Here is a 115028-nt window from a genome sequence, read left to right on the forward strand (position 1 = left end):
GCTGAAATCGCGGAGGAAGATGTCGACCTGAACCGCAGCATCGGCATGAACGGCCTTGCCGTCATCCGTGAGATCGCTGCGCGCAAGAAGCCCGGCGAGCCCGTCAATATTCTCACGCACTGCAACGCCGGCTGGCTTGCCACCGTCGATTACGGCACCGCCACGGCCCCGATTTATCTGGCGGCCGAAGAAGGCATTCCGGTGCATGTCTATGTCGATGAAACCCGGCCACGCAACCAAGGCGCCCAGCTGACGGCATGGGAACTGAACGGCCATGGCGTGCCGCATACGCTGATCGTCGACAATGCCGGCGGCCATTTGATGCAGCATGGTGACATCGACATGGTGATTGTCGGCACCGACAGGACCACGGCAAACGGCGACGTCTGCAACAAGATCGGGACCTACCTGAAGGCTCTTGCCGCCAAGGACAACAACGTTCCTTTCTATGTGGCACTTCCCTCGCCCACCATCGACTGGACGGTGCATGACGGTGTGCGCGAAATCCCGATCGAGGAGCGCAGCGCCGACGAGGTAACCTTCGTGCAGGGTCGCAGCCCTGACGGTTCGATCGCCACCGTTCGCGTTTCACCGGATGGAAGTCCCGCGGCCAACCCCGCCTTCGATGTGACGCCGGCCCGCCTGATTACCGGCCTCATCACGGAACGCGGCATCGCCGAAGCCTCGCCATCAGGGCTGAAGGCGCTTTTTCCCGAGCGGAGATAATCATGAGCATCCCCAACAAGCAGCGCACGGAGGATGTCGCAGCCGGCATCCGAAAGCGTGTCTTCCTCCATACGATGCGGAACAATGGCGGCTATCTGAGCCAGGCCTGCTCCGCAGCGGAAAGCCTGGCATTCCTCTACAACGAGGCACTCCATCTCGGAGAACCGACACTTCCTAAAGTGCCCCTGCCCTTCGCCGGCGTTCCGTCGTCTACGAACCCACAGGCATTCACCGGGGCGGGTTATCACGGTCCGTTCACGCCGGAATACGATCGCTTTATCGTCTCGCCCGCGCATTATGCGCTCGTCATCTACTCGGCGCTCATCCAGGTGGGTCGCATGGACGAAGATGCGCTTGACCATTTCAACCGCGACGGCGGTTCCGTCGAGATGATCGGCGCGGAACATAGCCCGGGCATGGAGGTAACGACCGGATCGTTGGCGCAGGGTCTCTCCATGGCATCGGGCCTCGCCTGGGCGCGCAAACGCCGCGGCGAACCCGGCAAGGTCTGGGTTTACATGTCCGATGGCGAATTCCAGGAGGGACAGACCTGGGAGTGCCTGGCCGCCATGAGCTACCATGGCATAGACAACATTCGCGTTGTCGTAGACGTCAATCGTCAGCAATGCGACGGCGCCATGTCGTCCGTGCTTGATCTCGGCGATCTGCCCGCGCGTGTTGCTGCCTTCGGCGCCACCTGCCGCTCCATCGACGGCCATGACCTGCAGGCCTTCCGGACGGCAGCCGACAGCGCCGAGACGGGAAAACCGCTCCTCATCCTCGCGAACACCTCGCCATTCGAAGGCATGCCGTTCCTGAAGAGACGGTTCCCCCGCCTCCATTATGTCCGTTTCAAATCCGCCGACGAGCGCCAGGAAATGCAGGCGGCGATCGCCGCCGAACTCGGTGTCGACATTGCAGAAATAGCGAGGGCCTGATCATGGTCGAAATCGTCAATCGCCCCTACGCCAAGGCTTTTGAAGCCTTCGCTTCGGCCCGACCCGAAGTGCTTTGCCTGTCGGCCGACCTGACATCGTCGTGCGAAGTCGATGGATTCCGCGATCGTTATCCGGATCAGTTTCTGTCGCTTGGGATGGCCGAGCAGAATATGCTGTCCTTTGCCGGCGGGCTGGCGATGCAGGGCTTTCGCCCGTTCATCCATACCTTCTCCGTGTTTCTCTATCGCCGTCCCTACGATCAGTTGATCAACTCGATCGCCTATTCCAACCGCAAGGTCCGGATGATGGGTTTCCTGCCCGGCATCACGACGCCGGGCGGCATCACCCATCAGGCGATCGAAGACATATCGGTCATGCGGGCGATCCCGAACATGACGGTGCTCGAGACCGGCGACGCGACCGAAGTGGAAACGGTGCTCGATGTTGCCGACGCCATCGACGGGCCCGTCTATGTTCGCGTCTTGCGCGGCGAGGTGCCGCGGCTGTTTTCGACGCCGTTCGAATTCAGCCGGCTGCGTACGCTTAGTGAAGGCGACGATATTCTTGTCGTCACCTCGGGTGTCTGCACGGAAGAGGCGTTGCGTGCGGCCGGGCCGCTGAAGGAACGCGGGATCGGCGTTCACCATCTCCACGCGTCGACGCTGAAGCCGTTCGACCGTGATGGTCTCATCAGGGCTGCGCGCGGCAAGAAGGGTGTTGTCACGCTTGAAAACCACACGATCAACGGCGGGCTTGGTTCGCTGGTCGCGGAAATTCTGGCTGAAGAGGGTCTCGGCATCCGCCTTCGCCGGCTGGGACTGGAAGACACGTTCGCCCATGGCGCCTCCAAGCCCTATCTGATGAAGAAATACGGCCTCGACGCCAGCGCGCTGACGCACGCGATCAGCAAACTTCTCGGCCGCGACCTCGATATTGCCGATGCCGAACTTGACGCCGTCCGCCTTGATACGGTGCATTCGGCGCAAAAAGCGGAAGCACTGTGATGGCTGAGCGGTTCTCCGTTACCTACTGGCTCGGCGCCACCGACGAGAAGGAAGCTCGAGCGCGGGCTCTGGATATCAGCGTCGAACAGACGGTCGAAATCCCGCGCGATACCGTGCCCCACGGTTACGTCGAAGACGAAATCCTCGGGCGGCTCGAAACTCTGACCCACGACGGCAGCCAACGCGGGGGCTTTATCGCCGAGATCTCTTACAGCGAGGACGATGTCGGCGGCGACTTCCTGCAATTGCTGAACATCGTTTTCGGCAACTCGTCCATCAAGATCAACACCCGTGTCGAAGGGATCAGACTTTCGCCCGGCCTGCGCACGCTATGCCCCGGACCCCGGTTTGGTGCAGCGGGATTGCGCACGCGCACCGGCGTCACCTCCGGACCGCTGATCATGTCGGCGATCAAGCCGGTCGGTCTCTCGACGGCCGAACTTGCCAAGCTTGCCTATAACTTTGCACTTGGGGGCATGCACCTCATCAAGGATGACCACGGGTTGGTCGATCAGCCGACGTCTCCTTACGCGGATCGGCTTGCGGCCTGCGTGACAGCCGTCGCGGAGGCGAATGCCAAGACCGGTTTTCAATGCGCTTACGTGCCGAACATCACAGGCCCTGCCTCGCAGATCGTCGATAGAGCATTCATGGCAAAGGAAGCGGGCGCCGGCGCCGTCATGCTCGCTCCCTCTCTTGTCGGCTTCGACGTTTCGCGCGGCCTTGCCGCCGATCCGGATTTTGGCCTGCCTATCGTCTCCCATCCGACCTTCTCCGGGGCGAACGTCATCACGCCCACGACCGGCTTCTCGCATCGCTTCTTCTTCGGGACCCTGCAGCGGCTGATGGGGGTGGATGCGGTGGTGTTCCCGAATTTCGGCGGCAGGTTTGGTTTCTCGCGCGACGAATGTCTGTCGATCCTCGAAGGCTGCACAGAAGATCTTGGCGGGTTGAAGCCGATCTTCCCCGCCCCTGGAGGCGGCATGACCTTTGAACGGATCCCTGACATGCAACGCGCCTACCGCGAGCACGTGATCTACCTGATCGGCGGTGCGCTTCTACGCGAAAACGACCTTGTCGCCGCCTGCCAGACCCTGCGTAACGCGATAGCGGAAGCGGCGGCGCATATTCGTTAGCCGCCGTCCGCGGTCATCCGGCGGCACAGCACGAACATCGCACAAAGGACAATCTTCGATCCGGCAATATCGAAGATTGTCTATTGCTGCACTGCAACAGAAAGCATATGCTCCTCTCGTATCGCTGAATTCGAAGGGTCGCCATGCCACCGAAATCGAGTAGCAGCATTCAGACCCCACGGTCCGATGAGGCACCTTTGCCCATCGATTTGGCCTTGCAAGGCGGCGGCGCGCACGGCGCCTTTACCTGGGGCGTGATAGAGCGAATTCTTGACGATCCATCGCTGACGATCTCGAGCATAACCGGAACATCCGCCGGTGCCATGAACGCGGTCGTCCTTGGCCATGGCTATACATCAGGTGGTCGGGACGGGGCGAAGGCGGCGCTTGAGGCATTCTGGCGCCGGGTCAGCGATGCAGCCCGGATGAGCCCGATCCAGCGGACGCCGTTTGACGTCGTGACAGGCAACTGGTCGCTTGACAATTCGCCGGCCTATGTCCTGTTCGACCTCGTGAGCCGGCTTTTTTCTCCCTACGAGATCAATCCCGCCAACATCAATCCACTACGCGATATCCTTGAGGAGAGCGTCGATTTCGACGCCTTGAAGCGCGCCCCGATCAAGCTCTTCATCAACGCGACGAATGTGCGAACGGGCCTTCCACGCGTTTTTCGCAATGAGGATTTGAGTGCCGACGTCGTTCTCGCCTCCGCCTGCCTGCCTCTGATGCACCAGGCGATCGAAATCGATGGCGATCCTTATTGGGACGGCGGCTTCTCGGGCAATCCCCTGCTGACACCGGTCGTGCGAGAGAGTTCGGCGCGCGATATTCTACTCGTTCAGGTCAATCCGATAGAACGCGCGGGCGTGCCGAAGACGGCACGCGAAATCCTCAATCGCATGAACGAGATTTCTTTCAACTCGAGCCTGAAGAAGGAGCTGCGGGCAATCGCCGTCTTTCAGCGTATGCTTTCTGAAAGCGGTCGTGCGCCGGAAGAGTTGGCCTGGGCCAAGGACTGGGCGGGAATGCGCCTCCATCGGATCACCACGCCGAGAATGGTCGAACTCGGCGCATCGTCCAAGCTCAATGCGGAATGGCAGTTCCTCTGCATGCTGCGCGAGGAAGGCCACGCCAGCATGGAGCAATTCATGAGCGAACACGGCGACGATCTAGGCACGCGAGCAAGTTTCATCATCGAAGATCTTCTTGATACCATTCTGGCATAAGGCGGCATCGCAAGTTGACCATGGATATTGTCGGCGTTCTTCTTGCTCTCGGCATTCTCGTGTGGCTCGCCTATCGCGGCTGGAGCATCCTGCTCCTCGCGCCCTTCTGCGCGATACTCGCGGCACTCCTGGCCGGTCAGCCGCTGCTGGCCAACTGGACGCAGACCTTCATGCGCAACGCGGCGGATTTCGTCGCCCAGTTCTTCCCGATCTTCCTGCTTGGTGCGCTGTTTGGAAAACTCATGGAGGCGACTGGCTCGGTGAGCGCGATTGCCTCGGCAATGACGGAGCGACTTGGGACCAAGCGGGCGATCCTCGCCGTTGTATTGGCCGGCGCCCTCGTCACCTATGGTGGCGTCAGCCTGTTTGTCGCCTTCTTCGTGCTTGCGCCCATGGGCCACGCGCTCTTCAAGGCCGCCGATATTCCCCAACGGCTGATGCCGGCGGCTATCGCACTCGGAACCTCGACATTCACCATGTCGGCGATGCCGGGTACGCCGGCGATCCAGAACGCGATCCCGATGCCGTTTTTCGGGACGGGGCCCTTTGCCGCTCCGGGGCTCGGTATCATTGCCTCGGTGATCATGCTGGGCTTCGGCATGTGGTGGCTGACTAGGGCACAAGGCGGAGCGGTGCGTGCGGGTGAAGGCTACAATTACAGCGGAGCGAGCGCTACGGAGGCCATTTCCCGCGACGAGACAATACGCGAACGGGGCGCTGCGGCTCACGAGTTTGATCCAAGCGAGATGGAGCGCGGCGGCCACGCCACCACTTCCCCCTCCGCCGGGATCGCAGCGCTTCCCCTGGTGGCGGTCGTGATCGTCAATCTGCTAATGTCATTTGTCGTCTTGCCTCGCATGAATGCCAGCTTCCTGGCGGAGGCAACCTGGGGAGCAACCTCGCTTTCCGCCGTTGCGGGCGTCTGGTCGGTCATCGTGGCGCTGGCGGCAGGAATTGTCACCCTGCTGGTGACGAACGTTCGCAACCTTCCCGGCCTCAGAGGGATCATGGACGCCGGCGCCAATGCGGCAGTCCTGCCGATCCTCAGCGTCGCGAGCCTGGTCGGTTTCGGCGCAGTCGTCGCCGGCCTGCCGGCATTCGAGCAGGTGAAAAGCTGGGTACTCAATATTGAAGGCGGACCGCTCGTTTCGCTCGCGATCGCAACCAACATCCTCGCTGCACTGACAGGATCTGCCTCCGGCGGCCTGACGATCGCCCTGGACGCACTCGGACCGACCTACATGCAGATTGCATCACAAATCGGCCTCAACCCGGAACTGATGCACCGGGTCGCGGTGATCGGGGCAGGCACGCTCGACAGCCTGCCGCACAACGGCGCAGTCGTTACGCTTCTGGCCGTCTGCGGTGTCTCGCACAGGGATGGTTATCCCGATCTCGCCGTGGTGGCGATCGCCGGAGCGCTCGTTGCGCTCACAGCGGTCATCATCCTCGGAAGCATGTTCGGATCATTCTGATCTAGAAATCCCGGATCCGGCGGCAAGCGGCCTGCAGATCATTGAAAGCCTCGTAGCGCTTGTTGTGGATTTCAGCCAAGGCGCCGCCAACGGGCGTGTGAGTGCCGGCAGCGCCGGAGAGGCTGCTCATTGCAGAGCCGACATCGGAAAAGGCGCCGGCTGCGACCGCGCCAAGGATCGCCGAGCCGAGCAGGACAGGTTCGTCCGACGTCGGTGCCACGACGGGCTTGCCGCAGGCATCAGTGAGGATTTGCCGAACAAAATCGTGTTGCCCCGCCCCGCCGCTGATCACGACCTGCTCGATATGGGCGCCGGCCGTTGCCTGAGTTTCGATAATCTGCTTGAGGCCGTAGCCGATCCCGCAGACGCCGGCCACATAGAGCGCGACTAGGTTGTCGAAGTCGCGCTCCATGCCGAGGCCGGCAATGACCGCACGCGCATGCGGGTCCGCGAACGGAGCGCGGTTGCCGAGAAACTCCGGAACGACGTGGAGACCTGCCGCGAGCCGCACGGCGTCCGACAGGTCGTTGACCTTTTCGGCGGCCGCGTCCGCAAGCAGGACCGGCAGCGGGACACGTCGCTCCGCGGCGCGTGCCGCCGCCTCCGCCGCCGCCGGATGGAACGACAGAAGCTGGTCGATGGCGGCGCCGGCCGCGCTTTGCCCGCCTTCGTTCAACCACATGCCGGGAACCATCGCCGAGTAGTAAGGGCCCCATACGCCCGGCACAAAGACAGGCTCCGGCGTCGAGGTCATGGTGCAGGACGATGTACCGAAGACATAGGCGAGGTTGCGCTGAGGTTGGCCACCAATGCCCACCGTTCCGATGCCGCCTGCATGCGCATCGATCATGCCAGCCGCAACCGCCGTCCCTGCTTTCAGGCCCATGGCTGCGGCAGCAGCCTCTGTCAGTCCGTTCCCCAAGGTCGTGCCTGGCTCGACGATCTCCGTTCCGATCCGCGCGAAGCCCTCATCAGCAAGCGCCCCAAGGCCGATCTTGCGGAAATAGGACGGATCCCAGCGCTCTTCATGCGCCAGATAGGTCCACTTGCAGGTCACTGTGCAGGTGGAGCGAGCGAGCGCCCCGGTCGAGCGCCAGGTGAGATAATCGGCAAGGTCGAAGAACTGCCAGGCAGCATCGAAGATCTGCGGCCGGTTCTCTTTCAGCCACAGCAGCTTCGGCGTTTCCATCTCAGGGGAGATGCGCCCGCCGACGTACTGCAGGACATCATGGCCAAGCTCATTGATACGTTCGGCCTGAGCAACGGCACGGTGATCCATCCAGACGATAATATCGCGGTTCGGGTCTTCCGACGGCCCGACGGGCAGCGGCTTGCCAACCTCGCCGAGAACGACGAGCGAGCAGGTCGCATCAAATCCCAGACCGATGACGGACGCCGGATCGACACCGGCAACCGACACGGCTTCGCGAACAATCGAGCACACCGCATCCCAGATTTCGGTGCTCGATTGCTCGACCATGGCCCCGGCTTCGCGAAACAGCGAGATATCCCGCTTTGCGACGGCAAGCATGCGACCATCAAGGTCGAACAGGCCCGCGCGGGCGCTTCCGGTGCCGACATCGACGCCGATGACGTGGCGCGCGCCCTTCGGCGCTGCCGTGTTCGGTGTGGTGCTCATGGTCTTTGGCTCTTCTTATGTCTTTGAATCAGGAATCGGCTTGCAGCCGATTGGCCGGTCTTACAGATCGACGCTGTTCGGTAGTATGACGAGATCGCGGATGGTGACATTGCGCGGCCGCGACAGCATGAACAGGACGGCTTCAGCCACTTCCTTCGGCTGCATCAGGCTGCCGTTGGCCAGGGCCTCTTCCATCTTCGCCTTCGGCCAGTCGTCGAGCAGTGCCGTGACCACGGGCCCCGGCAGAACTGCGCCCACGCGCACGCCATGCTGCGCGACCTGGCGGCGGGTTGAATGAACGAACGCCTGTACCGCAAACTTCGATGCCGTGTAGATCGGCTCCCAGACGACGGGCACGACGCCGGCGATCGAGCTGGTGAACAGGATATCGCCCGACTTCTGCGCGATCATGTGCGGCAGGACGGCGTGGACCGACCGGAACGCCGCATTGATGTTGAGGTTGAGCATCCGATCCCAGGCATTCGGATCGCCTTCAGCCACGGCACCGCCGATATAGGCGCCGGCATTGGCATGGAAGATATCCAGCCGGCCTGCCAGTTCGAGAATGCGCGGCAGGATGCCGGAGACTTCCTCTGGAGCGAGCAGATCAACGACGAGCGGCTTGGCACGGTCACCGAGTTCGCGGCAAAGCGCATCAAGCTTGTCCTTCGCCCGATCGATGAGGACGACGGTTGCACCTTCGGCAAGCAGCGTGCGGGCGCATTCAAGCCCGATACCGGAAGCGGCACCGGTGATGGCGGCAACCTTGCCCTTCATGAGTTCAGCCATAGCGTAATTCTCCTGGAATATGATGTTAGGCGCGACCGTGGCTGACACGGGACCGGCGAGCAAGCGAGTCGACGATAACGGCGATCGCGAGAACCGCACCGGTGATCATGTAGCGCAGCGACGAGCTGAGATTGAGAAGCGTCAGGCCGTTCGAAATCGCCTGGATGACGATGATGCCCAGCAGCGCGGAGTAAGCGCTGCCGCGACCGCCAAACAGGCTGGTTCCGCCGATAACCGCCGCCGCGATGGCGTTGAGGTTGACGTCGCCGGTGCCTGCCTGCTGGCTGGAAGACGCCAGGCGGGCTGCCGACAGGATGCCGCCGAGGGTTGCCAGCGTCGAGCAGAGCATGAAGGCGCTGAGATAAATGCGGCGGACATTGATACCGGAGCGGCGGGCAGCCTCACGATTACCGCCGACGGCAAACAGCGACCGGCCCCACTTCGTCTTGGTCAGCGCGTAGTTCAGAATGACGACCAACGCGACGAGCAGGCCGAACATCCACGGAACGCCGCGACCGAGGTTGAGATAGTAGGCCGCGAACTCCAGGGCGACGGTCAACACCAGCGCCTTGACCACGAGGGCACCAAGCGGCTGAGACGACAGATTGACAGCCTGACGGCGGCGGCGCGTGATGACGCCGACCACGACCATCACAAGACCCGGCAACAGCGCCAGCAGATGCGAAGCCCAGTGCGGCATGACCATGATCTGGCCGAAACGAACGAGCGGCGAGGCATAAGGCAGGTTGATGCTGCCGGTCGGGCCGAGAATGTAGAGCTGCAAACCGAGAAGGGCGAGCAGACCGGCAAGCGTCGCAACGAAGCTCGGCATGCCAAGGCGATTATACATGACCGCGTAGAGCGCGCCGACGGCGGCGCCGCTTGCCAGCGCAGCAAAGATCGCGGCTGCGATCGGCCAGCCGGTATTGACCCAGAGAACGCCGATGATGGCCGATGCCAGACCACTCATCGAGCCAACGGAAAGATCGATCTCGCCGAGCAGCAGCACACAGACAATACCGAGCGAAATGATGCCGACGGTGGCGCAATCGAACAGGAGGTTCACCAGGTTGTTCGGCGCCAGGAAGATCGGGTTCAGGATGCTGAAGACGGTCGAGATGACGATCAGGCCGACGGCGACAGGCAGCATTCCCAGATCGCCGGAACGGACACGATCGATGAACGCATGCAGCATGTCGGCGATGCCGTCATTGTGCTTTACACGCACGTCGCTGCGATCCAGGGCCTGGCCCTGGGGTGTTTCGGAGATTTTCTGGGTCATGCGGCACCCCCGCTCAAATCGTTGTGCTGGCCAGCCTTGCGATCAAGGCGGCGGGATACGGAATTCTCGGTCGCACCGGTAATCGACGCAACGAGTTCCTGGTTGGAGGCGTCAGGGCTGAAGATCCCATTGTTGCGGCCAAGGCGCAGAACCACGATCCGGTCGGCGACAGCGCGTACGTCTTCCATGTTGTGACTGATGATGATGACCCCGAGCCCGCGTTCGCGGACACGTTCGATCAGGTTGAGGACTTCGGCGGTCTGGGCGACACCAAGGGCGGCCGTCGGCTCATCCAGCATGATAATCTTCGGGTTGAGCAACAGGGAGCGCGCGATGGCGACCGTCTGGCGCTGACCGCCGGAGAGCGATGCGATGGGCTGACGAACGGAGGGAATACGTGCGGCAAGCTCCTTGAGGAGGGTCCACGCACGCACTTCCATGGCCACTTCGTCGAGGCTCCATGGAGACAGCTCGTGACCCAGGAAAAGATTGGCAACGACATCGAGGTTTTCGCAAAGCGCCAGATCCTGGAAGACCGTCGCGATGCCAAGCTCGAGCGCCCGGCTCGGACTGTCGAGAGAGACCTGTTGGCCACAGAACTCGATCGTGCCCGACGAGGGCTGATACACGCCCGCAAGGACCTTGACGAGGGTGGACTTGCCCGCGCCGTTGTCGCCAACCAGGGCGACAACCTCGCCGGCATGCACCTCGAGGTCGATGTCGGTCAGCGCCGACACGGCCCCGAAATTTTTGGAAATGCGGCTGAGCCGCAGAATGGCACTGCCCTTTTCCGGCATAGCACTGATTTCTCGCACCATGGCTGAACGCCCTTTGCAAATAGAGATGTGCCCGGCCGGAAACGACCGACCGGACACCTTGGGAGGTATTACTGGGTGATGCCGAGCTTCTTGCAACCGTCGGCGTATTCGCCGGTGCAAACTTCCTCAGGCGTCTGGATCTTCTTGTCGAAGATTTCAGCCTTGATGTTCTCGGCTGTTACGACGGCCGGGATGAAGAGCTCGGATGGGGTGTTGTAGAGCGTCGTCTTCGGCGCCGGGGTCGCCCCCTTGGCCAGCTGGACGGCGACGTTGGCAGCTGCTGCCGCCACGATCTCGGAAGGCTTGGAGATCGTGTTGTACTGGTCACCGGAGATGATCAGCTGCAGGGCCGCGATCGTCGCGTCGTTGCCCGTTACCGGCGGAACCGGCTTGACGCCGGCAGCCTTCAAGGCCGCGATGGCGCCGCCACCAGTGCCGTCATTGGCTGCAACGATACCCTTGATCTGATCGCCGAAGCGCGTGATCTGGCCGGCTGCCCATTCCTGAGCCTTCGGCGGCGCCCATTCCGGCGTGTCGAATTCCGCCAGCGTCTTGTAGCCGGAATCCTTCAGGCCGCGATGGATACCGTCGCGGATCAGGCCAGCGGCTGCGTCTGTCGGAGAACCATTGATCTGCAGCACGCCCGAACCCTCGGCAACGCCGCCTGCCTTCAGGTGGTCGACCAGCGACTTCGCGATCGCGTAGCCGATACCTTCGTTATCGAAGGATACGTAGTAGTCGGCTGCCTTGTCCGGGATCGGACGGTCATAGGCGATAACCTTGACGTCCTGCGAATGTGCGATTTCAACGAGGCCGGCTGCGGCCGCGGAATCGACCGGATCAAGCACGATGACCTTCGCACCCTGGGCAATCACCGAGTTGAACTGCTGCTGCTGTAGGGCAGCATCGGCATTGGCGTTCTGGTAGATAACGGTGCAGCTGGCGCAGAGCTTTTCCATCTCGGCCTTGAAGCCAGGAAAGTCGTGCTTTTCATAGCGCGTCGATGCTTGGTCGGGCATCAGGAATGCAACGGTCGCCGCTTCCTGAGCGTAGGCCGCGCCGGCAAACATGGCAACGGCTGCAGACGTTGCCAGCAACATAGTACGATACTTCATTCTCTCCTCCTTATTGAGCACATGCTCTATCGAGAGACGCCCTCCGGTTCGTTCCAAGCTACCTGCCCCGTTCTTCTCGAACCAGACACGCATTCATCGCCCGATATCGATTCGCATCGTACGGCCAATGACATTGGATCCACCCGGACACCGCCCGGTTGACTCTCCCAAGTCAACCAACTTCATCGATTGCGCAACCCTGCTCAATCGATGAAGCAACAATTGCCACCTTAGCCCAATGATGTCAAGCTACGTTCGACATGGAGGCACGCATTCGTGAATCAACCCAAGCAGACAAAAAAGACGACGATCTATGATCTGGCTGAACTTGCCGGCACATCGGCAAGCGCGGTCAGCGCGGTTTTGAATGGCAATTGGAAGAAGCGCCGGATCAGCAGCCAGCTGGCGGAGAGGATCACCCGGCTGGCGGAAGAACAGGGCTACGCGCTCAATATGCAGGCGAGCCTCCTGCGGCGCGAGAAGTCCAAGATCATCGGCATGATCGTGCCCAAGTACGACAACCGCTACTTCGGTTCGATCGTGGAGGCCTTCGAAAACATGGCGCGAGAGCGCGGATTGTTCCCGATCATCACCTGTACGCGCCGTGATCCAGAGCTCGAGATAGAGGCCGCACGGACCATGCTCTCGTACCAGGTCGAATGGCTGGTTTCGACCGGCGCCACCGACCCCGACCGTATCACCGACCTCTGCGCGGCATCAGGCGTCCGCAGCCTCAATCTCGACCTTCCCGGATCGCGCGCTCCATCTGTCATCTCGGATAATTTTGCCGGCGCCCGGGAACTGACCCGGCGCGTACTTGCCAATTGCGAGCGCAAGCTCGGCCGCGTCGAGCCACTGCTCTTCGTCGGCGGACGCGGCAGCGACCACAACACCTCAGAGCGCGTCCGCGGTTTCCGCGCCGCGCACGCCGATATGGGGCTGGCCGTTGATGACAACCATATCCTCACATGCGGCTACGCGCCTGAGAAAGCCGAGATCGCGCTACAGGCGCTTGCGCAACAGGAAGGAAACCTGACCCGGGGCATGTTCGTCAACTCGACCATTTCCTTCGAAGGGGTCATGCGCTGGATCAAGCGATCCCACCACTACGATGGGCGCCCGCCGGTCATGGGTTGCTTCGACTGGGACCCGTTCGCGGCCATGCTCGGCGATGACATCGAAATGGTACGCCAGGACGTGCCAGGAATGCTCAACGCTGTTTTCGGCATCATCGACCACGGGTCGAGCAAAGTCGAACGCATCGAAATCCCGCCTCTGTTCCTCAGCCAGAACTGATGGGAGACAGGTACGCCCGGCGCAATGCTGGGCGCGCCGTCAGGCGTTTTGCGCTCTTCTGCGCCAAACGTTTGCCAGCGCGGCGATAATGACCGTCCCCAGAATGAAGACGAAGGCGGCCGCCGCGATGGCTGGACTGATGTTCTCGCGGATCGTCGAAAACATCTGCCGTGCAAGCGTGCGCTGGTTGGGCCCTGCCACAAAGAGCGTCAGGACGACCTCGTCGAGCGAGGTTGCGAACGCAAAGACAGCGCCCGAGATGATCCCGGGGAGCGCCAGCGGCAACGTGACCGTTCTGAGCACGACATGCGGCGCAGCCCCCATGCTTGCCGCAGCATGTTCAAGGCGCCGGTCGATGCCCTGCAAGGAAGCCGTTACGTTCACGACGACAAACGGAACAGCCAAGACAGTGTGCGCGATGATGACGCCAATATAGGTGTTCGCAAGCCCATAGCGCGCAAACATCAGCTGCATGCCGACCCCGAGCACCACCGCCGGCACGACCATGGGAAGAAGAAACACGGTGCGGATGAAACCGAAGACGAGTGAAATACGCTTCCCGCGAAGGCCCAGCGAGCCGATCGTGCCGAGGACGGTCGCCAGGGCGGTTGTTCCTGCCCCGATCACCAGACTGTTGAAAATCGACCGGCGCCAGGCGTCCGCAGTGAACAGCTCCTCGAACCACCGCGTCGAGTAGCTTGGAATCGGGTAATTCAGGAAGACGCTGTTCGTAAACGCCAGCGGCAGAATGGCGATCAGCGGTGCCAGCAGAAAGAAGACGACGAAGATTGCAAAAGCGGCTTTCGAGATTGCCAACGGCTTCATGCCCGCGCCTCCTCTGAAGACAGTCGGAGATAGACGACGTAGAGGATGATCGTTGCGAGCAGCAGCACCAATCCGAGCGCACCCGCCATACCCCAGTTAGCTGCGCCAGTGGCGTAGTAGGCGATGACCGAGCTGATCATCTGGTCCTTCGCGCCGCCAATGAGCGCCGGGGTGATGTAGTAGCCAAGAGCACTCATGAAGACCAGCAGTGAGCCGGAGACCACGCCTCGCATCGACAGCGGCAGCAGAACCCGCAGGAATGCGCGTATCGGGTTCGCCCCCAGGGATGCAGCGGCGGGCATCAAATTCTTCGGGATGCCGATCAGCACGCTGAAAATCGGAAGAACCATGAACGGCAACAGCACGTGGGTCATGGCAATCACAACGCCGACACGATTGAAAATGAGCGGGATCGGGCCACTGGTGAGGCCGATCGCCTGCAGCGACGCGTTGATCAATCCGTTATCCTGCAGGAGGATGAACCAAGCCGCCGTGCGGACAAGCAACGACGTCCACAGCGGCAAAAGAACGGCACCAAGCAAAAGCTGACGCTGCCATCCGCTGACCGACGCGGCGACCATGGCGAAAGGCAGCCCGAGTAGAATGCAGGCAACGGTGACCATTGCCGATGTAATCAGTGTTCGAATGAGCGTTTCCCGGTTGGCCGATGCGCCCTCGGGCATGCTGGCGATAGCGCCGCTTGCATCGCGGGTCAGATCGACAGCCGCGAGCAGGTTCCTGTCGGTGATCGGCGAGCCGGCCGCATCCTGAACCGCGATCCAGAACGCAGGATCATTCCACCGGGAATCGATGGACACGAGGTCTGCGAGGGTCTCGTCGGATTTTACCGCAGTGCGTGTCTTGCTCATCAGCGTTCGAAAGCCGGACTTCGCGCTGTTCAGGCGGCGTACCAGGTCCCCGAAAAGCTCGTCATCCGTGATGCCGCGAATATCAGCGGCAAAGGCTCGTTGAGCATCGGCGGACGGAACACTCGCGCGGTCCCAGTCCTTGAGCGCGGACGTCACGGTTGGCAATGCGCGCGATGCAACCGGGTCGGAAACCGCCGACTTCATCATGGTGAAGAGCGGCGCGATGAAAAAGAACACCAGGAAGAGTGCCAATGGCGCGACCAGCAGCAATGATGTCGCGTGTTTTGCTAACTGGCCCTCTCTCATGCAACGATCCAGCATTGCTCTGGCGAGAAGGACGCAACGACCTGGTCGCCCAGCTCCGGCGGGGCTGCCTTTCGGTCGGCTTTCACGATGAAATCCTTGCCCTCGGACCGTACGCGAAGCTGCAGGTGATCGCCGTGATAAACAATGTCGGAAACCGAAGCCTTGAGGCGATTGGCGGCTGGCGTCGCGGAGTTGACCTCGATGCGTTCGGGCCTGATCGACAGCTTGACCTGCTTGCCTGGTTCAACCGGTGCGGACGCCCGAACATCGATCGTCGCTCCCCCATCGAGGCGCACGCTCAGCAAACCATCGGTCGCCTTGTGCACCACGCCGGCAACCAGGTTTGTCTCGCCGATAAATTCCGCAACGAACTGCGTCCGGGGACTGTCGTAGATCTGCGCCGGTGTGCCGATCTGCTCGATTTTTCCGTGATTGAAGATGGCGATGCGGTCGGACATCGTCAGCGCTTCCGTCTGATCATGGGTCACGAAGACGATGGTAAGCCCCAGGCGACGGTGAAGATCGCGAATATCGAGCTGCATCTGCTCGCGAAGTTTCTTGTCGAGCGCCCCAAGCGGTTCGTCCATCAGAACGACTTCGGGCTCGAAGACCAGCGCACGCGCGAGTGCGACGCGCTGCTGCTGCCCGCCGGACAGCTGGATCGGGCGCCGATCCTGGAAGACGCCGAGCTGCACCATGTCGAGAGCCTTGCCGACACGTTCGGCGATCTCAGCGCGGGAAACGCCTCTCATCTTCAAAGGAAAGGCCACGTTCTCAGCGACCGTCATGTGCGGGAAGAGAGCATAGTTCTGAAAGACGACGCCCATGTTCCGCTTATATGGCGGCAAACCGTCAACGCGCTTGCCGGCGACAGAAATTGCGCCGCTTGAAGGCTTCTCAAAGCCCGCCAACATCATAAGCAACGTCGTCTTGCCGGAACCCGACGGGCCGAGCATGCTGACGAACTCACCCTTTGCGATGGAAAGATCCAGATCGTCGACAACCGTCACGATGCCGAAAGACTTGCTTACTTTGTCGAAATTAATAAAGGCGTTGCTCATCAAGGCCCACTCTCATTCCTGTTCGCGCTGCGCTTTGCGTTGCAGCTCGATGTAATGGGGCCTCACAAGGAGGCCCCAATTCGAAAGTTACTGACCGAGCCAGGCATTGAAGCGCTGGGTCAGTTCCTCGGAGTTGTCGGTCCAGAAGTCAACGTCCAGAGCAATTGCACCCTTCAGGTTTTCTTCGCTGGTCGGCAGTTCCTTGCGGTACTGCTCAGGAACAAGCTTGGATGCGCCGAGGTTGGGCAGACCGTAGGCAATGAACTCAGGAAGCTTCGCCTGGTTTTCAGCCTTGCTGGCGAATGCGATGAAATCCATCGCTGCATCCTTGTTCGGCGCATCCTTCAGGACCACCCAGGAGTCGATTGCATAGACGCTGCCCGGGAAAACGAAGCCGAAATGCTTGCCCTCGGAACGGTTGATGCCGCTGATACGGCCGTTATAGGCAGCCGTCATGACAACCTGGCCGGAGGACAGCAGCTGGAGGGGCTGCGCGCCGGCATCCCACCAGACGATATTGCTCTTCAGTTCATCGAGCTTCTTGAACGCGCGATCAACGCCGCCTTCCGCACTCAGAACCTTGTAGACTTCGTCAGCCGGAACACCATCGGCCATCAGGGCGAATTCGAGGGCGTATTTGGGGCCCTTGCGGAGGCCGCGCTTGCCCGGAAACTTCTTCGTGTCCCAGAAGTCGGCCCAGGTCTGCGGCGCTTCCTTCAGCTTGTCGGCATCATAGGAAAGGCCGGTCGACCAGACGATGTTACCCACGCCGCAATCGCTCACGGCTGCAGGAAGAAAGGTTTCCTTGCCGCCCATCTTCTGCCAGTCAATCTTCTCGTAGATGCCGTCGGCGCATCCGAGAGCCAGTTCCTCGGATTCGACTTCAACCGCATCCCAGTTCGGCGTTCCGGCCTTCACCTTTGCCTGGAGAACGCCGTAGCCGCCCTCCCAGCTTTCATCAAGAACGGGCTTGCCGGATTCCTTCGAGAAGGTTTCAAAGAAGATCTTTCGCTGCGCGTCCTGGAAATTTCCGCCCCACGATACCACTGTAAGGTCACGCGCCTGAGCGCCGAGCATGCCGCTCATCAAGACGGAAGATGCAATAAGAGATACTTTCAAGAGTTTCATCGACGTTCCCCATTTTGGAATTGGATATCGAGTAGGAAACCACGTTTTGACTGTTTTGGAAGGCAGGCGGCGGACAGTGGTGACTATTCTCACCGTCGGTTAACTGCTCCAGTCGCGTCTCAATACGTCGGCGGCGTGATGGCGCTGAGGATCTCGCTTTTGCCGTCATGCACGTTACGGAAGCGATGCGGCAAGCGGCTGTCGAAATAGTATCCGTCGCCTGGTCGAAGCACTTTTTGCTGCCCCCCCACCGTGACCTCAACCGCACCTGAAAGTACCATCCCCGCCTCTTGCGCCGCATGCGCGAACGCTTCCCCCGAATCCGCTCCCACCGCATAAGTCTCATGCAGCATCAGGAGTTGCCGGTTCGGATGATCGAGTCCGATGACCCGATATGAAATCGTGTCCACTTTCCCTATCTCAACGAGATCTTGCGACGTGTAGAACGGGGTATAAGGCAGGCTCGACTGAAGGTCGGAGAAGAAGCCGGGCAAAGTGGTTCCGAGCGCCTCGAGCACAGCGCTCAGTGTGTCGACCGAGGGACTCATCCGATCGCGCTCGATCAACGAGATCGTTGAATGGGAGATCCCGGAGCGGGCCGCCAGCTCCCTTACGCCCAAGTCGCGTCGGCGACGCAGCTCACGCAGTTTGGCACCAATCTTCGGCATGCACGTCCCTCTCTGTCTCGATCAGGCGCGCAGCATGACACTCCAGATCCCGGCCGCCTATCGCTGATTGCGGCAACGGACTCGCGTTGGTGATAATACTAGACAGGTGTCCAGTGAGCAATTGTCGGACCGCCGAGAGTGGATGATGCTCCTTGCCAGCACGCACATAGGAGACCCTTCATGACATCGCGGCTCGACGCCCTCAAAGGCAAGTTCATTCAGATCAAGGAACCGAAGCGTGATGCCGTTTCGGACACCGCTTCCATCGAGAAGACGGTCAAGGACATCATCGCCAACGTTCGCGAACGTGGCGACGCAGCCGTTCGCGAATACTCCGTTGCATTCGACAAGGCCGACGTCTCCGCGTTCGAAGTCACGGAAGAAGAGAAGCTGAAGGCCGTTGCGGACCTCGCGCCGCAAACCCGCGCAGACACCGAGTTCGCGATCGCCAACGTGCGGACGTTTGCTGAAGCTCAGCTCAAGACCATCCTTCCGCTTGAGGTCGAGACGCTCCCTGGTCTTCACCTCGGCCATCGTGTCATCCCGATCGAGATCGTGGGCTGCTACGTTCCGGGCGGCCGCTATCCGTTGCTATCGGCTCCTGTCATGACGATCGTTCCGGCAAAGGTCGCTGGCTGTGACCAGGTAATCGCCTGCCTTCCGCCGAACGCTCATCCGGCGATGATCGCGGGCTGCCACCTCGCGGGGGCAGACCGTATCTTCCGCGTCGGTGGCGCACAGGCCATCGCCGCCATGGCTTATGGCACAGAGACGATTCCAGCCGTCGACAAGATCGTCGGACCCGGCAACGCCTTCGTCAACGAAGCCAAGCGACAGGTCTTCGGCCAAGTTGGCATCGACCAGCTCGCCGGCCCGAGTGAAATCTTCATCGTCGCCGATGAAACCGGAAAGGCTGCAACGATCGCCACCGACCTTCTGGCACAGGCAGAACATGACGTGCGCACGCGCGTTGGTCTGGTGACCACCGATCGCAAGCTCGCCGAGGCCGTACTGGTCGAAGTCGAAAAGCAACTCGAGGATCTCCCGACGGCGCCGGTCGCAGGGGTCGCCTGGAAGGACTACGGTGAAATCACCGTCGTCGAAGACGAAGCCTCGATGATTGCCTATTCCGACTATATCGCCACCGAGCACCTGCAAGTCCACACACGCGATCCCCAGGCAACGGCCAAGAAACTTCGCAACTATGGTTCGCTCTTCATCGGCGAACTGGCCAGCGTGGTTTACTCCGACAAGTGCTGCGGTACCAACCACACCCTGCCGACGATGGCGGCTGGCCGCTATACCGGTGGCCTCTGGGTCGGCTCCTACGTGAAGATCGCGACACACCAGTGGCTCGACGAACGTGGCGTCGCAGCAGTGGCACCAGCCGCGGTTCGCCAGAGCGCGACCGAGAAGCTCGAAGGCCATCGCCGCGCTGCGGCACTTCGCCTGACCGCCGAGCAACTCGCCGCGGCCACACGCTGACCTAAAACTGCCTCTCCTTTCTGGAGCGGCGCGGCCATCCGGTCCTAAGACCGGATGGCCTTTTACGTTTCTGGTCTGCCTCACCGAACAGGCAGGCGCAACCCAGCTGTGCCGGGTCAGAACGCCTGATAGGCCTGCACGATCGCGGCAATTTGTGTGGCATCCATCGAGTCCACCTGCGCGGACGTAATCACCTCGAGCTGGGCGGTCGACAGGCTGGCAATGTCTTTGGTCGTCAGCCCCGAAATTGCCGTCGTCGCGATCGAGGCGATGTCCTCGAGGGAAAATGTGGCGACGGCATCAGCGCTCAACGCGGCGATCTGCGACGAACTCATGCTGGCAACTTGAGAAGGGGTCAGGGCTTCGACCTGCGCCGTGCTCATGGCCGCAAATTGTGTGGTCGTCAGGCCGGCGATCTGTGACGAGGTCATCGCCTTGATCTGGTCCGTCGTGAGGCTGGCAATCTGAGAGTTTGTCAGTCCCGCAATCGTTTTCGCCTTGAGTGCCGCCACCTGACCCGTGGTAAGCGCTGCTATGTCGCTTGTGGCCAACGCCGCGACCTGCAGGGCGTTCAAAGAACCGATCTGGCCGGTGGTCAGCGACGCGATCTGATCTCCGGACAACGCCTTGACCTGCAGATAGCTCAGCGCGGAGACCTGGCTGCTCGTCAATGCCGCAACCTGACCAGTGCTCAACGAATGGATTGCACTCGTGGAAAGCCCGGAAATACTTGAGGAACTGATGGCTGCGATGTCGCCGGTCGAGAAGGTTGCGAGATCGGCGGTCGTGAAGGCGGCAATTTGCGTCGAACTCAACGCACCGACCTGGGATGCGTTCAAAGCTTCGGCCTGAGCCGTGGACAACACCGCAACCTGCGAGGTCGACAGACCGGCGATCGACTTTGTGCTGATCGCCGCAATCTGGCTTTCGGAGAGGGCCGCGATCTGAGTGCTCGACAGCACCGACACCGCCGTCGAACTCAGAGCTGCAATCTGCGACGTCGTCGCAGCCGCCATCTGTTCCGTCGTAAAGGCGCCCAGCTGGGCCGCAGTCAGGCTTGCGACCTGAGCGGTCGTCAACGCGCCGATCTGAGCCGTGCTCAGAGCGCTGACGGTGGTTACCGCCAACCCGGAGACGGCGGCCGAGGCAATGGCGCTAAGCTTCTCCGGCGACATTTGCCCGACAATCGATGTCGACAACGCGCTGACCTGGCTCGCGTTCAAGGCCCCCAGCTGCGCCGTGGTGAACGCATTGATCTGCGACGTGGACAACGCAGAGACCTGCAGCGAGCCAAGACCAGAGATGGCCTTCGAGCTCAGTGCGCCGATCTGGGCGTCGGTGAGAGAAAGAAGGGCGGGTATTTGCATCCCCGACAGTGCCGTCGCGCTCAGCGCCGCGACCTGGTCTGTCGTCAAGGCCGCGACCTGCTGCGGCGTCAGTGTTCCAGCCTGGGCCAAACCGAGAGCGGCGATCTGGGAGGTGCTGAAAGCACCGATCTGATCGACGCTGAGGACCGCGATGTCATCCGTCGTAAGTCCCGCGATGGCGGCGGCAGTGATCGCCGCGATCTTGTCCTGGGAGAAATTCGCGAGCTCGCCGGTGGTCAGCGCCGAGATCTGCGTCGCGCTGAAGCTCGCGATCTGGGTGGCGCTCAGGGCCGCGACCTGATCCGTGGACAGGCTGGCGATCTGGCCGGTGGTAAGGCCTGAAATGCCCTTTGAGCTCAGCGCGGCGATCTGGAGCGTAGAAAGCGAACCGATCGTTTCGCTAGCCAAAGACTGGATCTGGCTGGCATTCAATGCCGCAACCTGTTCCAGGCTCAAGCTCTGCAGTTGGCTTGAAACAAGCGCCGCAATCTGGCTCGAGGTCAGCGCCGCGATCTGATTGGTCTTGAGTGCCGCCAGCTGGTCGCCGCCAAAGGAGGCCACGACATCTGGTGCCAGTCCCGCCAGCGCGGTCGTGCTGATGGAGGCAAGCTCGCTGGGCAGAAATGTTGCCAGATCCTCGAGACTGAACGCTGCGATCTGGGTGCTGCTGAAAGCGGCAATCTGGGAGGCCGTAAGCGCTTCGGCCTGATCGACGGACAAGGCGGCAATCTGCGATGTCGCGAGCCCGGCGATTGCCTTCGTCGTCAGGGCAGCAACCTGATCGGGCGTCAAACCCGAGATGGTTTCAGCACTGACTGCATTGAGCTGGGTGGCGCTCAAGGCGGCGATCTGCGATGTCGTCAGCGTGGCAATCTGGCCGGACGCGAGCGCAGCGATCTGGCTGGTTTTCAGGGCCGCGATCTGAGCGGTCTTGAGGGCTGCCACCTGCTCCGCACTGAGCGCCGCCAGACCGCTTGAGGTAAGACCGGAGATCGCCGCCGTGCTGATCGCGGCAATCTCTTCCGGCAGAAACGTTGCGAGGTCGTCCGGCGTCAGCGCCGTAATCTGGCTGACGGTCAGGGCTGCGACGAGCTGCGTCGTCAAGGCCTCCGCCTGGGCAACAGACAGGCCGGCAATCTGTGACGCGGTCAGCCCCGTGACGGCTTTTGTGCTCAGCGCCGAAATCTGCGAAGCAGAGAGGCCAGCAAGACTATCCGAGGTCAGCGCGTTTACCTGGGTCGCCGTCAGCGCGGCGACCTGCGAGGTCGTCAGTGCACCGATCTGATCGGAGGAAAGTGCCGCGATCTGGCTGGTCTTCAACGCTGCGATCTGGTTGGTCTTCAACGCCGCAAGCTGATCGGCATCAAGAGCAGCCAGAACAGTCGGAGCAAGTCCGCTGAGCGCGGTCGTGCTGATGGCGGCAACTTCGCTCGGAAGGAATGTCGACAGGCCTTGAGTACCGAAGGCAGCGATCTGCGTGGCACCGAGAACCGCGACCTGCGCCGTCGTAAAGGCTTCGGCCTGTTCGGCGGAGAGCGCTCCAATCTGCGAGACAGTCAGCCCCGAGATGGCCTTTGTGCTCAACGCCGCGATCTGCTCCGAGGCAAAGCCCGACAGGGTATCGCTGGACAGCGCCTTGACCTGAGTGGAGCTGAGCGCGGCAATCTGTGACGTCGTCAGCCCGGTAACCTGTTCAGAAGACAGGGCGGCGATCTGGCTGGTCTTCAGGGCAGCAATCTGATTGGTCTTCAGCGCTGCAAGCTGATCGGCATCGAGTGCTGCAACGACACTTGGCGCAAGCCCACTGAGCGCAGTCGTGCTGATCGCAGCGATTTCGCTCGGAAGGAATGTGGCCAGGTTGGCCGACCCGAACGCGGAAACCTGCGCAGCGCTAAGCACCGCGATCTGAGTGACCGTGAAGGCTTCCGCCTGGTCGAGAGACAGGGCTCCGATCTGCGACGTCGTCAAGCCGAACATCGACTTGCTGCTGAGCGCCGCGATCTGCGTGGAGGTAAGACCCGAGACGCTGTCGGTTGTGAGCGCCTTGACCTGTATGGCGCTGAGTGTCGCTACCTGCGAGGTCGTCAGCGCGCCCACCTGGGCGGACGACAGCGCCGCAATCTGGCTCGTCTTCAACGCAGCGACCTGATTGGTCTTCAGCGCCGCCACCTGCTCGGCGCTCAACGCGGCCAGAGCGCTCGTGGACAGACCGGAAATCGCGGCTGTGCTGATCGCAGCGATCTCTTCCGGCAGGAATGTCGCGAGGTCCGCGCCTGTCAGCGACGCAATCTGACCGGAACTCAGTCCCGCGATCTGGCTTGCCGTCAAAGCCTCTACCTGGGTGGCCGTCAGGGAGCCGAGCTGGCTTGCGCTGAACGCCTTGACCTGGCTTGCGGAGAGGCTCTCAATGCTTGCGGCCGACAGAATGGCGAGTTGGCTTGCCGTGAGGCCGACAATCGATGTCGCCGATATCGCACCGAGCTGCACGCTGGAAAAGGCGCCGAGATCTTCCGTTTCGAGGGCCGAAATCTGCGTTGACGAGAGCGCTTTGATCTGCGCTGTCGAAAGTGCTGCGACGTCTTCGGTCGTCCATGCGGCGATCTGCGCGCTCGAAAGCGATCGGATAGCCGTGACAGTCAGGGAAGATACGATCGAAGTCATGAAGGCGCCTATGTCAAAGAGTAAAGATTGGTCATTCGGAAATGCGATTGGATCGCGTTGCGCCGGGTAAGCAGCTCACCCCACGGTCGCAGCGCCTGCCGTGCAGGCGCGCGTGCCCCGTTCACAGTCGATTAGACAGCGACAGCAAAAGCTTCGCGACCATCGCTCATGGTTTGGGATAACGTTGCGGATCATCCGCACAGTGGAAATGACTGATACCGCGCTCGGAGCGCTACGCTGGACAATTGATTTATGGGGACGGAACTCAAACCTGCCGTCGACCCGATGCAACGTCATGTTGCATGCGTCCGATGATTCGATCGACCTTTACCGGACAGTCGAACTATGGAATGTGGCATCCCCAGCGCAAGCCTCCACGCGCGCCTGTTACAAAGCAGAAACACAATCACCGGATGTTGAAATCTTAACGAAACATTAAGATTAGGGGCGAGATTTCAGACATGCGCAGACCGATGGAACTCGGATTGAGGAAACCCGCCTGTCTTCAGGCGTCCGCTGCCTCACGCCTCCTGCAATTTAAAGGCGGCGGTCGGCCGCCGCTGACGTAGAAGAGCCAATTTACGCGAAGGCGCTTGGACGCGCCCTCGCAGTTATACGGTTGACTATTGCGCCACTTGCGCAAGCTCTGCGTCCAGACGCTTGCGAGCGAGATTCGGTATCTTTGCAGCCTTGACCGCGTCGAGGTTGGCGGACGCGTCGCCCACCTGGATCAGCGCGACCATGCCCATTGCCGCATGCGGCGTGCATTTGACGACGTAGGCGCCGGGCAGGTCGAACTTGGCCTGATACTGTTCGCTCGGCTTGGATTTGAATTCGGGTGCGCCGTCGGGAATCAGACCCTTGAAGGTTTCGACATTGTGGCTCTTGTCGGTCGGGACGAAGGTGATCGTGTCGCCGGGGGCGATCTTGACGAAGCCCGGCTCGAATACCATCGCGCCATCGGCGCCCTTGTTGAGCATCTGAATCTGGTGGTCTGCAGCCATCGATGGTGCTGCCGAAGCAACCAGCGCTGCCGTGACAGCGAGCAGACCGAATTTCAAACGCATGTGTATATCTCCTGTTTCCTGAGGTCGAACTGACCCCGGCGCTCCTTCTAGGACGTGACGAATCGGCGTTCTTTGATGTCTGTCAAACTTACGAGAAATGCCCCCGCCCCGTGTACTGCGACACGATCGACATGTTGACTGGCTCAATCCGATCGGTCGCGTACACGCGACTCGGGCGCGCGGTCGAGCCATTCCTGTCAAAGCAGCTAGGTCCTTGATGTAGATCAAGGAGCAGGATCGCTGTCCGTGACAGTCCTCATCCCAAGTACGACAGAACCGGCCGCGCCGCGGTGGTCTACGCACTGGGGACGACAATATGAATTATTCAACCGAAACAATCGTGGTCGCTGCGGCCGCGTTCCTGGCTTTGCTGGGGGCGGGCTACGCGCATGACCATCTTTTCGCGGTCCATATGGCCATACTGTGCTTCTGCCTCGTGGCCGGCACGGTGCTGCTGCTCAGGAGAGTGGATTTCTCGCCGGCGGCGCGTCACGCCAAGGTCGATACATCAGGGTATTTCGACGAGGTGATCCGGTATGGCCTCATCGCCACGGTCTTCTGGGGTGTCGTCGGCTTCCTTGTCGGAGTGGTCGTCGCCGCCCAGCTGGCATGTCCCGACCTGAACATCGCGCCCTGGTTCAATTTCGGCCGCTTGCGCCCGGTCCACACCTCGGCCGTCATCTTCGCATTCGGCGGCAACGCGCTGATCATGACGTCCTTCTACGTGGTCCAGCGCACATGCCGTGCCCGCCTCTTCGGCGGCAGTCTGGCCTGGTTCGTGTTCTGGGGCTACCAGCTGTTCATCGTCATGGCGGCCACCGGCTATCTCCTCGGCATCTCGCAGGGCCGTGAATATGCGGAACCGGAATGGTACGTGGATCTCTGGCTCACGGTCGTCTGGGTCGCCTATCTCGCGGTGTATCTGGGCACGATCCTGAAGCGCAAGGAACCGCACATCTACGTCGCGAACTGGTTCTATCTCGCCTTCATCGTGACGATCGCCATGCTGCATGTGGTGAACAACCTGGCAGTCCCGGTCTCCTTCCTGGGTTCGAAGAGCTATTCGGTGTTCTCAGGCGTCCAGGATGCGCTGACGCAGTGGTGGTACGGCCATAACGCCGTCGGCTTCTTCCTGACCGCCGGGTTCCTCGGCATGATGTACTACTTCGTGCCGAAGCAGGCGAACCGCCCTGTCTATTCGTACCGTCTGTCGATCATCCACTTCTGGGCCCTGATCTTCATGTACATATGGGCAGGCCCGCATCACCTGCACTACACCGCGCTGCCGGACTGGGCCCAGACGCTCGGCATGGTCTTCTCGGTCATGCTGTGGATGCCGTCGTGGGGCGGGATGATCAACGGCCTGATGACGCTGTCGGGGGCGTGGGACAAGATCCGCACCGATCCGATCATCCGCATGATGGTCATCGCCATCGCATTCTACGGCATGTCGACCTTCGAAGGCCCGATGATGTCGGTGAAGACGGTGAATTCGCTCAGCCACTACACGGAATGGACCATCGGCCACGTTCACTCGGGTGCGCTCGGATGGGTAGGCATGATCACCTTCGGTGCAATCTACTACCTGACGCCGAAGCTCTGGGGACGCGAACGCCTCTACAGCCTGCGCATGGTCAACTGGCATTTCTGGCTCGCGACGCTCGGCATCGTGATCTATGCGGCCGTTCTCTGGGTCGCCGGCATCCAGCAGGGCCTGATGTGGCGCGAATACAATTCGCAGGGCTTCCTGGTCTATTCCTTCGCCGAGACTGTCGCCGCCATGTTCCCCTACTACGTGCTGCGCACGGTGGGCGGGGCGCTCTACCTGGCGGGCGGGCTCGTCATGGCCTGGAACGTGTTCATGACGATCAAGGGTCACCAGCGCGCGGAAGCCGCTATTCCGACCGCATATGTGCCCCAGGCACAAGCTGCCGAGTGAGGTGAGACATGGCATCGATACTAGACAAACATCATATCCTCGAGAAGAACGCCACGCTGCTTCTGGTCGGCTCGCTGCTCGTGGTCAGCATCGGCGGCATCGTCGAGATTGCTCCGCTGTTCTATCTCCAGAACACCATCGAGAAGGTCGAAGGCATGCGTCCCTACACGCCTCTCGAACTGGCGGGACGCAACATCTACATCCGCGAAGGATGCTATGTCTGCCACAGCCAGATGATCCGCCCGTTCCGCGACGAAGTGGAACGCTACGGTCACTATTCGCTTGCCGCGGAATCCATGTACGACCATCCGTTTCAGTGGGGCTCCAAGCGAACCGGTCCCGACCTTGCTCGCGTTGGCGGCCGTTATTCGAACGAGTGGCATGTCCAGCATCTCTCGGATCCGAGAGCCGTCGTGCCGGAATCGATCATGCCCAAATACGCCTTCCTGAAGGAACAGGACGTCACCGTCAAAGACGTCGGCATGGACCTCAAGGCAAACGAGGATGTCGGTGTGCCTTATAACGACGACATGCTCGCCAATGCCGAAGCCGACATGAAGGCGCAGGCCGATCCGAACGCCGATACCACTGCTCTTCTCCAGCGATACCCGAAGGCGAAAGTGGGCGATTTCGACGGTGACCCGCAGAAGCTGACCGAGATGGATGCGCTTGTCGCCTACCTCCAGATGCTGGGCACGCTGGTCGATTTCTCGACCTACGACGACGCAACCGGCTATCGATGAGGTGATCTGATGGAAACCTATACCGCAATGCGGCACTTCGCCGACAGCTGGGGCCTTCTGGCAATGGCCGCGTTTTTCGTTGGCGCGATCGTCTTTACGCTCCGTCCCGGCAGCAAGCAGACGGCCAAGGACGCCGCCGATATTCCCCTGAAGGATGATTGAGATGTCGGAAAAGCATGTTGATGAAATCAGCGGCGTCGAGACCACCGGACACGAATGGGACGGCATCAGGGAGTTGAACAACCCGATGCCCCGGTGGTGGGTCTGGACGTTCTACGCGACGATCCTCTGGGCTATCGCCTATGCAATCGCCTATCCGTCCATCCCGATGATAAGGGATACGACCAAGGGGCTTCTTGGCTTTTCGAGCCGTGCCGAACTGCAACAGGACCTCGACCAGGCGAAGGTCGCGCAGATCAAGTTCCACGATCAGATCGCGGCAAGGACCGTGCAGGAGATCGACGCCGATCCTGCATTGCGTGAATTTGCGATCGCCGGCGGGGCGTCGGCCTTCAAGGTCAACTGTGCGCCATGCCACGGCTCTGGCGCGACGGGCGGTGCTGGCTTCCCCAACCTCAACGATGACGATTGGCTCTGGGGCGGCGATCTGGACTCGATCCAGAAGACCATTGCCCATGGCATCCGCTATGACGCTGACGCGGACACTCACGTATCCGAAATGCCGGCGTTCGGGGAGATTCTGGACTCCACCCAGACGGCACAGGTCGCCGCCTATGTCTGGAGCCTGACGAACACGCCCTCGGATGCCGCGCGTGCGGTAGCAGGCAAGCAGATCTTCCTCGACAACTGCGCCGCGTGTCACGGCGAGGATGCGAAGGGCAAGGCCGATATGGGCGCGCCAAACCTGGCTGACGCGATATGGCTGAAGGGGAGCGGCGAAGATGCCATCATTCGCCAGGTTTCGGCACCCAAGCACGGCGTCATGCCCGCATGGGCCGGGCGCCTGGGTGAGCCTGTCGTGAAGGAACTCACGGTCTTCGTTCATTCGCTCGGCGGCGGCCAGTAAGGATGATCCGATGAGCACCCATGATCACAACCCTCTCCTCGGGCTCTATGGCACGCCTCGCTCCGTCATTCACTCGCGCGTGTCATCGCGCTCCAGCAAGACCGTGACACCGGTGAGCGAGCAGGAAGATCCCGGCAAGATGGGCAGCTCGATCGTCAGCTTGAATTGCCTCAAGGATCAGAAGCCGACCAGCCGTTAGAAACGGATAGTGCCAATGAATGTTTCGGGGCCGTGCCTTCGCAGGCACGGCCCCCTTTCATTCCGGAGGCTTGTGCCCTGTTGCCTGTCCGGGCCTTGCAGCGAACTGAACAGAAGTTTGACCTATCTCAAAGGGAGACCGGCCGATCAGTGCTATACAGCTTTCCGTCTAGTGGAGGTTACGTCACGCAGTCTCTCCTGCGTGATCCCTTCGGGCCACGTCTCCTCTCCGGGACGTGGCCTTCCTTTTCGACACCGCTCCGGCTCTTGATCTACGTCAAGGCGTGACCACCGGGGAGATGGAAAAACGGTGTCAAAGGCGGACACCAAAATGAACCTCTATACTGCAAACGATCCAGGCAACGTCGAACGTATCAGCGCCGAGGCCGTCAACGCCCGGCACAATCGTCCGCCACTTTATGCGGCACGCAAGAAGATCTTCCCGAAGCGGGCCGAGGGGCGCTTCCGTACTTTCAAATGGATCGCGATGCTGATCACACTCGGCATCTACTATCTCGCCCCTTGGATTCGCTGGGATCGCGGTCCCTACGCCCCCGATCAGGCTATTCTCGTCGACCTTAGTTCACGACGCTTCTTCTTCTTTTTCATCGAGATCTGGCCGCAGGAATTCTATTATGTCGCCGGGCTCCTTGTCATGGCGGGCTTTGGCCTTTTCCTTGTCACCTCTGCCGTCGGCCGCGCCTGGTGCGGTTATGCCTGTCCCCAGACGGTCTGGGTCGATCTGTTTCTCGTCGTCGAACGTGGTATCGAGGGCGACCGGAACGCGAGAATGAAGCTAGACGCCGGCCCCTGGACCTTCGACAAGGTCAGAAAGCGGGCCGCGAAGCACGCGATCTGGATCGTCATCGGCGTGGCGACCGGCGGCGCGTGGATATTCTACTTCGCGGACGCGCCCAAGCTCATGGTCGCACTGTTCACCGCGCAGGCACCCCCCGTCGCCTATGCGACGGTCGCAACCCTGACCGCCACCACATATGTTCTCGGTGGTCTCATGCGCGAACAGGTCTGCACCTACATGTGCCCATGGCCGCGCATTCAGGGCGCCATGCTCGACGAAAACTCGCTGGTGGTGACCTACAATGACTGGCGTGGCGAGCCGCGCACCCGCCACGCCAAGAAGGCTCAAGCCAAGGGCGAGCCGATCGGTGATTGCGTCGATTGCAACGCCTGTGTCGCCGTCTGTCCGATGGGCATCGACATCCGCGACGGGCAGCAGATGGAATGCATCACCTGCGCGCTGTGCATCGATGCCTGCGACGGTGTCATGGACAAGATCGGCAAGGAACGCGGTCTGATCGCCTATGCGACCCTCAGCGAATATGCGGGCAACATGGCGCTAGCCACCAACGACGGACGAACGCCAGTCCAACCAGCCCGCGTGCGCAACGAAGACGGTTCGTTCACCGCCGGCGTCCGCCACTTCAACTGGCGCATCATCTTTCGCCCGCGTGTCGTCTTCTACGCCACCGTCTGGGCTTTCATCGGCCTGGCGATGCTGGTGCATCTGTCGCTGCGCGAGCGGCTGGAGCTCAACGTCATCCACGACCGCAACCCGCAATACGTGCTGGAGAGCGATGGCTCGATCCGCAACGGCTATACGCTGCGCGTCCTCAACATGGAGCCTCGCCCGCGCAAGGTGACACTGAGCCTTGCCGGGCTCGAGGGCGCGACCATGCGCATCCCCGAACTCGGCAAGGACGAAGGACGCTCCTTCACCATCGACACAGCGCCTGACGCCGCCACCACGCTCAAGGTCTTCGTGACGGACAGGCCGGGTGGCGGGACCAACGAGCTTCTGTTCGTGGTCGAGGATGCCGATCATTCCGATCGGGCGACCTATCGGGCCGCATTCAACACTCCAGGAGACGCGAAATGACCGCACAATCTTCATCGCAGGGCTTCACAGGCCGGCACATGCTGCTGGTCATCTGCACCTTTTTCGGCGTCGTGATCTCCGTCAACGTCACCATGGCCTGGCTCGCCTCGTCGAGCTGGAGTGGCCTTGTCGTTCAGAACACCTACGTCGCCAGCCAGGAGTTCAATCAGAGGGCCGAGGCGATGAAGGCCATGACCGCTTCGGGCATCAGCGGGGTGCTGTCGATCAATGGGGGCATGGTTCACTACGACCTTCGCTACAGGGACGGTTCGCCGACCGCGATCGACGACGTCGTGCTGAACTTCAAGCGGCCCGTAGGTGACCATGAGGATTTCAGCATCACGCTCCGCAAGACTGCGGAGGGCAGATTTGAGGGCGAGCACAACGTCGCGACAGGCGACTGGATCGTCGAAGCCGTCTCAAAGCGAGGCGGAGCGTTGATCATGCACGAAGCCAAGCGGATCGACACCGCGGAGTTCGGCCAATGACCTGCTGCACGATGGACAGCGAGGGCGTCCTTGCTTTGAGCTCGACCGCCTTCAGCGCCGAGGAAGTCGCGCTCGCCAGCCATCCGGTCGGCGACGGCCTGCGCCAGCTCGACCTGAGTGTTCCCAATGTACACTGCGGTGCATGCATCTCCACGATCGAAGGCGCTCTGGCCAAGATCCCGTTTGTCCAGAAAGCGCGCGTCAACCTGACGGCGCGCCGGGTCACCTGCCTCTATCGCCAGGAAATGGACAATCGACAGACCGATCCTTCGCAGATCGTCACTGCGGTCAATGCTGTCGGATACCGCGCGCATCTCTTCACGCCAGCGACACCCGAGAATGACAAGACCCGAAACCAGTTGCTGCTTGCCGTTGGCGTTTCCGGATTCGCGGCGGCTAACATCATGCTGTTGTCGGTTTCCGTTTGGTCGGGCGCCGATGCCGCCACACGCGACCTGTTCCACTGGATCTCGGCAATGATTGCCGCGCCGGCACTCGTCTATGCGGGCCGTTTCTTCTTCCAGTCGGCTTGGAATGCGCTGAAGCATGGCCGCACCAACATGGACGTCCCGATTTCGCTTGCGGTGACGCTGTCCTACGCGGTTTCGCTCTGGGAAACCATGCACCACGGCGAGCACGCCTGGTTCGACGCATCGGTGTCGCTGCTGTTCTTCCTGCTGATCGGCCGAACCCTTGACCACATCATGCGAGAGAAGGCCCGCGCGGCAATCAACGGGCTGGCGCAACTGGCTCCCCGGGGGGCGATGCAGATCATGCCGGACGGATCGCGTCGCTACGTCCCCGTGGAAGAGATTTCCGTCGGGGATCAGATAGCGATCGCGGTCGGCGAGCGCGTTCCCGTCGACGCTGAGGTGATTGGCGGCAGCAGCGATCTCGACATGTCGATCGTCACGGGTGAAAGCAGCCCTGTCGCCGTTTCAAAAGGAAGCGATGTCATGTCCGGCGCCATGAACCTCACGGGCGCCCTCGTTCTGCGTACCACAAAGATTGCGAAGAACTCCCTGCTTGCCGAAATCATCGGTTTGATGGAAGCCGCTGAAGGCGGCCGCGCCAGATATCGTCGCATCGCGGATCGGGCGGCGTCGCTCTATTCTCCGGTGGTCCACTGCCTGGCGCTCGTTTCATTTCTCGCCTGGGGCTTTGTCGGCGGGGACTGGAAGCACGCCATGCTGGTCGCCGTTGCCGTCCTGATCATCACCTGCCCGTGCGCATTGGGCCTTGCTGTTCCGGTCGTGCAGGTGGTCGCCGCCGGAGAGCTTTTCCGCAGGGGGATCATGGTCAAGGACGGTTCGGCTCTCGAAAGGCTCGCCGAAGCCGACATCGTGGCATTCGACAAGACAGGGACTTTGACGATCGGCCAGCCGCGCCTCGACGCGTCGCTGGCGGCGGAGCCGGAGATCTCCACTGCCCTCGGTCTTGCCACTCATTCGAGGCATCCGTTGTCACAGGCGCTGGTGCGGGGTAGCGACCTTACGCCCACCAGCTTCGACATCGTCAGGGAGGTTCCCGGTGGCGGCCTCGAAGCGACGGGCGGAGATGCTGTGTATCGCCTCGGCAATGCGGCCTTTGCCTGTGGGGAGAAAGCCGAACCACGGACGGCTGGTGACAATCCCTATTCGGAAGTCGTTCTGTCGAAGGATCGCGTCGAGCTCGCTCGATTCCTATTCGACGACACACTGCGTCCGGGCGCGGCCGATGCCATTGCACAGTTGCAGAAGGAGGGTCTGGGATCGATCGTACTATCCGGCGACAGGCAGGCCGTGGTGGACAACTCCGCCAAAGCGCTCGGAATCGACAAGGCATTCGGGGCGCTGACGCCAAAACAGAAGGTGGAAGAATGCGCGCGCATGAGCGCAAGCGGTCACCGCGTGCTGATGGTGGGCGACGGCATCAACGACGCGCCAGCGCTGGCCGCCGCGCACGTGTCGATGGCACCGGCAACAGCATCCGACATCGGACGACAGGCCGCCGATCTCGTGTTTTTCAATGAACGGCTGGACGCGGTTCCTGACGCCATCACGATCTCAAGACGGTCGGCGAGCCTTATCCGGCAGAACTTCGCGCTGGCAATCGGCTACAACGTTCTGGCTGTTCCGATCGCGATTGCCGGTTTCGCCACTCCCCTCATTGCGGCTGTTGCGATGTCCACCTCGTCGATCATCGTGGTCATGAACGCCCTGCGTCTCAACTCGTTCGATCGAGCCTTGAGCAGACAGTCGGCAATCGTTGTCCCGGCCAGCGAGGTGAAAATCGTATGAACATGCTGATCTATCTTATCCCGATCGCGCTCTTCATGGGCGGCATGGGCCTGGCGGCCTTCCTGTGGTCCTTGCGAAGCGGCCAATATGACGACCTGCAAGGGGCGGCGTGGCGCGTGCTCAGCGATGAGGATCCAGACCAGAAACAGCCTTGAATACCAACACCCGGCAATCGCGTCGAATCGCAAACCTTTTCGTTGCGCGGGAATTGCCTGTTTGTAGTAGATTTCATAACAGCGGGCTAAGCCTCCCACCGCGAAGGCTGGCTCGACCAAAGGGACAACTTTCATGCATTTTACGGCGTTGGCCTTCAGTGTCTTTGCCCTCCTCATTCTGCCGGGGCCGACCAACGCCGTTCTCGCCATGGCTTCACAGCGGTTGACTTTCGGCCGCGCGGTCACCTTGCTCGCAGCCGTCCTCTGCTCCTACTTGGCGGTCATAATTCCTATAACTGCGGTGGCTGCTCCATTCCTTCACGAGCACCGTATTGTCGCCCAGGCGATCAAGCTGATCTCCGCGACCTGGGTCTTCTATCTGGCGATAAAGCTATGGACCGACACACCCCGCGACGGCGGTAGAACCGTTCGGCTACGGCACCTTGTCGTGACTACATTGCTCAACCCGAAAGCGGTCATCATTGGCCTCACGATGATCGTTTCGGACGATGGCACCTTGCCCATTGCCGCGCTTGCCACCTTTTCGATCGTCGTCATCACAACGTCCACCATCTGGCTACTTGCCGGCAGGCTCATTCTTGGCGGCAAAGGCCAGACGCCCGCCTTTGTACAAAGGTGCGGATCGGTCGTGCTGCTGGGATTTTCCGCACTGCTGACAATCAGCGCGTTCCAATAGCGAACTGAGCAGATCCGCGGTGGAAAAGCGATTACCAGCGCCCGAGCCAAACTGCGACAGCCGTCAGTGACAAAGGCGGAACTTAAGATCGCACAAACAGTTTTCTCCTCGGAAGGAGAAGTGCCATGTCGCCGCAGGTTCCGCCATCAGCCACCGAGCATTTACCGCCGTTGACGAATAGCCAGAGGAGTATCCTCGACGCGTACAGATTTGGGCAGTTGGATGAGGACGCTTTTCAAGAAGCCATAGCCGGAGATCCCGTGTTGTCCGACTACGTTCGAAGGATATGCCGTCCAACAGATCCGCATTCCAAGGTCCACTAGGTCCGATACAAGAAATGGCCCCGTCAGCGGGGCCATTTCTCTGCAATACCCAAAAACGCAACATATCAGATGAACGCTACATCGAGGGCTAGCTCCGCGATCGCGAACGGTCACAAAGCGTTCAGTGCATTGCCTCGATATGGGCGCGCTCGAAGACCTGCTCCAGCCGTATGCGTTCTTCGGCCGAGGCCACCAGCGTCTTTTCCAAACGTCGGCGGGCGCCCGAACCATGCAGGCGCGAGAACGAAGGTCGACCCTGCGGTGTGAGCGCACGCATGCGAATGCGCGAACCCAGACCACGATGATATTGCGCCAGCGTCATTCCAGCCCTGATCAGCAAAGACCGCACATCCGCCCGGAGTTCGGCCGCAATCAACAGCCGAAAGGCTTCCACAAAAGTCGCCTTTTCCAGCGGAAGCTCGATTTCATCGACCAGGTCACCGCCGACATCGCTGTCCTTTACAAAGCACAGATAGAGGTCCACGAGTTGATGGGCTGTGTTCAGCACCTCCGCATCGGCACGATAATCGAAGTCTGGCTGATAGTAGACTGACGTTGAACTGGGCATCTTACTTCTCCTTAAAAAGGAAAACGTTCCGCGTCATGTTTTGTTCATGCTTCCGGTCATGCCGTTGCTCGGTATTTCTCCGAGGCGATGGAAACCATTCTCGCGAGAGAGCTGCCGATCAGCCGAGGCGGAGATCAGCCCAAGGCCGAGAAGTGTGAGCAGTGCTGGGGCAAACCGGGCAAGAATGCCTTGTCCATGAAGGTGAGCGGCTGAACGCAACCCCGAACCGCGACAACCTGACACTGCAGCACAGAGTCTACGTGATACTACGTGCGCGTGAACGCCGCGCAGGAGTATGATTGGGTATCTGCATGATCCTGCTTCACACCGACGACTTACGCAGGTGGTTGTTCTGTCGGTCCCTATACAGTCGTCGGTCCGTTACAGGCGTATTTGAGGGCAGCCTTCTTGCGGATACTCAGCAAAGCGCAACCACCTAGCTCCGCTTCAGGGAGCGATTACCAGGGAGAACACCATCATGAAATCCCATATTACAATCGCACTCGCAGTCGCAGGTATTGTTCTGGCCGGCCAGGCGTTGGCTGCAAACGTCGACATGTCAAAGGTCGCTTGCAAAGATGTGGGAGCAATGCCTCCTGCAAAGATCATCGGCGTCGCCATGTGGGTGAACGGCTATGTTCATGGCAAGGCGGGCGACCCGATGATCGACGGGGACAAGGCGCATGCCAACGCAGCAAAGGTCGCCGCATACTGCAAGAAGAATCCAAGCTCTACACTTATGGACGCACTGGAAGCGATCGCAAAATCCTAGCACATCCGTCGGAGACAGGTTTGCAGCAGGCAATCGCTGCACCGATGCTGCTGGCCATGTCGGCTCGGCGTTCACAGCGGTACTGGAGCGATATCGGGGCGCCTGGACTTGGGCGCCTCGCCATCGCTTTGGAGCGAGCCTTTGCGACGGACTAATGGAAGCCGCAGAGTTAGGACACTTCCCTCTTCGCCTTCTCTTTAAGTGAAGCGTACCGATCACGCAGATCCATTTTTCCGTGATCCTTGCTTTCCATCCCCCGCGCAACACTGAGGCTGCGCTGTACAGGATCTGCCAGTGTTTTTGCTTCACGCTTGATTGCCTGGGCCACCTGCCAAAATGCAAGCCATTCATCTTCAAATGAATCGGACACATAGGTGAGGTGCCGGCTTGTCTCGACCATCAGGGTTTCCGCACGCTCAAGTTCAGCTTCGTCGAACCCACCAATCGCGGCCGATCTCAACGCGTAAAAATACATCGCTGCCGATCCGCCCAACTCACGATGAGCTGTCGTGTGAAAATCGAGCGACTTTTTCAGCCGCTCCAGGTCTGCAGCAGAGTCTGCTTTGAACTTGTCGAGACGCGCAGTGATCACTTCCTGCAATGCTGCCAAATCAGCTGCCGCAATCGCCCGCGCCTTCTCAACGGAGGTCGTAACCTCGGCTTGTCGATTGGCCGTATAGAGCGACGCCAGCGCCGTCAGGCAGGTTCCCACAACGGCGATCAGCGCACCGATCGCAAGACCGCTGAACTGGTCCAGCTTTTGGGCCCGGATGGCTTCGCCCAACACCAGGATGGCGAAATATGCGGTAACGCCGATACAGGCCAGAAGCCCTACTGCCAGCAAGATATTCACGACCGTAAGAACGCGCGGCATGATTATCGCTTCCTTTGACAGCGACCGCTGTAACACCTGCACGCTGGGTTGACGCAATCAATGTTGGCGTTGCAGCGTCCACCGCATTTGCTTTGGATCAGATTGGCGGCATCCCGGATGCTCTCCGGTACCCAACGGTAAGCGTCAACGTTGCCTAAAGAACCCGATTGCCGGGCGATATCATTTGCCTTGCCACGGGTGATATCAGGAATGAATATCTGCTCCTCGTCGCCCGAGGGCACAATGAACCAATAGATGCCGGTGCCGCGATCATCTTCGTGCGCGTTCTCTACGGTGTCAGGTCTGGTGATATCGTCTGCGGGCATGTGCTACCTCACGGCAGTTCACGTTCAACCCAATACCAGAAGTGTAGCCCGACCGGAGCAGCCATGCAACATAGAGTCGAGGCTCTCATCAACACAAGTCGACCTCGTGATACATGAGAAGGCCGGCGCAGGGGTGTTTGCGCCGGCCCCTCCAGTCTGCCAGTTAAGCGGCCGAGAACGGCACCGCTACGAAGGTCTTGTTATCGCCGCGCTGTATGAGCAGCAGCACTGACTTCTTTTCGGCCTTCGCCGCGGCAGCAACCGCAGTCTTGGCTTCACTGGCATCGTGGATCGTCTTGCCGTTGACCGACAAGATGATGTCACCAGCCTCGAGCCCTGCTTCGGCTGCCGGCTTGTCTGGTGAGACGTCCGCAACAACGGCGCCTTCAACACCCTTGGCAACACCGATGCGCTCACGCACCTGCGGGGTCAGGTCTGCAAGGGAAACGCCTATCCGCGGACCAGCCGGAGTTGCCTTCTCCGCGCCATTGAATGCGGCCTGTTGGGGCTTTCCGTCGTCGTTCCCGCCGATCGCTACCTTGAGATCGACGCTCTTGCCGTCACGCCAGACCGTAATGGTCTGCTTGTCGCCAGGCGAGAGGTCGGCTACGAGCCGTGAAAGGTCCTTAGGCGTGGAAACGGCCTTTTCTCCGACCGCGGTAATCGTGTCTCCCTGCTTGATGCCGGCATCGGCTGCTGGGGAACCCTTCGTCACGTCGGCGACAAGCGCACCGGCGGGCTTCGCCAGACCGAGCGCATCGGCAACATCCTGCGACACCGCCTGGATCTGGACGCCCAGATAACCGTGGTCGATGGAGCCGTCCTTCTGCAACTTGGCGACAATCATCTTTGCTTCGTCTGCGGGGATAGCGAAACCGACGCCGACACTGCCGCCGTTCGGCGAATAGATCGCGGTATTGATCCCGACGACCTTGCCGTCGCTACCCACGAGCGGGCCGCCAGAGTTACCGTGATTGATGGGAGCATCGATCTGGATGAAGTCGTCATACGGACCGCTATGCAGATCCCTGCCGCGGGCTGACACGATGCCGGCGGTTACCGTTGTGCCGATGCCAAAGGGGTTTCCGATGGCAAGAACCTGATCGCCCAGCCTGAGCTTGTCGGAGTCACCCCAGGCAACGGTCGGCAACGGATTCTTCGCATCGACCTTGACCACGGCAAGGTCGGCTTTCGGATCGGCACCGACGAGCTTGGCAGCCAGTTCGGTTCCATCATCCAGCGTCACCTTGATATCGATGGCATTCTCGATCACGTGGTTGTTGGTGACGATGTAGCCATCCGGGCTAACGATGAAGCCTGAGCCCAAGGCCTGTGCACGCTCGCCAGATTGCGGTTCGGGAGCCTGATGCGGCATGGGAATGCCCTGCTCACCGAAGAACTGCTTGAACTGCTCCTGCATCTGCGAGTTGTCGTCTCCCTCGTCCTGTGCCGGTGCCTTCATCTTCGTGACGATGGTCACGACGGCGGGCTTGTCGGCATCGACGATGGACGAGAAGGAGTTGTTTGCGGCAACACCAGTCACCGATGCGCTCGCAGGTGCTGCGAAGGCCGATGAGGTCTGGTAGGCGAGCGGGACAGAGGCCGCGACGGCTATGATTGCTGCGCCAAGGAGTGCCGCCCTGCGGCGGCTTTTGATAATATTTGTCACGGTGTCCGTCCTGATGAGAGTTATTCGAACCGCGTAAAGCCGAAACTCATCGCGTGGACTAAATATGAAACCGTGAATCTATATTTACAAATTAAAGGTTCATTACATTTTCATTGCTGAAACGTAATGTATTTCTCCCATTTGTTACTTATTTTTCATCTGGAAGATCCGCGGATTTGCGCGGCATGGCGGGTTACTGTTCTGCTTGTGCTTGGCGGCTACCCGGCCAGAAAATGGGGCTGGCCACCAACGCCAATCCTCATGCTGAAATTTTCACATACGCCAGAAGATGAGAAAGGAGCAGCGCTGCGTATCGCGGCAACTGGGCTTCCTTTCGAACACAGACATAGAGATCTCGCTCCGTCCAGCTTTCGGCGATCGGCAAGACGCGGTATTGCATGTGTTGGGCGTATCGGCGCGCCGCGCTCTCCGGCACGATGCCAATTCCCGCGCCGCATTCGACCATTTTGCAGAGCGCTTCGAAACTGTCGGTGCGTATCCGGATATGGGGCTTGCGGCCAAGCTCGTTCGCCAACCGCCGCAGAAATTGCGACAGCGCCACCTTCTCGCGCAGCGCAATCATGGGAAAATCCAGGATTTCCGAGAACGCGGCAGGGGCGGATAGGACCGAGTCCAGCGGAACGATGAGCATCAGTCGGTCCGGCATGAAGCGCCAGCGTTCAAGCCCCGTCATGTCGGCGGACGAGGCGACAATGCCGATATCGGCATCGCCGTTCTTGAGCATGTTGACGACTTCGAAGCTCGGCTTGTCCTGGACCGTGACATTGATCTGCGGATTAGCGCTCAGAAACGTGCCAAGGGCGAGCGGCATGTGTTCGGAAAGCATGTTCGTGTTGGACAGCAGCCGGACGCGTCCCCTGCTTCCTGCGGCAAACTCCTGCAGCTCCAGTTCCGCATTGCGCGCATCGTCAACCAGCTGTCGCGCCCGCCGGGCCAGCATTTCCCCGGCCAAGGTCGGGCGAATGCCGCGACCAGTCCTCTCGAAAAGCTCGAGGCCAACCGATGTTTCAAGCCGGCGAAGCCGAGTGCTGACGGCGGCGACGACAACATTGTTGGCTGCGGCCGCGGCTGTAAGGCTTCCTCCGTCGATAGCGGAGAGGAGCATCCTGAGATCCGTGAGGTCAAACTTCGGCATAAGCTTTCACTTTCTGTGAAATCTGCTTCTATGACAAACTGATGTTCATTGCCAGCGCGGCAGCGTTATGAGCGTGACAAGCCGCACACGCGACACATCGACACGCCGCTGGATCGCTCCATGCGACCAGTTAGCAGGCATTTCCATGCCTGAATTGCTCCCCGCGAGCGGCATTCATGCCGATGTTGGCGTCTGGAGTGCGGCGACGCGGATCAGCCTTGCTCGTGGGAGGCGAAGCTGGGTCTGGTAGTTGTTGTTCATGCTTGATGAAAGCACGCCGACCATGCTCAATTTTCCTCCCACGCCGCAGCCACCGCTGTTTCGCTCGCTACGCTCGATCGGCCTCTGTCTTTCCGCGCTGGGCGCAATGGCAGGTAGCACTTTCGCGCAAGACGCATCGAGTGCACCGCCCGACGTCGTTTCCCGCGGTCGCTATCTGGCGACGGCCGCCGACTGTGCGGCCTGTCACACGGCGCCCCACGGCGGCCAGCCTTTCGCAGGTGGCTATGGCATAGCCTCGCCACTCGGCACGATCTTTTCCACCAACATCACTCCTTCGCAGGAGAACGGGATCGGGAGCTATAGCGAAGAGGATTTCGCCCGCGCAGTTCGCGACGGTGTTGCCAAGGATGGCAGCCACCTCTATCCGGCCATGCCCTACACGGCCTATTCCAAGCTCACCGATGACGACATGAAGGCGCTCTACGCCTACTTCATGACCGAGGTGAAACCGGTCGAAAGTGCGCCGCAAAAGACCGAGCTGCCCTTCCCCTTCAGCATCCGCGCATCCATGGCCGCCTGGAACCTTCTGTTCCTCGGCAAGGACCGCTTCAAGCCCGATCCGGAGAGATCCGAACAGTGGAATCGCGGCGCCTATCTCGCCGAAGCGCTGGAACACTGCAGCACCTGCCACAGCCCGCGCAACCTGCTGATGGCCGAATCCTCCAGCAAGCCTTTGGCCGGCGGCTCGCTTGGTTCCTGGTATGCGCCGAACATTACCTCCGATCCGACAAGCGGCATCGGCGGCTGGTCCGAAGATGAGCTTGTCCAGTACATGCGCACCGGCCACGTCGCGGGCAAGGCCCAGGCAGCCGGCCCGATGGCCGAAGCTGTCGAGAACAGCCTGCAGCATCTTACCGACGACGACCTGAAGGCGATTGCCGTCTATGTGAAGTCGACCGAGCCCGTTGCTACCGGTGCCGCCAAGCCACGATACGACTATGGCAAACCTTCCGAGACCGAAGCAACGCTGCGCGGACTGCCGGGCCAGGCAGCGAATGAAAACGGCTTCCATATTTTCAGCGGCAGCTGTGCTGCCTGCCATCAGGTCAGTGGCCAGGGCAACACATTCTACCCCTCGCTGTTCCACAACACCGCGACCGGCGCAGCCGAGCCGGACAACCTGATCGCCACAATCCTCTTCGGTCTCAGCCGAACGGTGGGTGACGCGCATGTCTTCATGCCCGCCTTCGGCCAGACAGCCTCCTATACCGACCGCCTGTCGGACAAGGATGTCGCCGATGTCAGCAACTACGTGCTGACGCAGTTCGGCAATCCTGATGTAGCGGTGACTGCGGCGGATGTCGCGCGTATCCGCGACGGTGGCGACAAGCCGCTGATTGCCAAGCTTGCGCCCTATGCTGTCCCCGTTGCCATCGCCGCGGCGCTGATCGTACTCGCCGCACTCGCTTTCGCGCTGCGCAGACAGACGCGCCGGGCCGTCGCCTGACGCTTGCCCCTTATTCAAACGCATCGAACCCTTCGCGGGAGGTCATTTATGCCATCAGAGATTTCTCAACCCGCCGCACGTCTGGCGCAAGGAGTGAGCCGCCGTACGCTGCTGCGCGGCTCCGCGGCCATCGGCGGCCTGGCCATCATCGCCGCCATCGGCGCGCCGCTGCCGGCTGCTGCCGCAGATTCAGATATGCAGACCTTCACGCGGCTCTCCGAATTCCTCACCGGCTACCAGCTGGATCCCGTGCTCGGTGCCCGCTATCTCGCGGCACTCGTCAAACGCAGCCAGACGTTTCCAGCCGACGTAACCGCGTTGCAGCGGGCCGTTACGCAGTCCGGCGCGACCGACATGGATGCCTTCCTGGCGCTGCCGGCACTCGACCCCGCCGCCAAGGCAACGGCCACCACGATCGTCTCCGCCTGGTATCTGGGCGTTGTCGGCGAGCCGGCGGACGCAGAACTCATCACCTATGCCGAGGCGCTGATGTACCGCCCGACGCGGGGCATTCTTCCCATACCGACCTACGGACCCGGCCCCAACAATTGGGGCCCCAAGCCCGACAGCAAGATCTGACAGGAGCAAGACAATGGCAAACGACTCTTATGATGCCGATTTGATCGTCATTGGCTCCGGCGTCATGGGCGGCATCGTCGCCGCAAACCTCGCCAAGGCAGGCAAGAAGGTCATCGTGCTAGAGGCAGGCCCGCGCGTGAACCGCCGCGAGATCGTCGAGACCTTTCGCAACGCGCCCGTGAAGCTTTCGCTGGCCAACGCCAAGCTGCAGGGCGCGGGGTCACCGTTTCCGAGCCTTCCGCACGCACCATCCACCTATGGCGACTACCTGCAGTATGAAGGCCCGGTAAAGTACAACACCTCCTACCTGCGCGTGGTCGGCGGCACGACCTGGCACTTCGGTTCGGCGCTCTGGCGCATGATTCCGAACGACTTCAAGATCCAGTCGCTCTACGGCCGCGGCCGCGACTGGCCGATCGGCTACGACGATCTCGAACAGTATTACAACAAGGCCGAGCTGGAACTCGGCGTCACCGGCCTCGACGGCCAGGACGAGAGCGGCCAAGGCGGCGGTCCAATGCCGCCGCGCACCATGCCCTTCCCGATGAAGCAGCTTAATTCGAGCTACATGTTCAAGACGCTGGCGGAAAAGCTCTCCGTCGGCGGCTTCAACCCGGTTCTCGAGCCGCATGGCCGCGCCTCGCGCCCCTACGGCAACCGCCCGGTCTGCGCCGGCAACAACAACTGCAACCCGGTATGTCCGATCGGCGCCAAATATGACGGCTCGATGCATATCGACGAAGCTGAACGTCACGGCGCCCAGCTTCTCGACAATTCGGTGGTCTACAAGATCGAAGCCGGCGAAGATGGCAAGATCACCGCCATCTGGTACAAGAAGCCCGACAATTCCGAGCACAAGCTAACGGCCCGCTATTTCGTGCTCGCCGCCTATGGCATCGAATCGGCCAAGCTGCTGTTGCTCTCAACGTCCGACAAATACCCGAACGGTATTGCCAACTCGTCTGACCAGGTCGGCCGCAACCTCATGGACCATACCGGCATCAGCATGAACATGCTGACCAAGGACGACATGTGGCCCGGCGAAGGGCCGACGGAACTACTGGTCTACCTGAACCAGCGCGACGGCGCGTTCCGCAAGGATTATCCGAGCTACAAGATCAAGGTTCGCAATACCGTACCGACCGCCCAGATGACGCAAGGCTTCATCAAGAAGGGCATCCTCGGCTCGAAGCTCGACGAGCAGATCCGCAAGTATTCGGCCCGATCGCTGAACTGGGCAATCGACTTCGAGCCCTTGCCTTTGGCCGAGAACCGCGTCACCCCGAGCAAGACCAAGTTCGACGCGCTGGGTATTCCGGTACCAGTCCTCTACTACAGTGTCACGGACTACTGGAACGCCGGTCGCGACCGTGGCCTGCAGGATCTCAACAAGATCGCCGAACTGCTTGATGCCGAGGTGCTGTCGACCGACGTGAAATGGCAGAACCGCCAGCACGTCATGGGCACGACACGCATGGGTGACGATCCGAAGGACTCCGTCGTCGATCGCGACTGCCGCACGCATGACCACCAGAACATGTTCATCGCAGGCACCAGCGTGATGCCGTCAGCCTCGTGCATGAACCCGACGCTGACAGGTGCTGCGCTGAGCGTTCGCATCGCTGAGCAGTTGCTGAAGGAAATATAGGCCTCGTCGCTGGACGTCTCGTCGAAGACGCGACGCGGGACGGGCAACACCGCCCGTCCCGCGTCAGGTTGCCGTCAATTGCCGCCGTGTGCGGCAATCGCCTCCTGGAGATCTTTGAGCTCCTCGCAGCCGGTCGGGCAAAGTTGCTTCAGCGAAGCAAGCTGCAGCTTCGCCTTTTCCGTATCGCCAGTCTGCAGATAGAGCTCGCCGAGATACTCGTGTGCAGCCTTGTGATCCGGTTGCAACTCGAGAGCCTTGTTGTAGTAAGCGAGCGACGTCTCGTATTGGCCGGTCATGCGCAGCGTGTAGCCGAGCAGATTATAGACGTCTGCCTGCTGGTTATCCTCGGCAAGACCGCGCAGCTCTTCCAGTGCACCGGCATAGTCCTTGGCCGCGATCTTGGCGCGTACCGAAGTTAGGTCCGGGCCGTTGCCTGTTTGCATGTCGTCGATTGCGAAGGCAGGCATGGCCGTCAGCGTCGAGATCGCGGAACCTGCTGCCGATACCGCGCAGAAGCCGATGACGGCAGCGACGACGTAACTTGTAGACAGTCCTTTCATGACTGTGTCTCCTCAGGCTTGGATGGTTGGCGTGAAGGCATAGGCATTTCCGTCCTTGACGAAGCTGCCCGAGCCCGGGAACGGGAAGTGCGAACCGCAGATGGCGATCTTGTCGGCGATGACGCGATCAATCAGCTTGCGGCGGCTGTCGATAGCCATCGGTCCGTCCTGGTCGTAGCTGCCCTGCCATTCCGGATGGGGAGCAAGCAGCGCCGGGACGTACATGATGTCGGCCGAAACCAGCAGCTGGCTGTTTGCGGAGCTGACGAGATAGCCTGCGTGCCCCGGGGTGTGCCCGGGCGCCGATACGAGCTGGATCCCGGGTGCCACCTCCGCGCCGTCCTCGGCAAGCTTCCAGTTCTTCCAGGTTGGGAAGACCGCAGCTATTCGTTTTCCGGCCGCCCTGCGCCCCTCGGGAAGCGAGTCGACACGGGCGGGATCCGTCCACCAGTTGTATTCGGTGGAGTGGACGACAAGCTCGGCGTTCGCGAAGACAGGGGCGTTCGAACCCTTCTCCATAAGCCCCCAGACGTGATCGGGGTGGAAATGGGAGATCATCACCGTATCGATCTTCTTATAGTCGATGCCGGCGGCGGCCATATTGGCCGGAAGGTGGGTCGCGTTGGCCTGCCATTGGCCAACGCCCGAGCCGGCATCCATCATGATCAGCCGGCCGCCTAGATTGAGCACAACGACGGTCAGCGGGATCGGCATGAAGTCGGTCGGGAGATTGGCCTTCGCCAACGCCGCCTTCGTCTCATCGACCGAAGCGTTCTTGATGAAGGCCGGATCATGCGGCTTTCGCCAGATGCCGTCGTAGATCGCGGTTACCTCGATGTCGCCAACCTTGTAGCGGTAAAAGCCGGTTGCCGGTTCGTCGGGTGATGCGGCAAGGGCTGGCGCCACTATTTCCAGTTTGGATGCCAGGCCGAATGCGGCTGCGGCAGCAGCCGATCCGAGCACGGCGCGGCGTGACATTTCGAACATGGTAATGCCTCCTTGAGCTTTGAGGGGTCGCTCTGAGCGAGGCGCAACAATCTGCGATATCCTCGCTGGGAAAATAGATCGCACCGCCCCAGGCCTTATTCCGACCAGGCATGCGATTTCGCGCAACCGACTGAAATAAAACGCGTAATTTTCGTACCGTCATTCGAGGTCGAAAAAAGTGCGGTCGCTTGGAATAAAACCAGGCCAGGGATGATCTTGATCATGAGCGGCCGTTGCGCGTGCACCGACCGGAGGATTAGAATCGGCTGGGTCTGCAGCCCCTGAGGATGTGATGACTGATATCGGTATCGCCTGCCCTGCACTGCTCGACGACCGGCTGCTATCGGCCGCGTGGCGCTGGCGCTCTTGGTCGCTTGCGAAACTCGTTGCACGAGCCGCGACAGTCATCGTCGGCCTCATGGAAGAGACCAGGGGCGAAGCCCGAGCAGGCAAGGCCGACGTCTCGGCACAGCGGCATCAGGCGGACCTTGCACTGCGTTTTCAGCAGACGATCCTGCCGCATATGGATGCCTGTTATAATTTTGCGCGGTTCCTCAGCCGCGATGCCGATGCGGCGCAGGACATTCTGCAGGACGCGTTTCTGCGAGCCTATCGTAGCTTCGAAACCTATCGCGGTGGGGATCCGCGCGCCTGGATATTCACCATCGTCCGCAATTGCTATCTCGCCTGGCAACAGAAGGGACGCCGCCGCGCCCGTTTCGAGACACCGCTGGACGAGAGTGGCACCGGTTCCGACGAGAGCATGCCACACCAGGTCGCCTCGCAGGACGATACCGCGGAGACCACCATGATCCGCGAAAACGAGTCGGACCTGGTTCGCCACGTGATCAATACTTTGCCCGATCCCATGCGGGAAATTCTCGTGCTGCGCGAACTGGAGGAGCTGTCTTACCGGCAGATCGCCGAGATCATCGATGTCCCGATCGGTACGGTGATGTCTCGCATAGCCCGCGCGCGCCACGAATTCGCCGAGGCGTGGGCCGCCCTAGGAGACATCGAGGTGCCCGCATGACGAAGGACCAGCAACTGGGTTGCGGGCAATGGGGCCCTGTGCTGCACGCCTTCATCGATGGCGAGCTCGACCTCGTGCAGGCCGCCCAGCTCGACGCACATCTGGCAGGCTGTGCGGACTGCAAGGCGGAGATCGAAAGGGTGCGCGACGTGCGGCAACTGATCGGACGAGATGGTGTACGCTACACGGTTCCAGAGGATGTGCGCGCGCAAGTTCTGGCTTCCCTGCCGCTGGACGGGACCGCACCTTCCCCCTCGTTACGTGCCGACATGCAGCCGCGACGGACATGGGACCGCGTCTTCCGCTTCGTCCGTGATTGGAGCCTCGTTCCATCTCTGGCCGCGCTCGCGGCAAGTGCGATCCTCTTTTTCAACACGCCGGGGCCGGATCTTGGCATTGAAAATCAACTGCTAGCTAGCCACGTGCATTCGATGCTGGCCGACCATCTGACTGATGTGCAGACCTCCAACCAGCACACGGTGAAGCCCTGGTTCAACGGCCGCATCGACTTCTCTCCGCCTGTGAACGACCTGTCGAAGGACGGCTTCCCACTCGTCGGCGGCCGGGTGGACTATATCGGCGGCCGCGTCGTCGCCACGCTCGTCTATCGGCACAACGGGCACGTCATCAACCTGTTCATCTGGCCGCAGGCGGCCGGAAGCCAGACAGACAGCGAGCATGACGGCTACAACATGACAACATGGTCGGCCGACGGCCTCGTATTCTGGGCCGTATCGGACGTCAGCGCGCCCGACCTCGCCACATTCCGAACGAGCTTCATGCGACCGCCGGCTTGAGACTTAGCACCTTTGGGCTTGGCGCATTGGATTACGGGGAAAACCGCGGCCGTCCATTGCAGATTACTGTTTTGTCGAAGATGCTGCCTCAAAACCTGAGGAGTGCTCGCAAATGCAGTCAGGCTTGGCAACGATCACCATCGATGATGACGGCTACAGCGAGCATGTTGCTTACGAGCTTTCAAGCCAGACCGGCCTTCTGTTTGGCGCACGCGAGCTTCTTGTCAGAGCCAAACAAGCGAAAGCGGTGCGCCTCGCGATTTTGACCACCCGCCTAGAGCATCCCATCCGCATCGGCAACATCGACGAGAGTTGCGCCAACTTCTCCATCCTTAAGAACACCAATCGGCGTTGATGAAGCCCAAGATCGCCATAATGATCAGGCGGTCGACGCGTCGGTCCGGGCGGTTGCGAGCCACTACAGCGCGCGCGGCAGACTAATGCGCACGTCCAGCCCCCCATCCGAGTGATTGGATAGTGTCACGTCGCCGTCCATTTTCCGCAGCAAGGTCCGCGCGATCGTCAACCCGAGGCCGGATCCGCCCGTTCTTCTGTTGCGGGAATGCTCGAGCCGAACGAAGGGCTTGAAGACGTCCGTCATGCGGGAGGGGTCTATTCCAGGGCCGTCATCGCGCACTTTCAAAAGCACGCGGCGCGGCTCTAGAACAAGCGTCATGTGTGCCCTCGTGCCGTAGCTGATGGCGTTCTCGACGACATTTCGGATAGCGCGTCTGAGCGCGATCGGGGACGCGAGGCAAACGGGGCGTCCCGCCAGCCCCTCCTGCGCTTCGATTTCAATGTCCTCGTACTCATCGGCAACGGTTTCAACGATCGACGTCATGTCGATGCGCTCAAGGGTCTCGCCCGCGGAGTCCAGCTTGGCCAAACTGATCACTGATTCAACGGTCTCCTCGATATCGGCAATGTCAGTGGTCAATGCGGATTTCTCCTTGGAGTTTTTGAGGAGGGCGAGCCGCAATCGCATCTTCGTCACCGGCGTTCTCAGATCATGCGCAAGTGCCGCGGCAAGCAGCGCTCGTTCTTCAACGTGCTCCTGAAGCAGGGCCTGCGTCTGATTGAGGGCCTTGGCCGCGCTGCGGTAGTCCCGGCTTCCCTTCTCCGCAAGAGGCGGGCTGTTCAGGTTCGATCCCAGGCGGGAAACCGCCGCTTCAAGGAGGTGGTAGGGACCGGTAATTCGCGAGACGGCCCAGAATGCGATCAGCACAACGCACGCACTTACAAACAGATAAGTCGGAAGGCTCTCGGGATTGAGCAGCGGCCCGATCGGCGTTAGCGGGGTCACGAAGTTGACCCATTGGCCGTCCTTCAGCTGCAACGAAACGGTGTATCTCTGACTGTTGAGGAAGTCGCGGGCAACTTCCGACAGATCCTCCTCTACCTCGCCTGTGTCCTGCACGGCCGCATCGGCTGGCGGGGACGTGCCCGCCGTGTTTGGTTCATCAAGCCGCACCCGGGCATCCGTAACGCCAAACTTGGTCAGTCTGGCGACAAGAATATCCTCGACCTCGGCAAGCGTATCGGTTGCCGCGACCTGCGTCCCGACGGCGGGAAGAGATGAGAGACTGACAACGACCGTGGAATCGGCAAGCTCTCCGCTGAGATGCTTGCGTTCTTCGGCCGAGAGCGGGCTCATCAGCTTTGCCAGCCAGACGGCACGTTCGTTCATTCGGTAGAGGTCGACGATCTCGCTCGAGCTAACGCGATTTCGCGCCATGATCATGAAGAGGGTTGTCTGCGAAACGAGAAGCGTGCCGATCAGGACAATCAAAAGCCATGCGGGGAGCGTACGCGGAAGGAATCGCCAGCGCGTCGTGAAAGGAGCAGTTGCAGTATCGGCCATGACGTCCTCGGAAAACCAAGCTTTAGCAGCCATACAAGTCAGGCGGAACGACTGCGTCACCAGATTTTACAAAACGGAAGCGTCTTTTACACGGTCCCGAAAAGTGCCGCGCGCGATCGTGTGCGATACCTGACTGGAAAGAGATTCGCGAGACGTGCAATGCCAGAACCAAAACCAGTGAGGAAACCTGCACCCGTGCCGCAGAAGGCAGGGGTCAACGACAACGAACCTCAGATCGATCGTGAGGCCGAGGAACTTCTGGCGCTGCTGGCAGGAGCCGGAGACTCCGGTCGGTTTCGAAGCCCGCGCGGTTTTGCAACGCCGAAGCCGGCCTCAGCCGCGTTCGGCATGATCGATGTCGCGTTGGTCGCAGGCATCGCGACCACATCCCTGCTGCTGATCGCGCTGGCCTATTTCTATGTCTAGCTGGCTGGGAGCGCTGTTGGCGGCAGCAATTGCCGGTGACATGGTCGCCGTTTGCAGCGCCGCAAACGCGCAAGAACTCCTGTCCGTCCGCGACCAGCGCTGCGCGCGTATGCACCAGCAGCTTCAATCCGCCCTCATCCAGGCCGTCAGCGAGGACGCCAGCGATGAGGCGCGAAAGCTGAACAGCAAGGCGCTTCATCTCTGCGCCAGCGGCCGTCAATCGCAAGGGCTTAGAGCCTTTTCGGCCGCACTCGAGATCCTTCAAAAAGCTGGAGCCGATCGGTGAACAAGATGCGACGTCGTCAGATCTCGGTCCTGTCAATCGCGCTTGGCACCATTCTCCTGCTCGCCGGGACGGGACTGATCCTTGCTTCCGTCTTTTTTGTTGCGGCGATGCTGGCCGGCGCCTCCTACGACCTGAGCACGCCGTCCCTCCTTCTGCTGGGTGGATGCGTGCTCTGCGAACTGGCGTTCACAACCTTGAGAAAGAGGTGATCCCATGCTCGGCCTGGTTCACGCGATCTTGAGCTCCGCTGGCCTTGCAGCAGCTATCGTTTCGTTGCCAGCATATCTTCCATTTGGCGTTCCAGCGCAAATACGGCCGTCGGAGCTCGGCTGCGAGGCGCTGGCGGGCGGCATCACGGATCATTCCGGCCAATATTCCTGCATGCGCCTGCCGCGTTCCGATCCGATGTTCGAGCAGTACATCCTTGCCTACGTCGACGGTGTCGGCCTCTGCAATGTTGTGGCCGTCTCTCCCTACATCAAGGACGACGCGAGGGGATCGACAACACGCCACCTCTTCGACCGGGCAGCCCGCTCGATGCAGAAGGAGCTTGGGCCGCCCAGCGAGAGCATCGATCATTCACATACCCCTCTCGTCGCCGAAGACGGACATTTTCGTGAAGGCGTCATCAGTCAGGACCGGCAGGTCTTCGATCAGTGGACGGGTTTGAGCCAGCGCTTCAGCAATCTCGACTCCGTCAGTTTGACCGTGTCGGGCGACCCGGACTGGGGCCTCGCTGTCTACGGCATTTACCGGTTCAGCAACAACGATGCCTGCATGCGCGAGATGGAAGTGGTGACAGGACCGGATGGTGAGTAAACCGACGGGAAAAAGTGAACGCGTGACAGAATTTCGCCGACGCATGAAAAGGGCCGAGATCGGTTGGAACCTGCTCGGGCTCGGCGCGATTGCTGTCAGTCTCTTCATTCTCGGCCGACAACTGCAAAGCATCTCGTTCTCAGGATTACAAGCAAGTCTGCTTTCGATCGATCGGACGGCGCTCGTGGGATCGGCGCTGGCGGCAATGGCAGCCTATCTGCTGTTGGCCTCCTACGATCTGATGGCACTGAAATATCTGCGCCGCCAGATAAGGCCGGCATACGCGCTGGCCTCCGGGGCTACCGCCTTCGCCGTCTCCCACACGATCGGCGCATCCGTTCTGTCGGGAGCGCTGCTGCGATACAGAGCCTATTCGGCAAAGGGAGTTCCGGCCTCGGAGGTCTTGACGATGGTCGCCTTCTGCCTGGCGACCTTTGTGCTCGGCATGCTGTTCGTCGGCGGCATCGTCTTCGTCATCGACCCCTATATCGCCGACCGGCTGACGGAGAGCCTGCCACTCCCCTCCCTGCGCACCGCAGGCCAGGTCATGGTCGGGCTATGCCTGCTCTATGTCGCTTTCAGCTTCTTGCCGTTGGGAAATGTGCGCGTGGCCGGCATGACCATTTCATATCCGCCCCCGGGAATCGCCCTATGCCAGCTGTCGATCGCAGCTGCCGAGATCCTTTGCGCCTCCCTGGTGATCTATCTGGTCCTTCCGGCCGAGAACAATCCCGGCCTGCTCGTTACAGCAGGCATCTTCACGATTGCGTTCGCCGCCGCGCTGGTATCACACGCGCCCGCCGGTCTGGGCGTCTTCGAGCTGATCTTCATGGCGGGTCTCAGCGAGATGGCCAAGGAGGACGTCCTGGCCGCTCTGCTGGTGTTTCGCCTATTCTATTTCATTGTTCCGTTTTTGCTGTCAGTCGTCGCGATCGCGATCTTCCAGCTTCGGATGCGGCGGGCGATCGGGTAACGCCGCAACACGTGGCGACAGATCGTCGAGGTGCGACGAAACGATCCCGAAACATCATTCCTGTGGATGCGCACCCGACATCCGCCATCACGCGACCAATCAAGTCCGGCTGCACTTAGTCCGCAGTGATCTCAGCCACGAACTGGTAGCCCCCGCCGCGGACGGTTTCGATCATCGATGGCGTGCGGGGATCGTCGTCGAGCTTGCGCCGAAGTCGGCTGACGAGAATGTCGATGCTTCTGTCGAAGCTCTGGCTTGCATCGCCACCGCACGCCTCAATCAGTTGCTCGCGGCTGAGAACCCGCCCCCGCGCTTCGACGAGAGCGGCAAGCAGATTGAACTCCGCTCGCGTCAGCTCGACGCGCACGCCCGAGGGATCCTGCAAGCGCCGGCGCTCGACGTCCATTGTCCAGCCCGCAAAACCGACATGACCGCTCGTGCGCGGTTGCTCCTGAGATACTTCGCCCTTGCGGCGAAGAACGGCGCGGATTCTTGCCAGCAATTCGCGCGGATCGAAGGGCTTCGAAACGTAGTCGTCGGCGCCCATTTCGAGGCCGACGATCCGGTCTGCGGTGTCCGCGACAGCAGTCAGCATGATGATCGGCAATTTCGATCGGGAGCGGATCTCCTGACATAGTTCCAGGCCGCTCTTGCCCGGCAGCATGACGTCGAGCACGACAAGGTCGATGTCGGAAACCTCCAGCGCCGCGAGCAGACCTTGACCGTCTTGCGCAAGCGATACGCGCAGTCCGCGCCGCTGAAAAAAATCCTTCAGCAAGCTGCGAATGTCGGCGTCATCATCAACGATGAGGATATGTGGCAATGAACAGGCCTTCTCGAAGTGCGGACACGCCGCCAGCACTTATGTTGGAGCAAGCGGCGGTCAACTCAATACCATAGGCAAATCCGACATAAACCTTTCAAATTGTTCCAGGACGACGATGATACAATCGAGAAACAATTCACTGAGATGCCAAACCAGAGAAACCGCCGGACAGATGACCCGGCGGCTTTAGTGCACAGCGTGTCGACCCGAAGCGGACCGACCTCGGCATGAGACCGTCTATCGGCTATTCGGCGGCAACCGCCGCGCGGGTGCCGTTCAGCGCGATCAGCCGCTTTGCACGCTCGAGCGACGCGCTCTGCTCGTTGCGATAACGGGCGCCGATTTCCATCATGAGCACGGTTCCCGGCAGGAACTCGAGTTCGCTGAAGATATCCTCCCAGTCGATATCGCCCCAGCCGAGCGGCATGTGCAGGTCGCCGATGCCGAGCGCCGTCGATTCCTGCAAGTGATAAGGTTTGTAGAAGGCCTGCGGGCGGCCGAAGGAGTCATGCACATGCAGGTGGCCGGCGACCGGTGCCATGGCGCGGATCTGCTCCCGGAAGTTGAGGCCGCGATAGGTTGACTCGATGTAGGCGTGGCTGAAGTCGATAAGCGCGACGAGGTTCGGGTGACCGACTGCCTTGACGGTCTCCGCGACCTCAACTGGCGTCTGGCGATATTGTCCGGGTTCCGTCGTGAAGATGTTCTCGAACGCGACGCGCACGTCATAGCGCTTGGCGAACTCGGCCAGTTCGAACAGCGCTTCGCGTTCGCGCTGGTCGGCGCCGGCACGTTCGAAGAGCTGGTCCGCACGCAGGTTTCCGCCATGCTGAACGATCACACGGGCACCGATCTTGTCGCAGACTTCCATCAGCGCCTTTGCGGCGTCGATCTGGTAACGGGCGGTGGCCGGATCCATGAAGTTCGACGAGACAAGGCCGTGGACCGTGTAACGAAACGGGAACGGGGCGGTGATCGCCGCGAGGCGCTCGGCACGCTCCTTGACGACGCGGCCGCCCGCGATTAGGTCGATGCTGGTCAGACCAAGCTCGACGGTTTCTACGCCAAGCCCGGCCAGGCGGCGCAGATCGGCTTCAAGGCTGTCGAGTTCTCCGTCGGTGGAACCGGAATTGAACCCAGTCGAGATGATGTTGCTCATGGAACGTCCTTCTTGAGGTTGGGATTAGATTGCGGTGGAGACTGCCACCGCATGAAAAGTGAGGCAGGGCCTCGCCAGCCCGGACAGCGCGGCTTAGCTAACGGTCGGGTCGAGCTTGTCGCGCAGCCAATCGCCGACGAGCGAGATGGAGAGTGTCGTCAGCATGATGACGCTGGCCGGTGCCAGCATGATCCACGGCGCGCGGGTCAGATATTCGCGCCCGAAGCCGACCATGTTGCCAAGGCTGGATTCCGGCGGCTGGACACCAAGGCCAAGGAACGAGAGCCCGCTTTCCATCAGGATGATCTCCGGGAAGGTCAGCGTCATCGAAACGATCAGCGTCGAAGCAACATTGGGCAGGATGTGACGAAGATAAACCCGCGTCGGCGTGGCACCAAGCTGCACGACCGCCGCGGCAAATCCCTGGGCTCCGGCGGCAATCGCCAGGCCGCGCGCGATCCGTGCATATCGCTCCCATCCGTAAAAGCCCATGAGGCAGACGAGCAGGATCATGGACGAACCGAAAAAGGCAAGCACCGCCAGGGACATGATCAGGAATGGAAGTGCTGCCTGAAAGTCCGCCAGCACCAGCACGAGATGTTCGACAAAGCCGCGAAAGCGCGCCGCGGCAAAGCCGAGCAATGTACCGAAGACCGCCGACAGTAGCGTCGCGCCGAAGGCGATGACGAGCGAGATGCGGATCGACTGGATAAGGCGCGAAAGCACGTCGCGCCCGAGTTCGTCCGTGCCAAGCCAGTGCTTGGCCGAGCCCGGCGGGGAAAGCCTGCTCGTCAGATCCATGGCCGTGATATTGTAGGGCTTGATATAGTCGGCAAGCACCGCGACCGCGACCATGGCGACGAGCCAAAGGATACCGAACCCGACCAGCAGCGGGACCGTTCGCCGCAGGCGCGAGATCCAGGTCATTCCTTTTCGGGCCGGCAGGGTTTCGCTGAAATCGGCAGTAGCCATCGTATTTTTCCTCAATGTCCCGCGTGCGAACGCAGCCGCGGATCAAGCCAGCCGTAGAGCAGATCGACGACGAGGTTGGAGACGACCATCGTGGCGGCGACGATCAGGAGAATGCACTGGACGACCGCCAGATCGCGGTTGCTCACGGAGACGACCAAGAGGCGGCCGATCCCGGGCCACGAGAAGATCGATTCCACGACGACGGCACCGGCAATCAGCGAACCGACCATGAAACCGACGATCGTGACGATGGGTACTGCCGCATTCGGCAGCGCGTGGCTCCAAACGACGTCGCGCCACTTCAAACCCTTCGCGGCCGCCGTGCGGATGTAGGGCTGGCCCATCACCTCGATCATGGCGCTGCGGGAGAAGCGGGCAAGAATGCCGATCCCGCCGATGCTCATCGTGATTGTCGGCAGGAAGCCGTGCATCCAGGTATCCTGCCCACCGGACGGCAAAAGGCCCAGCATCACCGAGAAGATCAGCACGAGAACCAGTCCCATCACGAAGGATGGAATGGTGAAGCCAAAGATCGCGAGGAGGATCACGCCACGATCGGCAAAGCTTTGCCGATGCAGCGCGGCATAGACCCCTGCCGGGATGCCGATGACCAATTTCAGCAGCAATGCCGGCACGGTCAGCTGCAGCGTCGCCGGAACACGCTCCATGACCAGGTGCAGCGCCGAAGCCTTGTCGCGCATCGATACGCCGAAATCGCCGGTGAAGATGGATTTGAGATAGGCGACGTACTGGACCCACAGCGGCTGGTCGAGACCCCATGCCTTTCGGAAAGCGTCGATCGAATCCTGCGGCACATCTGGCCCCAGCATGACCTGCGCCGGGTCGCCCGACATGCGCAGCACGACGAAGGCAAATGTCACGACAGCCAGGATTGTGATCAGTGCGCGAAACAGCCGCACGAGAATGAAGCGGATCATGATGCCTTCCCTACGCTGCGATCTGGGCGTCTTCGCCGGCGGTCACGTGGCAGGCTACTGTTCGCCCATCGTCGATCTGCCTCAACACAGGCGCCGTCACGCGGCAGATGTTCTGCGCCAGTGGACAGCGCGGATGGAACGCGCAACCTGACGGGCGATTGGCGGGATTGGGCGGCTCGCCCTGCAGGATCGTGCGCCTCTGAAGACGTGTACCCGGCCGAGGCACGCTGGAGACCAGCGCCCGGGTGTAGGGGTGAAGCGGCGTACGGAAGATGACATCCGATGACGCCTCCTCGACGATGCGGCCGAGGTACATGACCGCGACCCGGTCGGCGACATTGCGCACCACCTTGAGGTCATGGCTGATGAACACCATGGCGATGCTGTATTGCTGCTGCAGGTCGCGTAGCATGTTGACGATTTGCGCCTGGATCGAGACATCGAGGGCCGATACGGGTTCATCGCAAACCAGAAGCTTTGGTCGGGAGGCCAGTGCGCGCGCAATGACCGCACGTTGACGCTGCCCGCCGGACAGTTCGTGCGGAAAGCGCGTCGCCTGATCCGGCCGCAGACCAACCGCCGCCATCAACTCGGAGACCCGCGCAGCGCGATGCTCCTTCGGAATCAACCGGTGGATTTCCAGCGGTTCCGCAAGCTGCGTGGCAATGTTCAGGCGACGGTCGAGCGCCGCAAGAGGGTCCTGGTAAACCAGCTGCATCTTTGCCCGCAGTCGTCGCCAGTCCGAGGTACCGCGCGCCGGCATCTCCCGGCCTTCAAAGCGAACCTGGCCTTCCTGTGCATCATCGATGCCAAGCAGCATTCGCCCAAGTGTCGACTTTCCCGAACCGGATTCGCCGACGATACCCAATGTCTCGCCCGGCATGACGGCGAACGAGATTCCGTCGACCGCGCGCACCGGCGTCGCATGACCAAACAGACCACGGCGAACATGGTAGATGCGAACGAGGTCGCGCGCTTCAATTAACGGCGTCATTGCATCGCCCCTTCTGCTATCCAACCCTTTGTCTCGACGACGATCGGCGCCTGTGAGACCGGGCGTGTGCACGCGAGCCAGCGACCGTCGCCTATCGAAACCAGCGGTGGTAACTCGTGGCGACAGGCCTCGACGGCGCGGGAACAGCGCGGTGAAAACGAACAGCCTTGCGGCAGGGATCTGGGATCGGGAACAGTCCCGGCAATCGGGATCAGGCGCTGGCGAGGACCGTCGATGCTGGGGATGGCGTCAAAGAGCCCACGCGTATAGGGGTGGCGCGGATTGGCGAATAACTCGCCCACGCTGCCTTCCTCAACGATGCGTCCCGCATACATCACACAGACCCGGTCGCAAACCTGCGATACGGCGCCGAGATCATGACTAATGAAAACGGTGGCCATCCCCGTTTCAGCCCTGAGAGAGATCAGCAGATCAAGGATCTGTGCCTGGATCGTCGCATCGAGCGCCGTCGTCGGCTCGTCGGCAATCAGGAGGTCCGGCTCGCCGGCAAGCGCCATGGCAATCATCAGTCGCTGACACTGGCCGCCTGAAAACTCATGCGGATAAAGATCGAACCGGCGCCGGACATCGGGTATCCCGACCATGTCCATCAGACGCCACGCCTCCTTCTTTGCAGCCTCGCCGCGCAGGCCGCGATGGATGGCAAGCGCCTCGGTAATCTGACCGCCAATCTTCAGAACCGGATTGAGCGAGCTCGACGGATCCTGGAAGATCATCGCGACCCGACCACCACGGATGTGCTCGAGCGCGGATCGCGGAGCTCCGCGCAGTTCCTGACCATCGATTTTCACCGAACCGCCAACGCTGGGCTTGCCGGGCAACAGGCCAAGGGCGGCAAGCCAGGTCACCGACTTTCCGCAGCCGGATTCGCCGACTAGGCCGACAGCTTCGCCTCTCGCGATGTCGAGATCGATGCCGTGCAGAACCTGCACGCCGTCGAACGCGACTTTCAGCCCGCGCATTTCCACGAGCTTGGTGGCAGTGGTGCTCATCTGTTCGCCATTCCTGTCGATCGTTTGCGTCCGTAACGAACGAGATGGGTCCGGCAACTCATGCCGCCGGACCCAGATTTACCGATGAGCTCAGCTCGGCCAGTTGTTGGAACGGAAGTCCATCGCGAAGGCCGGTGCGGCCTTCCACTTCAGCGACGACTTCATGCCGGTGAAGACCGCGTTCTGGTGGAGGACCTGATAGACGGGATCTTCGCGCTCGCAGATCTCCAGCATGCGGGCGAAGGCCTTCTTGCGCTGCGCATGATCGGTGCTGGTTTCCAGAATCTGGGACATCTGGTTGACCTCGGCGTTCGACCAGTCCTTCTTCTGCTGCACTTCGCCGTTCGGACCGAACTGGGCAACGATCGAGGAAACCGGATCGTTGAAGTTGGCGGAGGCCGACCAGTCACGCACGCCCTTGACGCCCGCCGGATCGTGGATCTGGCCCCAGTTTTCCTTCATTTCGATCTCGACGTTGAGACCGACCTGCTTCCACATCTCCACCATGATCTGACCGTTGGCAGTCTGGTTGGTGTAGTAGTTGTTGAGCAGGCGGAACGGGATCGCGTCACCCTTGTAGTTGGCCTGCTTCAGGAGGTCCTGTGCCAGCGTCGGATTGTATTCCGGCACGCTCCAGCCTTCGACGAACATGTCGCCGTAGAATGGGAACTGCAGGCCTGCGGGGATCTTCGTCTGGCCGGCCCATAGAGCATCGACGATCGCCTGGCGATCGATCGAATGCGTCATGGCGCGGCGAACCAGCGGGTTCTGCAGGATGGGGTTCTGTGTGTTGAACACGGAGATGCGATGATTGTTGATCGTCGCGCCCTGTACTTCGAAACCAGCTGCGTTCTGCACGGTGGCGATCTGGTCCGGCGGCAGGTCGCAGGCGAAATCATACTCGCCTGACAGCAGGCCGTTGACGCGCGAAGCGACCTCGGGAACTTCGACAAAGCGGATCTGCTCCAGCGGCGGGCGGCCGCCCCAATACTCGTCGAAGGCAACCAGCGTCAGCGACACGTCAGGCTTGAATTCTGAGACCATGTAAGCACCCGTCGTAACCGGCTTGCGCGCCCAGTCGACATAGGTTGCCGCCTCGTCCCAGGCGCGACGGTTGGCGATCTGGCTGCCGAAGGCGTAAAGGCGACCTTCGAGCGTCACGTCAGGCGTGACGTTGTGGAAGCGCACCGTGTATTTGTCGACAGCTTCGACACCGGCGAGCGCCGGCCAGAGGCGACGACCGACGCCGGGGATGGTTGCCGGCAGTTCCTTGACCGATGTCGGCTTGTTTTCGTCTTCGAAGATGGTCTTGCCGCCGGCCGGCTGCGTGCTGCCGAAGACGCGCTGCGAGGAGAAGCTGAAGACGACGTCTTCGGCGGTCAGTTCGTCACCGTTGTGGAACTTGACGCCTTGGCGCAGCTTGAGTTCCAGCGTCTTGTCGTCGATGCGCTTCCAGTCGGTGGCGAGGCCGGCGACAGGGCCCTGATTGCCCATCCAGTCGCGCAGGATCAGGCCTTCCCAGAGGTTCGGGAAGAACACGCGCTCGCCGACGTTCGACTGCTCGTTCCAGATGTCGAGCGTGTTGTTGTTGGTGATCTTCTGAACCGCGATCGTCACGGACGGGCGCTTGCCTTGGCTGAATGCAAAGCGCGGCAAGATCGCGACGCCTGCCGTTGCACCAAGCAGCCCCAGAGCGCTGCGTCGATTGATTGAAAGCATGAAAGTCTCTCCTTTGACGAGGTTTTCTCGGATACGGCCCGGTACAAATGTCGCGGTGTTTTTAGGGCCGGGTGCGTGTCGTTTTCTTAATGGTGCGATGAAGTTTTCATGACATTTAAGATGCTGTATTTATTCATTAATATTGAGTATTACGGACGCAGGAATTCATCCTGAAACCTTCCGGATTTCAGGTCTTGATGCTCGTTCTCGAGCCAGATCAGCACTGCAAATTACAGATCGCGCCCCGTTTCCCGTGGCTCGGTCATGATGTTCCCAAAAGGCTCTGCGCCGTGATCTCGTCTGTCATCAAACCGTTGATCAGACGTCCTCTCAGCGCTCCTCGAATGGCCGCTTCTTTTCGCTCGCCCTTTGCCACCCCGATCACCAAGGTTCTACTGCAGGACGGAATGGGCGCGCTCGCGACCCGATCGTTGGTGATCCCCTCGACCAATTTGCCGTCCTTGTCGAACGTCCAACCGACGATCTCGCCCACTACTCCGGCCTGTTGAAGGCGCTTCAGCTCGTCTTTCAGAATGAAGCCATCGAGGAAGAGCGGCGCTTCCGGCCCCACATCCCCAATGCCGACAAAGGCAACGTCCGCGCGCGCCGCAAGCGACAGCGTCTGACGGATGACGGGCTGGCTATGAAGGATCGTTCGCTCCTGCTGCGATGAAGCGATGACGGGAACCGGCATCGGATAGCATTTCGCGGTGATCATGTCGGCAAGCTTGAAGACGACATTGTAGAACCAGACCGATCCTTCCCGGGTGATGTTGCCGGTCAGCGAAACGATCTTGTGCTGCCGCGCCTCCATCGGCACCATTTCCTCGACTGCAGCTTTAAGAGTGTGCCCCGTTCCGATGGCGATCACCGCAGGCTTGTCACCGGCCAGCCGGCGTTCGAGTTCGGCAGCGACCGCCTGGGCAAGGCCACCGCTCAAGCCAAGCGCCTGATCGCCCGAAGGAATGACCTCCACGAACTGAAGCGCAAACTTGCTCTTCAGTCGGGCCGCGAGGCTCATGCAATCGCCAACCGGGTGATCCAGCCGGATCTTGATCAGCCCCTGCTGGACGGCACGCGACACGAGCCGTTGCGCGGTCTGCCGGGAAACACCCAGCTTCTGTGCGATTTCATCCTGGCTGTGCCCACCGATGTAGTAGAGCCATCCGGCCTTTGCGGTGAAATCCAGCCGACTGCTGTGATCATCACGCCTTGCGATCATATCGACATCTCCGCCGCTCCATGGTCGGTCGGCACCATTCCTGCTGACGGAGCCTCGGATCGCCTCATGCCTCGATCTCCACAGGCCGTCGGACCTCGTGGTGGCCGGCGATATGGCGGCGCAGGATGCGTCCCAGATCTGCGGTACCGACAGCAACATCTTGTGCGCCAGCCGCGAGCAGAATGTCGCGCCTGCCTGCGCGCGGATCATCGGGCGCGACGAATCCGATTGCCTTGACGCCGGCGGCGCACGCTGCCCGGATGCCAGCCGGGCTGTCATCGATCAGAATGGTACTCGCGGCGCTCGCGCCCATCCTGGCGAGACAAAGCTCGACAAGGTCAGGGGCAGGCTTTGGCGCCGCGACCATCTCGGCGCTGAAGACGTTCGGCGCGAAATGCCCCCAGATGTCGAGAAGGCCCAGGCTCATCTTGAGGCGCTCCACCGAACTGTTCGACGCGACGCACTTTGCAATATCGAGCCCTTGCAGGACGTCGCTTATACCATCCATCGCCCGGAGTTCGCGCTTGAACTCCGCGAAGATCTCGACATGCCATTTGGCAAAGACGGCATCGACCGCGGAGAGGCCGCGCTCAACCAGAATATTCCGCAACTCGGGTTCCGACTTGCCAGTAAACTCGACAAGAACGTCGCGCGGCGTCATCGCGATGCCCGCATGCGTGATGGCATGGGCAAGCGTACGCGCAGCAATCGGTTCGCTGTCGATCAGGACACCATCGCAGTCAAAAATCAGAAGATCTATTTTGCTCATCAAATATACTGTTCAGGTGAAACGTGGTGCGGTGCCCCGCTTGAAACATGTGACTATGCAGCAGCGTCGCGCGATGCGGCGCGAACTGCCAAGGCAAGAGACGGATCGTCGCTCGTGATCCAGCCGACGCCCTGCCCGAGCCAATGCTCGAGTTCCGCGTGTTCATTCAAGACCCAGCAGCACAGGCGTTCGCGCGATATGATTGCTTCGATTTCGGCAGCGGAAGCGGCAAGCAACGTCTTTTCTACGGCCACAAGATCGGCAAGCTCGGCAGCCCGCGCCACCGTCGCAGCCACACCGAGCCGCTCCGCAGACTTCGTATTGATCGAACAAAGGCGCCCGATCTCCGGTGCCACGCTCTTGCACCGCGCGAGGACGTCATGATTGAAGCTCGTCAGCAAGCTGCGACCGGCAAGACCGTGGCGTTCGAGTGCGGCAGCCGCCAAGGCTTCAAGTCCTTCATAGGGCACACCGTCAGCGTCAGCCTTCAGCTCGACATGAAGTTCGACCGGCCGCGAGGCGGCAAACAGTGCGAGCACCTCATCAAGCGTCGGAATAGACTCTTGTGATCCCTTGAGAGCTATCGCGGACCGCTGGTCGGGCGAAAGCGACCTGACCTTACCCGTCCCCTCGGCGGTGCGATCGAGCGTGGCGTCGTGAATGACGACGAGCTCACCGGCATCGGTCAGATGCACGTCGAACTCGATGGCATCGACCGGCAGCTCCAGCGTCTTTCTGAACCCCTCCGTCGAGTTCTCGGGCCACAGATTGCGCGCTCCGCGATGACCAACGATCTTCGTCATGGAATACCTCGTCCTAAAAATTGGCTGAGCGGAAAAATCGCTGCGCATGGCCGCACGAACGGAGGGCGACAGTTGTCGCGTCCCCGTTCACGAGATCTTCGCTAGAAAAATTGCTCAACTGCCGCTCGGTTATTGTTCGCCGGATCGTATAACGGCGGCAAATAACCGTGGCATGACATCTACTTCCAGCCGCGAGCAAATGCTCACAACGCACACCTCAATAGCCGACAACCGGCCGGGCCGGCGTCCTAATCCACCAGCCTAGAGCGCACCGACCTCATCACGGCGCTCGAGGCGAATGGTCTGAACAAGACCCTTGGGATGGCCGTTCGCAATCTCGATCGTCCCGCCGAAACGCTCGATGATCTCCTTGGCGATCGCCAGACCCAAACCCGCTCCCGGAACGGTCTTCCTGCGCGCCATGTCGACCCGGAAGAATGGTTCGAACACCTGGCTAAGCAGTTCCGCAGGAATCCCCGGGCCATTGTCCGAGATCGTGATCACCGCCGCGCCAGCCTGATCCTGCCGAAGCGTAACGGTCGCGCCGCCACCGTGTGTTGCAGCGTTGATGACCAGATTTCGTATCGCCCTTTTCAGGGCCAGCGGCGTGCCGCGTACGGGGATGGGCTCAACAGCCCCTGGGTGAACCTTCAGCCCAAGTTGACGCATCTCGCCGACAATCTCGGAAATCAGATTGTGCAGCTGAACGGAATCAGACGCACTTTCGGCAGCAACCTCCTCACGCACCAGGCGAATAGCGCTGTCGGCGATGGAATCCAGCTCCTCGAGATCGGCAAGCCACTTCTCTCTTTCTTCATCGTCCACGACAAACTCGGCCCTGAGCCGCATTCGCGTCATCGGGGTCCTGAGATCGTGACCCGCAGCCGCGACAAGCCGCATTCGGCTTTCCATTGCGGAGCGCAGCCGTGCAGAAAGTCTGTTGAGCGCCTGCGCGGTCGCGCGCACCTCGCCGGCACCGGTTTCGGGTATGTGCGGCAGCACACCGTCGGATCCGATGCGACCTGCCGCACTCTGCAGCAGCTCCAGCGGGCCGGTGATCTTGGACGCCGCGAAAATGGACACCGCCGTGCTTCCCATGACGATCAGCACCATCCAGCCTGCAAGTACGAACCACCCGTCGGGCGGCGGCCCGTGGTTCGGGACCACGGCATACAGCCACTCCTTGTTGGCCAGCTGCACGCCCGCCGCTGCCTCATTAGACCGCGACTGCTTGGTAACGACAGTCTCACCGAAGATGCCAGTGCTTTCGAGCGTCTGCGCCAAGGCGGACGACAGCAGGTCGTCGCGCTCGCCGGAAGGCGGAGCATCGCGCAGCAGCACGCCCGCCCGCAGGGCACTGTCCCGACTGGACGAGAGCAGCGCCGTCCCCATGCGCATCTGCGCAACGACGGTCGCCAGTCTCACGTCGGTACTCGGTGGCTGCAACACCCTGCTCGCGACGAAGGTGGCGAGCGTCACGACCGTGACGATCGCCAAAATCAGGAGGGCGACAATTCTGTTTCGCAATGACTTCATCGGTTCAGCGTCGATAGTTTGACAGGAACGGTCAGCTGATAGCCGCCATTCCTGACCGTCTTGAACAAGGGGCTCGCACTCCCGTCGCCGAGCTTGCGGCGCAACCGGCTCACGAGCACGTCGATCGAGCGGTCCAGTGGCTCCCGGCTCCGGCCCTGTGTCACATCAAGGAGCTGATCGCGAGACAACAAGCGACCTGGACGCTCGAGGAACACTTTAAGCAGGTCGAATTCGGCGCCGGTGAGCTCGATTTCGCTTCCATCGTCGCAACGGACACGTCGCAACTCCGGATCGACCTCGAATTTCGCGAAGTGATAGATCTTCGCCTGGGAAGCCTCGGGCTCCACGACCGCCATTCGGCGCAGCACGGCCTTGATTCTCGCCAGCAATTCACGCGGGTTGAACGGCTTGCTGAGATAATCGTCTGCCCCGAGCTCCAGCCCGATGATCCGATCGACGTCTTCCTTGAGCGCGGTCAACAAGATCACGGCCACCGGCGGACGCCTATCGCGCAGGTCGCGGCAGATATCCAGGCCCGATCCATCCGGAAGCATCACATCCAGCACGATCAGGTCAGGGTTGCTCGTCGCAAGCAGGGCTTCGCATTCGCGGCGATCTGCGGCGACAGACACGCGCATCCCTTGCCCGGTCAGATACCGTGACAACAAGGTCCGGATTTCCCGGTCGTCGTCGACAATCAAGATGTGATCACTGTTGTTCATCGTTCCAGCCTGTTTGACTTGCGAATAGCGACCCTATCGCGCTCATGCCGAAGAAATTTGTAACTTTGTATTGCTGGCACGGAGTCAGCAACGTTCATTTACAAATCTCGGAGATTCGGACGAACACAGCAACGTTTCGGCGAAGCGCAGACAAACTCCCCTTGTAAATCGGCTTCATCAATCACCGGGAGCCGCATGGGCAACACGTTCTCCCCTTTTCACACTGCCGCACCGGCCCCATGCGCTCCGATCAACCGAAGGTTCGTTGGTGCCGCTCACGCTCCTCCAGCAAACCCGTCCGTAGGGATAATGTTTGTGTCTGTAATGAAGAAAGCAGATTTTCGCCTGGCCGTATTGCCCCTTCTCGCCAGCGTGGCCTTGGCGGGCTGCAACGACAGCAAGACGGCAGCCCAGCCGCCGGTCGTCAAACCGCAGGTCAGCGTAGTATCGATGCACCCCAAATCCGTTACCATCACCGCGCAGTTGCCGGGCCGTACGGCAGCATCACTCGTCGCGGAGGTCCGTCCGCAGGTCGGCGGCATTATCAGGACGCGAAACTTCAAGGAGGGAACGGAGGTAAAGGCCGGCGAGATCCTCTACGAAATCGATCCAGCCCCCTATCAAGCAACCTATGACAGCGCCGCAGCCGCGCTTCAAAAGGCACAAGGTGCCCTGCCGAGCGCGCAGGCAAAGGTCGATCGCTACAAGAATCTGACGGCGCAAAACGCAGTCAGCGTCCAGGATCTGGACGACGCAAAATCGACCCTCGTGCAGGCCGAAGCCGATATCGCATCCGCAAAGGCGGCTCTTGAAACAGCGCGCATCAACCTCGATTACACAAAGATCCGGGCGCCCATCGACGGCCGCATCGACGCCTCGGCCGTGACGGTCGGGGCGCTTGTCACCGCCGAGCAGACCACGGTTCTCACAACGGTTCGCGCTCTCGACCCGATCAACGTCAACGTCACGCAGTCGAGCACCAATCTCCTGAAGTTTCGCAAGACGGTCGAAACAGGAAAGCTCAAGCTGACGGGCGACGATGTCAGCGCTCACCTCACCCTCGAGGACGGCAGCAACTACGGGAGGACCGGCAAGCTGGAATTTGCCGAAGCCTCTGTCGACGAAAGCGTCGGCACCTTCACCGTCCGCGCGGAATTCCCGAACCCCGATCACACCCTTCTTCCCGGCATGTACGTGCGGGCAACTATCGAAGAGGGCGTGGCTGAAAAGAGCTTCCTCATTCCGCAGCGCGCGATCACCCGCGACACGAAGGGCGACCCCACCGCCCTGTTCGTGACGAGCGAAGGCAAGATCGAGCAACGTGTGCTCGGCGTGGATAGGAGCGTTGGAAACAACTGGCTCGTCCTGTCCGGCGTCAACGATGGTGACAAGGTCGTCGTCGAGGGCAGCCAGCGGGTTCAGGTCGGACAGGGCGTTGCGGCCAAAGAGGTGACCATCGACGACTCGACCGGCGACATCATGACCTCACAGGCAGAACCCGAACCAACGAAGCAGGCTTCGGCCGCATCGCACTCGCAGCTCTGAGGTCGCTCGTCATGTCCCGCTTCTTTATCGACAGGCCCATCTTTGCGTGGGTCATCGCCATCTGCATCATGCTTGGCGGACTGTTGTCCGTCACCACGCTGTCGATTTCGCAATATCCGCAGATTGCGCCAACAACTGTCACCATTTCCGCGACCTATTCAGGCGCGGACGCCGAGACCGTGGAAAATTCGGTGACCAAGGTCATCGAACAGGGAATGACCGGGATCGACAATCTCGACTACATGACCTCCACGTCCCAGTCGACGGGATCCGCCTCAATCGCGCTGACCTTTACCAACAAGGCAGACCCCGACGTCGCGCAGATGCAGGTGCAGAACAAGCTGCAGCTGGTCGAGGCTCAGCTCCCGCAGAGCGTCCAAAACTCCGGCCTGACAGTCACGAAATCAACCTCCAACTTCCTGATGGTCATCGGCTTCGTATCGACCGACGGCAAGTTGAACTCGACCGATCTTGCCGACTACGTCAACAGCACGCTGAACGACACCCTGAAGCGCGTTGCAGGCGTGGGCGACACACGGCTTTTCGGCTCCGGCTACGCCATGCGGATCTGGGTCGATCCCGACAAGCTGGCGAAATACTCGTTGATGGTCAGCAACGTCACTTCGGCCATCGAGGCGCAGAACACCCAGGTCGCGGCCGGCCAACTTGGCGCGCTGCCCCAGCGCAAGGGCCAGCAACTCAACGCAACGGTCACCGCCAAGAGCCGGCTGCAGACGCCCGAGCAGTTCGAAAACATCATCCTGAAGAGCAACAGCGATGGGTCGCTGGTCCGCCTCAACGATGTGGCCACTGTTGAACTCGGCGCCGAGAGCTACGCAAGCTCCAGCACCTACAACGGAAAGCCGTCGGCCGGCCTAGCGATCATGCTTGCGTCGGGTGCCAACGCCATCGATACGGCAGAGGCCGTCCAGTCGACCATCAACGACCTGAAGCAGACCCTGCCCGCCAATGTCGAGGTGGTCTATCCCTACGACACCACGCCGTTCGTCAAGCTGTCGATCGAAGACGTGGTCAAGACGCTGCTCGAAGCCGTCGTTCTCGTGTTTGTCGTCATGTTCGTTTTTCTGCAGAGCCTTCGCGCGACGATCATTCCGACGCTCGCGGTTCCCGTGGTTCTTCTCGGAACATTCGGCATCCTTTCCTACCTCGGATACTCTATCAATACGCTGACCATGTTCGGCATGGTGCTGGCGATCGGCCTTCTGGTGGATGACGCCATTGTGGTGGTAGAGAACGTAGAGCGTGTCATGGAGGAGGAAGGCCTCTCTCCCAAGCAGGCGACGATCAAGTCCATGGGCGAAATCACCGGAGCGCTGATCGGCATTGCCACGGTTCTCTCGGCCGTCTTCGTTCCCATGGCTTTCTTCTCCGGCTCGGTCGGGGTCATCTATCGCCAGTTCTCAGTCACGATCGTTTCGGCGATGGTGCTCTCCGTTCTTGTTGCGCTGGTTCTGACGCCTGCGCTCTGTGCAACGATCCTGAAAAAGCCGGCGCATGGCGCGAAGAATAACGGGCCGTTCGGCTGGTTCAACCGTGGATTCGACCGCGGAACGCACGCCTATCAACGCAGCGTCGGCGGCATCATCAAGCGCCGCGGGCGCTTCCTTATGCTATTTTTGCTCGTCACAGTCGCCGCTGGTGTCCTGTTCACGCGTCTGCCCAGCTCCTTCCTGCCGGAAGAAGATCAAGGCATTCTGATCACGGGCGTCCAGCTTCCTGTCGGCGCGACCGCCGATCGCACACAAAAAGTCCTGCAGCAGGTAACGGATCACTATCTCAACGACGAAAAGGAATACGTCACTGGTGTGATGGGCGTTGCCGGCTTCGGCTTCGGCGGACAGGGCCAGAACGTCGGCCTCGCCTTCGTGAAGCTGAAGGATTTTGAGGAACGCACAACCCCACAATCGAAGGCGCAGGCAATCGCCGGCCGTGCCATGAAAGCATTCCAGGGAATTGCGGACGCCAACGTGTTTGCGCTGTCTCCGCCGGCAATTCCGGGGTTCGGCAACAACAGCGGCTTCGATTTCTATCTGAAGGATACGAATGGAGCCGGCCACGAGAAACTGATCGAAGCACGCAATCAGCTGCTCGCTGCGGCTGGAAAGAGCAGCAAGCTTGTCGGCACCCGGCCAAACGGCCAGGAAGACACGCCGCAATACTCGGTCGATATCGACCAGGAGCGGGCGAGCGCACTCAATCTCGACCTGTCGGACATCGATACGACGCTGTCGACGGCTTGGGGCGGTGACTATGTCAACGACTTCGTCGACCGCGGCCGCGTCAAGAAGGTCTATGTTCAGGCGGGCGATAACTTTCGCATGCAGCCGGAGGATTTCGACCGCTGGTACGTGAAGAATTCCGATGGAAACATGGTTCCCTTCTCGGCCTTTGCGAGCGGCCACTGGAAGTTCGGCTCTCCCCGCCTTGAACGCTACAACGGCTCGTCGGCCGTCGAAATCCAGGGTTCCGCGGCAAGTGGTGTCTCGTCAGGCGACGGGATGAACGAGATCGATGCGCTCGTAAGCCAGCTCCCCCAGGGGTTCACGCATGAATGGACAGGACTATCAGCGCAAGAGCGTCTGTCGGGCAGCCAGGCAACGCAGCTCTACGCGATCTCGATCCTAGTGGTATTCCTGGCTCTCGCCGCGCTTTACGAAAGCTGGTCCATTCCGTTCGCCGTCATGCTGTCGGTACCGGTAGGCGTCTTCGGCGCACTTCTGGCGGCAACCCTCTTCGGGCAGACCAACGACGTCTACTTCAAGGTCGGGCTACTGACCACAATCGGCCTTGCCGCGAAGAACGCCATCCTGATCGTCGAATTCGCCATTGAGCAGCAGAAGCACGGAAAGAGCCTCATCGAGGCGACCCTGGAGGCTTCCCGCCAGCGCTTGCGGCCGATCCTGATGACCTCGCTTGCCTTTATCCTCGGCGTCCTGCCGCTTGCGATCGCAAACGGTGCCGGTTCGGGAAGCCAGAACTCGATCGGTATCGGGGTCATGGGCGGGATGATTGCATCGACGGTGCTCGGCATCTTCTTCATCCCACTGCTGTTCGTCACGATCCGTGGCTTCTTCAAAGGCACGGTCGAAACACCCGAGGCGCAGCCTTCCGACGAAGCAGTCGCACACCAATCCTAACCAGGGAATTCCGATATGAAGAACGTCAAGTTGGAGCGCTCGCGCGCTCCCACAACGGGTCAGGTGCTGCGGCTTTCAGTTGCTTTCCTGTCATTGTCCTTGGCCAGCGGCTGCGTCGTTGGTCCCGACTATCAGAAGCCGACGCTGGCAATGCCGATAAGCTGGAGCAAAAAGACCAAGCAGGAGGCTCCGCCAGAGCTTTCGCAGTGGTGGAAGAAGCTCAACGATCCGTTGCTCGACCAGCTTGTCGACGAGGCTGTCGCAGGCAACCTCGATGTGGCCTCGGCAAAGGCCAAAGTTCGCCAAGCCCGGGCAACGACGCGAGAACAGGCAGGAAGCCTCTTGCCGTCCGCAACCGCGTCATCGTCTGCGACACGAAATCGATCCGCGGCGACTGAGGGCAGCGAAGCCTCGGTCTATCCACAGTATCAGGCCGGTTTCGATGCAAGTTGGGAACTGGATCTCTTCGGCGGCAACAAGCGCGGATTGGAAGCCGCGCGCTACAGCGAACAGGCCTCGGAAGAGGAACTGCGCGACACACTCGTCACGTTGATAGGCGACATCACATCCTACTACGTCCAGGCGCGCGAATATCAGGCCCTCATCGCGCTTGCGGAGCGCTCGGCCAAATCCCAGCGTCAGACGGCCGCTCTCACGCGCCGGCAGTTCGAGGCGGGTGAAGCAACCGGTGTCGATGCTGCGAAGGCCGATGCCCAGGCGGCGTCGACCGAAGCCGATGTACCCTCCTATCGCATATCTTACGCGCAGACGATCCACCGCATTGGCATCCTGACAGGAAAATCCCCCGACGCCGTCGAGGCAAGAATGTCGAAAAATGCTCCGATCCCGACCCCTCCAACCAAGGTTTCGCCCGGCATCCCCGCCGACATCCTGCTCAACCGGCCGGACGTGCGACAAGCCGAGCGCCAGCTCGCGCAATACACCGCCAAGATCGGTCAGGCAGAAGCGGATCGGTATCCCTCGATCAGCCTGACAGGCAGTATCTCGAGTTCGGCCACAAGCATCGGCGACCTTGCCAAGAAATCCACGATCGGCTGGTCGATCGGGCCGACCGTCAGCATCCCCCTGTTTCAGGGTGGTCAGTTGAAGGCGGCAGTCGATGTCGCGAAGGCCCAGCGCGATCAGTATTTCGTCGCTTACCAATCCTCGGTTCTATCGGCGATGGAAGACGTCGAGAACGCAATCGTGGGGCTCAACCAATCGCGCCTGAAGAACGCCAAGCTTGCCGTCTCCGTGGCAGGCTACCGGCAGGCGGCCAAGCTCTCGCGGTCGCTCAACGAAACGGGCGCAACCAACTTCCTGAACGTTCTCGATTCGGAGCGATCGCTCTACTCCGCCGAAGAGAGCTTCATTCAGGGCCGCGTCGATATCGCCACCTACTACATTGCGCTCAACAAGGCGCTGGGCGGTGGCTGGGATGCTGCACTCGATATCGACAAGCCAGTCGTCCGGGACAAGGGCGAAGCGCCGCATCTCGTGTCGATGCGCTAGGACAACCTCAAATGAGATCGACAAGATGATCAAGAAGAAGACAGCGGGCGCCATACTGGCTCTTTGCGCCGTCGGCACCCTCGCCGCCACCATCTGGTGGCAGGCCCCGGCAAAGGCGAGCAACGTGCTGACGGCGACAGTCGCCCGCGGTGATATCGAGCGCAGTGTTCTTGCAACGGGCACCTTCAAGCCCGTCAAGCTGGTCGCCGTCGGCGCACAGGTGTCGGGCCGCATCACGCGCCTTGCCGTTCGCCTCGGAGAGGAGATCAAGCAGGGCAGCCTGGTTGCCGAGATCGATTCCACGACCCAGAAAAACAACCTGAAAACCGCGGAGGCAGCCCTGGCCAACGTCAAGGCACAGCTCCAGGAAACGGAAGCCGACCTCGATAACGCCAAGATCACGCTGACGCGACAGCAGAACATCTATGCCAATCGGGCGGGTGCAAAGGCCGATCTCGACAGCGCCGAGGCATCCGTGAAGAAAATCCAGGCGCAGATCGCCGCACTGGAGGCGCAGATCGTCGAAGCGGAGGTTACCGTCGAAACGGCAAAGGCCAACCTCGGCTACACCAGGATCACCGCTCCGATGGACGGCACGGTCCTGGCCGTCGTCAACCAGGAAGGCCAAACGGTCAACGCCGCCCAGACGGCGCCCACCATCGTCGTCCTCGGCGAGCTGTCCACCATGACGGTGCGCGCGGAGATCTCCGAAGCTGATGTGGTGCGCGTGGCACCGGGCCAGCCAGTCTATTTCTCGATCATCGGCGAGCCTGCCCTACGCCATGACGCGGTGCTGAAGTCCATCGAACCCGCACCCGAATCCATCACCAGTGACAGCAGCATCAGTTCGTCGTCCAGCAGCAGCGGAAGCTCGTCGACATCCTCGTCCTCCTCATCCGCCATCTACTATAACGGCATCTTCGATGTGCCGAACGCCGACGGCCATTTCCGGACCTATATGTCAGCCGAGGTGCACATTGTCCTGGCATCCCGGAAAGACGTTCTCGTCGTCCCGGCTGCCGCCGTGACAACCGATCGGAAATCCGGCAAGAGCACGATCAAGTTGGTCGGTGCCGATGGCACGACTTCGCCGCGCACGATCGAAGTCGGCGAGAGCGACGGCGTCAATGTCGAAGTGCTCTCCGGCCTTGCCGAGGGAGAACAGGTCGTCATTGGTGAAGCGGTGACGACCAAGGCGGCCACGAATGCGGGCGGACCGCCGCCACCGATGGGGATGTGAACCATGGCGCAGCCCCTGATCGAACTGAGCGGCGTTACCCGCATCTACCCCTCGGGCGACGAGAGCCTGACCGTCCTGGACGACGTGAACCTGACAATCGAACGTGGCGAGATGGTCGCCATCGTCGGCCCGTCGGGTTCGGGAAAGTCGACGTTGATGAACATACTCGGTCTCCTGGATCGGCCGACAACAGGCACCTATGCGATCGATGGCCAAGTCACCGGTGCACTTCCGAGCGACGCGCTTTCCAAACTGCGGCGCGAGCACCTGGGCTTCATCTTTCAGCGCTACCAGCTGTTGCCCGATCTGACCGCTGTCGCCAATGTCGAGATGCCTGCGATCTACGCCGGTCAACCGGCCGCGGTCCGCCACGGCCACGCGAAGGGCCTTCTGGAGCGCCTCGGAATGGGCGCGCGGCTGCATCACAAGCCGGGCCAGCTTTCCGGCGGGCAGCAGCAGCGGGTATCGATCGCCCGTGCCCTCGTCAATGGCGGGGAGATCATCCTCGCCGACGAGCCCACGGGCGCGCTGGACCGGGAAAGTGGCGAAGAAGTGCTTCGCATCCTCGGCGAACTTCATGCCGACGGACGAACAGTCATCATTGTCACCCACGATCTTTCCGTCGCCTCGCGCGCCCAGCGGATCATCGAGATCGCAGACGGTCGCATCGTGGCCGACCGCCGACAGCGCGAGCAATCACCACCGCCGCCCGCAGCCAATCCTGCGACCAGCAGCAGTGGACGATTTGCGTCGCTTGGCCGCCTTGCGGAAGCCTCCGCGATGGCGTTTCGCGCGCTTGCAGCGCACCGGATGCGCACGTTTCTGACGATGCTGGGGATCATCATTGGGATCGCCTCGGTGATCTGCGTCGTGGCGCTTGGCGAAGGATCGCAGAAGAAGGTACTGGAAAACATCAGCAGCCTGGGAACCAACACGCTTGAGATCTTCCCGGGCAGCGGATTTGGAGATACGCGCTCCGGGCGTGTCAAGACCCTTCGGGTCGCGGATGCTGATGCACTGTCGAAACTGTCCTACGTCGCCGCTGTCACCCCCACCGTCTCGACCTCAGGAACCGTCCGCTTCTCTTCCCTGGAAGCGAACGCGTTGATCAACGGCGTCGGCGAACAATATTTCACTGCGAAAGGCTCCAAGCTTGTCGCCGGCAGGTTCTTCAATGCCGCCAGCGTGCGTGACGTTACCCAGGAAGCCGTCATCGACACCAACACCGCCGACGCACTTTTCGGCAAGGCATCCGATGCCGTCGGCAGCGTCGTGCTGGTCGATTCCGTTCCCGTGCTCATCGTAGGTGTGATCAGCGCCCAACAGGGGGGCTTCGGCTCCAGCGACAACCTCTCGGTCTATCTGCCGTACACGAGCGTGCAGACCCGCTTCCTCGGCGACATGTCGTTGCGGAGCGTGACCGTGCGCGTCGCCGATGATGTCGAAAGCTCGGTTGCCGAGGCATCGGTGTCGCGGTTTCTGGAGCAGCGCCACGGAAAGAACGACTTCTTCATCCTGAACACCGACGACATTCGAAAGACGATCACGAGCACTGCCGGTACGCTGACACTGCTTGTTTCAGCGATCGCCGTGATCTCGCTCGTTGTCGGCGGGATCGGCGTGATGAACATCATGCTGGTATCGGTCTCCGAGCGGGTATCGGAGATCGGCGTTCGCATGGCCGTGGGCGCCAGACGCCAGGATATCCTTCAACAGTTCCTGATCGAGGCCGTCCTGGTCTGCCTGCTCGGGGGAATACTGGGTATCCTCACGGCGCTTGGCTTCGGCATGGTGTTCAACAGCCTCGCGGCAGGTTTCACGCTCGTCTATTCGCCGGTGGCGATCATCCTGGCGGCGGCCTGCTCCTGCCTGATCGGGCTGGTATTCGGATTTCTGCCGGCGCGCAATGCCTCGCGGCTTGATCCGGTCATTGCGCTGGCGCGGGACTGAGAATGCAGTCCAGTGGTCGGGCCTACGATGCGGCCGCGCGTACGGTGAGGTACCGTGCGCAGAGCGAAAACAGGATGAACGAGAAGGCGCAGAAGGTGACGCCGCCGGTTGTCTTATAGCCCAGGAAGCCGGCAACGCCGCCAAGAAGGAACGACAGGAGCGTCGTGATATGCAATACGAGCCGGCGGGCGACCATCGGTCGGTCCGGCGCTCTTGCGTCGCCTGTCATGAGGGCGAGGCCGACTCCGATATCAGTCGCGATACCGGAGACATGCGTCGTGCGAACCCGGCTGCCGGAAATACGCGTCGAGGCGGCGTTCTGCAGACCCATGGTGAAGCTCAGAAGGCCCGCGATGGTGACCCCGTTGACCGAGGACCCAAGCTTTGCCGTATAGATGCCGACGGCCATGAGAAAAACGGCTTCCGACAGCAGCGTAAGCGCGTAGATGTTCGAAAGCCTCCGGCGCTTTCCGAGCTCGATGAAGAGAGAAGCGCTGAACGCGCCGAGAACAAACATCGTGACGATGGTCACGAATGCGATGGCAACCGTAAACTCCTGGATCGAAATGTGATCCGAGATCAGCGAGACGTTGCCCGTCATGTTGGCCGAGAAATAGCCATACGCAAGGTATCCCGCGCTGTTGACGCCGCCAGCCACAAAGGACAGCGCGGCAGCCAAAAGCAGATCTACTCTCGATGTTCGGTTATCGCCTTCGTGAATCAGCATCTTGCAACGGATGAAAAACGGTCTGGAGCAACAAAGACTGATTTATCCTCGGTCGCAACTGCGATGCAAGCCGCTCTGCCCCATGCGCGGTCCGCTAACGCGGAAAAATGCGGCGCTGGGTGATCGCCGCATTCCAGATATAGATCCGCGAGGGGCCAGGGCTGGAGTCTGCCCCAGCCCCCCAGGGGAGGAACTCAGGCCTTGGGTGCCGTCTTTTCGTGCAGCGGCTCCTTGCGGTGCCAGTTCTCGAGGATCCGGCCGCTGGTGTGCTTCTGGTTCGCCCAGTGAATGCCGTTGCTGATAACCTTCAGGACGTGGGGGTTGTGGTAGACAGGATAGGTCTCGTGACCGGGGCTGAAGTAGAAGATGCGACCGCGTCCACGCTGGAAGGTGCAACCGCTGCGGAACACTTCGCCGCCTGAGTACCAGGAAATGAAGATCAACTCGTCCGGCGTCGGGATGTCGAAGGGCTCGCCATACATTTCCGACGCCTCCACTTCGAAATAGGGAGGCAGGCCCTCGGCGATCGGATGCGACGGGTTGATGACCCAGACACGCTCGAGATCGCCCTCCGGCAGCTCGCGCCAGGAGAGGTTGGCATTGGTGCCCATCAGGCGCCGGAAAAGCTTTGAATGATGGCCCGAATGCAGGAAGACGATGCCCATGCCCTTCAGGACACGCTGCTGGATGCGATCAACGAGGCTGTCGCTGATTTCTTCATGGGCGACGTGCCCCCACCAGAGCAGCACGTCCGTATCGTTCAACAGCGAATCCGGCATGCCCTGCTCGGGCTCGTCCATGGTGGTCCGGCGGATCTCGAAATCCGGGCTTTCGATGCCCTTGGCGATAGCGCCGTCCATCCGGTCGGGATAAATCTTCTGGACCGCCTCGTCGTGCTGCTCGTGGCGTCCTTCGTTCCAGATCGTGACCTTGATCGTCATTTCTTTCCTCGTTGTCATGCGCTGGCCGGGCGGATTGCCTGACCGGATTGATCGAACAGATGGCAGGCGGCGGGGTCCGCCGTCAGTGAAACCCGGTCGCCCGGGCGGATAGACAGATCGCCCTCGGTGCGGACGATCAGCGGCTGGTCGGCTGAGCCGACCGTCAGATAGGTTTCGACCCCCAGGCGCTCGACGATGCCGACCTCGAGCGAGAAAGGACCCTGGCCATCGGGTGCGATCTTGAGATGCTCGGGGCGTATCCCGAGCCGCAGATCGCCGCGCGGCCCGTTCGTGCCGGCGTCGGGGATATCGAGCGAAATGCCCAGCGGACTTTCGAGACGCAGTGCGCCATTGTCGCCCGCAGCCGCCTTGACCGGGATCAGGTTCATCTTCGGGGATCCGATGAAGGTCGCCACGAACTCGTTTTGCGGCTGGTGGTACAGGTTCATCGGCGCCCCCTGCTGGGCCACGATGCCCTTGTTGAGGACGACGATCCGGTCCGCCATGGTCATTGCCTCCACCTGATCGTGGGTGACATAGACGGCCGTTGCCTTGAGCTCGCGATGCAGGCGCTGCAGCTCGGCACGCATCTGGACGCGCAGCGCGGAATCCAGATTTGACAGCGGCTCGTCAAACAGGATGAGCGACGGCTTCTTGATGATCGCGCGCCCGATGGCCACGCGCTGACGCTGGCCGCCGCTGAGAGCAGCCGGACGACGATCGAGATATTCCCTGAGCTGGAGAATCTCGGCGACTTCTTCCACCTGCTTGCGGATCTCCGCGGCAGGCACCTTCTTCAGGGAAAGGGAAAAGCCGATGTTCTCGGCCACGGTCATATGCGGATAGAGCGCGTAGCTCTGGAAGACCATGGCGATGCCGCGCTTGTCCGGCGGCACGTCGTTGATGCGCTGGCCATTGAGGATCAGGTCGCCGCCGTCGATCCCTTCAAGTCCGGCGATCATCCGCAGCAGCGTGGACTTGCCACAACCCGAAGGGCCGACGAAGACCGCGAACTCACCGTCCTCGACCGTGATGTCGACGCCTTTGATGACTTCCAGCGCGCCGTAATATTTGCGAACATTTCTGAGCGTGATCATGTGTGCCTCTTTCTCCTTTGCGCCGATCGTCAGCCCTTCACGCCACCGGCGAACGTCTGAACGAGAAAACGTCGCGCGAAGCTGAAGGCGATGACGGCAGGCAGGAGGTAGATGAAGGCCAGGGCAGCGAGGAAACCGTAGTCGACGGTGTTGACGCGCAGGAAGGCGCGAAACAGGCCGAGCGGAAGCGGTTGCAGCTCCGGTGATGAAATGAGGATCAGGGGGAGGAGGAAGTCGCCCCAGGCGAAGATGAAGGAAAACAGGCCAGACGCGGCCAACCCCGGCAAGGCAAGCGGAATGAGGACGCGACGAATGCGCTGGGTCATCGTCGCCCCGTCCATCAGGGCCGCCTCTTCGTAGTCCTTCGGCAGACCATCAAAGAAGGTCTTCATGATCCATAGCGCCAGCGGCAACTGGAGCGTGGCGAGTACGAGGATGATACCGAGATAGCCGTCGATGAAGCCCGTATACTTCATGATCGCCCGCGTGTAGCTGCCGAAGATCGGCCGCAGCACGGCACCCTCTGCATTGTTCATCGTCAGCAGAACTTTGTAGAGCGGCACGATGAGAGCCGTTGGCGGCAGCACGCGGATCAGAAGGATGCCATAGAGAAACGGCAGCTTCCACCAGGCGTTCGTCCGCGACAGCGCGTAGCCGCCCAGCCCCGACAGGATCATGACCAGCACCGTCGCGGTCACGACGATGATCAGCGAGTTCATCAACCACCTGCCGCCGTCTTCCTCCAGGAAGATGCGGGTGTAGTTGTTGAAGGTCAGCTCAGCCGGCCAACGCAGGAAGAGCTGCGCGTTTGCGTCGAAGGACGCAATCAGAACCCAGAAGAATGGGAGCGCGCAGAAGATCGAAATGATCGACAGCGTCGCATAGGCCATGAGATCGCCCTGGCGCTTGTTTGCTTTCTCGGCAGGAGACATGACTGCCATGGTTCAGACCTCCACCTTCATTGCCTTGACGTAGCCGACACCGATCACCACCGAGATGAGGAGGACGATGACAGCCACGGCAGCGCCGTACCCGAGCTGGTAGGCCGTGAAGGACTGGTTGTAGATGTAGATGCTGACGAGCTCCGTCGCGCCGCCGGGTCCTCCGCGCGTCAGCGCGTAGACGAAGCCGAAGACCGCGATCGTCGATACAGCCGAAATAAGCATGTAGAGCATGATGGTCGGCAACATGAGCGGCAACGTGATGCGCCGGAAAATCTGCGCGGGTGTCGCGCCGTCCATGCGGGCCGCTTCATAGACGTCCTTGGGGATCGTGCTGAGCCCCGCCATCAGCAGGATCATGGCGGTCGCAATGCCACGCCAGGTGTTGACGATGATGATCATCGTCAGTGGAAAGGTGTTCAGCCAATCCACCGGCTCGACACCGAAAAACATGACGATCCGGCTAAGAGTGGCGTTTTCGCCGCCTGCCAGCATCGAGATCCACATGAAGCCCGCGACGACCTCAGGGGCCGCGTTCGGCAGCAGGATGATCGAGGCCAGGGTCTTGCGGAACCTGATCGAGCGGCCGAGGGCCATCGCAGAGACGAGCCCGAGAACGAACTGCCCGATGACCGCCGAGCCGACCACGAAGATGAAGGTGACGACGAGCGAGTTCCAGAACTTTCCGTCGCTGAAAAGACGCGTGTAGTTCCTGAAACCTACGAAGCGAGGCCGGAGCGCGCCGGCACCTGTGAGAGCTTCATTGGTGAAGCTCAGGTAGACCGAATAGAGCGCCGGATAAATGACGAAGGCGAGCAGAAGCAGCATCGACGGCAACAGGATAAGAAAAAGCTGCCGCTGCATGCGGATTTCATGGGGGTTCATTGGGCGCGTCAAAAAAGCCGTCCTTGTTCTGACGGCGGGAGCGGCACGACGCCAGCTCCCGCCGGGAGGTTGTTAGGTCGGGCTTACTTCACCATGTCGTCGCCGAGCGTCTCGGAGACATAATCCACGAGGATCTTCTGGGCACCAGCTGCGTCGGTCTCCTTGCGCAAGAGAGCCTCCGTCGCGCGTGCGATACCTTCCTGCAGGGCCGAGAAGCCGGGTGCTGTCTTCAGGAACGTGCCGTTTTCGACAGCGCCCAGGATTGGAACAAGCGCGGTGAGCTTCTGGAATTCGGGGTTGCTGGTCGCATCCTTGCGGGCAGGAATGTTGCCAATACCCTTGGCATAGGCGACATCTGCGGCAACAGAGCCGATTTCGAGCAATACCTTCTTGGCCAGCTCCGGATCGCTCGCCTTGGCGTTCACGCCCCAAGGGCTTTCAAGGTCGACAACGACGTGCTCGCCGCCGTCCTTACCCGGCATTGCCCAGGTGCCGACAGCATTCGTAACGTCGGGGATCGGATTCTTGGACTCGACGCCCCAGTCATAGATGTAGCACCATGAGCCACAGGTCGTAGCGACCAGCTTACCGGCGGGGAACATCTGATACTTCGGGATTACCCACGGTTCCGGGCCCAGCAGCGGCTGGACCGGCATCAGGTCGTTGTTGATGAGATCCGCGTAGAAGCCAAACGCATCCCTCACGCCTTCATTTTTCAGATTCAGCGTCTCGTCATCATTTGCGATCTGCGGCGTTGATGTCCCGAGTATCAGGTACTGAAAGCCTTCCTGGAATGAACCGCCACCCCAAGTGACACCAGCCGGGAACATCAGTCCGTAGTTGCCGGTCTTCGCCTTGATCTCCTTGGCACGATCCATGAGCTCAGCCCATGTCTTTGGCTGCGCGGTCGAGATGCCGGCCTTTTCCAGGATATCCTTGCGGTAATAGAGCTGCTGGACCTTCAGCATTGCCGGAAGGACATACATGTCACCATCCGCACGCGCGACCAGCTTCTTCGAGACGTCAAACAGCTGACCGTAACCGTCCCATGCCTTCAGCTCGTCGGTGATCGGAGCAAGGTAGCCGGCGGCGACCATGTCGGCGACATCCTGACTGGCGGGCGCGGTGAAGAGGTCAGGCGCATTGCCGGCGCGCAGCTCCGTCAGAAGCTTGGAGAGGTAGTCTTTTTCCGGCGCGGGATATTCAACGATCTCAATCTCTACGCCGTATTTCTTCTCGATCGCCGGCGCGACGGCTTTGAGCGCATCGATACGTGCCTGGCGATGTTCTGCAATTCGAATTGTCTCGGCGAAAGCCGACGACATCGACATGGCCAGCGCTGCGGCACTGATGCCCGTCAAGAGAAACTTCCTCAACATGCACTCCTCCCTGGAGATGACAGAAGACGACCTCCTCGATCGTCGACGGCAAATGTACACGTTTGCACAAAGTCGTCAATACGCCATCTTGAAAGCCAGTAAATAGGCCATTGTAGCCATTTTTAATTGCAAATACCGCTGTATCGGATATTGAGGCTGTGTGTAACCGTTTACACAAATGGAGGAACCATTGCCCAACAAGTTGAGATTGGCCGTGATCGGCACGGGCCACAAGGCTGTCGAATATGCCGAGAGCTGGTCGCTGATGCCGGAAGTTCAGTTCGTCGCCGCGGCGGATGTAAGCGCTGCCTCGCGCACACGCTTTGCCGACGTCTGCGCCAGAGCCGGAAACAGGCAGCCCCGGCAATTTGAAGACTATCGCGAGATGCTCGCGACCTGCCGGGACGATCTCGACGCCGTCTACATCTCAACGCCGCACGCCTCGCATGGCGAACAGGCGCTGGCAGTCATTGAAATGGGTCTCGACCTCTTCCTGGAAAAGCCGATGGTGACCACCGTTGCCGAGGCCAAGGCGCTGATCGAAGCGCGCAAAAGCAAGGACAGCACGGTTGTTGTGGCCTTCAACGGCGGCCTGTCAAAGCTCGTCCGCGATACCCGCAAGCGCGCCGCATCGGGAGAATTCGGCAAGCTGGTCAGCGTATCGGCCGCGATCTGGGAGAGCTGGCGATCGAACTATGAAGGACATTGGAAGCAGGTGCCCGAGATTTCCGGCGGCGGCTTCATGTTCGACACCGGAGCGCACATGATGAACACGATCTGCGTCTTGGTGGGGTCGGACTTCGAGCGCGTGTCTGCCTACATGAACAATTACGACAAGCCCGTGGACATCACGTGCGCGGTTTCGGCCAAGCTGGAAAACGGCGCCCTCGTCACGTTCACGGCCGCCGGCGAAGGCCCCAAGGGCTGTGCGTCGCACATGACGCTATTCTATGAAAAGGCTATCGTGCGGATCGACGCATGGGGGGCATGGCGTGAGATCGACATCGACGGCAAGCCTGGCGCACGCGAGGTGGCGGAAGCCCCTCACGGCGCGGACCCGCTGAAAACCTTCCTCGCCGTCCGTGCCGGAACCGAGGAAAATCCGTCGACCGTGGAAAATGGCCTTCGCTTTGCTCGGCTATGGGATGCTATCAAGTCTTCCGCAGCACGCGAGGGAGACTCGGTGAGGGTTGCCGAGATCGGCTGAATCGATTGTCAGGATTGCGATGAACAAGCGCATTACGTCCAAGGAACTCGCAAAGCTCGCCGGCGTCTCGTCGGCGACGATTTCTCGCGCCTTCAGCTCGGACTCACGCATCAGCGCGGAAACGCGCAATCGCATTCTGTCCATTGCCCAGGAGCACGACTACCAGCCCAACGCGCTGGCCCGCTCCCTCAACAGCCAGCGCTCCGGTCTCGTGGCGCTGGTCGTCAACTCAATCCAAAATCCACCGGAGGCGGAACAGCTGCAATATCTCGTTCAGCGTCTCCAGACGCGTGAGCTTCTTCCGATCATCCTGTGCTGCTCAGGTTATGACGACAAGGCCCACCTGATGCGCATGGCCTCGGCCTATCAGGTCGATCATGTGGTCGTGTTTTCCGACATGGTCTCCTATGACGATGCGATCCAGATTTTCCGATCGGCTCGCCCGATCATCGTCTCGTCCGAACCGCTAACCGGGAAACACGCTTCCCACATCAACATCGACGGCTCCAATGCGGTCAGAGAAGTCATCGACAAGGCGGTGGCCGATGGGCGAAAGCACTTCGCCTACCTTACCGGCCGCAAATCAAGCTGGATCGACAAGCAGCGAAAGCAATGGTTCGCGGATGCCCTTCGCGAGCATGGGTTGGCGTTTGAAGCGGAAGCGCACGGCGACTATTCCTACGATTCGGGCTTCAAGGAAGCAGTCGTCCTGCTCCGTCGTTCAAAAGTTGACACGGTCATCTGCGGCAACGACGTCATGGCGATCGGCGTTCGCGATGCTGCCACCCGCGTGCTCGGCAAGCGAGTCCCGGAAGACGTCGCGGTCGTCGGCCAGGATGGTATCTCGATGGCCGATTGGGAATGCCTGGACCTGACGACGATTGCCCTCGACGCTGCCGGCTTCATCGACGAAGTGGTAAGGCTGATCGAGCGCGATCAGAGCCAGGACCCTGAGCCGGAACGCGTTGTGCTCGACCTGAAAGTCCGTTGGGGCTCGACCTGCTGATCGAGCGACAAACCGCATTATCTTGCCATCGCTGCTCGTAGCCGAAGTTGATAGTGGCAGCCCATGGGTCGCGTACTCGCGATCCCAAGGGCTGCCGGTCAAAACTAGAGGAAATCGCGCGGGATCGTCTGGTCCCACGTGCGCGTCGTGACGGACTTGCCGTTCTCCTTCGCCTCCAGCGTACCGGAGATGTAGAAGTTGGTGGCGTCCGAGCGCATCTCGGTCCTGCTATCAATCGTGATCATCCAGCCTTCACGCCCCATCTCATAGGTCTGGGTCAGGACATAAAGGGCCGACAGCGGATCGTCGTCGCGGATCGTCAACTCGCGCTTCAGGCTGTGGCTGAGCTGGGTGCCGATATCGTCGAAGCGCAAGATGCCTTCGCCGAACAGGCCGCCGATGCCTTCCGTGACATAGGTGGTCTCACCAGTCACATGATCCTGCGCCGTCCAGCGCCGGACGCTGCCGGGATCGAGCTGTGTGATCGGGGTGAACGGTCCGTGTGCCGGGGCTTCGAAAGCGACGGCTTTTTCCGCCTGGTCGGCGGGCCGGATCGGAAGTTCCAGCGCACTTTCGCCAGCCACGACGGACAGGGTGACCGCTGCAGGCGACGGCCAGACCATCGGCCAGTAGCCCGTTGCGATCGAGAGGCGAATACGGTGACCCTTCTCGAAACGGTAGCCGCAATCATTGAGCTTGATCGCGATCTCGTAGACTCCACCCGGAACGAGAGCCGCCGGCACATCGTGGCCGCTGCGGTGGTTCAGGTTGAAGACCTGATAGCTGACGCGCGTAACCCGGCCATCCGGCAGCACGTCGGAAAGGCGCAGGTTGACCTGAGCGACCGGCTGATCGACCGAGAACTTCAGCCGGGCGACCGGCGCGCCGAGAATGTCGACGGCCGCGTCCAATACAGCGCTGTCGAAAACGATAGCGCCGCCGTCATCCAGGCGCTGATCGGTCGGATGCTCGCCGGGGCAACCGGTGGCCATCCACTCGCCGCCCGCCTTGCCGTGGCTCTGCGGAGAGGAAACTTTGAGCGTGACAGGCGAAGTCGCCTGTTCGCCGAGCGAATGATCGGCACCGAGCGTGTACGAGCGGCACTTGATCGTCTTCGACGGCCAGCTCTCCTCGCCGACCCAACGTCCGGCGGTCGTGTCGCGCGAACCGTTTGGCTCGACGGTGTCGTTGATATAGGCGCGCAGCATGGGCTCGTTCATGATGCCGCGGTCCTTGCCCTTCAGCCAGTGATCCCACCAGCGTACGGCTTCCTGCAGGAAGCCGATGGCGGGGCCTGGTGCGCCGTCCTGCGGATAGACATGGCCCCAGGGGCCAATGATGCCACGCCGCGGCACCTGAAGGTTCTCAAGCAGGCGGGGCACGGCATTCGTATAGCTGTCTGCCCAGGCGCCAACCGCCAGCACCGGGCATTCGATCGCCGACCAGTCCTCGCAGACCGAACCATGCTTCCAGTAGTCGTCATAGCGCTGATGCTCGAGCCAAAGCGCCGGGAAGAACGGCAGCTTTTCAAGGCGCTCGATCCAGCGAGCGCGCCATTCCTCGCCCACGATCTCGGGGTCGAGCGGTCGGCTCTGGTAGGCGAGCATGATGGTGCCCCACCAGAGATTATCGTTGAGCAACAGGCCGCCCATGTAGTGGATATCGTCGGTAAAGCGATTGTCCGTCGAGTAGGCAGTGATGATCGCCTTCAGGGCAGGCGGACGACGGGCCGCGACCTGCAGGCCGTTGAAGCCGCCCCAACTCTTGCCCATCATTCCGACATTGCCGTCGCACCATGGCTGCGCGGCGATCCATGCGATCACCTCGAGCGCGTCATCCTGCTCCTGCTTGAGATATTCGTCGGCCATGTGGCCGTCGGACTCGCCCGTTCCCCGCATGTCGACGCGGATCGCGGCATAGCCGTTCTCGGCGAAATAGCCATGCATCGGTTCATCGCGGCCGCGTGTGCCGTCGCGCTTGCGGTATGGAATATATTCCAGAACCGCAGGCACCGGCGCGCCTTGCGCTCCGTCGGGCAACCAGAGCCGCGCGCCAAGGCGCACGCCGTCGCTCATCGTGATCCAGATGTGTTCTTCGATCGTCACGGTCATCATTCTTTTCCGGGTATATGGGAGAGCGTGTCAGGCGGCCGTCTGGCCGCGTGACTTCAGGACGTCGTCGAGCCAGTCGCGCCGCAGCTCCGGAACGGAACTGATCAACTGCTCGGTGTAAGGCGCATAAGGCGGCTTGAAAATTTCGGCGGTCGTGCCTTCTTCCACCACCTTGCCGTGCTGCATCACCATGGTGCGGTCCGCGAGGCGCTTAACGACGCCGAGATCGTGGGTGATGAAGAGATAGGAGACCTTGAGCTCGTCCTGGAGCTTGCGCAGCAGCTTTAGGATTTCCTCGGCCACCAGCGGATCGAGAGCGGAGGTCACCTCGTCGCAGATAATGAGATCCGGCTTCGCCGCAAGAGCGCGCGCAATGCAGACGCGCTGCTTCTGGCCGCCCGAAAGCGCGCCCGGCAGTCGCTGGCCGAAATCTCCCGGAAGCCCGATCAGGTCGAGCAACCGAGCCACCTCGGTGTTTCGCTGCTCTTCGGTCATGCCGAAGTAGAACGTCATCGGGCGACCAATGATTTCGGCAACGGTCTGCCTCGGATTGAGCGCAACGTCAGGCAGCTGATAGACGAGCTGGATGCGGCGAAGCTCCTCGCGCGAGCGGCTGCGGTAGCCCGCGGCCAGCCGGTGACCATCGAGACTGATCATTCCCGAAGAGTGCGGCGGCAGCCCGGCGATAACGCGGGCAAGCGTCGACTTCCCGGATCCGGACTCACCGACCACAGCCAAGGTCTCACCGCGCCTGATCTGGCAGGAAACGTCGGCCAGAACCTGTTTCTTGCCATAGTAGGCAACGGCATTTTTCACTTCGAGAAGAAGCGGGCCGGCCTCATGCACAGAACGATCGCCGACGATGCTCGCTTCGCGCTCCGCCACCAGCTTGCGGGTGTAGTCTTCCTTCGGCGCTTCCAGGACCTCCTCGGCGGTGCCGAGTTCGACCTTTTTACCGTGACGCAGCACCATGATGCGATCGGCGATCTGGGCGACCACGGCCAAATCGTGGGTGATGTAGAGTGCAGCGGTATTGTAGCGCTGGATCAGTTCGCGAAGCAGCGCAAGGACCTCGATCTGCGTCGTCACATCAAGCGCCGTCGTCGGCTCGTCAAGCACCAAAATGTCGGGGCGGCAGGACATCGCCATGGCCACCATGGCACGCTGCAGCTGACCACCGGAGACCTGGTGCGGATAACGGTTTGCGAAGGTTTCCGGCTCCGGCAACTGGAGCGCCGTCAGAAGCTCCAGCATCCAGGTCTGCGCTTGAGCGCGGTTCATCAGGCCATGGTAGAGCGGCCCTTCCATGATCTGCTGGCCAATCCGCTTGGCCGGATTGAAGGAGGCGGCCGCACTCTGCGCGACGTAGGCGATGCGCGCACCGCGCGCCGCTTCACGCGTCGCACGCGTGCCATCCATCATCGACACCTCGCCGATGACGATACGCCCGTCGGCGATGCGGCAGCCGCCGCGACCGTAGCCCATCGCCGCCAGGCCGATCGTCGACTTGCCTGCACCGGACTCGCCGATCAGGCCGAGTACCTCGCCGCGGGCGAGGTCGAGGTCGATATGATCGACCAGCGTCGCACCGTTTGGCGCCTTGACGACCAAACCGCGAATGGAAAGGATCGTGTCGTCGCTCATCTGTCGGCTCCCTGCATGGCGGTGCGGCTGGCCAGAAGCCAATCCACGACGAGGTTGACGCCCACCGTCAGGATCGCAATCGCGCCTGCCGGGAAAAGTGGTGCGTAGAGGCCGTACAGAATGGCCTGCTGGTTGTCCTTCACCATGCCGCCCCAGTCCGCAAACGGTGGCTGGATACCGAGTCCAAGGAAGGACAGTCCGGCCACGAAGAGGAAGGTGAAGCAGAAACGCAAACCGAACTCGGCAATCAGCGGCGGCAGGGTGTTCGGCAGGATTTCCTTGCGGATGAGCCAGCCAAGCCCTTCGCCACGCAGCCGTGCGGTTTCGGCATATTCGAGCACATTGACGCCCTGCGCGACGATACGTGCCAGACGGAAGACGCGCGTTGAATCAAGCAATGCAATGGTGACGATCAGGACCGGTAGCGACGAACCGAGCGCCTGCAGCACGACGAGCGCGGAGATCAGCACCGGAATGCACATGACGGTATCGACGATGCGCGAAAGGACCGTATCGATCCAGCCGCCGAAGATGGCCGCAAGAAAGCCGAGCGGCACACCGATCGCAAAAGACAACAGCGAAGCCGATAGCGAAACGCCGATCGACATCTGTGCCCCGAACAGCAATCGAGACACCATGTCACGACCGTTTTGGTCGAGGCCGAACCAGAAATCGGCGGACGGCGGGTCAAACGGCGCGCCCACGATCTGTTCTTGCCCATAGGGCGCAACCATCGGACCGAAAGCAAAGAAGATCAGGTTCACGGCAACGATCGTAAGGCCGATCCAGGCCGTTACGGGAATGGACTTGCGGGTATTGCTCATCGGGGATGCCTCAGGCGCGGATTGAGCGCGATGGCGGCGACATCGGCGATGATGTTGAGAACCACGTAGGCCGCACCGAACACCATGGCGGCAGCCTGCACCAGCGGCAGGTCGCGCTTGGAGACAGCATCAACCATGAAGCGACCCAATCCGTTATAATTAAAGACCGCTTCGACCAGCACGACGCCGGTGATGAGGTATGCGATGTTGAAGGCGACCACGTTGACGATCGGGGCGGCCGCGTTGGGCAAGGCGTGACGCGTGACGACGCGCTTGGTGCGCAGCCCCTTGAGATAAGCCGTCTCGATATAGGCCTGATCCATGACCGACAGAACGGCCGTGCGGGTCATCCGCATCATCTGCGCGACGGTCACGAGCACCAGCGTGAGGGCCGGCAGAGCCGTTGCCTGGATCCACTCGAGGAAGGTCATGCCGTCATAGGTGTCGGCAAGACTTGGGAGGAAATTGAAGCGGATCGAAAGGAACAGGATCAGCAACAGGCCGAGGAAGTATTCCGGCAGCGACACGAAGGCCAATGCCAGGATATTGACCACGCGATCGAAAAGGCTGCCGCGTTTGACGGCACTGATCAGGCCGAGGATGATCGCCACCGGCACGCTGATCACCGCCGCGAATGCGGCAAGAGCCATCGTGTTATAGAAACGAGGCCAAAGGAGGTCGGCAACCGGCTGCTGATTGGCGAGCGAATTGCCGAGGTCACCGGTGACGAAGCCAGTCAGCCAGGTGATGTAACGTTGCAGGATCGGTTGATCGAGACCAAGCTGTTCACGCAATACGGCAAGCGATTCCGGCGTGGCATTCTGGCCAAGGATCGCCGAGGCGACGTCGCCGGGGAGCAACTGGGTACCGGCGAAAATCAACGCCGATACCAAGAGAAGGGTCAGGATCCCGAGGGCGATCCGCCTGAGGATAAGAAGAGTCATTAGGATTCCAGCCAGACCTTTTCTGCGAGGCGTGCGCCCATGAAATTGAACATGGGATGCGTTGTCACGCCCTTCAGCTTCTTCGACGTCGCGTCGAGATAGTCACCGAACATCGGGATCATCGCGCCGCCTTCATTGGAGATCAATGCCTGGAGTTCGGCGTAGATTTCCTTACGCTTGGCCTTGTCGAGCAAAGCGCGAGCTTCGAGCAACTTCGCGTCGAAGGTCTCGTTCTTCCAATGCGTGTCGTTCTGGGCGGAGGTGGAGGAGTAGGCGATCGTCAGCATCTGGTCGGCCGTCGGACGTCCGCCCCAGTAAGACATGCAGAACGGCGCCTTCATCCAGACATTGTCCCAGTAGCCGTCGGCAGGCTCGCGCTTGATCGATACGTCGATACCGCTCTTTGCAGCGCTGGTGCGGAAGATGGCTGCCGCATCGACCGCACCCGAGAAGGCAGCGTCGGAGGCGGACAGCGACAGCTTGAGATTATCAAGGCCAGCCTGTTTCAGATAGAACTTCGCCTTCTCCGGATCGTAGGGGCGCTGCGGCAGGTCGGCTGCGTAGAACGGATCGGTGCTCGGGATCGGATGGTCGTTGCCGATGCGGCCATAACCGCGCAGCGCCGTCTTCAAGAGCTGCTCGCGATCGATCGCATGCTTGATCGCAAGGCGAATGTTGTTGTCGGTGAAGGGAGCCTGCGTGCAATCCATCAGGAACGTGAAATGCTGGCCCCCCGCCGACTGCACGATATTGAGGTTCGGGTTGCGCTTCAGCAGATCGACGGTCTTGAAATCGAGCTGGTTGATGGCGTGCACCTGGCCCGACATCATCGCGTTGGTACGAGCGGAAATGTCGTTGATGACGATGACTTCGACCGCATCGACCCAGGCCGCATTCGGCTTCCAGTAGTTCTCGTTGCGCTTGAAACGCGCACGCACGCCCGGCTGATAGGTATCGTAGACAAATGGACCCGTGCCGACCGGCTTGTTGAAGTCGGTCCAGCCGTCCGGCACGACGAGGAAGTGGTAGTCGGAAAGGATATACGGCAGGTCGGCGTTGCCGCTCGTCAGCACGATCTTCACTTCACTGTCGGACACCTTGACGACATCCGCGAGCTGAGCTGCCGTGGAACGGGCTGCAGACGTCGTTTCGCCCCGATGCAGGTTGAGCGAGTAGATGATATCATCCGCTGTCAGCGCCTTGCCGTTGTGGAACGTGACGCCCTGGCGAACCTTGAAGGTCCATTCGGTCGCGCCCGGCTTGGTTTCCCAGCTTTCGAAAAGCTCCGGAATGGCGTTGTTGTTGGCGTCGATTTCGACAAGGCCGTTCATGACCATGTAGGCCTGGTTGACCGGCACCCAATCCTTCAGAATGCGGGGATCGAAATTGTCCGTGGTGCTGCCGCCGCCAATGCCAAGCTTGAGGACGCCGCCCTTTTTTGGCTTCTCCTCGGCGGCAGCAAAAGCCGGTACGCCGAACAGCCCACCGGCCGTCGCCATGCCAAGCCCTGCAGTCCCGGCCATGAAGCGGCGGCGCGTCAATTCAAATCTGGTTTTGTTGTCGGACATTTCGTCGTTCCCTTCATTCACGGCATTTCCGCCATCGAAATTTATGCGCTTGGCCTAGCGCACATCAGCCAGCATGACCAGACCAGCAAAACACCTCTCCGGTATGACTTTTAGTCATATGGTCATGCCATTTGCGAGCATTGGTTTTTCTCTCAGCCGGGATAAAGGAGCACTCGTCGAACGGTCGAAAAATGACCTTCCGTTCGCAAAAACCTGTTCGTTTTCTGCATCGTACCGATCCTGGAGGATCAAATGAGTCTGCCGGATATCGTCGGCCTTATCGGCGCTGTCTTCTATCTTACGGCCTATGCGCTGCTGCAGCTTCGCATTCTAACTGTCGAGGACAGCAGAACAACACTGCTCAACGTCCTTGGCGGAATTTGCCTGATCTATTCGCTATCCTGCAACTTCAATCTCGGATCGCTGGTAACGCAGGTCGCCTGGCTGATCTTCACCGTCATCGGATATGTGCGTTTCCGCGTCGGGCGCGCCAGCCGCTAAACACTCTGGCGGTGGATACCTATGATTCCAAGTCATCGTAGCTACCGCCATTGCTTGCCACCAACCACTCCGACACCTCCCGCACGATCTTGCGCTGATGCCGATCCGCCGGACGCATCAGGTAGAAGTAGGCGTCGGATCGCATCAGGTGGCTGTGAACAGGAACAAGCGTGCCATTTTCGAGCTGTTCGCGGATCAGCCACGTCCAGCCAAGGGTGATGCCCAGCCCCTGTGCCGCGGCTGCCGCGCACAGGCCATAGTCGCCAAGACGCCACTCCAGCGCATTCGCGGGGGGCTTCAATTGCGCATCCTGCCACCAGTCGGACCATCCCTGCCATTCGCGCATGCTATCTTCGATAGAGATCAGCAACGGCGCATCGATATCCATGATATTGGGCGTTCCGGGCGCGGAAACGGGCACGATCTCTTCGCGCGCCAGCACCGTCAGATTGACGCCGATCGGCCGTTCCTTGCGATAAAACAGCGCCAGGTCGAATTCGTCGAGGCGCAGGTGTGCGACATCGTCCGTGACCCGCAACCGGACCTCGATGCCCGGCAGGTCCTTCTTCAGCTGCGCCAACCGCCAGAAAAACCATTGGTCCGCAATGCCGCGCGAGCAGGCGATGGTGATCTGACGTGGCCCTGACCAAGCGCGAAGTCCGTCGGTCACGGAGCTCAGTTCGCCAAGGAGCCGGCTGACGTCGGCAGCATAGCTTTCACCGATCGCGGTCAGCTGCACGCCCGACGGCAAGCGGGCAAAGAGCTTGGAGCCGATAAAAGCCTCGAGCTTGCCGATCTGTCTGCTGACGGCGCTTTGCGTCAGGCCCATTTCGTGACCCGCGCGGGAAAAGCTTCCGAGACGGGCGGCACGATCAAATACGACAAGTGCGTTCAACGGCGGCATGGAGGTGCGCCCGGCAGTCATGGTCTTCCTCTATTGAGATGGCGTGGCAGCTAGCACGACACTCCCGGCAACACAATGTTTTCCGGTCGTCGGAAGCATCAGGACGGAGATCGGGGCAAAAGGCGACAACGCGAGCGTGGATCAGGGAAGCCCCGGCGGCCCAGATCGATCCCCCTCGCGCCAGGTCGGCATATCTCAAAAAGGCAGCGGCATGCACGCAAATCGATGCTTTTCGCATGCCGGATTATCTCCTAGTCACTGGTCGGACCGCAGTGAAAGGGATAGGGGCATGGCGACGCCATTCTATTGGAACGAGCTCAACACGTATGATTTCGCCGGCCTTTCGGCCGACACGACAATCGCCATCCTGCCCATCGCATCGACCGAGCAACACGGGCCGCATCTGCCGATCGCAACCGACGTCACCATCGCCAACGGCATGCTGGCCGAGCTTCGCCGCCAGCGGCCCGACGACCTCGACATCCTTGTTCTTCCAACCCAGGAAATCGGGAAGGCCAATGAGCACATCTATGGACCGGGAACGCTCTCACTCTCGGCCGAACTGCTGATACCTGTCTGGACGGCGATCGGCGCGAAAGTGGCCGAAGCAGGTGTGCGCAAGATGGTGATCGTCAATTCTCATGGCGGCAATGTCGACATCATGAGCATCGTTGCGCGCGAACTGCGTGTGCGTCATCAGATGGCAGTCGTCTCGACGCAATGGGGCCGCTTCGGGCATCCCGACGGCATGATCAGCGACCACGAGTCGCGATATGGCATCCACGGTGGAGAGGTCGAAACGTCGCTCATGCTGCATTTCCGGCCGGATCTCGTCCGCATGGAGAAGGCAGAGAACTTCGTGTCCAAGGCCGAATGGATGCGCGAGCAATCGAGGTTTATCCAGCCGCTTCCGCCGCATTCACTGGCCTGGATCGCGCACGATCTCAATGCCAACGGCGTGGTGGGCGACGCGTCACTCGGAACCGTCGAGAAGGGAGAAGCGATCTGCCGCCATCAGGTGCAAGGCTTTGTCGAACTTCTCCGCGACCTGAAGCGCTATCCCCTCACAAATCTCTATTCCCGCTAGACCTCAGGCGGCCGACGGCCTGTCGGGAGCGATATGTCCCTTGGACCGCAGTTCCTGAACGAGACCGGCCAGCTCGGCCAGCAAGTATTCCACGAACAGGCTGGTTGCCGCGTCGAGCGGCGCGCGGGCACGGGCAAACAGCTTCATCGGCTGGTGCCGCCCGTGCGGCTCGGCGATCGGCCGGAAGACAAGTTCGCCGGCGCGGCATTCGGTAATCACGTCGAGCGGATTGAGCAGGGTCAGGCCAGCGCCGCATTTGACGAGTTTCTTCAACATTTCCGATGCATTGCTCTCCAGAACCGGCTCGACGGATACGTCGAGCCGCGCAAGTGCAAGGTTGATGACATCGCGAAGGCTCGTGCCCGATTGCGCGAGCACCAGCCTCTCCTGAACGATGTCGCCAAGATTGATCGGCCCCGGCCCGATCAAGCGATGCCCAGGCGGCAGCACGACACCGATCGGAATGTCGAAGTTGCCGAGCGTGCGGATCCCCGGGGTCGCCGGAATATTGAAACCAAGGCCGATATCGACATCGCCTGACAACACCGGATTGACCGTGGTCGTGCCGGCATCGTTCCTGATCTGGAAATAGACGCGTGGATGCTCCGACTGGAATCGCGCGATGATCTCCGCAAGCGGCCCTGACGCCAGGCCGACGGTCGTGACCAGCCGGACCTTTCCGGCCTGCTGCATCTTCAGGCTTCTGATCCGCCCTTCCAGCCGGTCGTAGTTTTTCAGAACCTCCCGAATATGTTCGATGCACATTTCGCCGGCCGCCGTCAGCCGCAGCCCGCGCGGCAATCGTTCAAAGAGCGGCGCGCCGATCTCTTCTTCAAGCGCCAGAATCTGCCGGTTGATGGCGGATGAGGCGACGTTCAAGTGCGCCGCGGCCTTGCGGATCGAGCCCGTGCGGGCGATCTCGTTGAGATAGAGCAGCTTCCTGGAATGCAGCATAAGACCCCTCATTGCATCAATTTTAAGCTCTACGCACAAATTAGGCACAGGCCCGTCAAGAGATGCCAAAAAGGCATCGTTGCGCACGAATTTTGATGCTTTTCAAACAGCAACGCAACCGCTCAAATGAAGAAAATCGGACGCCGAAGAGCGCTCGAACGGCCTAAAAAGGGGAACGCCGATCATGTCCAAAATATTGAATAACATGGCATTCATCGCAGCCTTGGGAGTTGGGTTCACCGCTGCGGTCGCAGCTCCCGGCTATGCGCTGGACAAAGTCAGCTATGGCACCAACTGGCTGGCACAGGCAGAACACGGGGGCTTCTATCAGGCCGTGGCCGACGGCACCTACGCCAAGCATGGCCTCGACGTGACCATCGTACAAGGCGGCCCGAACGCGGCAAACACCGCTCTGCTCATCTCCGGCAAGATCGACTTTTATATGGGTGGCCCGCAGGGCGAACTGTCGGCCGTTGAGCAGGGCATTCCGCTCGTCGACGTCGCCGCCATCTTCCAGAAGGACCCGCAGGTTCTGATCGCTCATCCGGACGCCGGCATCGAGAAATTTGAGGATCTTGCCAAGCTGAAGACCCTGTTTCTCGGCAAGGACGGCTATCTCACCTACTTCGAGTGGATGAAGGCGAACTACCCGGGCTTCAAGGACGAGCAATACAAGCCCTACAACTTCAACCCCGGCCCGTTCCTTGCCGATAAGGAATCCGGCCAGCAGGGCTACCTGACCTCCGAACCCTACGAGATTCAGAAGCAGACCGGCTGGGAGCCGAAGGTGTTCCTGCTCGCCGACAACGGCTACTCCCCCTACTCGACGATGATCACCACGACCCAATCCGTGATCGACACCAAATCGGACGTCGTGCAGCGCTTCGTCGATGCCTCGATCGAGGGCTGGTACAACTATCTCTACGGCGACAACAGCAAGGCAAACGAGCTGATCAAGAAGGACAATCCGGAAATGACGGATGGTCAGATCGCTTACTCCATCGCGAAGATGAAGGAGTACGGCATCGTCGAATCCGGTGACGCCCTCGACAAGGGGATCGGCTGCATCACTGACGCGCACTACAAGAAGTTCTTCGCCGAGATGGTCGGCATCAAGGTACTCAAAGCCGACACTGATTACACCAAGGCATACACCACGAAATACGTCTGCAAGGGCGTCGGCATGGGCCTCAAGAAGTAAGCTGCCACATGGCTCTTGCCGCCTCTTGCGGCGGGACCGCTTCCCTCATGAAAAGAGACAGGCGATGCCTCTAGCCTCAGCCCAGATCCCGGCCAGCAAGGACGCGCGCAGGAGACCGCTTGTTTCCATGCAATCGGTCTCGAAGGTCTTCTCCAGCGGGACGATCGCCCTGTCGGGCATGTCGCTGACGGTGGAAAGCGGCGAATTCATCAGCCTGCTTGGACCGTCGGGGTGCGGGAAATCGACGGCACTGCGCATCATTGCCGGCCTCGGCGATGTCTCTTCCGGAACCATCGACTGGCCAAGTTCGCGCATCAATGCGCGCGGTTTGCCGGAAGGCGACATCAGCTTCGTCTTCCAGGAGCCGACGCTGATGCCGTGGAAGAACGTCTTTGACAACGTCCACCTTCCGCTGAAGCTGCGCGGCATATCGAAGGCTGCGGCGCGCGAGGAGATCCTGGCGTCTCTGGCGACGGTCGGCCTGCAGGACTTCGCAGAAGCCTATCCGCGCGAACTCTCCGGCGGCATGAAGATGCGCGTGTCGATAGCGCGCGCACTGGTCACCAAGCCGAAGCTGCTCCTGATGGACGAGCCTTTTGCAGCGCTCGACGAAATCACCCGCCAGAAACTCAATGACGATGTCCTGAGCCTCTGGAAAGAGACCGGCATCACGGTGATCTTCGTTACGCACTCGGTCTTCGAGTCCGCCTATCTCTCCAACCGCATCGTCGTCATGAAGGCCCGCCCGGGGCGCGTCCATGCCGACCTGCCGCTCGTCATCAGCCTCGAGCGAGACGCCTATTACCGCAGCTCCGAAGAATATCGGCAGGCCTGCGAGACCGTCTCGCGGTCGCTGATCGGCGCGATCAATGCCGCGAAGGAGAACCCATGAGCACGGATGCTGCCGAAACGCCGATCGCGTCGCCACCAAGCCCGATGACGGCAAAGCGGCGCGACCTTGCCCTGCGGATTACGGTGCCGTTCGCCACCCTTGCGATCCTCGTCATCGCCTGGGGTCTCTACGTCAAGCTGTCAGGTGTCGCACCCTACATCCTGCCCGGCCCCGGCGCCGTGGCGAGCGCCTTCGTCAACGATTGGGGAACGCTGGCGCCCGCGCTCTGGGTGACAACCAAGATCACAATCATGTCGCTGCTGCTCGCGCTCATCGGGGGCGTCGGCTTTGCCATCTTTCTCGTGCAATCGCGGTGGATCGAGATCGCCTTCTATCCGCTGGCGGTGATCCTGCAGGTGACCCCCATTGTCGCGATCTCGCCACTGATCCTGATCTATGCGCCGTCGACGCAGGTCGCACTGCTGATCTGCGCTTTCTTGGTCGCCTTCTTCCCGATCCTCTCCAACATGGTGCAGGGACTGAAAAGCGTGGATCACAATCTGATCAACCTGTTCGAGCTCTACGGCGCCTCGCGCTGGCAAACGCTGCTCTATCTGAAGCTTCCGGCAGCGCAGCCCTATTTCATGACGGGCCTGCGGATTGGCGGCGGGCTCGCGCTGATTGCCGCCGTTGTTGCCGAGTTCGCAGCCGGTTCGGCGGGCGCCGGCTCCGGCCTCGCCTTCCGGCTCCTGGAAGCTCAGTACCGCATGAACATCCCTCGCCTCTTCGCCGCGCTGCTGATGCTCTCGCTGCTCGGGGTGGCGATCTTCGCGATCACGTCCTTCATCTCCTGGCTCAGCCTGCATCGCTGGCATGAGAGCAGCCTCAAGCGGGAAAACTGATGACATACTCCTTCATGTCGCCTCCGAATGCCGGTCGCTTCGTCCTGAGCAATGCGACGCTGCCAGCGATCGCCGTCGAAGGCTTCAACGCGCCGGCAATCGAGGGCCTCGTGCGAGCCGATATCGTCATCGAAAACGGTCTTGTCGCAGCGATCCTGCCGGCCGGCAGCGCTCCTCTGGAACTGGCGAAATCCGATCTTCGCGAAGGCATGGTCTGGCCTTGCTTCGCCGACGTGCATACGCATCTCGACAAGGGGCATATATGGGGACGCAGCAGCAACCCCGACGGAACATTCATGGGCGCGCTGCAGGCTGTGGGCGCCGACCGCGAGGCGCATTGGTCGGCCGACGACGTGCGCAAGCGAATGGAGTTCGCGCTTCGCTCCGCCTATGCGCACGGGACAAGCCTGATCCGCACGCATCTGGACTCCGCTGCCCCCCAGCACCGGATTTCCTTCGAGGTCTTTGCCGAAATGCGGGAAGCCTGGAAGGACAAGATCGCCCTCCAGGCCGTCGCCCTCTTCCCAATGGATGACATGGTCGATGAGGCCTATTTCGCCGATCTCGTCGCGGTCATCCGCGATGCGGCCGGACTGATCGGCGGCGTCACCAAGATGGGCTCGAACCTCGCCTCGCAGCTCGACACACTTTTTCATGCGGCGGCCGAGAACGGTCTCGACGTCGATCTTCATGTCGACGAAACGGATGATCCCGGCGCGGAGACCTTGAAGGCGATTGCCGAGGCCATTCTTCGCAACCGCTTTGCCGGCAAGGTGACGGCCGGCCACTGCTGCTCGCTGGCAAGACAGGACGACGGCATTGCCGAGCGGACCGTCGAGCTGGTTGCCAAAGCCGGTATCTCGATCATTTCGCTGCCGATGTGCAATGCCTACCTGCAGGATCGCCATCCGAACCGGACACCGCGCTGGCGCGGGGTGACCCTGTTCAAGGAGCTCGCTGCAGCCGGCGTCACGACGGCCGTCGCATCCGACAATACGCGCGATCCATTCTACGCCTATGGCGATCTCGATGCGGTCGAAGTGTTCCGCGAAGCGGTGCGCATTCTTCATCTCGATCATCCGCTGGATACGGCCGCGCGTGTCGTTACCACCTCGCCCGCCGACATCGCCGGGCGCCCCGACATCGGCCGCATCGGCATCGGCCGGCCCGCCGATCTTGTGCTCTTCAGCGCTCGTCGCTGGAGCGAATTTCTGTCCCGCCCGCAGTCTGACCGCGTCGTGCTTCGCCGCGGCAAGGTCATCGACCGCAGCCTGCCTGATTACCGTGAACTCGATAGCGTCGTTGGAGCCTGACATGCCGGATTATCAGAAGATCAAGAAGGAACTCGAAGGCATCGCCATCGAGGACAATCCGGCGCTCGTTCGTCAGAAAAGCCGCGATTTCTATTGGTATTCCCCGATCCTGAAGGCGCAGCTCGATGGCGTGACCGCCGATCTGGTCGTGACGCCGAAGAACGAGGCAGAGGTCATCCAGACCCTCAAGGTGGCCTTCGCCCATGGCGTGCCGGTAACGCCGCGGGGCGCCGGCACCGGCAATTACGGCCAGGCCATGCCACTCTCCGGCGGCATCGTTCTCAACCTCGCGGCGATGGACAAGATCAAGGAGATCCATCCGGGGCGCGTAATCTGCGAACCTGGCATCGTCATCGCCCAGCTCGACAAACAGACCAAGGCACACTCGGGCCAGGAACTGCGCTTCCATCCGTCGACCGCGCAAACCGCGACGATCGGCGGCTTCATTGCCGGCGGTTCGGGCGGCGTCGGCTCGATCACCTGGGGCGGGCTTCGCGATATCGGCAACATCATCCGCCTGCGCGTTGTCACCATGGAGGCCGAGCCACGGGTGCTCGATCTCACCGGCTGGGACCTGCAGAAGGTCAGCCACGCCTATGGCACCAACGGTATCATTACCGAAATCGAGATGCCGCTCGCGCCCGCCTATGACTGGGTGGACGTGCTGGTGGGCTACGACGACTTCATGGCGGCCGTGCGCTACTCGGACGCGCTGGCAAAGTGCAACGGCATTCTCGTCAAGGAGATTGCGCCGATCGCTGCACCCATCCCGCACGAATACTTCACGCGGCACAAACCCTATATTCGCCAAGGCCAGTCGGTCGTCGTGCTGATGATCGCACCTCACTCGATGGATGCCTTCAGCGCCTTCACCGCGGCCCAGAAGGGCGAGATCATCTTCCGCTCCGACAAGGTTGAGAGCATGAAGGGTATTCCGCACGCCTATGAGCTTGCCTGGAACCACACGACGTTGCGGGCGCTCAAGGTCGATCCCACTTTCACTTACCTGCAGGTCCAGTACCCGGGCCCGGACCATGTGGCGAAGGTAGCCAAGATGGTTGAGATCTTCGGCGACGAGGTACCCGGCCACCTCGAATTCATCAAGTTCGACGGCCAGATCCAGTGCTCCGGGTTGCCATTGGTGCGTTACACGAGCGAAGAGCGCTTGGAGGAGATCATCAAGATCCACCAGGATCACGGATGCCCAATCTTCAATCCGCATCGCTACACGCTGGAAGAAGGCGGCATGAAGCAGACCGACAAGGTGCAGCTGGCCTTCAAGCACGAGACGGATCCGCAGGGTTTGCTCAACCCCGGCAAGATGATCGCCTGGGAGAACCCGAACTTCGACTTCTCCGCCGGCAAGAACTACCTCTTTCCCGGGCTGGCCGCCGTGATGGAGGCCTCGTGAGAGTTCTCGTCCTTCACTCGCATCCGGTGGAATCAAGCTATGGCAACGCGCTTTACCGCCAGACGCTGGAAAGCCTGAAGGCCGCAGGTCATGAGGTCGATGACTGCAATCTCTATGCGGAAGATTTCGATCCGGTCCTGTCTCGCCGCGACAGGTTGATCTACCACGACTATCCCGAGAATACCGAGCTGGTGAAAGGTTACGTCGACCGGCTGAAAGCCGCGGAAGGACTGGTGATCGTCACGCCGGTCTGGAATTTCGGCTTTCCCGCCATCCTGAAGGGCTATTTCGACCGCGTCTGGTTACCGGGCGTCTCCTTCGAGCTCGTCGACGGCAAGGTCGAATCCAGGCTACGCCACATCCGCAAGCTCGGCGCTGTATTGACCTACGGCGCCACACCGTTTCGGGCCTTCGTCGCCGGCAATCCGCCGAAGAAGATCGTCAAGCGCGTGCTGCGCGCGCAGATCAATCCCGTGCGGCCGGTTACCTTTCTCGCTCACTACGACATGAACAACTGTACCGACCAGACACGAGCTGCCTTCCTCGGCAGGGTGAAGGCGGCGATGGAACGGTTCTGACGCGAGACTGCCCCTCTGATCAGATCACCTTGGCGGCGGTTACCTCGACTTCGACCAGAAACTCCGGCCGCGTAAATCCGCCGACGACGATCAGCGTCGAGACCGGCTTGGGATCGAGCGTGAACCGATCGCGCACCGCCATGTAGGCGGGAAAGTCCTCTCTCCGGGTGACAAAACCCGAGATGCGGATGACATCGGCAAAGGTCATGCCGGCTTCCTTGAGGATCGCGTCAATCGCCTTGAAGCAGATTTCGGTCTGCGCTGTCACATCATCGGGAATGACGTCATCGACACCGATCCCAAGTTGCCCCGATGTGACCAGAAGCGACGCTCCCGGGCCGACGAGAAGACCGTGATTGTAGTTCCCGAACGGCTTGCGAACGGAGGTGGGATTGAGTGCGTTCTTCATAAAACACCATGCGAACAATGAGTTGCAGGTTCCGAAGTGTAAGAATCAATCCCGCCCGGTCAAGCCGGCATCGCCGAGGCGGGAGCAGAATTTGCCTGCCATCCTTTTCTACCCTTCCCGCGCGCTCGAATGGTCAAGACAGGACGGCTGTCGCAAGGATTTCCAGCCGGATGCCGGGCGAAAGAAGCTCTGTGACCACCGTTGCGCGCACCGGATAAGGTGCGCTGAAGAATTCACCGTAGACCCGGTTCATGCCGGGCGCATCCGTGCGATCGATAAGGTAGGCCTGTATCTGGACGACATCGGCGAGTGTCCCGCCGACCGCCTGCATCGCCTGCCGCAAGTTGGAGAGCACCTGGCGCGTCTGTGTCTCGATGTCGCCGGTCACGAGCTCGCCCGTCTCCGGGTTCTTGGCGATATGGGCGGAACGGACAATATTGCCGGCCTTCACCGTGCCGCTCAGTGGAGCCTTGGAGGCAAATATGCCCGTTTCAACTTTCTCAACCATGCTTATTCCTTGGGAACGTGATCTTGGGCGAGGCAATGCCGCCGACTGATTATCGCTTCACTTCGCCGAGTACGGCATGCGCGAGGACCTCAATACGCAGCCCAGCGGACAACAGTTCCTTGACGACGACAGTCGCGCGGACTGGATAAGGCGCCTGGAAGAATTCTGTATAGACCTTGTTCATGCCCGCAGAATCGGTCTTCTCGATGAGGAAGACCTGCATCTGCACGACGTCAGCGAGCGTACCGCCGGCGGCCCGGATCGCCTGGTCGAGATTTTGGAGCGTGCGGCGGGTCTGGGTCTCAATATCCCCCGTAACGATCTCCCCGGTGACGGGATCCTCCGAGATATGCACCGACCAGACGAGATTGCCGGCACGGACCGTATCGCTGACGGGGAGGTCGGATTCGCCCATGCCGGTATCGATCAATTCAAACATGTCATTTGTCTCCGCAAATATAGTTGGCCTGCTTGCTACGCCGGAATGGCGTCGAAGCGCGTCACGAACTTGGTGTTGAGGTAGCCGTCGAAGGTCTCTTCGCCGCCCTCGCTCCCATAGCCGCTATCGTTGATGCCGCCGAACGGGGTTTCCGGCAGTGCAAGGCCGAAGTGGTTGATGCTGACCATGCCTGCAGCGAGCGCGCGGGAGGTGTGCTGCGCCTGGCTGCTCGACCCAGTGAAGACATAGGAGGCGAGGCCGAAGGGCAGGCTGTTGGCGCGACGAATGACCTCTTCGAAATCCCCAAACGGCGTCACTGCCGCGATCGGGCCAAAGGGCTCCTCGTTCATCAGCTGCAACGCATCGGTTCCTCCAGCCACCACCGTTGGCGCATAGAAGAAGCCGGCGTTGCCTATGCGATGGCCGCCCGTCACGATGTCGGCCCCCTGGTCGCGTGCATCTTGCACGAAGGCTTCCATCGCGCTCACGCGTCTGGCGTGGCAAAGCGGTCCCATCTGTACGCCTTGCTCGAAGCCACCGCCCACCTTGGTCTGCCCGACCTTTTCTGCAAATCGCGAAAGAAAGCGGTCGTGAGCCCTCGCCTGCACATAGAAGCGCGTGGGCGAAACACAGACCTGGCCTGCATTGCGCACCTTCTGCGCGGCAAGCGCATCGGCCGCGGCATTTATGTCCGCATCGTCAAAGACGATCACAGGCGCATGGCCGCCGAGTTCCATGGTCGTGCGCTTCATGTGCTTGCCGGCCAGGCTTGCAAGCAGCTTGCCGACCTCGACAGAGCCGGTAAACGAGATCTTCTTGACTTCGGGCGCCGCCAGCAGCGTTTCGGAGATGTGCGCGGACTGTCCCCAGACGATATTGAGGCAGCCATCCGGCAGCCCGGCTTCCTGCATCAGGCGGCCAATCGCAACCGTCGAGGACGGTGACTCCGCCGGCCCCTTGAGGATGACGGTGCAACCGCTCGCCAACGCGGCAACGACCTTGCGCAATGCCTGGCTGAAGGGGAAATTCCAGGGCGTGAACGCAACGCAAACGCCAGCCGGTTCGCGCAGAACGAGCTGCTGCACGCGCGGGTCGCGAGACGGAATGACGCGGCCATAGATGCGCCGGGCCTCCTCTGCGTGCCAATCGGCGTGATCGGCGGCGAACCGGATCTCGCCGATCGCCTCGGCAAGCGGCTTGCCCTGGTCACGCGTCATGCTGCTGCCTATCTGCTCCGCATGGCTGCGTGCAAGGTCAGCAAAGCGGCGCAGGATCAGGCCGCGCTCAAGCGCGGAGCGATCCTTCCATGCCTCGAATGCCCGCTGCGAGGAAGCGACCGCCTCCGCCAGATCCTCGTCGGTCGCGTGCGGCAGATGGCCGATGACCTGACCGGTTGCGGGGTCGACCACATCGCCACATTTGGCGGCGTCATAGATCCATCGCCCCCCGATCAGCATACCGAGGCGCTCGTAGGCGAATGATGTGTTTTCGGATGTCATGTCCGTCCTGCCTTACGCAACATAGCCCTGTGAGCGGGCCCAAGCGAGCGTATCATCAAGCGCCAATCCCATGCGGGTCATGAGATCGGCGATCTGCTCTTCGGTGATGATCATGGCTGGGCAAAGGCTGACCATATCGCCCAGGCCGCGGGTCAGAACACCGCGACTGGTGGCGAATTTTCCAGCGTGATTAGCGACCTGCCAGGCCGGTGGGAAGTTTTCCTTGGTCGCCTTGTTTTGCACGAATTCCAGTCCGGCGACGAGGCCGACGCCCCGCGCCTCGCCGATCAGCGGGTGTTCGCCAAGCTTGCGGATGCCTTCCTGGAAACGCGGCGTGATCGAGCGAACGTGGGAAACGATGTCAATCTCCTCGTAGATTGTCAGCGCCTCGAGAGCGACCGCGGCGGCGACGGGATGGCCGCCGTAGGTGAAGCCATGGGAGAAGGAGCCGATCTTGCGGCTCTGCTCGACCAGAACGTCGGCGATCTTTTCGTTGATCATCAGGGCCGAGATCGGCATGTAGGCGGCCGACAGCTGCTTGGCGCAGCTGATCATGTCAGGTTTGATGCCGTAGGTCTGCGAGCCGAACATATTGCCGGTGCGGCCGAAACCGCAGATCACTTCATCGGCGACGAGAAGGATGTCGTATTTCTGCAGAACCGCCTGGATCTTCTCAAAATAGGTCTTTGGCGGCGTGATGACCCCACCCGATACCATGACGGGTTCGGCAAAGAAGGCGGCGATCGTATCAGGACCTTCCTCGAGGATCAGTGTCTCGAGGTTCTTGGCCATACGCGTAGAGAAATCCTCTTCCGTCTCTCCCTCCTCGGCGAAGCGCCAGTAATGAGGGCAATCGGTGTGCAGGATGTTGGCGATCGGCAGGTCGAAGTCCCGATGGTTGAATGGCAGCCCCGTCAGGCTGGCCGTCGCAACTGTCACACCGTGATAGGCCTTGCGGCGTGAAATGATCTTTTTCTTGGCCGTACGCCCCAGCGCATTGTTGTAGTACCAGATCAGCTTGATCGCAGTGTCATTGGCCTCGGAACCGGAGCCGGCGAAGAACACCTTCGACATGGGCAACGGCGCGATGGAGAGCAGTTTTTCCGCCAGCCGAATACCGGGTTCCGTCGATTTGTGGGCAAACGAATGATAGAACGGCATGGCCTTCAACTGTCGCGTCGCTGCCTCGACCAGCCGAGGTTCGCTGAAGCCGAGGCCCGCGCAGAACAGGCCAGCCAAGCCCTCGATATAGCGTTTTCCCTCGTCGTCGGTCACGTAGATGCCGTCACCGCCAGTAATCACGTGCGGCCCCACCTCCTGATGCACAGCAAGATTGGTGTAGGGATGGACAAGCGTTTGCTTGTCGAGTGCGTGGAGGGAATTCGGACGTTCGTTCATGGCAGGCTCCATCTGCATTGCGCAGGCATATTGCAAAGGTTGGGCAATCGGTTTCAGGCGATCAGGTGCACATCGTCTTTGCGCCAGGTGACATGGCACTCGGAGGCGCCATCAAGCTTGCGGGCATCGACGCCAGGCACGCGCATGCGGATTGCCTGTGTGCCGAGCTTCCCGATCACGAGAAGGTTGTCGCCGTAGTTGATGGTCGTTTCGATCTTCATCGGCTGACGTTCCGGCTGTGCGGCATCGGCGATGCGGATCATTTCGGGCCGCAGCAGGAGATCGGCCTTGCTGTTGCGTTCGGCGTCACTCGCATGCGTCTCGACGATACCGACGGCGGTTTCAAAACGCCCGTCCCCAAGCGAAGCAGCAGGAATGATGTTGCTGTCGCCGATGAACGAGGCAACGAAGCGCGTCTTCGGCGCGAAATAGATCTCGTTGGGCGAACCGACCTGCTCGATGCGGCCCTGGTTGAACACCGCGATCCGGTCCGACATCGTCATCGCCTCGGTCTGGTCGTGGGTGACGTAAACCATTGTAACTCCGAGATCACGGTGGATACGCTTCAACTCCACCTGCATATGTTCGCGCAGCGCCTTGTCGAGCGCCCCCAGTGGTTCGTCGAGAAGAATGACGTCAGGTTCGAAGACCAGCGCACGGGCAAGCGCCACGCGTTGCTGCTGTCCGCCCGAGAGCTCGGCCGGTACGCGCTTCTCGTAGCCCTGCAGGTTGACCTTCGCCAGCGCTTCGCGGGCACGGCGCTCCTTTTCCTGCTTGGCGACGCCTCGCATGCGCAATGGAAAGGCGACGTTGTCGGCGATCGTCATGTGCGGAAACAGGGCATAGTTCTGGAAGACCATGCCGATGTTGCGCTTGTGCGGCGGTAGGTTGTCGATCGTCAGGTCGCCGAGGCGGATTTCGCCGCTGGTCGGATGCTGGAAACCTGCAATCATCATCAGCGTCGTCGTCTTCCCCGAGCCGGACGGCCCGAGAAACGAGATGAATTCGCCAGCCTTGATATCAAGCGACACGTTGTCTGCCGCCAGATGCTTGCGGTCATATGTCTTGGTGACATTGCTAAGCGTAAGGGAACGGGCATTCATGGCTTTACTCCTCAATCAGGATGCCGCTGCGGCAGGTTGAGTGGCCCCATTTCCTTGGGATTGATCGGCCGCACGGGTTCGGCGGCGGATCAACTGCGGTGCAAGCCAGACACAGATGCCGGCAAGAACCAGAAGGAAGAGGAAGGAAGAGGCAGCAGAGATCGTCGGATCTGCCTCCTGGCGAACGGCATTAAACATCTGGCGCGGCAAGGTCGCCTTGTCCCGTCCCGAGATGAAAAGCGAAATGACGGCTTCGTCGAAGGACGCAATGAAGGCAAACAGGCCGGCCACCGTGAAGGCAGGCCGCAGGATCGGGAAGGTGATCAGGCGGAACGTCGTGAACGGTGATGCACCGAGGTTCATTGCCGCCCGCTCGACCGAACGATCAAAACCCTTCAATGCCGCCGTCAGTATCAGCGTAGACATCGGCATGGCGATGCAACTGTGCGCCAGGATCACGCCGAGATAGCTCTGAACAAGCCGGAGTTGACCGAAGTAGATGTAGTAGCCGAGCGCCATGACGATGGTCGGCACGATCATCGGCAACATGATCAGAAGGTTGAACAGGGCGCGACCGGCGAAGATATGCCTGACAAGTGCAAAGGACGCGGGCACGGAAAACAACATCGTCACACAGACAGTTCCAAGCCCGATCACGAGACTGTTCGTGAGCGGCTGCGTCCAGTTGGGATCCGAGAAGAAGCTGACGTAGTTCGCCAGCGTGTAGCCAGGCGGCGGAAACGTCAGTGACGCCGCGGAGCTGAAGGACATCGGAATAACGATGAACATCGGTGCCGCCACGAAGACGGCGATGAGAAGAGCGAGGGCGCGGATCCACGGATTCATCGGTCAGCTCCCGCCCAAAGCCGTTCAAGGCCGAAGAAGCGATTGTAAACGGCATAGATGATCAGCGTCAGCGCCAGCAGCACGATGGAGATTGCCGAACCGAGCCCGAAGTCCAGCGTCTGTTCGATCTGGTCGCCGATCACGCCTGCGATCATCTGGTCTCTTGGGCTACCGAGAAGCACTGGCATGACGTAGAAACCGAGACAGGAGATGAAGACAAGAGTGCAGCCATTGACGATGCCGGGCGCGCTGAGCGGCAGATACACCGTCATGAATGCTCGAAGAGGATGAGCGCCGAGACTTTCGGCAGCCCTGACATAGAGCGGATCGATCCGCTTCATCACCGCATAGAGCGACATCGTCATGAACGGGATCAGCGCATGAGTCATGGCAAGCGTAGCGCTGAAGGTCGTGTACAGAAGCTTTGGCGCCGGGCTCCAACCAAGCCAGGTCAGCAATGCCGTGACCGGTCCGTGATTGCCGAGGATCACCATCCAGGCATAGGTGCGCACGAGATAGCTCGTCCAGAACGACAGCGCGATCACTGTCAGCAGAAAGGTGGCAAAGCGCTTACTGCCGTTGGCTGCTGCGTAGGCCATTGGATAAGCCAGCAGAAGGCTGAAAAGCGTGACCACGAACGCCGTCTTGAAGGTCTGGAAAAGGACCGACGCAAAGAGCGTGGAGTGCAGCAATTTGGCGAAATTCTGCAATCCCGGCAGCGGCTGAGAAATGCTCATCCAGCCCACATAAGCGAGCGGCACGAGGAAGAAGGCCGTGAGGAAGATCGCCGCCGGCGCCGCCAATGGAATTGGCCCCTGCGTCAAGGCCGAGGATGCCCGGAGTTTCATGATACTGCTCCTTTCCCTCGCTGTAAGGTTCTGGATTGAATGGTTCGATCTGGCGCGCCGGCTTTCGGCGAACGGCTGCAGATCGTTCCAGGGTAAGGGCTTCCGGCCCCGGCACTCGCCGGGACCGGAAGCGTGTTATCAGATGCCGACCCAGCTTTCGAAGCGGGTGGTCAGGTCATCGAGCTGTGGCAGCAACTTTGCACCATCGAGCATGACCGCGCGAGCAAGATGCTCTGGATAGGTCGGCATCGTTTTTGCGATGCCGGCCGGAATGAAGTCGAACGACTTCGGATTCATCGGGCCATTGCTGTCGGCGATGCAGAATTGCGCCAATCCTTCGGCATTCTCGCCGATATGGTTGATCAGCTTGAAGCCGTTTTCGGCATGCGGGCTGTCCTTGGCGACAATCCAGCATCCCTGATCAATCACCGCCTGGTCCCAGACCACCTCGATCGGATCCTTGGACGCCTTCTTCGCGCCGAGCGCGTCGCTGTCCCAAAGGGCGGCGAGATCGACTTCGCCGTCCGCCAGGATCTGCCGCGCCTGCGGTCCCGCCGTCCACCAGACACGAACGTCCGGCTTGATCTTGTCGAGCGACGCGAAAGCGCGATCGAGGTCATAGGGGAAGAGCTTGTCGGCTGGAACACCGTCAGCGAGCAGCGCGATCGCCAGAACGCGTGCCGCATGGCGCTGCAGGCTGCGATTGCCCGGGAATTTCGTCGTATCGAAGAAGTCTGCCCAGTTTTTGGGACCGCCACTTGAGAATTTCGACGCGTTATAGGCCAGCTGCGTGGCAAAGCCATGCGTTGCAAGGCCGTTTTCGTAGACCGCGCCCTTCCAGAGCTTTGCCGGATCAACACGCCCTTCGAACGATTCGAGCAGACCGGCGGCATTGGCGCGGGCAACGTCGGCCACACCAAGCGTCGTCACGTCGAACTCGTAGACACCCGTGGTCTTCTGAGCCGAGAGTTTGGCGAAGGAAATCGGCGAGACCGTGCGGATCTCGATGCCGGTGTCTTTGGTGAACGGGTCGAAGAGGAACTTCTTGACCGCGGCTTCCCAGTCGCCGCCCCATGTGTTGACATAGAGCACATTGTCTTCTGCGGCTGCTGCGCGCCGTACGAACGGAGATGCCAGCATCGCCGCTCCGAAAAGGCCTGCTCCCAATACAGCACGCCGGGAAACCGGTAGAGCTGATGCTATCTTGAACTCATCCATTCGTCTTTCTCCTTAACTCGAACGGTCGGTTGCTTTGCTATTCCCGTGGCGGCTCTTCGTATCGAAGGCGCCATTCTTGTTGTTGGATTCCGGCGTTTTGCCGTATCGATCACTCGGGCCTGAACACTTCGGAATAAAGCCGAAGCCAGTTGCCCCGGAGGATCTTGTTGGCCTCTTCCTGATAGAAGCCGACGCGCAGCAGCGCTGGCGCCACTTCCTTGAGATTGTCCGGCTTCAGAAGCCATTCCGGCTTGGCGACCGCGCCTGGTCTTGCCGCGGATCCCGCACCATACTGGACCGAGCGGGTCCAGCGGCCCTTGCGCATCCAGTCATAGTCGCGTGCCGTGTGATTGTGGGAAATGTCGGTGCCGATGCCGACGTGATCGATGCCTGCGAGGTCGACGGTACGGGCAACCATCTCGCACCAGCCATCGACCGTGGCGCAGGCGGCATCCGGCGTGATGTTTCGATAAGCCACACAACCGATCACGCCGCCGCGCTCGGCAAGCGCCTTGATCACGCGATCGGACTTGTTGCGCTTGTGTTCGAACAGTGAGGCCGCATTCGCATGGGTGATGGCAACCGGCTTCTCTGACCACTCGATGGCGTCGAGCGTCGTCTTGTCGCCGACATGCGAGAGATCGACGAGCATGCCGACGCGGTTCATTTCGCGCACCACGTCCCGCCCAAAGCGGGCAAGACCGCTGTCATTGTCCTCGTAGCAGGACCCGCCCAGCTCGTTCTGATTGTTATAGGTCAGCTGGACGACGCGGACGCCGAGCTCAGCGAAGAACTCGATGAAGGCGATGCGGTCGTCGAACAGATTGGAATTCTGATAGCCGAGAACGACGGCCAGCTTGCCTTCCCTTTCTGCGCGTTCGATATCGGCCGCGGTCCTGGCAATCAGGATCAGGTCGGCATTTTCGCGTTCCATATCACGCCAGCGGGCAAGCGAGTCGAGCGACTCGATCGCACCTTCCCAGAACCCCAGCGTCGGCGTGACGGCGCTGTAACCGCCGCGCTTCAGCGCCTCAAAGGATTCACGGTTGAAATGGCCGCATTGAAGAGCATCGATGATCATGGCTGTTCCACTCAATGTTTGGAAGTCGAGGCGACTGCTTTTGGCGCGTCGGCCAGCAGCAGGGAAAAGTCTGTCTCGTCCTCGTCCTGGCGTCCGATGACCTTGCCGTCAGCCTCGACGATGATCGGGCCGGCATGGCGACGCGACAGGTAGGAATCGGGCGCCAGCGCGTCGGCCGAGCGGTGGAAGAGTGCCCACCACGTTGCCGCGTCGACGCCTAGGCCGCTTTCCCTGATGCGATCTAGGATCGCGATCTCGGAGGCATCGGTCGCCGGCAACACCTTGATTGCTGCGGAACCGCCGGCGCCATCCACCGAAACGATCGCCTTCAGGCCAAAACGTTGCGCCAGGGCCTCAACGACTTTCAACTCGTCGCTTTCGATCTGGTTGCGGACCGTGACGACGCCCTCGCCGTTGCTGCGCAACCTCTCGGTTGCGATATCGAGTGCGGCCAGGGCGACGATCCAGGCGTGCTGTCCGCCGCCGTCGACGACCACGCCCTCGGCGCTGTCGATGATGGTCACGGCATGTGGGTCCGCCCTGCTCAACAGCTCCAGATTGGCATCCAGGCGTGAAAAGCCACCAAGGCCGAGCGCGGCGGAATAGACGGCGCAGTCTCGCAGCGACGGCACAAGACCGGCTTCAACGCGCGCGACCTGAACAAGGCGCTCGAAGACCATGCGCATTTCGCGGAGGCTGACCGTCAAGGTCGAAGGGAGGTTGGATTGGCACGAATTCATAGGCTTGGCTCCGCTGGGTAGAACCACAGGTCGTCGGCGGTTCCTGAGGCGATGTCTTCCGGGAGGGGAGCGCCGTGGAACATGACACCGCGCAGATTGCGGTCGAGGAAGTCGCGGGTCTTGTCGATGCCGTGAATGCCGACATTGAGAAGACGAGTGATATGAGCAGGCGTAAACGCGCCGCTCATGATGTCGGCGTGCGGTGAATGCAGGCCGGTGCCGGCAAGCGCCTGAACGCGGGTGACAATGGCGCGATGTTGCGGATGGGCGAGCAGGAAACGCGCCGTGCTCAGCCCCGGTTCGGCCGCGGCAAGATCTTGATCAAGTGCGACGACCAGCCTTGGCAGATCGAGACCAAGATTGACGACATCTTCGCCAACCTCGGCGGCCGGGCCTCGACGGGGTTCCTCAGCCGTGACCGACTTGTACCAGACGTAGCGATCAGCCGCGGCGATCTTGAGATCAAGCTTGAAGGCCCAGGCGTAGTCGTTCCTGAGAATTTCGCGCAGGCGACTGACCGGCATTTCGGGCCGACCCGTCAGCTCTTCGTCAATCACCAGATCTTCGACGAGAGCATCGGCTTCCTCTGCTACGAGTTCGATCAGCAGCGAGTGCAGCGTTTCCATCGCTTCGGCATGAACGCGGTCAGTGAGCGAGGCTGCCAGCTCGGCGAACGGCTCGCTTTCAAAGCGGCTGCCCGCCTGCCAACGCTCGAGCAGTCTGGCGACCGCCGCGCGGATGACCTGCAGTTCTTCGGCGAGAACGTCGGATCGGGTGACATTTTCGTAAACAGCACGGTCCTGCGCGCGGAAGCGAATTGCCTTGTCGACCAGACCGAGCAGTTTCTCGATTTCGGTGCCGCCCTCGTCCGGTGTTACCGCCTTGGCGCGGGCGATTGCCTCTTCTCTGACGAAGAGCCAGCGCTCGATCAGACGCGGATGATTGTTGACGAACAACATCAGGCCGAGCGCGGAGCCATTGCCGACCCCCAGAAAGCGGCGGAGTTCCTTGGCCATATCTGGCGCCTGTGGCGACCCCAGCCGCGCCAGATGTTGAAGAAGATCCTGTGCGAAGACGCGCATCATATAGGCGCAGAGCATTTGCGCGGCCAGCGACCAGCGCAGGGGGTGATCGCCTTCGTAGGCGAGAAAAGACTTGGTGCCAAAGGTGCCGTTGCCGTCGAGACCGGTATTGCGCATCAGGTAGCAGGTCTGGGCAAGTTCGGACACATTAGGCTGCTGTCCGGCTTTCAAGGCCTGCCGCGCACTTTCGAAGAAGCGGCCACTGCGGTTGGAGCGGCACCAGATCAGCGTGCCTGGGGTCGCGCGTCCCTCGTAGAGCTTCGGCAGCTCGACACGCGTCGTCTCGAAATCCTGCTGGCTCATATTCCCTTCGACGAGCGCGCCCATCATATCCCAGGAACGGCCGATAATGCGGCCGGTGCGGCCATGCGGAGACGGTTCGAAAGAATAGACCGGGAAGCTGAAGCGCCAGGAACCGATCTCGATACGATACTCGGCGACACCATTGCCCTTCTCGTCGATGTCGAAGCGCTTGCATAGAATCTGCCAGCGTTGACGCACTGCCCGGCTCATCAACGCCCGCGACGCGCTAATGCGCGAGGGCTGGATGGCGGCGAGCCGATCGGGTTGCATCATCTCGCCGGGGGATCGCATCAGCCGCGCAATGCGGTGTGCGTCCGATTCCGGAGCGGGTTTCTTCAGGGCTGTCATACTATTGCTCTCCTCGCATACGCCCGGAGCTCGCTGCCGCTGCCGCGACGACGATGTGAGCGCACTTGTCAGTATCAAAACCTGTGAATGGACCGGAAAGCGCGAGCGCGCCGACGCACTCGCCTTGGGCGTCCAGAAGCGGCGCGGCCACTGCCGAGACCGTCCGGGGGCCCTCGACTTCCGAAATGGCGTAGCCGTTTGCCCGCACCTGGGCCATGACCTCATCGCTCGGCAGATCAACGCCTTGAGCCTTCAGTCTTTCGATGATTTCCGGTCGTGCAAAGGACACGAGCACACGCCCGAATGCCGTCCGGTCGAGCCGGAGGTGAGCGCCGACCTTCAGGTCTGCCCTCAGCACGCCGCGCGACTCGACACGACGCACGATGACTGCGTCCTTGCCGTCGAGGACCGCGAGCGACGCGGTTTCGCCGCTCTGCGTGACCATTTCCTCGAGCACGCCAGAAAAGCGCGCCCCGAGATTGGATTGTTCGAGGGCGGCCGCGGCATGGCTGACCACACGGAGCGTCAGACGATAACGGCCGTCTGGCGTCTGCTCGACCCAGCCTGCCTCGACCAGCGTCACGAGCCGCTGATGCGCTGCGCCGCGCGCTTCGCCCAGCTGGCGGGCGACGTCGGCGAGACGCAATGGCTCTGGCGCTGCAGCCACGCAATCAAACGCAGCCAACGTTTTCAGAACTGATGAAAGAGGACGTACCGCCATTTTCTGATCGTTCCCGTGTTTTTCCAGTTGTCAAACATTAGAAGACAATGTATATTTATGTTGGACTCGCAATTAGCATCTGTCAACTCGGTTTTTCCGAGGCTGGCGGAAAATATGCGCGCGCCAAATCGACCGTGTGAGACGGTTCGACAGCGCCGTGCGAGGAAACTTTTTAAAAACAGCGACCTAGACGGTCCGTGGCAACGTTCGTCCCGATGAGGTCAGCGAAGTGTGCGGCTGTGGGCTAAGGAAAAACCGGACTGTGAAGCCGGCTATTCAACCGCTTTCCACCCGCGTTGGGATGCGGGATCGAGCGAGCACCTAAATGGAAAAGCAGCCCACCGCGGCGGCGAAGAGATCGCCGACTCGGCGCACCGTCGGCGTAGCCTCCGCTCAAGGGCGCGCGAAAATGGTGCGGCTCGCGAGGCCCCAAAAAGCGAATGGGCCGCCTCGGTTTAGAGGCAGCCCACCAATATCACAACAATCGAGGCAACCGGTTCAGGCGGCCTGAACGGTCGCATCAAGCGGTATTTCGACGTCGATCTCGAGGATCGACATATGTTCATCACGATCCATCTTCACGCGGACCCGGTCGCTGTCGACCTGCACGTGCTTGGAAATGACGGCCAGGATTTCCTCGCGCAGGACGGAGATAAGATCCGAGCCTGCCGACGAACGTTCGTGAGCCAGCAGAACCTGCAGACGCTCGCGTGCCGCTGGTGCGGTGCGCTGCTTGCCAAAAAACTGGAAAATATTCATGCGGCCCTCCGTCCGAAGATCTTGCCGAAAATGCCGCGCTTTTCGCCAGGGATCGTGATCGGGAGAGTCTCGCCGGTCAGCCTGCGGGCGGCATCGAAATAAGCCATGGCGGGCGCGCTGCGGCTATCTGCCAAGGTAACGGGTGCGCCGATGTTGGAGGCGCGCAGCACATCCATGCTCTCCGGAATAATGCCGATAAGCGGGATGGACAGGATATCGAGGACATCATCGACCTTGAGCATATCGCCACGCTCTGCGCGGGTCGCGTCGTAGCGGGTCAGCAGGAGATGCTTTTCGATCCGCTCTCCACGCTCGGCCTTGGCCGTCTTCGAGTCCAGCAGGCCAATGATGCGGTCCGAATCACGCACCGAGGACACTTCCGGATTGGTGACGACGACGGCGATGTCGGCGTGGCGCATTGCCAGGGTGGCGCCGCGCTCGATGCCAGCGGGGCTGTCGCAGATGATCCAGTCGAAATGCCGCTTCAGGTCGTTGATAACACGTTCGACACCCTCTGCCGTCAGGTTGTCCTTGTCGCGGGTTTGCGAGGCCGGCAGCAGGAACAACGTTTCCAGCCGCTTGTCACGGATGAGCGCCTGGGAGAGCTTGGCATCACCCTGAATGACATTGATCAGGTCGTAGACGACCCTGCGCTCTGCGCCCATCACGAGATCGAGGTTGCGCAACCCGACGTCGAAATCGACAACGACGACCTTTTCGTTACGCTGCGCCAGGGCCGCTCCGAGTGCGGCCGTCGAGGTGGTCTTGCCAACCCCGCCCTTGCCTGACGTGACTACGATCACTTTCCCCATCTTGCTCTCCTATGCCCTAGCCGGCCACCGGCCTAGATAAGTTTCTCTGCCATGATCGCATCATCTTCGAGCCAGAGCTGAACCGCCTGGCCGCGAAGATTAGGTGTCATGTCGTCTGCCATTTTGTAGATGCCGTCGATCGCCACGAGTTCAGCCTCGAGCTTGCGGCAGAATATCCGCGCGGACGCATTGCCGATCGATCCGGCCATCGCTCGTCCTCGCAAGGTTCCGTAGATATGGATCGAGCCGCCGGCGATGATCTCCGCACCCGATGCAACGGATCCGACGACCGTTACGTCGCCTTCCGGGAAGATCACCGATTGGCCCGAGCGCACCGGCTCCCTCAAAACGATGGACTGCGTCGTCGATGGTTGCACAGGTGCTCGCACATCAGTCGACGACGGGCGCTCTTGCGGCTCGACAGTGGCTTCCTTCTCTGCGATCGCCGCGTCGGCAACCGGGCGGCCACCCTTGAGCGACGGCGGCATGCCTGGCCCCAGCAGCGAGGGCCGCCCGCCCTCGATGCCCATGATGCTGACATTGCGCGCAGCAAGCTCCGCAATCAGGTCCTTCAGCTGAGCCCGGTCGATCGGCAGATCACTCACGTCGAGCACAACGGGACGCCCGAGAAAGAAACCGGCCGAACGCGCCGCAAGGTCATCGAGTCGAACCAACCAGTCATCGAATGGCAGGTCCGGCGATAGCATGACCGCGAGGAAAGAGCGGCCCTTGATACGGATCGAGCGAGCGTCTGTTAGCACTTTGGTCATCTATGTTAAGAAATCGTTGATCCTGTTTATCGTCCAGGATGGTTAACAAAAGGTTAACGCGACGGGTTTCGGGCGATCACGAAGCGTGTGTTCCGAAATTAAAAAGTGGGTGTTTCAGGAAACATTCTGGCACGCCGTTCCTGTGCCAAGCGAAGCGACTGAAATCACCACCACAGCTCTCATGCCTTTGAAAAAGCTGACCATATTGGCAATGAGCGACTCGGATTTTGCCGAAGGCTCTTCTGCGCAAAGGACGCATCGCATCCTTTATCGAGCGGCCCGCCGTTGAAGGATGCGATTCAGGTGCCGGAGCAGCCAATCCAGCGTCTCAGGCTTGCGCCTTATGCAGACGGTTATAGGCGCCGTCGCGCGCGACGAGATCGTGATGCGTTCCTTGTTCAACGATACCATTGGCGTCGATCACGACGATACGATCGGCGCTGCGGATGGTTGCCAGGCGGTGCGCGATGATCAGCGTCGTGCGGCCCTTGGCCAGTTCCGCTAGCGACTTCTGGATCGCCCGCTCGGTTTCGGTGTCCAGCGCCGACGTCGCCTCGTCGAGAATCAAAATCGGCGGGTTCTTGAGGAACATCCTGGCGATCGCCAGTCTCTGCTTCTGGCCACCCGACAGCTTGACACCGCGCTCGCCAATGACCGTGTCCAAGCCATCCGGCAAGGCTGCGATCATTTCGTCGAGCTTGGCGCGCTCGGCGGCGGCAACAATGTCGGCCTCCGGGGCGCCCAGACGACCGTAGGCGATATTCTCCCGGATGGTGCCCGCAAACAGGAAGACATCCTGCTGTACGATGCCGATCTGGCGACGCAGGGACGACAGCGTCATATTGCGGATGTCGATGCCATCGACCGAAATCGTTCCACCCGTGACCTCATAGAAGCGCGGTAGCAGGGAACAGATCGTCGTCTTACCCGCCCCCGATGGCCCGACGAACGCGACAGTTTCGCCGGCACGGATCGTCAAGTCGACCCTGTCGAGCACGGTCCTTCCATCCGTGTAGCCGAACGACACGGCATCATAGGTTATTTGTCCGTTGAGATGCTCGACGGTGATCGCTTCTGCGACGTCCGAGATATCCGGCTCGGTATCGAGCAATTCGGTAAAGCGGCGGAAGCCCGCGATGCCCTTCGGATATGATTCAATGACGGAATTGATCTTCTCGACCGGTCGGAAGAACACTGCAACAAGAAGCAGGAAACCGATGAAGCCGCCTGCCGTGAGTTCTCCAGCGAGCACAAAATAGCTCCCCGCGATCATCACGACCATCTGCGTCAGGCGCATGGCCATGTAGCTCAGCGACGTGCTGGCCGCCATGATACGGTAAGCCTCGAGTTTCGTTCGGCGATAATTCTGGTTATCCGTCTCGAAGAGACCGCGCTCGTGATCCTCATTGGCGAAAGCCT

Annotated in this window: 107 protein-coding genes (2 of these 107 running past the window's edge); 45 read left to right on the plus strand and 62 right to left on the minus strand. The window is 60.9% G+C overall.

Annotation, left to right across the window (positions count from 1 at the left end):
• The 6 genes from mtnA to A6U87_RS20850 all read left to right on the plus strand — a co-directional run.
• A protein-coding gene (gene mtnA / locus A6U87_RS20825; RefSeq protein ID WP_065693203.1) for an S-methyl-5-thioribose-1-phosphate isomerase crosses the window boundary here: on the plus strand, positions 1-726 show its 3' portion. 369 nt of this gene lie to the left of the window's left edge; the window shows 726 of its 1095 coding nt (coding positions 370-1095); the start codon falls outside the window, past its left edge; its stop codon occupies positions 724-726.
• Between the two features lie 2 nt (positions 727-728).
• The gene (locus A6U87_RS20830) at positions 729-1664 is read left to right on the plus strand and encodes a transketolase (protein WP_065693204.1); all 936 of its coding nucleotides are present in this window, start codon (positions 729-731) and stop codon (positions 1662-1664) included.
• Between the two features lie 2 nt (positions 1665-1666).
• A complete protein-coding gene (locus tag A6U87_RS20835; protein WP_065693205.1) occupies positions 1667-2668 on the plus strand; it encodes a transketolase family protein in 1002 nt (333 codons plus the stop codon).
• The gene (locus tag A6U87_RS20840; RefSeq protein WP_065693206.1) at positions 2668-3804 is read left to right on the plus strand and encodes a RuBisCO large subunit C-terminal-like domain-containing protein; all 1137 of its coding nucleotides are present in this window, start codon (positions 2668-2670) and stop codon (positions 3802-3804) included. The genes A6U87_RS20835 and A6U87_RS20840 overlap by 1 nt, the downstream gene beginning before the upstream one ends.
• Positions 3805-3947: 143 nt before the next feature.
• A complete protein-coding gene (locus tag A6U87_RS20845) occupies positions 3948-5030 on the plus strand; it encodes a patatin-like phospholipase family protein (RefSeq protein ID WP_065693207.1) in 1083 nt (360 codons plus the stop codon).
• A gap of 20 nt (positions 5031-5050) precedes the next feature.
• A complete protein-coding gene (locus tag A6U87_RS20850; RefSeq protein ID WP_065693208.1) occupies positions 5051-6505 on the plus strand; it encodes a GntP family permease in 1455 nt (484 codons plus the stop codon).
• Position 6506: 1 nt separating this feature from the next.
• Here the strand turns inward: A6U87_RS20850 and A6U87_RS20855 are convergent, their stop codons facing one another.
• From A6U87_RS20855 to A6U87_RS20875, 5 genes are all read right to left on the minus strand, one after another.
• Entirely contained in the window at positions 6507-8144 is a 1638-nt protein-coding gene (locus A6U87_RS20855; protein ID WP_065693209.1) for an FGGY-family carbohydrate kinase, read from the minus strand.
• Positions 8145-8204: 60 nt separating this feature from the next.
• The gene (locus A6U87_RS20860; protein WP_065693210.1) at positions 8205-8933 is read right to left on the minus strand and encodes an SDR family oxidoreductase; all 729 of its coding nucleotides are present in this window, start codon (positions 8931-8933) and stop codon (positions 8205-8207) included.
• Between the two features lie 25 nt (positions 8934-8958).
• Positions 8959-10215: a sugar ABC transporter permease gene (locus A6U87_RS20865; protein ID WP_065693211.1), complete on the minus strand. Its 1257-nt coding sequence runs from the start codon at positions 10213-10215 to the stop codon at positions 8959-8961.
• Positions 10212-11033, minus strand: coding sequence for an ATP-binding cassette domain-containing protein (locus A6U87_RS20870; RefSeq protein ID WP_198928735.1), 822 nt, complete (start codon positions 11031-11033; stop codon positions 10212-10214). The genes A6U87_RS20865 and A6U87_RS20870 overlap by 4 nt, the downstream gene beginning before the upstream one ends.
• Positions 11034-11101: 68 nt before the next feature.
• Positions 11102-12148 carry a sugar ABC transporter substrate-binding protein gene (locus A6U87_RS20875; RefSeq protein WP_065693213.1) on the minus strand — a complete coding sequence of 349 codons (1047 nt, stop codon included), beginning with the start codon at positions 12146-12148 and terminating at the stop codon, positions 11102-11104.
• Between the two features lie 276 nt (positions 12149-12424).
• On the opposite strand from A6U87_RS20875, the gene A6U87_RS20880 reads away from it, so the two are divergent.
• Positions 12425-13444 carry a LacI family DNA-binding transcriptional regulator gene (locus A6U87_RS20880; protein ID WP_065693214.1) on the plus strand — a complete coding sequence of 340 codons (1020 nt, stop codon included), beginning with the start codon at positions 12425-12427 and terminating at the stop codon, positions 13442-13444.
• Between the two features lie 39 nt (positions 13445-13483).
• On the opposite strand, the gene A6U87_RS20885 is transcribed toward A6U87_RS20880, so the two are convergent.
• The 5 genes from A6U87_RS20885 to A6U87_RS20905 form a co-directional block, all read right to left on the minus strand.
• A complete protein-coding gene (locus A6U87_RS20885; RefSeq protein WP_065693215.1) occupies positions 13484-14269 on the minus strand; it encodes an ABC transporter permease in 786 nt (261 codons plus the stop codon).
• A complete protein-coding gene (locus A6U87_RS20890) occupies positions 14266-15444 on the minus strand; it encodes an ABC transporter permease (RefSeq protein ID WP_141684017.1) in 1179 nt (392 codons plus the stop codon). Before A6U87_RS20890 ends, A6U87_RS20885 begins: the two co-directional genes overlap by 4 nt.
• On the minus strand, positions 15441-16505 hold the full coding sequence (locus A6U87_RS20895; protein ID WP_065693216.1) for an ABC transporter ATP-binding protein: 1065 nt from the start codon (positions 16503-16505) through the stop codon (positions 15441-15443). Before A6U87_RS20895 ends, A6U87_RS20890 begins: the two co-directional genes overlap by 4 nt.
• Positions 16506-16592: 87 nt before the next feature.
• On the minus strand, positions 16593-17633 hold the full coding sequence (locus A6U87_RS20900) for an ABC transporter substrate-binding protein (RefSeq protein WP_141684019.1): 1041 nt from the start codon (positions 17631-17633) through the stop codon (positions 16593-16595).
• Positions 17634-17752: 119 nt separating this feature from the next.
• Positions 17753-18301, minus strand: coding sequence for a cupin domain-containing protein (locus tag A6U87_RS20905; RefSeq protein ID WP_065693217.1), 549 nt, complete (start codon positions 18299-18301; stop codon positions 17753-17755).
• A 180-nt stretch (positions 18302-18481) separates the two neighbouring features.
• Between A6U87_RS20905 and hisD the strand changes: the two genes are divergently transcribed.
• The gene (gene hisD / locus A6U87_RS20910) at positions 18482-19786 is read left to right on the plus strand and encodes a histidinol dehydrogenase (protein ID WP_065693218.1); all 1305 of its coding nucleotides are present in this window, start codon (positions 18482-18484) and stop codon (positions 19784-19786) included.
• Between the two features lie 116 nt (positions 19787-19902).
• Here hisD and A6U87_RS20915 read toward each other — a convergent pair whose 3' ends face one another.
• Both A6U87_RS20915 and A6U87_RS20920 read right to left on the minus strand, forming a co-directional pair.
• Positions 19903-23814 carry a hypothetical protein gene (locus A6U87_RS20915; RefSeq protein WP_065693219.1) on the minus strand — a complete coding sequence of 1304 codons (3912 nt, stop codon included), beginning with the start codon at positions 23812-23814 and terminating at the stop codon, positions 19903-19905.
• A gap of 623 nt (positions 23815-24437) precedes the next feature.
• On the minus strand, positions 24438-24881 hold the full coding sequence (locus tag A6U87_RS20920; protein WP_065693220.1) for a pseudoazurin: 444 nt from the start codon (positions 24879-24881) through the stop codon (positions 24438-24440).
• Between the two features lie 316 nt (positions 24882-25197).
• Between A6U87_RS20920 and ccoN the strand changes: the two genes are divergently transcribed.
• The 10 genes from ccoN (at position 25198) to A6U87_RS20970 (ending at position 34304) form a co-directional block, all read left to right on the plus strand.
• Positions 25198-26820: a cytochrome-c oxidase, cbb3-type subunit I gene (ccoN, locus tag A6U87_RS20925; RefSeq protein WP_065693221.1), complete on the plus strand. Its 1623-nt coding sequence runs from the start codon at positions 25198-25200 to the stop codon at positions 26818-26820.
• 8 nt (positions 26821-26828) lie between these two features.
• A complete protein-coding gene (gene ccoO, locus A6U87_RS20930; RefSeq protein ID WP_065693222.1) occupies positions 26829-27563 on the plus strand; it encodes a cytochrome-c oxidase, cbb3-type subunit II in 735 nt (244 codons plus the stop codon).
• Between the two features lie 9 nt (positions 27564-27572).
• A complete protein-coding gene (locus A6U87_RS20935; RefSeq protein WP_065691373.1) occupies positions 27573-27725 on the plus strand; it encodes a cbb3-type cytochrome c oxidase subunit 3 in 153 nt (50 codons plus the stop codon).
• A 1-nt stretch (position 27726) separates the two neighbouring features.
• Positions 27727-28590 carry a cytochrome-c oxidase, cbb3-type subunit III gene (gene ccoP / locus A6U87_RS20940; protein WP_065693223.1) on the plus strand — a complete coding sequence of 288 codons (864 nt, stop codon included), beginning with the start codon at positions 27727-27729 and terminating at the stop codon, positions 28588-28590.
• A gap of 10 nt (positions 28591-28600) precedes the next feature.
• Entirely contained in the window at positions 28601-28789 is a 189-nt protein-coding gene (locus A6U87_RS20945) for a hypothetical protein (RefSeq protein ID WP_065693224.1), read from the plus strand.
• A 330-nt stretch (positions 28790-29119) separates the two neighbouring features.
• Positions 29120-30685 carry a cytochrome c oxidase accessory protein CcoG gene (gene ccoG, locus A6U87_RS20950; protein ID WP_065693225.1) on the plus strand — a complete coding sequence of 522 codons (1566 nt, stop codon included), beginning with the start codon at positions 29120-29122 and terminating at the stop codon, positions 30683-30685.
• A complete protein-coding gene (locus A6U87_RS20955) occupies positions 30682-31173 on the plus strand; it encodes a FixH family protein (RefSeq protein ID WP_065693226.1) in 492 nt (163 codons plus the stop codon). Before ccoG ends, A6U87_RS20955 begins: the two co-directional genes overlap by 4 nt.
• Positions 31170-33452 (plus strand): cation-translocating P-type ATPase, encoded by a 2283-nt coding sequence (locus A6U87_RS20960; RefSeq protein WP_065693227.1) that lies wholly within the window; start codon positions 31170-31172, stop codon positions 33450-33452. The genes A6U87_RS20955 and A6U87_RS20960 overlap by 4 nt, the downstream gene beginning before the upstream one ends.
• Positions 33449-33607 carry a cbb3-type cytochrome oxidase assembly protein CcoS gene (ccoS, locus tag A6U87_RS20965; RefSeq protein WP_065693228.1) on the plus strand — a complete coding sequence of 53 codons (159 nt, stop codon included), beginning with the start codon at positions 33449-33451 and terminating at the stop codon, positions 33605-33607. The genes A6U87_RS20960 and ccoS overlap by 4 nt, the downstream gene beginning before the upstream one ends.
• A 133-nt stretch (positions 33608-33740) precedes the next feature.
• Positions 33741-34304, plus strand: a complete 564-nt coding sequence (locus A6U87_RS20970; protein ID WP_065693229.1) for a threonine transporter RhtB — start codon at positions 33741-33743, stop codon at positions 34302-34304.
• Between the two features lie 444 nt (positions 34305-34748).
• Here the strand turns inward: A6U87_RS20970 and A6U87_RS20975 are convergent, their stop codons facing one another.
• Entirely contained in the window at positions 34749-35195 is a 447-nt protein-coding gene (locus A6U87_RS20975) for a hypothetical protein (protein ID WP_065693230.1), read from the minus strand.
• A gap of 478 nt (positions 35196-35673) precedes the next feature.
• On the opposite strand from A6U87_RS20975, the gene A6U87_RS20980 reads away from it, so the two are divergent.
• Positions 35674-35967 carry an HdeA/HdeB family chaperone gene (locus tag A6U87_RS20980; RefSeq protein ID WP_065693231.1) on the plus strand — a complete coding sequence of 98 codons (294 nt, stop codon included), beginning with the start codon at positions 35674-35676 and terminating at the stop codon, positions 35965-35967.
• Positions 35968-36136: 169 nt separating this feature from the next.
• Here the strand turns inward: A6U87_RS20980 and A6U87_RS20985 are convergent, their stop codons facing one another.
• The 4 genes from A6U87_RS20985 to A6U87_RS21000 form a co-directional block, all read right to left on the minus strand.
• Entirely contained in the window at positions 36137-36841 is a 705-nt protein-coding gene (locus tag A6U87_RS20985; RefSeq protein WP_065693232.1) for a hypothetical protein, read from the minus strand.
• A 2-nt stretch (positions 36842-36843) separates the two neighbouring features.
• Complete coding sequence (locus A6U87_RS20990; RefSeq protein ID WP_065693233.1) at positions 36844-37167, minus strand: hypothetical protein; 324 nt, start codon at positions 37165-37167, stop codon at positions 36844-36846.
• A 163-nt stretch (positions 37168-37330) separates the two neighbouring features.
• Positions 37331-38836 (minus strand): DegQ family serine endoprotease, encoded by a 1506-nt coding sequence (locus A6U87_RS20995; protein WP_065693234.1) that lies wholly within the window; start codon positions 38834-38836, stop codon positions 37331-37333.
• Between the two features lie 259 nt (positions 38837-39095).
• Complete coding sequence (locus A6U87_RS21000; RefSeq protein ID WP_065693235.1) at positions 39096-39992, minus strand: LysR substrate-binding domain-containing protein; 897 nt, start codon at positions 39990-39992, stop codon at positions 39096-39098.
• A gap of 259 nt (positions 39993-40251) precedes the next feature.
• Here A6U87_RS21000 and A6U87_RS21005 point away from each other — a divergent pair, with 259 nt between their 5' ends.
• From A6U87_RS21005 to A6U87_RS21015, 3 genes are read left to right on the plus strand one after another with little or no spacing between them, the layout of a single operon-like run.
• The gene (locus A6U87_RS21005; RefSeq protein ID WP_244499545.1) at positions 40252-41721 is read left to right on the plus strand and encodes a cytochrome c; all 1470 of its coding nucleotides are present in this window, start codon (positions 40252-40254) and stop codon (positions 41719-41721) included.
• Positions 41722-41769: 48 nt separating this feature from the next.
• A complete protein-coding gene (locus A6U87_RS21010) occupies positions 41770-42300 on the plus strand; it encodes a sugar dehydrogenase complex small subunit (RefSeq protein WP_065693237.1) in 531 nt (176 codons plus the stop codon).
• Positions 42301-42313: 13 nt separating this feature from the next.
• Positions 42314-43948 carry a GMC family oxidoreductase gene (locus A6U87_RS21015; protein ID WP_065693238.1) on the plus strand — a complete coding sequence of 545 codons (1635 nt, stop codon included), beginning with the start codon at positions 42314-42316 and terminating at the stop codon, positions 43946-43948.
• A gap of 74 nt (positions 43949-44022) precedes the next feature.
• Here A6U87_RS21015 and A6U87_RS21020 read toward each other — a convergent pair whose 3' ends face one another.
• Together A6U87_RS21020 and A6U87_RS21025 are read right to left on the minus strand one after the other, a co-directional pair.
• Positions 44023-44508, minus strand: a complete 486-nt coding sequence (locus A6U87_RS21020) for a tetratricopeptide repeat protein (RefSeq protein WP_065693239.1) — start codon at positions 44506-44508, stop codon at positions 44023-44025.
• 12 nt (positions 44509-44520) lie between these two features.
• Positions 44521-45495 (minus strand): MBL fold metallo-hydrolase, encoded by a 975-nt coding sequence (locus A6U87_RS21025; RefSeq protein WP_065693240.1) that lies wholly within the window; start codon positions 45493-45495, stop codon positions 44521-44523.
• A 292-nt stretch (positions 45496-45787) separates the two neighbouring features.
• On the opposite strand from A6U87_RS21025, the gene A6U87_RS21030 reads away from it, so the two are divergent.
• The 3 genes from A6U87_RS21030 to A6U87_RS21040 all read left to right on the plus strand — a co-directional run bounded on the left by A6U87_RS21030 (position 45788) and on the right by A6U87_RS21040 (position 47680).
• Positions 45788-46528: a sigma-70 family RNA polymerase sigma factor gene (locus tag A6U87_RS21030; RefSeq protein ID WP_065693241.1), complete on the plus strand. Its 741-nt coding sequence runs from the start codon at positions 45788-45790 to the stop codon at positions 46526-46528.
• Entirely contained in the window at positions 46525-47325 is an 801-nt protein-coding gene (locus A6U87_RS21035; RefSeq protein ID WP_065693242.1) for an anti-sigma factor, read from the plus strand. The genes A6U87_RS21030 and A6U87_RS21035 overlap by 4 nt, the downstream gene beginning before the upstream one ends.
• A gap of 124 nt (positions 47326-47449) precedes the next feature.
• The gene (locus tag A6U87_RS21040; RefSeq protein ID WP_244499546.1) at positions 47450-47680 is read left to right on the plus strand and encodes a hypothetical protein; all 231 of its coding nucleotides are present in this window, start codon (positions 47450-47452) and stop codon (positions 47678-47680) included.
• A 63-nt stretch (positions 47681-47743) separates the two neighbouring features.
• On the opposite strand, the gene A6U87_RS21045 is transcribed toward A6U87_RS21040, so the two are convergent.
• Entirely contained in the window at positions 47744-49186 is a 1443-nt protein-coding gene (locus A6U87_RS21045) for an ATP-binding protein (RefSeq protein WP_065693244.1), read from the minus strand.
• A 195-nt stretch (positions 49187-49381) separates the two neighbouring features.
• On the opposite strand from A6U87_RS21045, the gene A6U87_RS21050 reads away from it, so the two are divergent.
• Genes A6U87_RS21050 through A6U87_RS21070 form a run of 5 tightly spaced genes read left to right on the plus strand, consistent with a single transcriptional unit; the run spans position 49382 to position 51690 of the window.
• On the plus strand, positions 49382-49612 hold the full coding sequence (locus tag A6U87_RS21050) for a hypothetical protein (RefSeq protein WP_065693245.1): 231 nt from the start codon (positions 49382-49384) through the stop codon (positions 49610-49612).
• A gap of 16 nt (positions 49613-49628) precedes the next feature.
• Positions 49629-49898: a hypothetical protein gene (locus A6U87_RS21055; protein ID WP_065693246.1), complete on the plus strand. Its 270-nt coding sequence runs from the start codon at positions 49629-49631 to the stop codon at positions 49896-49898.
• The gene (locus tag A6U87_RS21060; RefSeq protein WP_065693247.1) at positions 49895-50107 is read left to right on the plus strand and encodes a hypothetical protein; all 213 of its coding nucleotides are present in this window, start codon (positions 49895-49897) and stop codon (positions 50105-50107) included. Before A6U87_RS21055 ends, A6U87_RS21060 begins: the two co-directional genes overlap by 4 nt.
• A gap of 4 nt (positions 50108-50111) precedes the next feature.
• The gene (locus A6U87_RS29790) at positions 50112-50717 is read left to right on the plus strand and encodes a hypothetical protein (RefSeq protein ID WP_065693248.1); all 606 of its coding nucleotides are present in this window, start codon (positions 50112-50114) and stop codon (positions 50715-50717) included.
• A 22-nt stretch (positions 50718-50739) separates the two neighbouring features.
• Positions 50740-51690 (plus strand): lysylphosphatidylglycerol synthase domain-containing protein, encoded by a 951-nt coding sequence (locus A6U87_RS21070; RefSeq protein ID WP_158007290.1) that lies wholly within the window; start codon positions 50740-50742, stop codon positions 51688-51690.
• A gap of 115 nt (positions 51691-51805) precedes the next feature.
• Here A6U87_RS21070 and A6U87_RS21075 read toward each other — a convergent pair whose 3' ends face one another.
• The 12 genes from A6U87_RS21075 to A6U87_RS21130 form a co-directional block, all read right to left on the minus strand.
• Positions 51806-52513: a response regulator transcription factor gene (locus A6U87_RS21075; protein WP_065693250.1), complete on the minus strand. Its 708-nt coding sequence runs from the start codon at positions 52511-52513 to the stop codon at positions 51806-51808.
• A gap of 247 nt (positions 52514-52760) precedes the next feature.
• The gene (locus tag A6U87_RS21080) at positions 52761-53675 is read right to left on the minus strand and encodes a TIM barrel protein (RefSeq protein ID WP_065693251.1); all 915 of its coding nucleotides are present in this window, start codon (positions 53673-53675) and stop codon (positions 52761-52763) included.
• 93 nt (positions 53676-53768) lie between these two features.
• Positions 53769-54647 (minus strand): ABC transporter permease, encoded by an 879-nt coding sequence (locus tag A6U87_RS21085; RefSeq protein ID WP_065693252.1) that lies wholly within the window; start codon positions 54645-54647, stop codon positions 53769-53771.
• Positions 54648-54658: 11 nt separating this feature from the next.
• The gene (locus A6U87_RS21090; RefSeq protein WP_065693253.1) at positions 54659-55585 is read right to left on the minus strand and encodes an ABC transporter permease; all 927 of its coding nucleotides are present in this window, start codon (positions 55583-55585) and stop codon (positions 54659-54661) included.
• Between the two features lie 10 nt (positions 55586-55595).
• The gene (locus tag A6U87_RS21095; protein WP_065693254.1) at positions 55596-56579 is read right to left on the minus strand and encodes an ABC transporter ATP-binding protein; all 984 of its coding nucleotides are present in this window, start codon (positions 56577-56579) and stop codon (positions 55596-55598) included.
• A complete protein-coding gene (locus tag A6U87_RS21100) occupies positions 56576-57592 on the minus strand; it encodes an ABC transporter ATP-binding protein (RefSeq protein ID WP_065693255.1) in 1017 nt (338 codons plus the stop codon). Before A6U87_RS21100 ends, A6U87_RS21095 begins: the two co-directional genes overlap by 4 nt.
• A gap of 90 nt (positions 57593-57682) precedes the next feature.
• Positions 57683-59311 (minus strand): ABC transporter substrate-binding protein, encoded by a 1629-nt coding sequence (locus A6U87_RS21105; RefSeq protein ID WP_065693256.1) that lies wholly within the window; start codon positions 59309-59311, stop codon positions 57683-57685.
• Between the two features lie 262 nt (positions 59312-59573).
• A complete protein-coding gene (locus tag A6U87_RS21110; protein WP_065693257.1) occupies positions 59574-60533 on the minus strand; it encodes a sugar-binding transcriptional regulator in 960 nt (319 codons plus the stop codon).
• A 64-nt stretch (positions 60534-60597) separates the two neighbouring features.
• Entirely contained in the window at positions 60598-61302 is a 705-nt protein-coding gene (locus A6U87_RS21115) for an HAD-IA family hydrolase (RefSeq protein WP_065693258.1), read from the minus strand.
• A 53-nt stretch (positions 61303-61355) separates the two neighbouring features.
• Entirely contained in the window at positions 61356-62105 is a 750-nt protein-coding gene (locus tag A6U87_RS21120) for a glycerophosphodiester phosphodiesterase family protein (protein WP_065693259.1), read from the minus strand.
• 261 nt (positions 62106-62366) lie between these two features.
• Positions 62367-63641: an ATP-binding protein gene (locus tag A6U87_RS21125; RefSeq protein WP_065693260.1), complete on the minus strand. Its 1275-nt coding sequence runs from the start codon at positions 63639-63641 to the stop codon at positions 62367-62369.
• The gene (locus A6U87_RS21130; RefSeq protein ID WP_065693261.1) at positions 63638-64363 is read right to left on the minus strand and encodes a response regulator; all 726 of its coding nucleotides are present in this window, start codon (positions 64361-64363) and stop codon (positions 63638-63640) included. The genes A6U87_RS21125 and A6U87_RS21130 overlap by 4 nt, the downstream gene beginning before the upstream one ends.
• Before the next feature lie 324 nt (positions 64364-64687).
• On the opposite strand from A6U87_RS21130, the gene A6U87_RS21135 reads away from it, so the two are divergent.
• The 5 genes from A6U87_RS21135 to A6U87_RS21155 are packed head-to-tail and all read left to right on the plus strand — an operon-like array spanning position 64688 to position 73768.
• Positions 64688-65908 carry an efflux RND transporter periplasmic adaptor subunit gene (locus tag A6U87_RS21135; RefSeq protein WP_244499547.1) on the plus strand — a complete coding sequence of 407 codons (1221 nt, stop codon included), beginning with the start codon at positions 64688-64690 and terminating at the stop codon, positions 65906-65908.
• 11 nt (positions 65909-65919) lie between these two features.
• Positions 65920-69066 carry an efflux RND transporter permease subunit gene (locus tag A6U87_RS21140; protein ID WP_065693263.1) on the plus strand — a complete coding sequence of 1049 codons (3147 nt, stop codon included), beginning with the start codon at positions 65920-65922 and terminating at the stop codon, positions 69064-69066.
• 15 nt (positions 69067-69081) lie between these two features.
• Positions 69082-70578 (plus strand): efflux transporter outer membrane subunit, encoded by a 1497-nt coding sequence (locus tag A6U87_RS21145; protein WP_065693264.1) that lies wholly within the window; start codon positions 69082-69084, stop codon positions 70576-70578.
• A 25-nt stretch (positions 70579-70603) separates the two neighbouring features.
• Positions 70604-71818, plus strand: a complete 1215-nt coding sequence (locus tag A6U87_RS21150; RefSeq protein WP_065693265.1) for an efflux RND transporter periplasmic adaptor subunit — start codon at positions 70604-70606, stop codon at positions 71816-71818.
• 3 nt (positions 71819-71821) lie between these two features.
• Positions 71822-73768, plus strand: a complete 1947-nt coding sequence (locus tag A6U87_RS21155; RefSeq protein ID WP_065693266.1) for a MacB family efflux pump subunit — start codon at positions 71822-71824, stop codon at positions 73766-73768.
• A gap of 22 nt (positions 73769-73790) precedes the next feature.
• On the opposite strand, the gene A6U87_RS21160 is transcribed toward A6U87_RS21155, so the two are convergent.
• The 6 genes from A6U87_RS21160 to A6U87_RS21185 form a co-directional block, all read right to left on the minus strand.
• Positions 73791-74495: a YoaK family protein gene (locus A6U87_RS21160; RefSeq protein WP_065693267.1), complete on the minus strand. Its 705-nt coding sequence runs from the start codon at positions 74493-74495 to the stop codon at positions 73791-73793.
• Between the two features lie 194 nt (positions 74496-74689).
• Positions 74690-75436 carry a ThuA domain-containing protein gene (locus A6U87_RS21165; protein ID WP_065693268.1) on the minus strand — a complete coding sequence of 249 codons (747 nt, stop codon included), beginning with the start codon at positions 75434-75436 and terminating at the stop codon, positions 74690-74692.
• 14 nt (positions 75437-75450) lie between these two features.
• Positions 75451-76533 (minus strand): ABC transporter ATP-binding protein, encoded by a 1083-nt coding sequence (locus tag A6U87_RS21170; RefSeq protein ID WP_065693269.1) that lies wholly within the window; start codon positions 76531-76533, stop codon positions 75451-75453.
• Between the two features lie 29 nt (positions 76534-76562).
• Positions 76563-77474, minus strand: a complete 912-nt coding sequence (locus tag A6U87_RS21175) for a carbohydrate ABC transporter permease (RefSeq protein WP_065693270.1) — start codon at positions 77472-77474, stop codon at positions 76563-76565.
• A 3-nt stretch (positions 77475-77477) separates the two neighbouring features.
• A complete protein-coding gene (locus A6U87_RS21180; protein WP_065693271.1) occupies positions 77478-78359 on the minus strand; it encodes a carbohydrate ABC transporter permease in 882 nt (293 codons plus the stop codon).
• Between the two features lie 83 nt (positions 78360-78442).
• A complete protein-coding gene (locus A6U87_RS21185) occupies positions 78443-79735 on the minus strand; it encodes an ABC transporter substrate-binding protein (protein ID WP_065693388.1) in 1293 nt (430 codons plus the stop codon).
• A gap of 193 nt (positions 79736-79928) precedes the next feature.
• Between A6U87_RS21185 and A6U87_RS21190 the strand changes: the two genes are divergently transcribed.
• Positions 79929-80945, plus strand: coding sequence for a Gfo/Idh/MocA family protein (locus A6U87_RS21190; protein ID WP_141684020.1), 1017 nt, complete (start codon positions 79929-79931; stop codon positions 80943-80945).
• Positions 80946-80964: 19 nt separating this feature from the next.
• A complete protein-coding gene (locus A6U87_RS21195; protein ID WP_065693389.1) occupies positions 80965-81951 on the plus strand; it encodes a LacI family DNA-binding transcriptional regulator in 987 nt (328 codons plus the stop codon).
• 104 nt (positions 81952-82055) lie between these two features.
• Here the strand turns inward: A6U87_RS21195 and A6U87_RS21200 are convergent, their stop codons facing one another.
• From A6U87_RS21200 to A6U87_RS21220, 5 genes are read right to left on the minus strand one after another with little or no spacing between them, the layout of a single operon-like run.
• Positions 82056-84062: a CocE/NonD family hydrolase gene (locus A6U87_RS21200; RefSeq protein ID WP_065693273.1), complete on the minus strand. Its 2007-nt coding sequence runs from the start codon at positions 84060-84062 to the stop codon at positions 82056-82058.
• A gap of 30 nt (positions 84063-84092) precedes the next feature.
• Complete coding sequence (locus A6U87_RS21205) at positions 84093-85706, minus strand: ABC transporter ATP-binding protein (RefSeq protein ID WP_065693274.1); 1614 nt, start codon at positions 85704-85706, stop codon at positions 84093-84095.
• Complete coding sequence (locus A6U87_RS21210; protein WP_065693275.1) at positions 85703-86530, minus strand: ABC transporter permease; 828 nt, start codon at positions 86528-86530, stop codon at positions 85703-85705. The genes A6U87_RS21205 and A6U87_RS21210 overlap by 4 nt, the downstream gene beginning before the upstream one ends.
• The gene (locus tag A6U87_RS21215; RefSeq protein WP_065693276.1) at positions 86527-87474 is read right to left on the minus strand and encodes an ABC transporter permease; all 948 of its coding nucleotides are present in this window, start codon (positions 87472-87474) and stop codon (positions 86527-86529) included. Before A6U87_RS21215 ends, A6U87_RS21210 begins: the two co-directional genes overlap by 4 nt.
• Positions 87474-89042 carry an ABC transporter substrate-binding protein gene (locus A6U87_RS21220; RefSeq protein WP_065693390.1) on the minus strand — a complete coding sequence of 523 codons (1569 nt, stop codon included), beginning with the start codon at positions 89040-89042 and terminating at the stop codon, positions 87474-87476. The genes A6U87_RS21215 and A6U87_RS21220 overlap by 1 nt, the downstream gene beginning before the upstream one ends.
• 252 nt (positions 89043-89294) lie before the next feature.
• Between A6U87_RS21220 and A6U87_RS21225 the strand changes: the two genes are divergently transcribed.
• A complete protein-coding gene (locus A6U87_RS21225; RefSeq protein WP_065693277.1) occupies positions 89295-89543 on the plus strand; it encodes a cyclic nucleotide-binding protein in 249 nt (82 codons plus the stop codon).
• A 19-nt stretch (positions 89544-89562) separates the two neighbouring features.
• Here A6U87_RS21225 and A6U87_RS21230 read toward each other — a convergent pair whose 3' ends face one another.
• A complete protein-coding gene (locus A6U87_RS21230; protein ID WP_065693278.1) occupies positions 89563-90468 on the minus strand; it encodes a LysR family transcriptional regulator in 906 nt (301 codons plus the stop codon).
• A gap of 268 nt (positions 90469-90736) precedes the next feature.
• Between A6U87_RS21230 and A6U87_RS21235 the strand changes: the two genes are divergently transcribed.
• On the plus strand, positions 90737-91534 hold the full coding sequence (locus A6U87_RS21235) for a creatininase family protein (RefSeq protein WP_065693279.1): 798 nt from the start codon (positions 90737-90739) through the stop codon (positions 91532-91534).
• 3 nt (positions 91535-91537) lie between these two features.
• Here A6U87_RS21235 and A6U87_RS21240 read toward each other — a convergent pair whose 3' ends face one another.
• Positions 91538-92488: a LysR family transcriptional regulator gene (locus A6U87_RS21240; protein ID WP_065693280.1), complete on the minus strand. Its 951-nt coding sequence runs from the start codon at positions 92486-92488 to the stop codon at positions 91538-91540.
• A gap of 205 nt (positions 92489-92693) precedes the next feature.
• Here A6U87_RS21240 and A6U87_RS21245 point away from each other — a divergent pair, with 205 nt between their 5' ends.
• From A6U87_RS21245 to A6U87_RS21270, 6 genes are all read left to right on the plus strand, one after another.
• Entirely contained in the window at positions 92694-93689 is a 996-nt protein-coding gene (locus tag A6U87_RS21245) for an ABC transporter substrate-binding protein (RefSeq protein WP_244499555.1), read from the plus strand.
• Positions 93690-93753: 64 nt separating this feature from the next.
• A complete protein-coding gene (locus A6U87_RS21250; protein ID WP_065693282.1) occupies positions 93754-94581 on the plus strand; it encodes an ABC transporter ATP-binding protein in 828 nt (275 codons plus the stop codon).
• Positions 94578-95423, plus strand: a complete 846-nt coding sequence (locus A6U87_RS21255) for an ABC transporter permease (RefSeq protein ID WP_065693283.1) — start codon at positions 94578-94580, stop codon at positions 95421-95423. The genes A6U87_RS21250 and A6U87_RS21255 overlap by 4 nt, the downstream gene beginning before the upstream one ends.
• Entirely contained in the window at positions 95423-96736 is a 1314-nt protein-coding gene (locus A6U87_RS21260) for a cytosine deaminase (RefSeq protein WP_065693284.1), read from the plus strand. The genes A6U87_RS21255 and A6U87_RS21260 overlap by 1 nt, the downstream gene beginning before the upstream one ends.
• A 1-nt stretch (position 96737) precedes the next feature.
• Positions 96738-98147 carry an FAD-binding oxidoreductase gene (locus A6U87_RS21265; protein WP_065693285.1) on the plus strand — a complete coding sequence of 470 codons (1410 nt, stop codon included), beginning with the start codon at positions 96738-96740 and terminating at the stop codon, positions 98145-98147.
• The gene (locus tag A6U87_RS21270) at positions 98144-98725 is read left to right on the plus strand and encodes an NAD(P)H-dependent oxidoreductase (RefSeq protein WP_065693286.1); all 582 of its coding nucleotides are present in this window, start codon (positions 98144-98146) and stop codon (positions 98723-98725) included. Before A6U87_RS21265 ends, A6U87_RS21270 begins: the two co-directional genes overlap by 4 nt.
• A gap of 19 nt (positions 98726-98744) precedes the next feature.
• Here A6U87_RS21270 and A6U87_RS21275 read toward each other — a convergent pair whose 3' ends face one another.
• The 17 genes from A6U87_RS21275 to A6U87_RS21355 all read right to left on the minus strand — a co-directional run.
• The gene (locus A6U87_RS21275; protein WP_065693287.1) at positions 98745-99134 is read right to left on the minus strand and encodes a RidA family protein; all 390 of its coding nucleotides are present in this window, start codon (positions 99132-99134) and stop codon (positions 98745-98747) included.
• A 133-nt stretch (positions 99135-99267) separates the two neighbouring features.
• Positions 99268-99642, minus strand: a complete 375-nt coding sequence (locus A6U87_RS21280; protein WP_065693288.1) for a RidA family protein — start codon at positions 99640-99642, stop codon at positions 99268-99270.
• Positions 99643-99691: 49 nt separating this feature from the next.
• Positions 99692-100081 carry a RidA family protein gene (locus A6U87_RS21285; protein WP_065693289.1) on the minus strand — a complete coding sequence of 130 codons (390 nt, stop codon included), beginning with the start codon at positions 100079-100081 and terminating at the stop codon, positions 99692-99694.
• Positions 100082-100116: 35 nt separating this feature from the next.
• Positions 100117-101580, minus strand: a complete 1464-nt coding sequence (locus A6U87_RS21290) for an NAD-dependent succinate-semialdehyde dehydrogenase (RefSeq protein ID WP_065693290.1) — start codon at positions 101578-101580, stop codon at positions 100117-100119.
• A 12-nt stretch (positions 101581-101592) separates the two neighbouring features.
• On the minus strand, positions 101593-102978 hold the full coding sequence (locus A6U87_RS21295) for an aspartate aminotransferase family protein (RefSeq protein ID WP_065693391.1): 1386 nt from the start codon (positions 102976-102978) through the stop codon (positions 101593-101595).
• 53 nt (positions 102979-103031) lie between these two features.
• Positions 103032-104081, minus strand: coding sequence for an ABC transporter ATP-binding protein (locus A6U87_RS21300; RefSeq protein ID WP_065693291.1), 1050 nt, complete (start codon positions 104079-104081; stop codon positions 103032-103034).
• Between the two features lie 15 nt (positions 104082-104096).
• A complete protein-coding gene (locus A6U87_RS21305) occupies positions 104097-104927 on the minus strand; it encodes an ABC transporter permease (protein ID WP_065693292.1) in 831 nt (276 codons plus the stop codon).
• Positions 104924-105775 (minus strand): ABC transporter permease, encoded by an 852-nt coding sequence (locus tag A6U87_RS21310; RefSeq protein ID WP_065693293.1) that lies wholly within the window; start codon positions 105773-105775, stop codon positions 104924-104926. Before A6U87_RS21310 ends, A6U87_RS21305 begins: the two co-directional genes overlap by 4 nt.
• Positions 105776-105913: 138 nt before the next feature.
• Positions 105914-106993: an extracellular solute-binding protein gene (locus tag A6U87_RS21315; protein ID WP_065693294.1), complete on the minus strand. Its 1080-nt coding sequence runs from the start codon at positions 106991-106993 to the stop codon at positions 105914-105916.
• A gap of 109 nt (positions 106994-107102) precedes the next feature.
• Positions 107103-108074 (minus strand): membrane dipeptidase, encoded by a 972-nt coding sequence (locus A6U87_RS21320; protein WP_065693295.1) that lies wholly within the window; start codon positions 108072-108074, stop codon positions 107103-107105.
• Between the two features lie 11 nt (positions 108075-108085).
• Positions 108086-108814, minus strand: coding sequence for a hypothetical protein (locus A6U87_RS21325; protein ID WP_065693296.1), 729 nt, complete (start codon positions 108812-108814; stop codon positions 108086-108088).
• Positions 108811-110547, minus strand: coding sequence for a hypothetical protein (locus A6U87_RS21330; protein WP_065693297.1), 1737 nt, complete (start codon positions 110545-110547; stop codon positions 108811-108813). The genes A6U87_RS21325 and A6U87_RS21330 overlap by 4 nt, the downstream gene beginning before the upstream one ends.
• Position 110548: 1 nt before the next feature.
• Positions 110549-111268 (minus strand): IclR family transcriptional regulator, encoded by a 720-nt coding sequence (locus A6U87_RS21335; protein WP_065693298.1) that lies wholly within the window; start codon positions 111266-111268, stop codon positions 110549-110551.
• A 498-nt stretch (positions 111269-111766) separates the two neighbouring features.
• Positions 111767-112027, minus strand: coding sequence for a cell division topological specificity factor MinE (gene minE, locus A6U87_RS21340; protein ID WP_065693299.1), 261 nt, complete (start codon positions 112025-112027; stop codon positions 111767-111769).
• Positions 112024-112839 (minus strand): septum site-determining protein MinD, encoded by an 816-nt coding sequence (gene minD / locus A6U87_RS21345; RefSeq protein ID WP_065693300.1) that lies wholly within the window; start codon positions 112837-112839, stop codon positions 112024-112026. The genes minE and minD overlap by 4 nt, the downstream gene beginning before the upstream one ends.
• Before the next feature lie 32 nt (positions 112840-112871).
• Positions 112872-113609 (minus strand): septum site-determining protein MinC, encoded by a 738-nt coding sequence (minC, locus tag A6U87_RS21350; protein ID WP_065693301.1) that lies wholly within the window; start codon positions 113607-113609, stop codon positions 112872-112874.
• A gap of 328 nt (positions 113610-113937) precedes the next feature.
• Positions 113938-115028, minus strand: the 3' portion of a protein-coding gene (locus tag A6U87_RS21355; RefSeq protein ID WP_369327663.1) for an ABC transporter ATP-binding protein. It continues 571 nt past the right edge of the window; only the last 1091 of its 1662 coding nucleotides appear in the window; its start codon lies beyond the right edge, outside the window — the gene reads right to left on this strand; it ends in the stop codon at positions 113938-113940.

The sequence above is a fragment of the Rhizobium sp. AC44/96 genome, assembly GCF_001692185.1.
Classification (GTDB): Bacteria; Pseudomonadota; Alphaproteobacteria; order Rhizobiales; family Rhizobiaceae; genus Rhizobium.

Excerpts from the sequence above, each read along its gene's own strand:
- A6U87_RS20830 (WP_065693204.1), top strand. The coding sequence starts at position 729 with ATGAGCATCCCCAACAAGCAGCGCACGGAGGATGTCGCAGCCGGCATC.
- A6U87_RS20835 (WP_065693205.1), top strand. The coding sequence starts at position 1,667 with ATGGTCGAAATCGTCAATCGCCCCTACGCCAAGGCTTTTGAAGCCTTC.
- A6U87_RS20840 (WP_065693206.1), top strand. The coding sequence starts at position 2,668 with ATGGCTGAGCGGTTCTCCGTTACCTACTGGCTCGGCGCCACCGACGAG.
- A6U87_RS20845 (WP_065693207.1), top strand. The coding sequence starts at position 3,948 with ATGCCACCGAAATCGAGTAGCAGCATTCAGACCCCACGGTCCGATGAG.
- A6U87_RS20850 (WP_065693208.1), top strand. The coding sequence starts at position 5,051 with ATGGATATTGTCGGCGTTCTTCTTGCTCTCGGCATTCTCGTGTGGCTC.
- A6U87_RS20855 (WP_065693209.1), bottom strand. The coding sequence starts at position 8,144 with ATGAGCACCACACCGAACACGGCAGCGCCGAAGGGCGCGCGCCACGTC.
- A6U87_RS20860 (WP_065693210.1), bottom strand. The coding sequence starts at position 8,933 with ATGGCTGAACTCATGAAGGGCAAGGTTGCCGCCATCACCGGTGCCGCT.
- A6U87_RS20865 (WP_065693211.1), bottom strand. The coding sequence starts at position 10,215 with ATGACCCAGAAAATCTCCGAAACACCCCAGGGCCAGGCCCTGGATCGC.
- A6U87_RS20870 (WP_198928735.1), bottom strand. The coding sequence starts at position 11,033 with ATGGTGCGAGAAATCAGTGCTATGCCGGAAAAGGGCAGTGCCATTCTG.
- A6U87_RS20875 (WP_065693213.1), bottom strand. The coding sequence starts at position 12,148 with ATGAAGTATCGTACTATGTTGCTGGCAACGTCTGCAGCCGTTGCCATG.
- A6U87_RS20885 (WP_065693215.1), bottom strand. The coding sequence starts at position 14,269 with ATGAAGCCGTTGGCAATCTCGAAAGCCGCTTTTGCAATCTTCGTCGTC.
- A6U87_RS20890 (WP_141684017.1), bottom strand. The coding sequence starts at position 15,444 with ATGAGAGAGGGCCAGTTAGCAAAACACGCGACATCATTGCTGCTGGTC.
- A6U87_RS20895 (WP_065693216.1), bottom strand. The coding sequence starts at position 16,505 with ATGAGCAACGCCTTTATTAATTTCGACAAAGTAAGCAAGTCTTTCGGC.
- A6U87_RS20900 (WP_141684019.1), bottom strand. The coding sequence starts at position 17,633 with ATGAAACTCTTGAAAGTATCTCTTATTGCATCTTCCGTCTTGATGAGC.
- A6U87_RS20905 (WP_065693217.1), bottom strand. The coding sequence starts at position 18,301 with ATGCCGAAGATTGGTGCCAAACTGCGTGAGCTGCGTCGCCGACGCGAC.
- hisD (WP_065693218.1), top strand. The coding sequence starts at position 18,482 with ATGACATCGCGGCTCGACGCCCTCAAAGGCAAGTTCATTCAGATCAAG.
- A6U87_RS20915 (WP_065693219.1), bottom strand. The coding sequence starts at position 23,814 with ATGACTTCGATCGTATCTTCCCTGACTGTCACGGCTATCCGATCGCTT.
- A6U87_RS20920 (WP_065693220.1), bottom strand. The coding sequence starts at position 24,881 with ATGCGTTTGAAATTCGGTCTGCTCGCTGTCACGGCAGCGCTGGTTGCT.
- ccoN (WP_065693221.1), top strand. The coding sequence starts at position 25,198 with ATGAATTATTCAACCGAAACAATCGTGGTCGCTGCGGCCGCGTTCCTG.
- ccoO (WP_065693222.1), top strand. The coding sequence starts at position 26,829 with ATGGCATCGATACTAGACAAACATCATATCCTCGAGAAGAACGCCACG.
- A6U87_RS20935 (WP_065691373.1), top strand. The coding sequence starts at position 27,573 with ATGGAAACCTATACCGCAATGCGGCACTTCGCCGACAGCTGGGGCCTT.
- ccoP (WP_065693223.1), top strand. The coding sequence starts at position 27,727 with ATGTCGGAAAAGCATGTTGATGAAATCAGCGGCGTCGAGACCACCGGA.
- A6U87_RS20945 (WP_065693224.1), top strand. The coding sequence starts at position 28,601 with ATGAGCACCCATGATCACAACCCTCTCCTCGGGCTCTATGGCACGCCT.
- ccoG (WP_065693225.1), top strand. The coding sequence starts at position 29,120 with ATGAACCTCTATACTGCAAACGATCCAGGCAACGTCGAACGTATCAGC.
- A6U87_RS20955 (WP_065693226.1), top strand. The coding sequence starts at position 30,682 with ATGACCGCACAATCTTCATCGCAGGGCTTCACAGGCCGGCACATGCTG.
- A6U87_RS20960 (WP_065693227.1), top strand. The coding sequence starts at position 31,170 with ATGACCTGCTGCACGATGGACAGCGAGGGCGTCCTTGCTTTGAGCTCG.
- ccoS (WP_065693228.1), top strand. The coding sequence starts at position 33,449 with ATGAACATGCTGATCTATCTTATCCCGATCGCGCTCTTCATGGGCGGC.
- A6U87_RS20970 (WP_065693229.1), top strand. The coding sequence starts at position 33,741 with ATGCATTTTACGGCGTTGGCCTTCAGTGTCTTTGCCCTCCTCATTCTG.
- A6U87_RS20975 (WP_065693230.1), bottom strand. The coding sequence starts at position 35,195 with ATGCCCAGTTCAACGTCAGTCTACTATCAGCCAGACTTCGATTATCGT.
- A6U87_RS20980 (WP_065693231.1), top strand. The coding sequence starts at position 35,674 with ATGAAATCCCATATTACAATCGCACTCGCAGTCGCAGGTATTGTTCTG.
- A6U87_RS20985 (WP_065693232.1), bottom strand. The coding sequence starts at position 36,841 with ATGCCGCGCGTTCTTACGGTCGTGAATATCTTGCTGGCAGTAGGGCTT.
- A6U87_RS20990 (WP_065693233.1), bottom strand. The coding sequence starts at position 37,167 with ATGCCCGCAGACGATATCACCAGACCTGACACCGTAGAGAACGCGCAC.
- A6U87_RS21000 (WP_065693235.1), bottom strand. The coding sequence starts at position 39,992 with ATGCCGAAGTTTGACCTCACGGATCTCAGGATGCTCCTCTCCGCTATC.
- A6U87_RS21005 (WP_244499545.1), top strand. The coding sequence starts at position 40,252 with ATGCTTGATGAAAGCACGCCGACCATGCTCAATTTTCCTCCCACGCCG.
- A6U87_RS21010 (WP_065693237.1), top strand. The coding sequence starts at position 41,770 with ATGCCATCAGAGATTTCTCAACCCGCCGCACGTCTGGCGCAAGGAGTG.
- A6U87_RS21015 (WP_065693238.1), top strand. The coding sequence starts at position 42,314 with ATGGCAAACGACTCTTATGATGCCGATTTGATCGTCATTGGCTCCGGC.
- A6U87_RS21020 (WP_065693239.1), bottom strand. The coding sequence starts at position 44,508 with ATGAAAGGACTGTCTACAAGTTACGTCGTCGCTGCCGTCATCGGCTTC.
- A6U87_RS21025 (WP_065693240.1), bottom strand. The coding sequence starts at position 45,495 with ATGTTCGAAATGTCACGCCGCGCCGTGCTCGGATCGGCTGCTGCCGCA.
- A6U87_RS21030 (WP_065693241.1), top strand. The coding sequence starts at position 45,788 with ATGACTGATATCGGTATCGCCTGCCCTGCACTGCTCGACGACCGGCTG.
- A6U87_RS21035 (WP_065693242.1), top strand. The coding sequence starts at position 46,525 with ATGACGAAGGACCAGCAACTGGGTTGCGGGCAATGGGGCCCTGTGCTG.
- A6U87_RS21045 (WP_065693244.1), bottom strand. The coding sequence starts at position 49,186 with ATGGCCGATACTGCAACTGCTCCTTTCACGACGCGCTGGCGATTCCTT.
- A6U87_RS29790 (WP_065693248.1), top strand. The coding sequence starts at position 50,112 with ATGCTCGGCCTGGTTCACGCGATCTTGAGCTCCGCTGGCCTTGCAGCA.
- A6U87_RS21080 (WP_065693251.1), bottom strand. The coding sequence starts at position 53,675 with ATGAGCAACATCATCTCGACTGGGTTCAATTCCGGTTCCACCGACGGA.
- A6U87_RS21085 (WP_065693252.1), bottom strand. The coding sequence starts at position 54,647 with ATGGCTACTGCCGATTTCAGCGAAACCCTGCCGGCCCGAAAAGGAATG.
- A6U87_RS21090 (WP_065693253.1), bottom strand. The coding sequence starts at position 55,585 with ATGATCCGCTTCATTCTCGTGCGGCTGTTTCGCGCACTGATCACAATC.
- A6U87_RS21095 (WP_065693254.1), bottom strand. The coding sequence starts at position 56,579 with ATGACGCCGTTAATTGAAGCGCGCGACCTCGTTCGCATCTACCATGTT.
- A6U87_RS21100 (WP_065693255.1), bottom strand. The coding sequence starts at position 57,592 with ATGAGCACCACTGCCACCAAGCTCGTGGAAATGCGCGGGCTGAAAGTC.
- A6U87_RS21105 (WP_065693256.1), bottom strand. The coding sequence starts at position 59,311 with ATGCTTTCAATCAATCGACGCAGCGCTCTGGGGCTGCTTGGTGCAACG.
- A6U87_RS21110 (WP_065693257.1), bottom strand. The coding sequence starts at position 60,533 with ATGATCGCAAGGCGTGATGATCACAGCAGTCGGCTGGATTTCACCGCA.
- A6U87_RS21115 (WP_065693258.1), bottom strand. The coding sequence starts at position 61,302 with ATGAGCAAAATAGATCTTCTGATTTTTGACTGCGATGGTGTCCTGATC.
- A6U87_RS21120 (WP_065693259.1), bottom strand. The coding sequence starts at position 62,105 with ATGACGAAGATCGTTGGTCATCGCGGAGCGCGCAATCTGTGGCCCGAG.
- A6U87_RS21125 (WP_065693260.1), bottom strand. The coding sequence starts at position 63,641 with ATGAAGTCATTGCGAAACAGAATTGTCGCCCTCCTGATTTTGGCGATC.
- A6U87_RS21130 (WP_065693261.1), bottom strand. The coding sequence starts at position 64,363 with ATGAACAACAGTGATCACATCTTGATTGTCGACGACGACCGGGAAATC.
- A6U87_RS21135 (WP_244499547.1), top strand. The coding sequence starts at position 64,688 with ATGAAGAAAGCAGATTTTCGCCTGGCCGTATTGCCCCTTCTCGCCAGC.
- A6U87_RS21140 (WP_065693263.1), top strand. The coding sequence starts at position 65,920 with ATGTCCCGCTTCTTTATCGACAGGCCCATCTTTGCGTGGGTCATCGCC.
- A6U87_RS21145 (WP_065693264.1), top strand. The coding sequence starts at position 69,082 with ATGAAGAACGTCAAGTTGGAGCGCTCGCGCGCTCCCACAACGGGTCAG.
- A6U87_RS21150 (WP_065693265.1), top strand. The coding sequence starts at position 70,604 with ATGATCAAGAAGAAGACAGCGGGCGCCATACTGGCTCTTTGCGCCGTC.
- A6U87_RS21155 (WP_065693266.1), top strand. The coding sequence starts at position 71,822 with ATGGCGCAGCCCCTGATCGAACTGAGCGGCGTTACCCGCATCTACCCC.
- A6U87_RS21160 (WP_065693267.1), bottom strand. The coding sequence starts at position 74,495 with ATGCTGATTCACGAAGGCGATAACCGAACATCGAGAGTAGATCTGCTT.
- A6U87_RS21165 (WP_065693268.1), bottom strand. The coding sequence starts at position 75,436 with ATGACGATCAAGGTCACGATCTGGAACGAAGGACGCCACGAGCAGCAC.
- A6U87_RS21170 (WP_065693269.1), bottom strand. The coding sequence starts at position 76,533 with ATGATCACGCTCAGAAATGTTCGCAAATATTACGGCGCGCTGGAAGTC.
- A6U87_RS21175 (WP_065693270.1), bottom strand. The coding sequence starts at position 77,474 with ATGGCAGTCATGTCTCCTGCCGAGAAAGCAAACAAGCGCCAGGGCGAT.
- A6U87_RS21180 (WP_065693271.1), bottom strand. The coding sequence starts at position 78,359 with ATGAACCCCCATGAAATCCGCATGCAGCGGCAGCTTTTTCTTATCCTG.
- A6U87_RS21195 (WP_065693389.1), top strand. The coding sequence starts at position 80,965 with ATGAACAAGCGCATTACGTCCAAGGAACTCGCAAAGCTCGCCGGCGTC.
- A6U87_RS21200 (WP_065693273.1), bottom strand. The coding sequence starts at position 84,062 with ATGACCGTGACGATCGAAGAACACATCTGGATCACGATGAGCGACGGC.
- A6U87_RS21205 (WP_065693274.1), bottom strand. The coding sequence starts at position 85,706 with ATGAGCGACGACACGATCCTTTCCATTCGCGGTTTGGTCGTCAAGGCG.
- A6U87_RS21210 (WP_065693275.1), bottom strand. The coding sequence starts at position 86,530 with ATGAGCAATACCCGCAAGTCCATTCCCGTAACGGCCTGGATCGGCCTT.
- A6U87_RS21215 (WP_065693276.1), bottom strand. The coding sequence starts at position 87,474 with ATGACTCTTCTTATCCTCAGGCGGATCGCCCTCGGGATCCTGACCCTT.
- A6U87_RS21220 (WP_065693390.1), bottom strand. The coding sequence starts at position 89,042 with ATGTCCGACAACAAAACCAGATTTGAATTGACGCGCCGCCGCTTCATG.
- A6U87_RS21225 (WP_065693277.1), top strand. The coding sequence starts at position 89,295 with ATGAGTCTGCCGGATATCGTCGGCCTTATCGGCGCTGTCTTCTATCTT.
- A6U87_RS21230 (WP_065693278.1), bottom strand. The coding sequence starts at position 90,468 with ATGACTGCCGGGCGCACCTCCATGCCGCCGTTGAACGCACTTGTCGTA.
- A6U87_RS21235 (WP_065693279.1), top strand. The coding sequence starts at position 90,737 with ATGGCGACGCCATTCTATTGGAACGAGCTCAACACGTATGATTTCGCC.
- A6U87_RS21240 (WP_065693280.1), bottom strand. The coding sequence starts at position 92,488 with ATGCTGCATTCCAGGAAGCTGCTCTATCTCAACGAGATCGCCCGCACG.
- A6U87_RS21245 (WP_244499555.1), top strand. The coding sequence starts at position 92,694 with ATGGCATTCATCGCAGCCTTGGGAGTTGGGTTCACCGCTGCGGTCGCA.
- A6U87_RS21250 (WP_065693282.1), top strand. The coding sequence starts at position 93,754 with ATGCCTCTAGCCTCAGCCCAGATCCCGGCCAGCAAGGACGCGCGCAGG.
- A6U87_RS21255 (WP_065693283.1), top strand. The coding sequence starts at position 94,578 with ATGAGCACGGATGCTGCCGAAACGCCGATCGCGTCGCCACCAAGCCCG.
- A6U87_RS21260 (WP_065693284.1), top strand. The coding sequence starts at position 95,423 with ATGACATACTCCTTCATGTCGCCTCCGAATGCCGGTCGCTTCGTCCTG.
- A6U87_RS21265 (WP_065693285.1), top strand. The coding sequence starts at position 96,738 with ATGCCGGATTATCAGAAGATCAAGAAGGAACTCGAAGGCATCGCCATC.
- A6U87_RS21275 (WP_065693287.1), bottom strand. The coding sequence starts at position 99,134 with ATGAAGAACGCACTCAATCCCACCTCCGTTCGCAAGCCGTTCGGGAAC.
- A6U87_RS21280 (WP_065693288.1), bottom strand. The coding sequence starts at position 99,642 with ATGGTTGAGAAAGTTGAAACGGGCATATTTGCCTCCAAGGCTCCACTG.
- A6U87_RS21285 (WP_065693289.1), bottom strand. The coding sequence starts at position 100,081 with ATGTTTGAATTGATCGATACCGGCATGGGCGAATCCGACCTCCCCGTC.
- A6U87_RS21290 (WP_065693290.1), bottom strand. The coding sequence starts at position 101,580 with ATGACATCCGAAAACACATCATTCGCCTACGAGCGCCTCGGTATGCTG.
- A6U87_RS21295 (WP_065693391.1), bottom strand. The coding sequence starts at position 102,978 with ATGAACGAACGTCCGAATTCCCTCCACGCACTCGACAAGCAAACGCTT.
- A6U87_RS21300 (WP_065693291.1), bottom strand. The coding sequence starts at position 104,081 with ATGAATGCCCGTTCCCTTACGCTTAGCAATGTCACCAAGACATATGAC.
- A6U87_RS21305 (WP_065693292.1), bottom strand. The coding sequence starts at position 104,927 with ATGAATCCGTGGATCCGCGCCCTCGCTCTTCTCATCGCCGTCTTCGTG.
- A6U87_RS21310 (WP_065693293.1), bottom strand. The coding sequence starts at position 105,775 with ATGAAACTCCGGGCATCCTCGGCCTTGACGCAGGGGCCAATTCCATTG.
- A6U87_RS21315 (WP_065693294.1), bottom strand. The coding sequence starts at position 106,993 with ATGGATGAGTTCAAGATAGCATCAGCTCTACCGGTTTCCCGGCGTGCT.
- A6U87_RS21320 (WP_065693295.1), bottom strand. The coding sequence starts at position 108,074 with ATGATCATCGATGCTCTTCAATGCGGCCATTTCAACCGTGAATCCTTT.
- A6U87_RS21325 (WP_065693296.1), bottom strand. The coding sequence starts at position 108,814 with ATGAATTCGTGCCAATCCAACCTCCCTTCGACCTTGACGGTCAGCCTC.
- A6U87_RS21330 (WP_065693297.1), bottom strand. The coding sequence starts at position 110,547 with ATGACAGCCCTGAAGAAACCCGCTCCGGAATCGGACGCACACCGCATT.
- A6U87_RS21335 (WP_065693298.1), bottom strand. The coding sequence starts at position 111,268 with ATGGCGGTACGTCCTCTTTCATCAGTTCTGAAAACGTTGGCTGCGTTT.
- minE (WP_065693299.1), bottom strand. The coding sequence starts at position 112,027 with ATGAATATTTTCCAGTTTTTTGGCAAGCAGCGCACCGCACCAGCGGCA.
- minD (WP_065693300.1), bottom strand. The coding sequence starts at position 112,839 with ATGGGGAAAGTGATCGTAGTCACGTCAGGCAAGGGCGGGGTTGGCAAG.
- minC (WP_065693301.1), bottom strand. The coding sequence starts at position 113,609 with ATGACCAAAGTGCTAACAGACGCTCGCTCGATCCGTATCAAGGGCCGC.